This is a genomic window from Streptomyces flaveolus (genome assembly GCF_044765825.1).
GTDB classification, from domain to species: domain Bacteria; phylum Actinomycetota; class Actinomycetes; order Streptomycetales; family Streptomycetaceae; genus Streptomyces; species Streptomyces flaveolus.
On sequence record NZ_JBIWKU010000010.1, the window covers coordinates 229,916 to 344,533 of the forward strand.

General features: G+C 71.8%; 95 protein-coding genes, 1 tRNA gene and 1 rRNA gene (1 of these 97 running past the window's edge). 34 read left to right on the forward strand and 63 right to left on the reverse strand.

The annotated features are described in order from the left end of the window. A protein-coding gene (locus tag ACIRG6_RS28130) for a M16 family metallopeptidase (RefSeq protein WP_318214760.1) crosses the window boundary here: on the reverse strand, positions 1–672 show its start. Its footprint begins 717 nt before the window's first position; only the first 672 of its 1,389 coding nucleotides appear in the window; it begins with the start codon at positions 670–672; its stop codon lies beyond the left edge, outside the window. Then, positions 669–2,021, reverse strand: coding sequence for a M16 family metallopeptidase (locus ACIRG6_RS28135; protein ID WP_189231837.1), 1,353 nt, complete (start codon positions 2,019–2,021; stop codon positions 669–671). Before ACIRG6_RS28135 ends, ACIRG6_RS28130 begins: the two co-directional genes overlap by 4 nt. A gap of 298 nt (positions 2,022–2,319) precedes the next feature. Between ACIRG6_RS28135 and ACIRG6_RS28140 the strand changes: the two genes are divergently transcribed. After that, complete coding sequence (locus ACIRG6_RS28140) at positions 2,320–4,776, forward strand: DNA gyrase/topoisomerase IV subunit A (protein ID WP_364677535.1); 2,457 nt, start codon at positions 2,320–2,322, stop codon at positions 4,774–4,776. On the opposite strand, the gene ACIRG6_RS28145 is transcribed toward ACIRG6_RS28140, so the two are convergent. Continuing rightward, positions 4,773–5,858, reverse strand: coding sequence for a CobW family GTP-binding protein (locus tag ACIRG6_RS28145; RefSeq protein WP_403324973.1), 1,086 nt, complete (start codon positions 5,856–5,858; stop codon positions 4,773–4,775). The two genes, ACIRG6_RS28140 and ACIRG6_RS28145, sit on opposite strands and share 4 nt — an antisense overlap. A gap of 317 nt (positions 5,859–6,175) precedes the next feature. On the opposite strand from ACIRG6_RS28145, the gene ACIRG6_RS28150 reads away from it, so the two are divergent. Together ACIRG6_RS28150 and ACIRG6_RS28155 are read left to right on the forward strand one after the other, a co-directional pair. Next, entirely contained in the window at positions 6,176–6,727 is a 552-nt protein-coding gene (locus ACIRG6_RS28150; protein ID WP_364677532.1) for a DUF6082 family protein, read from the forward strand. Between the two features lie 95 nt (positions 6,728–6,822). Further along, positions 6,823–7,059, forward strand: coding sequence for a hypothetical protein (locus ACIRG6_RS28155; RefSeq protein ID WP_029393384.1), 237 nt, complete (start codon positions 6,823–6,825; stop codon positions 7,057–7,059). A 141-nt stretch (positions 7,060–7,200) separates the two neighbouring features. Here the strand turns inward: ACIRG6_RS28155 and ACIRG6_RS28160 are convergent, their stop codons facing one another. Continuing rightward, entirely contained in the window at positions 7,201–8,343 is a 1,143-nt protein-coding gene (locus ACIRG6_RS28160; protein ID WP_403324939.1) for a citrate synthase/methylcitrate synthase, read from the reverse strand. 113 nt (positions 8,344–8,456) lie between these two features. On the opposite strand from ACIRG6_RS28160, the gene ACIRG6_RS28165 reads away from it, so the two are divergent. The 4 genes from ACIRG6_RS28165 to ACIRG6_RS28180 all read left to right on the forward strand — a co-directional run bounded on the left by ACIRG6_RS28165 (position 8,457) and on the right by ACIRG6_RS28180 (position 13,274). After that, positions 8,457–9,719, forward strand: a complete 1,263-nt coding sequence (locus ACIRG6_RS28165) for a citrate synthase (protein ID WP_403324940.1) — start codon at positions 8,457–8,459, stop codon at positions 9,717–9,719. 53 nt (positions 9,720–9,772) lie between these two features. Continuing rightward, positions 9,773–10,714 carry a sucrase ferredoxin gene (locus ACIRG6_RS28170; protein ID WP_403324941.1) on the forward strand — a complete coding sequence of 314 codons (942 nt, stop codon included), beginning with the start codon at positions 9,773–9,775 and terminating at the stop codon, positions 10,712–10,714. 128 nt (positions 10,715–10,842) lie between these two features. After that, the gene (locus ACIRG6_RS28175) at positions 10,843–12,597 is read left to right on the forward strand and encodes a sensor histidine kinase (RefSeq protein WP_403324942.1); all 1,755 of its coding nucleotides are present in this window, start codon (positions 10,843–10,845) and stop codon (positions 12,595–12,597) included. Continuing rightward, complete coding sequence (locus ACIRG6_RS28180; RefSeq protein ID WP_364824679.1) at positions 12,594–13,274, forward strand: response regulator; 681 nt, start codon at positions 12,594–12,596, stop codon at positions 13,272–13,274. The genes ACIRG6_RS28175 and ACIRG6_RS28180 overlap by 4 nt, the downstream gene beginning before the upstream one ends. A gap of 39 nt (positions 13,275–13,313) precedes the next feature. Here ACIRG6_RS28180 and ACIRG6_RS28185 read toward each other — a convergent pair whose 3' ends face one another. The 6 genes from ACIRG6_RS28185 to ACIRG6_RS28210 form a co-directional block, all read right to left on the reverse strand. Beyond that, the gene (locus ACIRG6_RS28185) at positions 13,314–14,906 is read right to left on the reverse strand and encodes a solute symporter family protein (RefSeq protein WP_403324943.1); all 1,593 of its coding nucleotides are present in this window, start codon (positions 14,904–14,906) and stop codon (positions 13,314–13,316) included. Further along, a complete protein-coding gene (locus ACIRG6_RS28190; RefSeq protein WP_350716089.1) occupies positions 14,903–15,469 on the reverse strand; it encodes a DUF485 domain-containing protein in 567 nt (188 codons plus the stop codon). The genes ACIRG6_RS28185 and ACIRG6_RS28190 overlap by 4 nt, the downstream gene beginning before the upstream one ends. Positions 15,470–15,538: 69 nt before the next feature. Then, positions 15,539–16,222 carry a response regulator transcription factor gene (locus ACIRG6_RS28195; RefSeq protein ID WP_403324944.1) on the reverse strand — a complete coding sequence of 228 codons (684 nt, stop codon included), beginning with the start codon at positions 16,220–16,222 and terminating at the stop codon, positions 15,539–15,541. Next, on the reverse strand, positions 16,219–17,370 hold the full coding sequence (locus tag ACIRG6_RS28200) for a sensor histidine kinase (protein WP_403324945.1): 1,152 nt from the start codon (positions 17,368–17,370) through the stop codon (positions 16,219–16,221). Before ACIRG6_RS28200 ends, ACIRG6_RS28195 begins: the two co-directional genes overlap by 4 nt. After that, positions 17,367–17,891 carry a DUF1453 domain-containing protein gene (locus tag ACIRG6_RS28205; RefSeq protein ID WP_365022155.1) on the reverse strand — a complete coding sequence of 175 codons (525 nt, stop codon included), beginning with the start codon at positions 17,889–17,891 and terminating at the stop codon, positions 17,367–17,369. The genes ACIRG6_RS28200 and ACIRG6_RS28205 overlap by 4 nt, the downstream gene beginning before the upstream one ends. Before the next feature lie 260 nt (positions 17,892–18,151). Further along, positions 18,152–20,275, reverse strand: coding sequence for a DNA gyrase/topoisomerase IV subunit B (locus ACIRG6_RS28210; protein ID WP_318214745.1), 2,124 nt, complete (start codon positions 20,273–20,275; stop codon positions 18,152–18,154). Between the two features lie 444 nt (positions 20,276–20,719). On the opposite strand from ACIRG6_RS28210, the gene ACIRG6_RS28215 reads away from it, so the two are divergent. Further along, positions 20,720–20,950, forward strand: coding sequence for a DUF7455 domain-containing protein (locus ACIRG6_RS28215; RefSeq protein ID WP_189231826.1), 231 nt, complete (start codon positions 20,720–20,722; stop codon positions 20,948–20,950). A gap of 109 nt (positions 20,951–21,059) precedes the next feature. On the opposite strand, the gene ACIRG6_RS28220 is transcribed toward ACIRG6_RS28215, so the two are convergent. The 6 genes from ACIRG6_RS28220 to ACIRG6_RS28245 form a co-directional block, all read right to left on the reverse strand. Then, a complete protein-coding gene (locus ACIRG6_RS28220) occupies positions 21,060–21,926 on the reverse strand; it encodes a S1 family peptidase (protein WP_403324946.1) in 867 nt (288 codons plus the stop codon). A 154-nt stretch (positions 21,927–22,080) separates the two neighbouring features. Continuing rightward, positions 22,081–23,613: an RNA polymerase sigma factor gene (locus ACIRG6_RS28225; protein WP_364824670.1), complete on the reverse strand. Its 1,533-nt coding sequence runs from the start codon at positions 23,611–23,613 to the stop codon at positions 22,081–22,083. Positions 23,614–24,112: 499 nt separating this feature from the next. After that, the gene (locus ACIRG6_RS28230) at positions 24,113–25,000 is read right to left on the reverse strand and encodes a FadR/GntR family transcriptional regulator (protein WP_364677513.1); all 888 of its coding nucleotides are present in this window, start codon (positions 24,998–25,000) and stop codon (positions 24,113–24,115) included. Between the two features lie 162 nt (positions 25,001–25,162). Further along, on the reverse strand, positions 25,163–27,457 hold the full coding sequence (locus ACIRG6_RS28235) for an ABC transporter ATP-binding protein (RefSeq protein WP_403324947.1): 2,295 nt from the start codon (positions 27,455–27,457) through the stop codon (positions 25,163–25,165). Positions 27,458–27,578: 121 nt separating this feature from the next. Further along, positions 27,579–28,337: an NUDIX hydrolase gene (locus ACIRG6_RS28240; RefSeq protein ID WP_225631501.1), complete on the reverse strand. Its 759-nt coding sequence runs from the start codon at positions 28,335–28,337 to the stop codon at positions 27,579–27,581. A gap of 195 nt (positions 28,338–28,532) precedes the next feature. After that, positions 28,533–30,122 (reverse strand): DUF4192 domain-containing protein, encoded by a 1,590-nt coding sequence (locus ACIRG6_RS28245; RefSeq protein ID WP_364677509.1) that lies wholly within the window; start codon positions 30,120–30,122, stop codon positions 28,533–28,535. 165 nt (positions 30,123–30,287) lie between these two features. Between ACIRG6_RS28245 and ACIRG6_RS28250 the strand changes: the two genes are divergently transcribed. Together ACIRG6_RS28250 and ACIRG6_RS28255 are read left to right on the forward strand one after the other, a co-directional pair. Then, positions 30,288–32,453: a RecQ family ATP-dependent DNA helicase gene (locus ACIRG6_RS28250; RefSeq protein WP_403324948.1), complete on the forward strand. Its 2,166-nt coding sequence runs from the start codon at positions 30,288–30,290 to the stop codon at positions 32,451–32,453. Positions 32,454–32,737: 284 nt separating this feature from the next. Then, complete coding sequence (locus ACIRG6_RS28255; RefSeq protein WP_350726066.1) at positions 32,738–33,352, forward strand: hypothetical protein; 615 nt, start codon at positions 32,738–32,740, stop codon at positions 33,350–33,352. Between the two features lie 354 nt (positions 33,353–33,706). Here the strand turns inward: ACIRG6_RS28255 and ACIRG6_RS28260 are convergent, their stop codons facing one another. From ACIRG6_RS28260 to ACIRG6_RS28270, 3 genes are all read right to left on the reverse strand, one after another. Beyond that, on the reverse strand, positions 33,707–34,339 hold the full coding sequence (locus ACIRG6_RS28260) for a hypothetical protein (RefSeq protein ID WP_318214737.1): 633 nt from the start codon (positions 34,337–34,339) through the stop codon (positions 33,707–33,709). Positions 34,340–34,407: 68 nt separating this feature from the next. Continuing rightward, positions 34,408–35,109, reverse strand: a complete 702-nt coding sequence (locus ACIRG6_RS28265) for a ribonuclease HII (protein ID WP_318214736.1) — start codon at positions 35,107–35,109, stop codon at positions 34,408–34,410. Positions 35,110–35,190: 81 nt separating this feature from the next. Further along, positions 35,191–35,808 carry a TetR/AcrR family transcriptional regulator gene (locus ACIRG6_RS28270; protein WP_364677507.1) on the reverse strand — a complete coding sequence of 206 codons (618 nt, stop codon included), beginning with the start codon at positions 35,806–35,808 and terminating at the stop codon, positions 35,191–35,193. A 184-nt stretch (positions 35,809–35,992) separates the two neighbouring features. Between ACIRG6_RS28270 and ACIRG6_RS28275 the strand changes: the two genes are divergently transcribed. Then, positions 35,993–37,540 (forward strand): MFS transporter, encoded by a 1,548-nt coding sequence (locus tag ACIRG6_RS28275; protein WP_364677505.1) that lies wholly within the window; start codon positions 35,993–35,995, stop codon positions 37,538–37,540. 103 nt (positions 37,541–37,643) lie between these two features. Here the strand turns inward: ACIRG6_RS28275 and ACIRG6_RS28280 are convergent, their stop codons facing one another. The 3 genes from ACIRG6_RS28280 to ACIRG6_RS28290 form a co-directional block, all read right to left on the reverse strand. Further along, positions 37,644–38,564, reverse strand: coding sequence for an ADP-ribosylglycohydrolase family protein (locus ACIRG6_RS28280; protein WP_318214733.1), 921 nt, complete (start codon positions 38,562–38,564; stop codon positions 37,644–37,646). Positions 38,565–38,576: 12 nt separating this feature from the next. Next, positions 38,577–39,236 carry a histidine phosphatase family protein gene (locus ACIRG6_RS28285; protein WP_364677501.1) on the reverse strand — a complete coding sequence of 220 codons (660 nt, stop codon included), beginning with the start codon at positions 39,234–39,236 and terminating at the stop codon, positions 38,577–38,579. 62 nt (positions 39,237–39,298) lie between these two features. Beyond that, positions 39,299–39,904, reverse strand: a complete 606-nt coding sequence (locus ACIRG6_RS28290; RefSeq protein WP_318214731.1) for a YdbC family protein — start codon at positions 39,902–39,904, stop codon at positions 39,299–39,301. Positions 39,905–40,059: 155 nt separating this feature from the next. Between ACIRG6_RS28290 and ACIRG6_RS28295 the strand changes: the two genes are divergently transcribed. Continuing rightward, positions 40,060–40,593: a TerD family protein gene (locus ACIRG6_RS28295; RefSeq protein ID WP_318214730.1), complete on the forward strand. Its 534-nt coding sequence runs from the start codon at positions 40,060–40,062 to the stop codon at positions 40,591–40,593. A gap of 266 nt (positions 40,594–40,859) precedes the next feature. Here the strand turns inward: ACIRG6_RS28295 and ACIRG6_RS28300 are convergent, their stop codons facing one another. Both ACIRG6_RS28300 and nrdR read right to left on the reverse strand, forming a co-directional pair. Then, positions 40,860–43,754: a vitamin B12-dependent ribonucleotide reductase gene (locus ACIRG6_RS28300; protein WP_350723305.1), complete on the reverse strand. Its 2,895-nt coding sequence runs from the start codon at positions 43,752–43,754 to the stop codon at positions 40,860–40,862. 168 nt (positions 43,755–43,922) lie between these two features. Continuing rightward, positions 43,923–44,474 carry a transcriptional regulator NrdR gene (gene nrdR, locus ACIRG6_RS28305; RefSeq protein ID WP_403324949.1) on the reverse strand — a complete coding sequence of 184 codons (552 nt, stop codon included), beginning with the start codon at positions 44,472–44,474 and terminating at the stop codon, positions 43,923–43,925. A 565-nt stretch (positions 44,475–45,039) separates the two neighbouring features. Here nrdR and lexA point away from each other — a divergent pair. Then, a complete protein-coding gene (lexA, locus tag ACIRG6_RS28310; RefSeq protein ID WP_225631488.1) occupies positions 45,040–45,819 on the forward strand; it encodes a transcriptional repressor LexA in 780 nt (259 codons plus the stop codon). A 100-nt stretch (positions 45,820–45,919) separates the two neighbouring features. Here the strand turns inward: lexA and ACIRG6_RS28315 are convergent, their stop codons facing one another. The 4 genes from ACIRG6_RS28315 to ACIRG6_RS28330 all read right to left on the reverse strand — a co-directional run bounded on the left by ACIRG6_RS28315 (position 45,920) and on the right by ACIRG6_RS28330 (position 52,184). Continuing rightward, on the reverse strand, positions 45,920–47,896 hold the full coding sequence (locus tag ACIRG6_RS28315; RefSeq protein ID WP_403324950.1) for an ATP-dependent DNA helicase: 1,977 nt from the start codon (positions 47,894–47,896) through the stop codon (positions 45,920–45,922). Between the two features lie 128 nt (positions 47,897–48,024). Further along, positions 48,025–48,753, reverse strand: coding sequence for a GNAT family N-acetyltransferase (locus tag ACIRG6_RS28320; protein ID WP_403324951.1), 729 nt, complete (start codon positions 48,751–48,753; stop codon positions 48,025–48,027). Between the two features lie 47 nt (positions 48,754–48,800). After that, a complete protein-coding gene (locus ACIRG6_RS28325) occupies positions 48,801–50,690 on the reverse strand; it encodes an IucA/IucC family protein (RefSeq protein WP_403324952.1) in 1,890 nt (629 codons plus the stop codon). A gap of 51 nt (positions 50,691–50,741) precedes the next feature. Continuing rightward, complete coding sequence (locus tag ACIRG6_RS28330) at positions 50,742–52,184, reverse strand: aminotransferase class III-fold pyridoxal phosphate-dependent enzyme (RefSeq protein ID WP_403324953.1); 1,443 nt, start codon at positions 52,182–52,184, stop codon at positions 50,742–50,744. A 312-nt stretch (positions 52,185–52,496) separates the two neighbouring features. Here ACIRG6_RS28330 and ACIRG6_RS28335 point away from each other — a divergent pair, with 312 nt between their 5' ends. Then, positions 52,497–53,726: a trypsin-like serine peptidase gene (locus ACIRG6_RS28335; protein ID WP_364683414.1), complete on the forward strand. Its 1,230-nt coding sequence runs from the start codon at positions 52,497–52,499 to the stop codon at positions 53,724–53,726. A gap of 99 nt (positions 53,727–53,825) precedes the next feature. Beyond that, a complete protein-coding gene (locus ACIRG6_RS28340) occupies positions 53,826–55,040 on the forward strand; it encodes a trypsin-like serine peptidase (RefSeq protein WP_403324954.1) in 1,215 nt (404 codons plus the stop codon). Between the two features lie 64 nt (positions 55,041–55,104). On the opposite strand, the gene hflX is transcribed toward ACIRG6_RS28340, so the two are convergent. The 6 genes from hflX to miaA all read right to left on the reverse strand — a co-directional run bounded on the left by hflX (position 55,105) and on the right by miaA (position 63,322). Next, the gene (gene hflX / locus ACIRG6_RS28345; RefSeq protein WP_318214724.1) at positions 55,105–56,598 is read right to left on the reverse strand and encodes a GTPase HflX; all 1,494 of its coding nucleotides are present in this window, start codon (positions 56,596–56,598) and stop codon (positions 55,105–55,107) included. A gap of 144 nt (positions 56,599–56,742) precedes the next feature. Further along, a complete protein-coding gene (locus tag ACIRG6_RS28350; protein WP_403324955.1) occupies positions 56,743–58,266 on the reverse strand; it encodes a M1 family metallopeptidase in 1,524 nt (507 codons plus the stop codon). A 115-nt stretch (positions 58,267–58,381) separates the two neighbouring features. Further along, on the reverse strand, positions 58,382–60,559 hold the full coding sequence (locus tag ACIRG6_RS28355) for a RelA/SpoT family protein (protein ID WP_364683408.1): 2,178 nt from the start codon (positions 60,557–60,559) through the stop codon (positions 58,382–58,384). Between the two features lie 216 nt (positions 60,560–60,775). Then, on the reverse strand, positions 60,776–61,645 hold the full coding sequence (gene dapF, locus ACIRG6_RS28360; protein WP_350723324.1) for a diaminopimelate epimerase: 870 nt from the start codon (positions 61,643–61,645) through the stop codon (positions 60,776–60,778). Positions 61,646–61,775: 130 nt separating this feature from the next. Beyond that, a complete protein-coding gene (locus ACIRG6_RS28365) occupies positions 61,776–62,276 on the reverse strand; it encodes a hypothetical protein (protein WP_364683425.1) in 501 nt (166 codons plus the stop codon). A gap of 107 nt (positions 62,277–62,383) precedes the next feature. Continuing rightward, complete coding sequence (miaA, locus tag ACIRG6_RS28370; protein WP_403324956.1) at positions 62,384–63,322, reverse strand: tRNA (adenosine(37)-N6)-dimethylallyltransferase MiaA; 939 nt, start codon at positions 63,320–63,322, stop codon at positions 62,384–62,386. Between the two features lie 182 nt (positions 63,323–63,504). Here miaA and ACIRG6_RS28375 point away from each other — a divergent pair, with 182 nt between their 5' ends. Both ACIRG6_RS28375 and ACIRG6_RS28380 read left to right on the forward strand, forming a co-directional pair. Continuing rightward, positions 63,505–63,783: a hypothetical protein gene (locus ACIRG6_RS28375; RefSeq protein WP_403324957.1), complete on the forward strand. Its 279-nt coding sequence runs from the start codon at positions 63,505–63,507 to the stop codon at positions 63,781–63,783. Between the two features lie 24 nt (positions 63,784–63,807). Further along, positions 63,808–64,101 carry an antitoxin gene (locus tag ACIRG6_RS28380; protein ID WP_403324958.1) on the forward strand — a complete coding sequence of 98 codons (294 nt, stop codon included), beginning with the start codon at positions 63,808–63,810 and terminating at the stop codon, positions 64,099–64,101. A gap of 214 nt (positions 64,102–64,315) precedes the next feature. On the opposite strand, the gene ACIRG6_RS28385 is transcribed toward ACIRG6_RS28380, so the two are convergent. The 4 genes from ACIRG6_RS28385 to ACIRG6_RS28400 form a co-directional block, all read right to left on the reverse strand. Continuing rightward, positions 64,316–65,038 carry a class III extradiol dioxygenase subunit B-like domain-containing protein gene (locus ACIRG6_RS28385; protein ID WP_403324959.1) on the reverse strand — a complete coding sequence of 241 codons (723 nt, stop codon included), beginning with the start codon at positions 65,036–65,038 and terminating at the stop codon, positions 64,316–64,318. Positions 65,039–65,088: 50 nt separating this feature from the next. Further along, on the reverse strand, positions 65,089–66,606 hold the full coding sequence (gene miaB, locus ACIRG6_RS28390; protein WP_403324960.1) for a tRNA (N6-isopentenyl adenosine(37)-C2)-methylthiotransferase MiaB: 1,518 nt from the start codon (positions 66,604–66,606) through the stop codon (positions 65,089–65,091). A 77-nt stretch (positions 66,607–66,683) separates the two neighbouring features. Further along, a complete protein-coding gene (locus ACIRG6_RS28395) occupies positions 66,684–67,343 on the reverse strand; it encodes a response regulator (protein ID WP_239763629.1) in 660 nt (219 codons plus the stop codon). After that, a complete protein-coding gene (locus ACIRG6_RS28400; protein ID WP_364683398.1) occupies positions 67,343–68,398 on the reverse strand; it encodes a HAMP domain-containing sensor histidine kinase in 1,056 nt (351 codons plus the stop codon). Before ACIRG6_RS28400 ends, ACIRG6_RS28395 begins: the two co-directional genes overlap by 1 nt. Positions 68,399–68,606: 208 nt before the next feature. On the opposite strand from ACIRG6_RS28400, the gene ACIRG6_RS28405 reads away from it, so the two are divergent. Both ACIRG6_RS28405 and ACIRG6_RS28410 read left to right on the forward strand, forming a co-directional pair. Beyond that, complete coding sequence (locus ACIRG6_RS28405) at positions 68,607–69,092, forward strand: cation:proton antiporter regulatory subunit (protein ID WP_189231791.1); 486 nt, start codon at positions 68,607–68,609, stop codon at positions 69,090–69,092. Between the two features lie 4 nt (positions 69,093–69,096). Beyond that, a complete protein-coding gene (locus ACIRG6_RS28410; RefSeq protein ID WP_364683396.1) occupies positions 69,097–70,329 on the forward strand; it encodes a cation:proton antiporter in 1,233 nt (410 codons plus the stop codon). A 15-nt stretch (positions 70,330–70,344) separates the two neighbouring features. On the opposite strand, the gene ACIRG6_RS28415 is transcribed toward ACIRG6_RS28410, so the two are convergent. After that, a complete protein-coding gene (locus ACIRG6_RS28415) occupies positions 70,345–70,758 on the reverse strand; it encodes a pyrophosphohydrolase domain-containing protein (RefSeq protein ID WP_225631473.1) in 414 nt (137 codons plus the stop codon). 108 nt (positions 70,759–70,866) lie between these two features. Here ACIRG6_RS28415 and ACIRG6_RS28420 point away from each other — a divergent pair, with 108 nt between their 5' ends. Next, on the forward strand, positions 70,867–71,862 hold the full coding sequence (locus tag ACIRG6_RS28420; protein ID WP_350723343.1) for a TAXI family TRAP transporter solute-binding subunit: 996 nt from the start codon (positions 70,867–70,869) through the stop codon (positions 71,860–71,862). On the opposite strand, the gene ACIRG6_RS28425 is transcribed toward ACIRG6_RS28420, so the two are convergent. Then, the gene (locus ACIRG6_RS28425) at positions 71,859–73,283 is read right to left on the reverse strand and encodes a HAMP domain-containing sensor histidine kinase (protein WP_364683394.1); all 1,425 of its coding nucleotides are present in this window, start codon (positions 73,281–73,283) and stop codon (positions 71,859–71,861) included. The two genes, ACIRG6_RS28420 and ACIRG6_RS28425, sit on opposite strands and share 4 nt — an antisense overlap. A 9-nt stretch (positions 73,284–73,292) precedes the next feature. Next, entirely contained in the window at positions 73,293–73,979 is a 687-nt protein-coding gene (locus ACIRG6_RS28430; RefSeq protein WP_318214709.1) for a response regulator transcription factor, read from the reverse strand. 326 nt (positions 73,980–74,305) lie between these two features. On the opposite strand from ACIRG6_RS28430, the gene ACIRG6_RS28435 reads away from it, so the two are divergent. The 8 genes from ACIRG6_RS28435 (at position 74,306) to ACIRG6_RS28470 (ending at position 80,713) form a co-directional block, all read left to right on the forward strand. Next, positions 74,306–75,082, forward strand: a complete 777-nt coding sequence (locus ACIRG6_RS28435; protein ID WP_189231785.1) for an amino acid ABC transporter ATP-binding protein — start codon at positions 74,306–74,308, stop codon at positions 75,080–75,082. A 97-nt stretch (positions 75,083–75,179) separates the two neighbouring features. Next, positions 75,180–76,016, forward strand: coding sequence for a glutamate ABC transporter substrate-binding protein (locus ACIRG6_RS28440; RefSeq protein WP_318216358.1), 837 nt, complete (start codon positions 75,180–75,182; stop codon positions 76,014–76,016). A gap of 84 nt (positions 76,017–76,100) precedes the next feature. Further along, positions 76,101–76,769, forward strand: coding sequence for an amino acid ABC transporter permease (locus tag ACIRG6_RS28445; protein WP_318214708.1), 669 nt, complete (start codon positions 76,101–76,103; stop codon positions 76,767–76,769). Continuing rightward, a complete protein-coding gene (locus ACIRG6_RS28450; RefSeq protein WP_365022130.1) occupies positions 76,766–77,671 on the forward strand; it encodes an amino acid ABC transporter permease in 906 nt (301 codons plus the stop codon). Before ACIRG6_RS28445 ends, ACIRG6_RS28450 begins: the two co-directional genes overlap by 4 nt. Before the next feature lie 175 nt (positions 77,672–77,846). Continuing rightward, positions 77,847–79,478: an FAD-dependent monooxygenase gene (locus tag ACIRG6_RS28455; protein ID WP_364683386.1), complete on the forward strand. Its 1,632-nt coding sequence runs from the start codon at positions 77,847–77,849 to the stop codon at positions 79,476–79,478. A gap of 155 nt (positions 79,479–79,633) precedes the next feature. Beyond that, positions 79,634–79,705 (forward strand): putative leader peptide, encoded by a 72-nt coding sequence (locus ACIRG6_RS28460; RefSeq protein WP_309544753.1) that lies wholly within the window; start codon positions 79,634–79,636, stop codon positions 79,703–79,705. 31 nt (positions 79,706–79,736) lie between these two features. Beyond that, positions 79,737–80,324 (forward strand): cysteine dioxygenase, encoded by a 588-nt coding sequence (locus ACIRG6_RS28465; protein ID WP_381692499.1) that lies wholly within the window; start codon positions 79,737–79,739, stop codon positions 80,322–80,324. Continuing rightward, complete coding sequence (locus ACIRG6_RS28470; RefSeq protein ID WP_350723359.1) at positions 80,321–80,713, forward strand: rhodanese-like domain-containing protein; 393 nt, start codon at positions 80,321–80,323, stop codon at positions 80,711–80,713. Before ACIRG6_RS28465 ends, ACIRG6_RS28470 begins: the two co-directional genes overlap by 4 nt. 184 nt (positions 80,714–80,897) lie before the next feature. Here ACIRG6_RS28470 and recX read toward each other — a convergent pair whose 3' ends face one another. Both recX and recA read right to left on the reverse strand, forming a co-directional pair. Continuing rightward, entirely contained in the window at positions 80,898–81,740 is an 843-nt protein-coding gene (gene recX / locus ACIRG6_RS28475) for a recombination regulator RecX (RefSeq protein WP_403324961.1), read from the reverse strand. A 3-nt stretch (positions 81,741–81,743) separates the two neighbouring features. Beyond that, the gene (gene recA, locus ACIRG6_RS28480; RefSeq protein ID WP_189231778.1) at positions 81,744–82,871 is read right to left on the reverse strand and encodes a recombinase RecA; all 1,128 of its coding nucleotides are present in this window, start codon (positions 82,869–82,871) and stop codon (positions 81,744–81,746) included. 252 nt (positions 82,872–83,123) lie between these two features. On the opposite strand from recA, the gene ACIRG6_RS28485 reads away from it, so the two are divergent. Together ACIRG6_RS28485 and ACIRG6_RS28490 are read left to right on the forward strand one after the other, a co-directional pair. After that, complete coding sequence (locus ACIRG6_RS28485; protein ID WP_403324962.1) at positions 83,124–83,354, forward strand: DUF2191 domain-containing protein; 231 nt, start codon at positions 83,124–83,126, stop codon at positions 83,352–83,354. 112 nt (positions 83,355–83,466) lie between these two features. Then, positions 83,467–84,291 carry a hypothetical protein gene (locus tag ACIRG6_RS28490; RefSeq protein WP_403324963.1) on the forward strand — a complete coding sequence of 275 codons (825 nt, stop codon included), beginning with the start codon at positions 83,467–83,469 and terminating at the stop codon, positions 84,289–84,291. A 16-nt stretch (positions 84,292–84,307) separates the two neighbouring features. Here ACIRG6_RS28490 and ACIRG6_RS28495 read toward each other — a convergent pair whose 3' ends face one another. Together ACIRG6_RS28495 and ACIRG6_RS28500 are read right to left on the reverse strand one after the other, a co-directional pair. Further along, on the reverse strand, positions 84,308–85,612 hold the full coding sequence (locus ACIRG6_RS28495; protein ID WP_364823581.1) for an AI-2E family transporter: 1,305 nt from the start codon (positions 85,610–85,612) through the stop codon (positions 84,308–84,310). A gap of 60 nt (positions 85,613–85,672) precedes the next feature. Then, on the reverse strand, positions 85,673–85,867 hold the full coding sequence (locus ACIRG6_RS28500; protein ID WP_189231775.1) for a DUF3046 domain-containing protein: 195 nt from the start codon (positions 85,865–85,867) through the stop codon (positions 85,673–85,675). An 81-nt stretch (positions 85,868–85,948) separates the two neighbouring features. Between ACIRG6_RS28500 and ACIRG6_RS28505 the strand changes: the two genes are divergently transcribed. After that, a complete protein-coding gene (locus ACIRG6_RS28505; RefSeq protein ID WP_403324964.1) occupies positions 85,949–86,893 on the forward strand; it encodes a hypothetical protein in 945 nt (314 codons plus the stop codon). 9 nt (positions 86,894–86,902) lie between these two features. Here the strand turns inward: ACIRG6_RS28505 and ACIRG6_RS28510 are convergent, their stop codons facing one another. The 3 genes from ACIRG6_RS28510 to ACIRG6_RS28520 are packed head-to-tail and all read right to left on the reverse strand — an operon-like array spanning position 86,903 to position 88,874. Beyond that, positions 86,903–87,211 (reverse strand): AzlD domain-containing protein, encoded by a 309-nt coding sequence (locus tag ACIRG6_RS28510; RefSeq protein ID WP_239763595.1) that lies wholly within the window; start codon positions 87,209–87,211, stop codon positions 86,903–86,905. Continuing rightward, positions 87,208–88,011, reverse strand: coding sequence for an AzlC family ABC transporter permease (locus ACIRG6_RS28515; protein WP_403324965.1), 804 nt, complete (start codon positions 88,009–88,011; stop codon positions 87,208–87,210). Before ACIRG6_RS28515 ends, ACIRG6_RS28510 begins: the two co-directional genes overlap by 4 nt. Further along, a complete protein-coding gene (locus tag ACIRG6_RS28520; protein ID WP_403324966.1) occupies positions 88,008–88,874 on the reverse strand; it encodes an AraC family transcriptional regulator in 867 nt (288 codons plus the stop codon). The genes ACIRG6_RS28515 and ACIRG6_RS28520 overlap by 4 nt, the downstream gene beginning before the upstream one ends. Before the next feature lie 132 nt (positions 88,875–89,006). Between ACIRG6_RS28520 and ACIRG6_RS28525 the strand changes: the two genes are divergently transcribed. After that, positions 89,007–93,977: an ATP-dependent helicase gene (locus ACIRG6_RS28525; RefSeq protein ID WP_364683365.1), complete on the forward strand. Its 4,971-nt coding sequence runs from the start codon at positions 89,007–89,009 to the stop codon at positions 93,975–93,977. A gap of 18 nt (positions 93,978–93,995) precedes the next feature. Continuing rightward, entirely contained in the window at positions 93,996–94,835 is an 840-nt protein-coding gene (locus ACIRG6_RS28530) for an Fpg/Nei family DNA glycosylase (RefSeq protein ID WP_350723380.1), read from the forward strand. 25 nt (positions 94,836–94,860) lie between these two features. Here ACIRG6_RS28530 and ACIRG6_RS28535 read toward each other — a convergent pair whose 3' ends face one another. The 12 genes from ACIRG6_RS28535 to ACIRG6_RS28590 all read right to left on the reverse strand — a co-directional run bounded on the left by ACIRG6_RS28535 (position 94,861) and on the right by ACIRG6_RS28590 (position 110,380). Continuing rightward, positions 94,861–95,346 carry an SRPBCC family protein gene (locus ACIRG6_RS28535; RefSeq protein ID WP_364683363.1) on the reverse strand — a complete coding sequence of 162 codons (486 nt, stop codon included), beginning with the start codon at positions 95,344–95,346 and terminating at the stop codon, positions 94,861–94,863. Beyond that, a complete protein-coding gene (locus ACIRG6_RS28540; protein ID WP_403324967.1) occupies positions 95,343–95,528 on the reverse strand; it encodes a hypothetical protein in 186 nt (61 codons plus the stop codon). The genes ACIRG6_RS28535 and ACIRG6_RS28540 overlap by 4 nt, the downstream gene beginning before the upstream one ends. Positions 95,529–95,598: 70 nt before the next feature. Next, complete coding sequence (locus tag ACIRG6_RS28545; protein ID WP_403324968.1) at positions 95,599–95,892, reverse strand: hypothetical protein; 294 nt, start codon at positions 95,890–95,892, stop codon at positions 95,599–95,601. Further along, a complete protein-coding gene (locus ACIRG6_RS28550; protein ID WP_161164859.1) occupies positions 95,889–96,359 on the reverse strand; it encodes a Dps family protein in 471 nt (156 codons plus the stop codon). The genes ACIRG6_RS28545 and ACIRG6_RS28550 overlap by 4 nt, the downstream gene beginning before the upstream one ends. A gap of 182 nt (positions 96,360–96,541) precedes the next feature. Then, positions 96,542–96,922 (reverse strand): helix-turn-helix domain-containing protein, encoded by a 381-nt coding sequence (locus tag ACIRG6_RS28555; RefSeq protein WP_364683360.1) that lies wholly within the window; start codon positions 96,920–96,922, stop codon positions 96,542–96,544. A 109-nt stretch (positions 96,923–97,031) separates the two neighbouring features. Beyond that, positions 97,032–97,577, reverse strand: coding sequence for a CinA family protein (locus tag ACIRG6_RS28560; protein ID WP_364683358.1), 546 nt, complete (start codon positions 97,575–97,577; stop codon positions 97,032–97,034). After that, positions 97,574–98,347 (reverse strand): CDP-diacylglycerol--glycerol-3-phosphate 3-phosphatidyltransferase, encoded by a 774-nt coding sequence (pgsA, locus tag ACIRG6_RS28565; RefSeq protein WP_364683356.1) that lies wholly within the window; start codon positions 98,345–98,347, stop codon positions 97,574–97,576. Before pgsA ends, ACIRG6_RS28560 begins: the two co-directional genes overlap by 4 nt. After that, positions 98,344–99,813: a 30S ribosomal protein S12 methylthiotransferase RimO gene (gene rimO, locus ACIRG6_RS28570; RefSeq protein ID WP_239763562.1), complete on the reverse strand. Its 1,470-nt coding sequence runs from the start codon at positions 99,811–99,813 to the stop codon at positions 98,344–98,346. The genes pgsA and rimO overlap by 4 nt, the downstream gene beginning before the upstream one ends. 92 nt (positions 99,814–99,905) lie before the next feature. Further along, positions 99,906–100,757 carry a helix-turn-helix domain-containing protein gene (locus ACIRG6_RS28575; protein WP_403324969.1) on the reverse strand — a complete coding sequence of 284 codons (852 nt, stop codon included), beginning with the start codon at positions 100,755–100,757 and terminating at the stop codon, positions 99,906–99,908. Between the two features lie 262 nt (positions 100,758–101,019). After that, the gene (locus ACIRG6_RS28580; protein WP_364823568.1) at positions 101,020–103,764 is read right to left on the reverse strand and encodes a DNA translocase FtsK; all 2,745 of its coding nucleotides are present in this window, start codon (positions 103,762–103,764) and stop codon (positions 101,020–101,022) included. 141 nt (positions 103,765–103,905) lie between these two features. Further along, the gene (locus tag ACIRG6_RS28585) at positions 103,906–104,580 is read right to left on the reverse strand and encodes a response regulator (RefSeq protein ID WP_189231761.1); all 675 of its coding nucleotides are present in this window, start codon (positions 104,578–104,580) and stop codon (positions 103,906–103,908) included. Between the two features lie 325 nt (positions 104,581–104,905). Further along, a complete protein-coding gene (locus tag ACIRG6_RS28590) occupies positions 104,906–110,380 on the reverse strand; it encodes a HAMP domain-containing protein (protein ID WP_403324970.1) in 5,475 nt (1,824 codons plus the stop codon). A gap of 392 nt (positions 110,381–110,772) precedes the next feature. Between ACIRG6_RS28590 and ACIRG6_RS28595 the strand changes: the two genes are divergently transcribed. Continuing rightward, on the forward strand, positions 110,773–113,538 hold the full coding sequence (locus ACIRG6_RS28595) for a SpoIIE family protein phosphatase (protein ID WP_364683345.1): 2,766 nt from the start codon (positions 110,773–110,775) through the stop codon (positions 113,536–113,538). A gap of 56 nt (positions 113,539–113,594) precedes the next feature. Here the strand turns inward: ACIRG6_RS28595 and ACIRG6_RS28600 are convergent. The 3 genes from ACIRG6_RS28600 to rrf all read right to left on the reverse strand — a co-directional run. Beyond that, a tRNA-Thr gene (locus ACIRG6_RS28600) sits at positions 113,595–113,670 on the reverse strand. 78 nt (positions 113,671–113,748) lie between these two features. Continuing rightward, positions 113,749–114,411 carry a DegT/DnrJ/EryC1/StrS family aminotransferase gene (locus ACIRG6_RS28605; protein ID WP_403324974.1) on the reverse strand — a complete coding sequence of 221 codons (663 nt, stop codon included), beginning with the start codon at positions 114,409–114,411 and terminating at the stop codon, positions 113,749–113,751. A gap of 115 nt (positions 114,412–114,526) precedes the next feature. Further along, a 5S ribosomal RNA gene (gene rrf / locus ACIRG6_RS28610) occupies positions 114,527–114,618 on the reverse strand; the annotation flags it as partial.

Genomic DNA, 114,618 nt, shown 5'->3' on the forward strand with positions numbered 1-114,618 from the left:
CGCGTCGACGTCGACGCCGGTGAGGTCGCCGACGATCACGGCGGTGGCCGTGGCGGGGCGGACGTGCTTCTCGTAGAAGGCGCGGACGGCCGCCGCGTCGATGGCCGCGACCGTCTCCTCGGTGCCCTGGCGCGGGCGCGACATCCGCGAGTCGGCCGGGAACAGCTCCTTGGAGAGCTCCTTGGCGGCCCGGCGGGACGGGTTGGCCAGCTCGTGCGGGATCTCGTCGAGCCGGTTGCGCACCAGCCGCTCGACCTCGCTGTCGGCGAACGCGGGCGCCCTGAGCGCGTCGGAGACCAGGCCGAGGGCCTTGGCGAGCCGCGAGACCGGCACCTCCAGGCTCAGCCGGACGCCGGGGTGGTCCGCGTGCGCGTCGAGGGTGGCGCCGCAGCGCTCCAGCTCGGCGGCGAACTCCTCCGCGGAGTGCTTGTCGGTGCCCTCGGAGAACGCGCGCGCCATGATCGTGGCGACACCGTCCAGGCCGGCGGGCTCGGCGTCCAGCGGAGCGTTCAGCGACACCTCGACGGCGACGACCTGCTGCCCGGGGCGGTGGCAGCGCAGCACGGTGAGGCCGTTGTCGAGGCTGCCGCGCTCGGGGGCCGGGAACGCCCACGGCTTGGGCTCGCCGGCCTGCGGCTGGGAGTGGAATTCCATGGTGGCGAGCTCGGTCACTTGGCCGCCTCCTCGTTCTCGTCGGTGGCGTCGTTCTCGTCGGCGGGGGCGGTGGGCTCGTAGACGAGCACCGCGCGGTTGTCGGGGCGCAGGCGGGCCTTGGCGACCTCCTGGACCTCCTCGGCCGTCACCTCGAGCACCCGCTGCACGGCGGTGAGCGCGAGCTGCGGGTCGCCGAACAGGACGGCGTACCGGCACAGTTCGTCGGCGCGGCCGGCGACCGTGCCGAGCCGGTCGAGCCACTCGCGCTCCAACTGGGCCTGGGCGCGCTCCATCTCCTCGGCCGTGGGGCCCTCCTCGGCGAACCGGGCGAGCTCCTCGTCGATGGCGGTCTCGATGACGGGCACCTCGACGTCGCCGGACGTCTTCACGTCCAGCCAGCCCAGGGAGGGCGCACCGGCGAGCCGCAGCAGGCCGAAGCCGGCGGCCACGGCCGTGCGGTCACGCCGTACGAGCCGGTTGTACAGGCGGGACGACTCGCCGCCGCCCAGCACGGTGAGGGCCAGGTCGGCCGCGTCGCACGCGCGCGTGCCGTCCTCCGGCAGGCGGTAGGCCGCCATGAGGGCGCGGGCCGGGACCTCCTCCTCGACGATCTCTCGCAGCTGCTCGCCCATGACGTCGGGCAGCGAGCCGTCCCGGGGGGCGGGCTTGCCGTCGTGCGAGGCGATGGAGCCGAAGTACTTCTCGATCCAGGCGAGCGTCTGCTCGGGGTCGATGTCGCCGACGACGGACAGCACCGCGTTGTTCGGCGCGTAGTAGGTGCGGAAGAACGCGCGCGCGTCCTCCAGCGTCGCCGCGTCCAGGTCCGCCATCGAACCGATCGGCGTGTGGTGGTAGGGATGGCCCTCCGGGTACGCGAGGGCGGTCAGCTTCTCGAACGCGGTGCCGTAGGGCACGTTGTCGTAGCGCTGGCGGCGCTCGTTCTTGACGACGTCCCGCTGGTTCTCCATCGACTCGTCGTCCAGGGCGGCGAGCAGGGAGCCCATGCGGTCGGCCTCCAGCCAGAGGGCGAGCTCCAGCTGGTGGGCGGGCATCGTCTCGAAGTAGTTGGTGCGCTCGAAGCTGGTGGTGCCGTTGAGCGAGCCGCCGGCTCCCTGCACCAGCTCGAAGTGCCCGTTGCCCTTGACCTGGGCGGAGCCCTGGAACATCAGGTGCTCGAAAAGGTGAGCCAGGCCGGTACGCCCCTTGACTTCGTGGCGCGAGCCGACGTCGTACCAGAGGCACACCGCCGCGACCGGGGTCAGGTGATCCTCGGAGAGCACCACGCGCAGGCCGTTGGCCAGGCGGTGCTCGGTCGCTGTCAGGCCGCCGGAGCCTGCCTGGGCTGTGGCCGTGTGACCCATGGGCATGTACGTCCCTTCGATCGCGAAATCTCGGTGGAGTCATTGGGCGGAACTGCGGAATTCCGCCGGTCCTGCCACTGTATGCAAGCGTGCGGGCCGCCGGTGGAGTTCCCGGGCCTCGTACGCCGAGAGCGAGATCGGCTTGGCGGGCCGCCGGGGACGAGGGCGCGGGGCGAGGGCGTACCCTGCGGGCAGCGCCGGGCCGGGCAGCCCGTGACGGGTCCTGGTCGGTCGCTGTCAGTGCCGCGGTCCACAATGGACCGCGTCAGATCACCGTTCACGCTTCAGCAAGGAGCCGGCAGCGATGGCCCGCCGTAGTACGAAGACCCCGCCGCCCGACGACTCGTACGAGGAGAAGATCCTCGACATCGACGTCGTCGACGAGATGCAGGGCTCCTTCCTCGAGTACGCGTACTCGGTCATCTACTCCCGTGCGCTGCCGGACGCCCGCGACGGCCTCAAGCCGGTGCACCGCCGCATCGTGTACCAGATGAACGAGATGGGCCTGCGGCCCGAGCGCGGCTACGTGAAGTGCGCCCGCGTCGTCGGCGAGGTCATGGGCAAGCTGCACCCGCACGGCGACGCGTCGATCTACGACGCCCTGGTGCGCATGGCCCAGCCCTTCTCCATGCGCGTGCCCCTGGTGGACGGCCACGGCAACTTCGGCTCGCTGGGCAACGACGACCCGCCGGCCGCCATGCGGTACACCGAGTGCCGGATGGCCGAGGCCACCAGCCTGATGACGGAGTCGATCGACGAGGACACCGTCGACTTCGGCCCCAACTACGACGGCCAGGAGCAGGAGCCGGTGGCCCTGCCCGCCGCCTTCCCGAACCTGCTGGTCAACGGCGCCTCCGGCATCGCGGTCGGCATGGCCACGAACATGCCGCCGCACAACCTGCGCGAGGTGATCGCGGCGGCCCGGCACCTGATCCGGCACCCGAACGCCGACCTCGAAGCCCTGATGAAGCACGTGCCGGGCCCCGACCTGCCCACCGGCGGCCGGATCGTCGGTCTGCCCGGCATCCGGGACGCCTACGAGACGGGCCGCGGCACGTTCAAGATCCGCGCGACGGTGTCCGTGGAGACCGTGACGGCCCGGCGCAAGGGCCTGGTCGTCACCGAGCTGCCCTTCGCGGTGGGCCCCGAGAAGGTCATCGCGAAGATCAAGGACCTGGTCGGCGCGAAGAAGCTCCAGGGCATCGCGGACGTCAAGGACCTCACCGACCGCGAGCACGGACTGCGTCTGGTCATCGAGATCAAGAACGGCTTCGTGCCCGAGGCCGTCCTGGAGCAGCTCTACAAGCTGACCCCGATGGAGGAGTCCTTCGGCATCAACAACGTCGCCCTGGTCGACGGCCAGCCCCTCACGCTGGGCCTCAAGGAGCTGCTGGAGGTCTACCTCGACCACCGCTTCAACGTCGTTCGGCGGCGCAGTGAGTTCCGGCGCACCAAGCGCCGCGACCGTCTCCACCTGGTGGAGGGCCTGCTCACCGCCCTGGTCGACATCGACGAGGTCATCCGCCTCATCCGCTCCAGCGACAACTCCGCGCAGGCCAAGCAGCGACTGATGGACCGCTTCTCGCTGAGCGACGTCCAGACCCAGTACATCCTGGACACGCCGCTGCGCCGGCTGACCAAGTACGACCGCATCGAGCTCGAGGCGGAGAAGGACCGGCTCAACGCGGAGATCGAGGAGCTGACGCGGATCCTCGACTCGGACGCGGAGCTGCGCAAGCTGGTCTCGGCCGAACTGGCGGCGGTGGCGAAGAAGTTCGGCACCGACCGGCGCACGCTTCTGCTGGAGTCGGCCGGCACCCCGGTGTCCGCCGTTCCGCTCCAGGTGGCGGACGACCCGTGCCGGGTGCTGCTGTCCTCGACGGGCCTGCTGGCCCGCACCGCGAACGACGAGCCCCTCGTCACGGAGGCCGGTGCCAAGCGCGTCAAGCACGACCTGATCGTGTCGTCGGTGCCGGCCACGGCCCGCGGCGAGATCGGCGTGGTGACGTCCGGCGGCCGGCTACTGCGAGTGAACGTGGTCGACCTGCCCCAGCTCCCGGAACCGCTGCCGACGCCGAACCTGTCGGGCGGCGCACCGCTTGCCGAGTTCGTGTCCCTGGAGGACGACGAGACGGTCGTCTGCCTGACCACGCTGGACGAGTCCTCGCCGGGTCTGGCCCTCGGCACGGAGCAGGGCGTCGTCAAGCGGGTGGTGCCCGACTACCCGTCCAACAAGGACGAGTTGGAGGTCATCACGCTCAAGGACGGTGACCGGATCGTCGGCGCCGCCGAACTGCGCACCGGCGACGAGGACCTGGTCTTCATCACGGACGACGCGCAGCTGCTGCGTTACCAGGCCTCGCAGGTGCGTCCCCAGGGCCGGCCGGCGGGCGGTGTGGCGGGCATCAAGCTCACCGAGGGCGCGAAGGTCATCTCGTTCACGGCGGTGGACCCGGCGGCGGACGCGGTCGTCTTCACGGTCGCGGGTTCGCGCGGCACGCTGGACGACTCCGTCCAGACCACGGCCAAGCTGACCCCGTTCGACCAGTACCCGCGCAAGGGTCGCGCCACGGGTGGCGTGCGCTGCCAGCGGTTCCTGAAGGGCGAGGACTGCCTGGCCCTCGCCTGGGCGGGCCCGACCCCGGCGCGGGCCTCGCAGAAGAACGGCACACCGGCCCAGCTCCCGGACATCGATCCGCGCCGCGACGGCTCGGGCGTGTCGCTGCCGAAGACGGTGGGGGTCGTGGCGGGCCCCGCCTAGGAGGCGGGCGGTGGTTCCTCACCGCCCGGTTCGGCCGGATCACCGTCCTCGGGATCCGGTACGTAGCGCAGGACGCCCCACATGCCGTGCTCGTCGGCGTGCGGGGCCTCGCTGCGGCACGCGTCGAGTTCCTTGCCGAGCGCGGACGCGTCGATGCCCGCGCCGATCAGGACGAGCTGGGTGAGGCGCTTGCCGGCCGGTGGCCAGGGCTCCGGATAGAAGCGCAGGAACCGCCCGACGGCGTGGACGGCGTACCGGTTGCGCCTGTCGTACGGTCCGAAGTCGACGTAGCCCTTGATCCGGTACAGGCCCTCGGGCCGGCTGTCCAGGAAGCGCATCAGCCGGCGCGGGTCGAGGGGCACGTCGGAGACGAAGGACACGCTGTCGTAGGCGGTGTGCAGATGGTCCGGGTGCGCGTCGCCCGGGGAGTGGTCGTGCAGGTCGTCGAAGGACAGCTGCCCGATGCGCTCCTCGGTGGGCCGGCAGTCGAAGAGAAACTCGGGGTCGATGCGCCCGTAGGCCGCGGGGAGCACGGCAGCGCGGTCGGCGAGGGAGCGGACGAGGGCGAGGACCCGCTCGGCGTCCGGGGTCCGGTCGGTCTTGTTGACCACCACCAGGTCGGCCAGCGCCAGGTGCCGGTCGATCTCCGGGTGCTTGGCGCGCGTGGCGTCGAACTCGGCGGCGTCGACGACCTCGACGAGGCCGCCGTACACGATCTCCCGCTGTTCGCTGGCGAGCAGCATGCGCACCAGCTCCTGCGGCTCGGCGAGACCGCTGGCCTCGATGACGATGACGTCGATGCCGGCCTCGGGCCGGGCCAGCCGCTCCAGGTACCCGTCGAGTTCACTCGCGTCGACGGCACAGCACAGGCACCCGTTGCCGAGCGAGACGGTGGAGTCGCCGAGGGCGCCGGCCACGGCCATGGCGTCGATCTCGATGGAGCCGAAGTCATTGACGAGGGCACCGATCCGGCTGCCTCCGCTGCGGTGCAGGAGGTGATTGAGCAGGGTCGTTTTCCCGGAGCCGAGAAATCCGGCGAGTACGACGACCGGGATCTGCCGGGAAGTCGGGCGCTGCCCCACCATGCGTCCTCTCTCTCACCTAGGCGTACGCCGGCCCGCGGCCCTGTACCCGCGGGAACGGAACTGCCTGCTCAGGATACGAGCAGGTGAGGTAGCCCCGGAGTGAACGATTGTTAGCAGCACTTGCGGGGCAGACGTTGGACATGGCGCCGGACTGTGCGACCCTCGCCTCCCTCCGCGCGCCTCCTCTCCGCCTCCCCGCCGATCAGCGCCGCTCGGCACTCTGGAGGCGGCAAGCGCCGCCCATCGCTCGCCGGTCCCCGTCAGCCGACCCGCACTCGACGACCGGCGGGCGGTCGCCTGATTCGGGGGTTGACATGGTCACACGGAAGAACGTCAGGGGGAGGTTCGGCTCCACAACAGCCGGTCTGCTGGTCGCCACGGCAGGGCTGACGCTGGCCGCGCGCCGGCGGTGGCTGGAGACGACGCGTCTGCAGGAGCGACAGCTGGAACTGGAGGAACTGGCGATCCGGCGCCGGTCGCTGGCTCATCAGCAGCGCATGCACTGGGAACTGCTCATCAGGGCGATCGACGACCCTTCCCTGGCCGAGGTCATCGACACGTACGACAAGAGCATCCCGGCCGCGAGGCGACGCCAGTTCTTCTATGCCAACGCCTGGTACGTGAACCTCTTCCACATCTACCGGGCGGGGCTGATCGGCCGCGAGGAGTTGTACGGGCACATCCGGGAGTTCCTCCAGAACCAGATCTTCCGCGAGTACTGGGAGGCTTCGAGGGACATGAGGGCGACTCTCGAGCAGTCGTCCGACGAAGCACGGATGAGCCACCTCGTCGACGGTCTCATCAGGGAACTCGACGAAGCCGACACGGACGAGTGGTGGGTGGTCGGCACGCCTCCCACCGGTTAGCGGAGCGGCTTTCGGCGTGTATCCGCATGTGTCCCCGCGCCGCCAGTAACGTACTGCCGACCTGTGTGCCCAGATCTCGTAAGGACCGGTACCCCTTGAAAATCGTGCGCCGTATCGGTGTGCCTCCAAGTGCCCGCGGCAGTGCGTCAGGCGCCAACTGCCCCGACGTGTTCGAACTGAGCGACGGCAACTTCGCCGTCATCGGCACCGAGGCCACCGAGGCGCTGGAGCGCGAGCTGCCCGCCGACGCCGCCCGCGCCGACTACGAACGCATCGTCGTCGTGAGCCGGGAAACGCTGATCCGCGCCAAGGCGGACATCCCCGACGCCTGACGTCGCCGCCCACGTCTCCGGCCGCACCCACCGTCACCCGCGCCGGACACCCCCACCCGGCGAGCAGCCCGGCACCCCGTCCTTGCTCGACGCTCCCCGACCAGGCCTGGCGCCCGAACGGCACCAGGCCACTCGCGTCTCTCAGGCCACCGCGGGCACGCCGACCGGTGCCTGCGGCCCCACATACCGCGCCGCCGGCCGGATGATCTTCGAGTCCCCCGCCTGTTCCAGGATGTTCGCGCTCCATCCCACCACCCGCGCCGCCGCGAACGTCGGGGTGAACATCTCGCGCGGCAGACCGCACAGCTCCATGACCACGCCCGCGTAGAACTCGACGTTCGTGTGCAGTTCCCGTCCGGGCTTCAGTTCCGCGAGGATCGCCTCCACCTGCCGCTCCACCTCGACCGCGAACTCCACGCGCGGGCCGCCGAATCCCTGCGCCACCTCGCGGAGCAGCCGGGAGCGGGGGTCCTCCGTGCGGTAGACCGCGTGGCCGAAGCCCATGATGCGGTCGCCGGCGAGCACCCGCTCACGGATCCAGGGGTCGATGCGGTCGGGCGTGCCGATCGCGTCCAGGGTGTCCAGCGCCCGGCTCGGCGCCCCGCCGTGCAGCGGCCCGGACAGCGCCGCCACCGCTCCGGCGAGGCAGGCCGCCACGTCCGCGCCCGTCGAGGCGATGACCCGCGCGGTGAACGTCGAGGCGTTGAAGCCGTGATCAATGGTGGAGATCAAGTACTGCTCGACCGCCCGCGTGCGCCGCTCGTCCGGCTCCGTGCCGGTCAGCATGTACAGGTAGTTCGCCGCGTACGGCAGGTCCTCGCGCGGCTCCACGGGGTCGAGTCCCCGCCCGAGCCGGTGCAGCGCGGTGAGCAACGTCGGTACGGCCGCGGCGGCCACGAGGGTGTCCTGGCGGCGCCGGTCGGCGTCCAGGTCGTACACCGGCCTGAATCCCTCGGCCGCGCCCAGCAGTGACAGCGCCGTGCGCATCCCGGCCAGCGGGCCGGAGCGTCCGCCGGCCGCCGCGATGGCGGGCAGCGCGGTCCTCACCTCGCCGGGCAGCCGCCTCAGCGCCGCGGTCTCGGCGGCGAAGGCGGCACCGCGGCGCGCGTCCGGCAGTTCGCCGTTGACCAGGAGGTACCAGACGTCCTCGAAGCCACGCGTCCGCGCCAGCTCGACGGCCGAGTACTGACGGTAGTGGTAGAAGCCCTCGAGCCCCCTGACGTCACCGACCTCGGTGTCGGTGACCACGACTCCCGCGAGTCCTCGCGGCACGTTGACAGACATGCTTACCTCCCTGAACTCAATACAACTGTCTATAGTTGACTATCCGTCTGTCAATATTGATTGAATCAACACATTCGCTGGATCCGGCCCCGAGGATCGATACGGTGACTCCCATGCGCGATCAAGAACCCGGCCACTCCTCCGCCGGCACGGAGCGGCGCCTGACCACCCGGGAGGCCGCCGAGCTGCTGGGCGTGAAACCCGAGACCGTGTACGCGTACGTCAGCCGCGGTCAGCTCAGCAGCCGCCGCTCGACCGGCGGCCGGGGCAGCACCTTCGACGCCGAGGAGGTGCGCTCGCTCGCCCGCCGCAACCGGCGCGAGAGCGGCACGGCCCAGCCCTCCGGCCAGGAACTGGCCGTCCGCACCCGCATCACGCTCATCGACAAGGACCGGTACTACTACCGGGGCGTCGACGCGGTGGACCTCGCCACGCGCCACAGCTACGAGGAGGTCGCCGAGTGGCTGTGGACGGGACGGCTGCGCCCCGGCATGTCGTTCACCGCGCCTGAGGCCTCGGTGGCGGTCGCCCGCCGGGCCGTCGACGCCCTGCCCGAACATGCAGGCCCCACCGACCGGCTGCGCGTCGCGGCCATCGCCGCCGCGGCCGCGGACCCGCTGCGCTTCGACCTGTCCGAGGACGCCGTGCTGGGCACCGCCCGCGTCCTCATCCCGACCATGGTCGCCGCGCTGCCGCCCGTGTTCCACGAGCGCGCCGACCGGGGCCCGCTCGCCCACCGTCTGTGGACACGGCTGAGCGGGCGCCCCGCCGACGAGGCGTCGCTGAACGTCCTCGACACCGCGCTCTCCCTGCTCGTCGACCACGACCTGGCCGCCTCCACACTCGCCGTGCGGGTCGCCGCGTCGGCGCGGGCGCACGCGTACGCGGCCGTGTCCGCCGGGCTCGGCGTGATCGAGGGCCCCTTGCACGGCGCGGCCGGCGGACTCGCCCACCGGATGCTGCTGGAGGTGCTCGACCAGGGCAGCGCGGCACCGGTGATCGCGGAGGAGCTGCGGGCCGGCCGCCGGATCCCGGGGCTGGGTCACCGGCTCTATCCCGGCGAGGACCCACGCGCGCGCGCCCTGTTCGCCCTTCTGGAGGACATCCCCGGCGCCGCGCCCGCCCTCGCCGCGGCCCGCGACGTGGTGGCCACCACCGCCCGGCACACCCCCCTGCACGCCAACGTCGACCTGGCGCTCGCCGTGTTCACCGCCTCGTCCGGCATGGCCGCCACCGCCGGCGAGACCATCTTCGCGGTGGCCCGCACGGCGGGCTGGATCGCGCACGCGCTGGAGGAGTACGGGGAACGCCCGCTGCGCATGCGGCCCAGCGGTCTGTACTCGGGTCCGAGGCCGCCGCAGCCCTTGCCGGAGTAGCCTCGAGCGCGGCTGGAAGTCATCACGAGCCAACTCAGGTTAGGCTCACCTCTGTGAGTACGTGCTCAACCGTCTCCCGAGACCTCGACGAGCCCGTTTCGGGGACGGCACCGGTCGCGAGGACCTGGCTGCTGCTGGAGCAGCCGGGCCCCTGGGGCGCGAAGGCGCTCACTTCCAGCCACCTGGATCCCGCCCTGGGCCGCGCCCTGGAGGCAGCCACGAAGGGGACCGGCGTACGCATCGCGCTGATCCGCCGCCCCGGCCGCCACGCGGACCGCCGCACCCCGGCGGACCGCCGGGTGTACGCGGCCCACACCACGCCGGGGAACGCGTGGGTGCACGGCGCCGTCCTCACGGACCCCCGCCGGCTGCTCGACCTCGACTTCGCCGCGCTCGGCAGGGGCGACGGCCGCTCCTTCGACTCGGCGCTCACGGGCGGTCCCCACACCGGCGATCCGCTCGTCCTCGTCTGCACCAACGGAAGGCGCGACCGCTGCTGCGCCCTGCTCGGCCGTCCCCTGGCGGCCGAGCTCGCCGCCTCCGGGCTCGAGGGCGTCTGGGAGGTCACCCACCTCGGCGGACACCGCTTCTCACCGACGATGCTCGTCCTGCCGTACGGATACGCGTACGGCAGGGTCCGGGCCGACGACGTCCAGGACATCCTGTGCGGCGTCCGGGACGGCCGGATCGTGGTGGACAACTGCCGCGGGAACTCCGCGTGGGACCGGCCCGGCCAGGCGGCCGAACTGGCCGTGCGCTCGGCGCTGGGCGAGGACGCCGCGCAGGTGCTGAGCGTCGTGCGCACCGACGGCTGCGCCCCGCGCTGGGAGGTGACCGTGGCCCACGCCGATGGGCGGCACTGGCGGGTCACCGTCGCGCAGGGCACGTCGCTGCCGGCCCGCCCGGAGAGCTGTGGGACCTCGGTGCTCGGCTCGCCCGCCCGGATGGAGGTCACGGCGGTACGTGAGCTGACGGTGACGGCACTGGCGAGCTGAGGCCGCGGGCCGGGACACCGGAACGGGTCCGGCCGTGCGCTCACCCGGGAAGCCTCGCGAGGCCCGTGTGCGAGATCCGCACCACACCTCTCTTCGGCATGCCGCGGCCCCCACGTACCGTCATGGGTATGAGCTCCACTCCCCCCGTTCGCCGCCTGCGCCTCGGCCTGCCGCGGCGGGTGTTCTCCCAGGTGCTGCTGATGCAGCTGGCGATCGCCGCGGGAGTCGCGGTGCTCGCGACCGGGCTGTTCCTGGCACCCCTCGGTGATCAGCTGGACGACCAGGCGATGCGCCGGGCCCTCGCGATCGCGCAGACCACCGCGCAGCAGCCGCAGATCGTCCGGGACCTGCGCGACACCCCGCCGACGCCGGGCGGCCCGGTGCAGCGGGAGACGGAGCGGATCCGCGAGGCGACCAAGGCGGAGTACGTCGTCGTGATGGACCGGCAGGGAGTGCGCTGGTCGCACACCGATCCGGCGCGGATCGGCTCGGTCGTGTCCACCGACCCCGGGCAGGCCCTGGCCGGCCGCGAGGTCATGGAGATCGACGACGGCACTCTGGGCCGGTCCGCGCGCGGCAAGGTCCCCCTGCGCGACAGCGACGGCGACATCGTCGGGGCGGTCTCGGTGGGTATCGCGTACGACAGCGTCCGGGCCCGGCTGATCCACGCCATCCCCGGGCTGCTCGCCTACGCCGGAGGCGCCCTGGCCGTCGGCGCGCTGGCCGCCTGGCTCATCGCGCGCCGCGTCCAGCGGCAGACCCGGGACCTGGCCTTCTCGGACATCGCGGGGCTGCTCGCCGAGCGCGAGGCCATGCTGCACGGCATCCGGGAGGGCGTCGTCGCCCTGGACCGCGGCGGCCGGGTCCGGCTCCTCAACGACGAGGCACAGCGCCTGCTGGGCATCGGCTCGGAGGCCGTCGGCCGCTCTCCGGACGAGGCGCTCGGCGCGGGCCGTACCGCCGATGTCCTGGCCGGGCGGGTGACCGGCACCGACCTGCTGACTGTGCGCGGCCAGCGGGTCCTGGTCGCCAACCGGATGCCCACCGACGACGGCGGCGCCGTCGCCACCCTGCGCGACCGCACCGAGCTGGAGCAGCTCGGCCGGGAGCTGGACTCGACGCGCGGTCTGATCGACGCCCTGCGCGCACAGGACCACGAGCACGCCAACCGCATGCACACGCTCCTGGGACTGCTCGAACTGGAGATGTACGACGACGCCGTGGAGTTCGTCGGCGAGGTGGTCGGCGACCACCGGGCCACCGCGGAGCAGATCACCGAACGGATCCGGGACCCGCTGCTCGCCGCCCTGCTGGTCGGCAAGGCGACCGTCGCGGCCGAACGCCAGGTCGCCCTGTGGGTATCGGACCGGACACGGCTGCCGGACCGCCTGGTCGACCCGAGGGGGCTCGTCACGGTCGTCGGCAACCTGGTCGACAACGCGCTGGACGCCGTGGCCGGCACACCGCACGCGCGCGTGGAGGTCGAACTGCGCGCGGACGGCCGTGCCGTCACGCTCACCGTGCGCGACACGGGGCCCGGCGTACCCCGGGAACACCGCGAGCTGGTGTTCGCGGAGGGATGGTCCACCAAGGAACCTCCCGCGCACCGGCGGCGCGGCATCGGGCTGTCCCTGGTGCGCAGGCTCGCGGAGCGGCAGGGGGGCAGTGCCACCGTCCGCGCGGCGCACGGTGGGGGCGCGGAGTTCGTCGTCGTCCTGCCCGAGGCGCTGACCGACACGGCCCCGGAGCCCGCGCTCACCGACCCGGAGCCCGCGCTCACCGACCCGGTGCGCCCCACCGGTCCGGACGGCCCCGGCCCCGACAGCACCGGCGCCGTGAAGACCGCCCCCGTGAACACCGTCGCCGAGGAGGAGTCCCGATGATCGAGGTCCTGGTCGTGGACGACGACACGCGGGTCGCGCAGGTCAACGCCGCCTACGTCGAGAAGGTGCCGGGCTTCCACGTGGCCGGCGAGGCGCACACCGCGGCGGAGGCGCTGCAACGGGTGGAGTCCCTGTCCCGTCTGGACCTGATCCTGCTGGACCACTACCTGCCCGACCGCACCGGTCTGGAGGTCGTCCGGGAGATGCGGCGCCGCGGCCACCAGACCGACGTGATCATGGTGACGGCGGCGCGGGACGTGTCGACCGTCCAGGCGGCGATGCGCCAGGGTGCCCTGCAGTACCTCGTCAAGCCGTTCGCCTTCGCGGGCCTGCGCGCCAAGCTGGAGGCCTACGCGGAGCTGCGCCGTACCCTCGACGGCGGTGGTGAGGCCGAGCAGGCGGAGGTGGACCGCATCTTCGGCGCCCTGTCGGCACCGTCCGAGCCGGGGCTGCCCAAGGGCCACTCCCCCACCACCGCCGAGCTGGTGCGCCAGTGCCTGATCAACGCCGGCGGGCCGCTGTCCGCCCAGGAGATCGCGGAGAGGACCGGGGTGAGCCGCCAGACCGCCCAGCGCTATCTGAAGCTCCTGGAGCGCACGGGACGGGCCAGGCTGACCCTCAAGTACGGCGACGCGGGCCGTCCGGAACACCGTTACGAGTGGGCCACCCGCGCCTGAGATGCCGGGCAGGCCCTCGGCGGACGTGGCCGTCTCGGCCTACACGGCCCCCGCCCCGGTCAGCGACCGCACTTCGGTCTCGGCGTGCCTGGCCTCGTCGGGGGTCTCCGTCGAGGTGACCGTGCCGAGCCAGCCCGCGACGAAGCCCAGCGGGATCGAGACGAGGCCGGGGTTCTGCAGCGGGAAGTACTGGAAGTCGGCGCCCGGGAACAGCGACTGCGGGCTGCCCGACACCACCGGCGACAGCAGCACCAGCACCACGGCCGGGATCAGCCCGCCGTAGACCGCCCACACGGCGCCGCGAGTGGTGAAGCGGCTCCAGAACAGTGCGTAGAGCAGCACCGGCAGATTGGCGGACGCGGCGACGGCGAAGGCGAGCCCCACCAGGAAGGCGACGTTGAGGTCGCGGGCGAGCAGACCGAGAGCGATCGCGACGGCACCGATGCCGACGGCGGCGACGCGCGCCACGGCGACCTCACTGCGCGGCCGGGCGTCACGGCGCCGCAGGGACGCGTACAGGTCGTGGGCCACGGAGGCCGAGGAGGCCAGGGTGATGCCGGCGACCACCGCGAGGATGGTGGCGAAGGCGACGGCGGCCACGATCGCGAACAGGACCGTGCCACCGGTGGAGTCCGCGCCGCCGCCCAGGTCGAGCGCCAGCAGCGGCACCGCGGTGTTGCCCGCCGCGTTCGACGCGCGTACGGCGTCCGGCCCGACGAGGGCGGCGGCCCCGAAGCCGAGCACGATCGTCATCAGGTAGAAGCCGCCGATGAGGCCGATCGACCAGACCACCGACCGCCGCGCCGCGCGGGCGGTGGGCACGGTGTAGAAGCGGGACAGGATGTGCGGCAGGCCCGCCGTGCCCAGGACCAGGGCGAGTCCGAGGCTGATGAAGTCGAGGCGGGAGGTCCAGTCACCGCCGTACGCCAGTCCGGGCGCCAGGAACGCCTCGCCGTGACCGCTGCGCTCGGCCGCCGTGCGCAGCAGCCGGTCGACGTCGCCGTGGAAGCGCACCAGGACGAGCGCGGTCAGCGCCACGGTGCCGCCGAGCAGCAGAACCGCCTTCACGATCTGGATCCAGGTGGTGGCCCGCATCCCGCCCAACGACACGTAGATCACCATGAGCGCGCCGACGCCGATGACGGTCCAGGTCCGCGCCGCGTCGCCCGTGCCCCCGAGCAGCAGCGCGACCAGGCTGCCCGCGCCCACCATCTGCGCCACCAGGTACAGCACGGACACGGTGACCGAGGAGGTCCCCGCCGCGATCCGCACCGGCCGCTCCCTCATGCGCGCGGCCACGACGTCCGCGAGGGTGAACCGGCCGCAGTTGCGCACGAGTTCGGCGACCAGGAAGAGCACGACGAGCCAGGCGACCAGAAAGCCCACCGAGTACAGCATGCCGTCGTACCCGTACAGCGCGATGAGGCCGGAGATACCGAGGAACGAAGCGGCGGACATGTAGTCGCCCGCGATGGCAAAACCATTTTCCATCGGGGAGAAGAGACGGCCCCCCGCGTAGAACTCCTCCGCCGACCCCTGCCGCTGACGGCTCACCCACGTCGTGATCCCCAGGGTGACGGCGACGAACGTGCTGAACAGCAGCAGGGCGAGCGTCTGGTGGTCGCCCGTCATGAGGTACCGCCTCGGACGCCACGGGTCAGTTCCTGGGTGTCCCAGCGCAGTTCGAGCGCGGCGCGGTCCCTGCGCAGCCGAGCGTGCCGGGCGTACGCCCAGGTGAGCAGGAACGTCGTGAGGAACTGACCGAGCCCCGCCAGCATCGCCACGTTCACGGCTCCGGCCACCGGACGGGCCATCAGCCCGGGCGCCGCCGTGGCGGTCACCACGTAGGCGACGTACCACACGAAGAAGGCGACGACCGCCGGCCCCACGAACCTCCGGTACCGGCTGCGGACCTCCTGGAAGGCCGCGCTGCGCTGCACCTCCAGGTACACGTCGGCCGCGTCCCGGGGAGTCTGCCCCGCCGCTGCTGCAGGGCGCATCGGGGGCACCGCCGCCACGGGAACTCCCGCGCCCTCCGACTCGCCCCACCCCGAGGCGAGGGCGTCGTACCAAGGGTCGTCGTACCTCGGGTTCGCGGACGCCGCGGCAAAGGCCCGGTCCCGGCCCTCGCGGTGGTCGACCGCGACGTCGGGACCGTCCCCGGCATCGCGGGGGCGATCGTTGCTTGACTGCATGCCCAAGGATGGACAGAACGGGAAGATCCCCGACTCTTCTTCCCCACGCACTTCACCCCATCAGGTGACTCACCCCGCTGGTGGCCGCACGATCCCCTTCCCGAACGCGTAACGCACCGCCTGGGCGCGGTCCTTGATTCCCGCCTTGGCGAACAGGTTGTTGATGTGGGTCTTCACCGTCGCCGTGGAGACGTGCAGCCTCCGCGCGATCTCCTGGTTGCTGAACCCTTCGGCGATGAGGACCAGTACCTCGGTCTCCCGGGCAGTGAGTCCGTCCGGCGCCTGTGCCGGGGGAACCTGCCGCGGCTCCGGCTCCGACAGGCGCTCCAGCAGGCGTCGTTGAATGGCCGGCGAGAGTCCGGCGTCCCCCGACAGCACGCTGTGCACCGCCCGGACGATCTCGTCCCCGCCCGCGTCCTTGGTGAGATAGCCGCGCGCCCCCGCCTTCAGAGCGGGGAAGAGCGACTCGTCGTCCGCGAAGGTGGTGAGGACGACGACCTGTGTACCGGGATGCTCGGCGCGGATCCTCCGGGTCGCCTCGACTCCGTCGCAGCGGGGCATCCGCAGGTCCATCAGCACCACGTCCGGTGCGAGTTCGGCGACGAGCCGCACCGCCTCCTCGCCGTCCCCCGCGGCGCCGACGACCTCGACCCCGGGCAGCAGTCCCAGGAGCATGACGATCCCCTCCCGCACGACGGTCTGGTCGTCCACGACCAGCACCCGCGCCGGCTTCTCCCGGACCTCCTCCGTCATACGGGCACCTTCAACGTCACCACGAACCCCTCCTCGCCCGGACCTGCCCGCAGCGAGCCGCCCAGCAGCTCGGCACGCTCCCGCATGCCCAGAAGACCGTACCCACCTCCGGCGCTGCTCGGATCGCCCGGTGATCCTCCCGAGTCCCTCACGTCCAGCGTCACTTCGCGGGTGCTGTACTCCAGCCGCACCCGGACCCTGGCGCCGGGAGCGTGCCTCCGGACGTTGGTCAGTGCCTCCTGGGCGACCCTGCGCACCGCCTGCGACGCCTCGGCCGGCAGCGGTCTGCGATCACCTGCAACGGTGACCTCGGCACCGTCGGCCGTGCTGACGAGCTGGGCCAGGAAGTCCTCCAGCGGCGTCAGGTCCCCGCGCAGGGCGGACAGCGCCTGCCTCGTCTCCGAGAGTCCGTCGCGGGCCATCCCCCGTGCCGCCACCACTCGTTCGAGGATCTCCTGCCGGTCCGCGCCTCTTTCGATCAGCAGCCTGGCCGCCTCCAGGTGCACCAGCTGTGCCGAGAGGCTGTGTGCCAGCACGTCGTGGATCTCCCGCGCGATGCGGGCCCGTTCCGCTAGCGCCGCCGACTCCGCCTCGGCCGCCCGTGCCGCCCGCTCCTGTGCCAGCAGCCGCTGTGCGTTCCCGCGTGCCTCGGCGTCCAGCCGCAGCACGTATCCGGCAAGCGCCAGCCCGGCCATCGTGGCCGCTGTGGACAGCCACCCGTCGTCGTTGAACGCCGCGTACGAGGCCAGGGCCACCGCAGTCACGGGGAGCGCCGCCGCGAGGGGCAGCCGTTCCAGCGCGGAGATGGCGCAGCCGCACCAGATGACCAGGGCGGGGATCCGGAGGTCGGCGGCCTGGGAGACGACCGCCACGCCCAGCATCGCCGTCACGAGCGCCAGGGACGGCCACAGGCGGTGCCCGAGCGTGGTCCGGGTGAAGGCCCACGCCGCGCCGACGGTCACCAGGGCTCCGGCCACCGCCGCGACCGCACCCCACCCGCGCACAGGGCTCCGGGTGAACGTGCCCCACAGCAGCATGCCGAACACGAGCAGACGGACGGCCCAGGTCAGCAGGCGTCGGCGGCCGGAGACCCCCTCGCGCCCGAGTGCCTCCTTGGACGGCCACCGCGTCCAGACGTTCTCCGTCACGCGGGCTCCTTCCGGGCGAGGCGGGGCACGACGTCACCGTGGGCGGCACCGGTCACCACGGCCCGGCCCGGTGCCTGGGCGCGCCGGGCAAGGGTCCCGGAGCGGGCGAGAAGCGTCGCCGCAAGGGCCAGGAGCAGGGCGGAGGTGTCCTGGCGCACTCCCAGGGCCGCGCAGGCCGCGAAGAGGGCCGCACGGAACGCGATGCCGGCGGTCCACACGGCGATGCTCGCCCGGCTTCCCCTGCTCCACACAGCACCGTCCGCCGCCGTCCATATGCGGGTGGTCCAGGCCAAGCCGACCCCGGTGGCCACACCGATCAACAGCTCCGCGGCGAGCAGCAGCACCGACGCCGGCCGGTGGCCGGCGTCGATCATGCCCGGTTCCCGCAGGGCGATAACGCCCAGGACGACGGGCGCGACCCACCAACGCCGGTCGGTGTCGATCCGGTGCGCCCGGAACTGGCGGGAGACGACCAGGCCGGCCACAGCTACGATCATCAGCGCGTCGAGGAGCCCGGACATCACAGCCTCCGTGAACGGGAGAAGGACGGTGCCGGCGGCGGACACCACCGACGCCTTCGACGCTACGCACACCGCGAGATCACGGGATCGGCGCTCGGGTGGATCATGGGTGGAGCCTCGATCGGCACCGGCCTCCACCCGCGGGTGGAGAGACTCCCGGGCGGCCTCTGCGGGCGGCGCCTCCGCCCACGGAACAGCTCACGGCCCGGCCCCGGGACCCGTCCAGGAGACGGGTCCCGGGGCCGGGCCGGGGGTTACCGCTAGGCGTCGATGCGCGACCGGTCCAGGGTCGCCGCCGAGTTAGAGATGAACTCCTTGCGGGGAGCGACGTCGTTGCCCATCAGCAGATCGAAGACCTGCTCGGCGGATTCCAGATCGGTGAGGTTGATCCGGCGCAGGGTACGGCGGCGCGGGTCCATGGTGGTCTCGGCCAGCTGGTCGGCGTCCATCTCGCCGAGGCCCTTGTACCGCTGGATGGAGTCCTTGTACCGGATGCCCTTGGTCTGGAACTCCATGAGCTTGTCGCGCAGCTCACGGTCCGAGTACGTGTAGACGTACTTGTCCTGGCCCTTCTTCGGCTGGGTGAGCTCGATGCGGTGCAGGGGCGGCACCGCGGCGAAGACCCGGCCGGCCTCGACCATGGGCCGCATGTAGCGGTGGAACAGGGTCAGGAGCAGCGTCCGGATGTGGGAGCCGTCCACATCGGCGTCGGTCATCATGATGATCTTGCCGTAACGGGCCGTGTCGATGTCGAAGGTACGGCCCGACCCGGCTCCTATGACCTGGATGATCGCGCCGCACTCTGCGTTCTTCAGCATGTCCGTCACGGACGACTTCTGGACGTTGAGGATCTTGCCGCGGATCGGCAGCAGGGCCTGGAACTCGGAGTTCCGGGCGAGCTTGGCCGTACCCAGCGCGGAGTCGCCCTCGACGATGAACAGCTCACTGCGGTCGACGTCGTCGCTGCGGCAGTCGGCGAGCTTCGCGGGCAGCGAGGAGGACTCCAGCGCAGTCTTTCGGCGCTGGGCGTCCTTGTGCTGGCGGGCGGCGATGCGGGTGCGGGCCGCGGCGACGGCCTTCTCCATGACCACACGGGCCTGCTGGGCGGCGTCGCGCTTGGTCGAGGTCAGGAACGCCTTGAGTTCCTTGCTGATCACGTTGTTCACGATGCGCCGGGCCGCCGAGGTGCCGAGGACCTCCTTGGTCTGCCCCTCGAACTGCGGCTCGGCGAGGCGGACCGTGACGACCGCCGTCAGGCCCTCCAGGGCGTCGTCCTTGACGATGTCGTCCTCGGCCACGCGCAGCATCTTCTTGGCGCGCAGCACCTCGTTCATCGTCTTGGCGACCGCCTGCTCGAAGCCGGCGACGTGGGTGCCGCCCTTGGGCGTGGCGATGATGTTGACGAACGACCTGAGCGTCGTGTCGTACCCGGTGCCCCAGCGCATCGCGACGTCGACGCCCAGCTCGCGGGTGACCTCGGTGGGCGTCATCTGCCCGTACTCGTCGAGGACCGGGACGGTCTCCTTGAAGCTGCCCTGCCCGCTGAAGCGGAGGACGTCGCAGACGGGCCGGTCGCTGGCCAGGAACTCGCAGAACTCGCTGATGCCGCCGTCGAAACGGAAGGACTCCTCGCCCTTGCTGCCGCCGTCGCCGAGGCCGAACTCGTCACGGACGACGATGGTCAGTCCGGGCACCAGGAACGCGGTCTGGCGGGCGCGCTGGTGCAGCGTGTCCAGGGAGAGCTTGGCGTCCTTGAGGAAGATCTGCCGGTCGGCCCAGTACCGCACGCGGGTACCGGTGCGGTTCTTGGGGATCTTCTTGGCCTTGCGCAGTCCGCTCTTGGCCTCGAACTTGGCGTCCGGGCCCGTGCCCGCGAAGGCGCCCGGGACTCCGCGCCGGAAGCTGATGGCGTGGGTGTTCCCGTCGCGGTCCACCTCGATGTCGAGGCGGGCGGACAGGGCGTTCACCACGGACGCGCCGACGCCGTGCAGGCCGCCCGAGGCGGCGTACGAGCCTCCGCCGAACTTGCCGCCGGCGTGCAGCTTGGTCATGACGACCTCGACGCCGGACAGGCCGGTCTTGGGCTCGACGTCGACCGGGATGCCCCGGCCGTTGTCCCGGACCTCCACCGACGCGTCGTCGTGGAGGATCACCTCGATGTGGTCGCAGTAACCACCGAGAGCCTCGTCGACGGAGTTGTCGATGATCTCCCAGAGGCAGTGCATCAGGCCACGGCTGTCGGTCGACCCGATGTACATGCCCGGACGCTTGCGCACGGCCTCGAGCCCCTCGAGGACGAGCAGGTGCCGCGCGGTGTAGTTGGATCCGTCCCGGTCTGCTCCTGCCAGCAGCGCAGTGGACGGCACGGACGTATCGGCGGTCACGCGGTTCGCTCCTCGCTGAATTTCAGATGGGGCCTCGCTGGGTAAGGGCGCGGCTCGGTTCACCGGTCAGAGGGTACAGAGGCCTGGTAGAGCCGGTGTAACGCCACCCTCGCGGAAAACTCACCCTAGTCCACGGTCGCATACTTGTTCGATCCCTCGATGGGGTGAAGTACACATCACGTTCCCTTCGAGGCATGAACCATTTAGGCTCCGGGCACGTCCTCATGAACAAACCGGCAACCCAGCCGGCGGGACCGACCCACTGACCGACCGCGCGAACCCGTACGACACACAGACACGCAATACGGCACATTCGCCGCCAACCGGCAACAGCCGGCCACTCGGAAGAAATTTTTTCGAGGAAAAGCCACGAGCGGGAACGTTTTGGGGCTGGTTGGATGTTGACCCTGGTACGACAGCTCGTCGAGCTAGAGAAGAGGCGACGTGACTACTGTTCTGACTTCCGCGAGCCCGCTGACGGCCGCTGATCGCTGCGACCGCTGCGGCGCCCAGGCATACCTGCGCGTCGTCCTGCTGAGCGGCGGAGAACTGCTCTTCTGCGCCCACCACGGTCGCAAGTTCGAGCCGGAACTCAAGAAGATCGCCGCTGAGATACAGGACGAGACGGAGCGGCTGACGGCCGTTCCCGAGTCTTCCCCCGAGGAAGACCGCTGACGCTGCGCGCCCAACGACGAGCGAACCGGCACAAGCCGAGTGAACGGGCGGTCGCCTCCGACATGGAGGCGACCGCCCGTACTCGTGTCCGGTGAGCTCTCAGGGCGCGTCAGGCGCCCTGTCGCTGGTGCGGGGCCCTGTCCCAGCCCAGTGCCCGCAGAACGGCGGAGATCCGTGTGTACACCCCGGGGTTGCCGGGGCGCCCGCAGCCGTTCCCCCAGGACACGAGCCCGATGAGTCGCCCCTGGGCGACCAGCGGTCCTCCGCTGTCCCCCTGGCAGGCGTCGCGCCCGCCGGCTTCCACTCCGGCGCACAGCATGGTGCTCGGCAGGTACCTTCCGTCACCACCCCCCGGATACGCCCGTTCACAGAGGGCGTCGGGCAGTACGCGCACGCGTGACGCCCGCAGACCGTTGGCGTAGGCCCCCGCCCCCGAGGTGTCCCCCCACCCGTAGACCAGCGCTTGGGTCTCCGGTCCGTAGGCGGGGTCCCCCTCGGCCGCCATTCCTATGACCGAGCCGGCGGGAAGGTCCTCCGAGAGGGTGAGGACGGCGAAGTCGCCGGCGTTGCTGACGTCGTCGTGCGCCGGGTTGACCCAGACGTCGCGCACGGGGATCTCCTCTCCCTCGTCCGAGAGCAGGTCCGTGCGGCCCGCGATGACCTTCAGATCACGCACCTGTTCGGGAGGGGATCCCAGGACCTCCTCACCGAGGCAGTGGGCCGCCGTGAGCACGGTGGTCCGGCCGACGGCGACTCCGCCGCAGAACTGCCCCGCCCGTGTACCTCCGAACCGGTCACGACTGGACAGGGCCACGGTCCACGGACTGTCGGACACGTCGACCGGAAAACCGCCGACGACGATGCTGTCGGGGGGAGCCGAGGCGGAGACGGGGGCGGCGGACGCCAGCGGTATCGCCGTCGCCGCGGCCGCCAGGACCAGCGGCCGGACCAGCGCCCGGGCAAAGAGGCGACGCATGCAGACTCCTCACGGAGGGGTGAACAGGGAACACCCAGGGTGATCCACCCCGTCGCGCCTCGCACCCGCTGGTCAGCACGAAGGCCCGGTCCCCCACCAGGGGAACCGGGCCTTGCCGGTCGTACGCCCGCCTTCGCGGGACGTACGGCCGCTACTAGTCGAGGTAGTCGCGCAGCACCTGGGAGCGCGACGGGTGACGCAGCTTCGACATCGTCTTGGACTCGATCTGGCGGATGCGCTCGCGCGTGACGCCGTACACCTTGCCGATCTCGTCGAGGGTCTTCGGCTGACCGTCGGTGAGACCGAACCGCATGGAGACGACACCCGCCTCGCGCTCGGACAGGGTGTCCAGGACGGAGTGCAGCTGCTCCTGGAGGAGCGTGAAGCTGACGGCGTCGGCCGGGACGACGGCCTCGGAGTCCTCGATGAGGTCACCGAACTCGCTGTCGCCGTCCTCGCCCAGCGGGGTGTGCAGGGAGATGGGCTCGCGGCCGTACTTCTGGACCTCGATGACCTTCTCCGGGGTCATGTCGAGTTCCTTAGCCAGCTCCTCCGGGGTGGGCTCGCGGCCCAGGTCCTGGAGCATCTGGCGCTGCACGCGCGCGAGCTTGTTGATGACCTCGACCATGTGCACCGGGATACGGATGGTGCGGGCCTGGTCGGCCATCGCGCGGGTGATCGCCTGACGGATCCACCAGGTGGCGTACGTGGAGAACTTGTAGCCCTTGGTGTAGTCGAACTTCTCGACCGCGCGGATCAGACCCAGGTTGCCCTCCTGGATGAGGTCCAGGAAGAGCATGCCGCGGCCGGTGTAGCGCTTGGCCAGGGAGACCACCAGGCGGAGGTTGGCCTCCAGGAGGTGGTTCTTGGCGCGGCGGCCGTCCTCGGCGATGATCTCCAGCTCACGCTTGAGCTTGGGCGCGAGCTTGTCGGAGTTCGCCAGCTTGTCCTCGGCGAAGAGGCCCGCCTCGATGCGCTTGGCGAGCTCGACCTCCTGCTCGGCGTTGAGCAGGGGGACCTTGCCGATCTGCTTGAGGTAGTCCTTGACCGGGTCGGCGGTGGCGCCGGCCGCGGCGACCTGCTGGGCGGGAGCGTCGTCCTCGTCCTCGTCGGACAGCACGAAGCCCGCGTTCTCGGTGCCCTCGGGCTCCTCGGCCGCGGCCTTCGGCTCCTCGATGGCCTCGTCCTCGAGAAGCTCGCCGTCGTCCTTCTTGGCGGTGGTCTTCTTGGCCGCCGTCTTCTTGGCGGTCGTCTTCTTCGTCGCCGCCTTCTTGGCGGTCGTCTTCTTGGCCGCCGCCTTCGTGGCCGACGCCTCTTCCTCGGCTGCGGGGTCGCCGGCGGGCGCCGCCGGGGTGGCGGGGGCGGTGGCCTTCCTGCTGGTCACCGTCTTCGCCGCGACCGTCTTGGTGGCGGTGCGCTTGGCGGGACTCTTCGCTGCGACGCTCTTTCGGGTGCGCTTGGGCTCTGCGGCACTGACCATCAGCGTCACACCCTCTTCCTCGAGGATCTGGTTGAGGCTGCGCAGTACGTTCTTCCACTGAGTGGCCGGAATCTGGTCAGCTTCGAAGGCCCGACGCACGTCATCGCCGGCGATCTGCCCCTCAGCCTTTCCCCGCTCGATGAGCGCCATGACAGAGACGGATTCGGCGATCTCCGGCGGGAGCGTACGGGATGTGCTGGCCGACACGAACAACCTCTCGGAACGTTGGAAAACGGCTTCCGGCCCTGTCCAGGACGGACAGGAGCCGACCGTCGGCTTGGGGTGGGCCGACGGCGCGGGCGGGGGCCGGGGAGATGCACAGCGCCGTGAACGGCGTCCGTATTCCCTCCGCGGCTGTCACCTCTTAGGTCATCGCGTTGTTCCCGCGAGCGTTACGCCCAATCCGCGTGGCCCGAGTCACACCCCGTAAGCACGTAAAACCGGTCACACGCGAACAAAAAGGGTCGCCAATCGTTCCGGTTCGACCATGCCGGGAGCCTCAAGCGGTCCATCACACCGTCGGGACACCGTGGGCGGCGCCGGGAGGGGGCGGAGGACGCCGTCGGTGCACCGCCAGGACACCGGCAGACCCCGCGGGATCCCGGAGATCCCACGAGGTCCGCGGTGACGGCGAACCGGCCGGCCACTGCCAGAGGAGGGGGCTGGTGTGGCCGGCGCGCGCCGTGTCGGCGGAGCGCGAGCGCGGTCAGTGCTCGCGCGGGGCGGGCACCACGCGGTCCACCTCGGGGTGGACGGTCAGAAGCTGACGCATGGCCGTCTCGGCCGCCCCGCCGTCACCGGCCGCGAGGGCGTCGACGATCCGGCCGTGCTGCGCCAGCGAGGCGTCGTTCGGCCGGTCACAGCCCGTGACCGGCCCGCCGGAGACGTGGAGGGCGGCGGACACGATCCCCGAGAGGTGCCCCAGCATGCGATTGCCGGCGACCTGGATGAGCAGCGTGTGGAACTCGGCGTCGGCCCGGGAGAAGGTGAGCGCGTCGCCCTGCCCCATGGCGTGTCCCATGATCCCGACCATGTCGCACAGCCGCTGCTGGACGTCCTCGCGCCCGTGCCCGGCGGCGAGGCGTGCGGCGAGCGGCTCGATGGTCCAGCGCAGCTCACTGAGCTCGCGGCGCTGGTCGTCGCGCTGCGGCCCGAAGGCACGCCATTCGATGATGTCGGGGTCGAGGAGGTTCCAGTCACTGACGGGACGCACCCGCGTACCGACGTTCGGGCGGGCACTGACCAGGCCCTTGGCCTCCAGGACGCGGAGCGATTCACGGACGACGGTGCGGGAAACCTCGAAACGCTGGCCGATCTCCTCGGGCACCAGGGGGCGGTCGGCCCCCAGATCGCCCGAAACGATCATCTGGCCGAGCTGCTGGACGAGTTGCCCGTGCAGTCCGCGCCCCCGGCTGCCCCCGGTGCGCCGGCCCACCCGCCCCAGCTCGGGCTCCACGCCTTCCCAGGCGGGCACCCCGACGCGGTCGGCGGCGGGCGCCTCGGCGTACGGGTAGCGGTCGAGTTCGCCCGGGTTCGTGAGGCCGGAGTCGGCGGAGCGGGCGGCGGTCATCATGGTGTGCGCAAGGGTAGTCACGCATCCTTTGTCGGCCTGGTCCTCAACTCCCTTGAGGTCTTTGGTGAAAAGCACACGAAAGGGTGATCGCTCACCCCGTCGCAATTGACGCCTTATCGGAAAGAAATGGGCTTTCCCCGAGGAGTTGCGCGCACGGTCGAACCGGAAGGGTACGGACGGCTGTCATCGGGTCCTGCCGCGCAGGGCCGTGAGCAGATATGCGCAGAGCAGAGCCGTCAGCGACAACGTCATTGCACTGCCCACGGGTTGGGCGAGCACTCGCAGGACCTCGCCCAGGTAACGCTGTCCCCCGAAGGGCCACTGCATCAGGAGCACCTCCCGCAGCCTCATCGGAAGGCCGACGGCGGTCCGTACGGACGGGCCCTGCCAGACCCTTTGTACGAGAGGTACGACGACGACGGGAACGGCGACCACCGCGGCGAGCCCGGCCGTCGTGGAGCGGAAGATTCCCGCGGCCAGCACACCGGACCAGGCGCATCCGACGCAGAGCCCGAGCCAACCGGCGCTCAGCGCGGGCCAGTCGGGGGGAACTCGTGACAGCTCCTGCCCGAAGAACAGGTGGAGCACCTCGGCGTCGCAGCCCACCGTGAGGGCGGCCAGCAGGATCGCGGTGGCCGCGGAGACGACGAGTTTGGCGGTCAGCAGCCCCAGCCTGCGGGGCACGGTGCCGCGGTCCGCCGCCAGGGCGGGGTGACGGAACTCGTCGCCGAAGGCCAGCGCGCCGAGCAGTCCCGCGCCGAGCGCGGCGGGCGGCAGCGGCAGCTCCCGCGGCCAGGCTGCCAGCAGGCGCGGCTGCGGGGTGTGTCCGATACGGGCGAGGATCACGGCGGTGACGGCGGACACGAGCAGGACGGTCACCCCGGCGACGAACCCGGTACCGATGCCGGTCGCGCGGCGCAGTTCGTACCTGAGCGGGCGAAGAGGGCTCGGGGCGGAGCGGATGGTGATGGGGGGAGGGAGGGGGGACAGCGCTCGGCCGGAAGCCGCTGCGGCGGGGGTGAGCGCGGCGCGCTGGTGCGGTGTCCCTCGCGGGGTGGAAGCGGTCCGTACCGGCGCGGGGCGGGAGTCGTCCGACGCCGGGGTGGCGGCCTCGGCGTCTGGTGCGGTCCCGCCCTCGGTGCGGGGTGCGTCGCCCGGCTCGGACGCTTCGGGGGCCGACGGGGCGGCTCGAACGCCCGGGGAGGGGACCTCGTCCGATGCCGACTGCCCGGCGTCGTCGACGGTGGTGGCGGCCGGCCCGGGGCCGGCGGACCGCTGAGCGCCGGCCGGGCTGGGAATCCGGCAGGGGCCGACCGTCCCCGGCACCTCGGTCGGCACATGCCGTAGGCCGGCGGGCGAGGGGGAGGTGTCCGGGGCCGACGGCACAGCGCCGGTGGCTGACGGGCCTGTGGCGGAGGCCGCCCCGGTGGCTGACGGATCGGCACCGGTGACCGAAGGGCCCACACCGGTGGCGGAAGGGCCCTTGCCGGTGGCGGAAGGAGCCGTGCCGGTTGACTGACGGAGGGTCGGGAACGGGTTGCCCTCGGTGGCCCGATACCGGCGGACGGGACGCGACTGCCCCGCGGACGCCGTACCCGCTCCCGGCCCCATGTCACCGATCTCGTCGGCAAGTTGGTGTACGAGGATGCCGTGCCGGAAGGCGGTCTCGCCGATGTCGGCGCACGTGCTGCCGTACACGGCGAGGCGGTTCCCGCTCTCCTGCACGACCTCGACGGAACGGCGGCTCGTGCGCGCCTCCTTGGCCAGGAGGGCGGCGAGACGGGCCGCGTGCGGGCTGCGCACGGCGACGCGGGGGCGCAGCCGGGTACGGGAGAAGGCCGCGGCCTCCTGGTCGGCGACGACCCGGCCCTGCTCCAGCGTGACGACGTGGTCGGCGGCGCGCGCCGCTTCCTTGGGGTCGGCCGTGCTGAACAGGACCGTGCCGCCCTGCGCCGCGTGAGCGCGCAAGGCGCCGTGCAGCCAGCGGGCCTCGCGAACGGAGAGCGCGCCGGCCGGGTCGTCGAGCACCAGGGTGTGCGGATCGGCCAGCAGCGCGCAGGCCAGGCCGAGGCGTCGGTCCATACCGCGCGCCAGCGTGCCGAGGCGTTCGTCGCGCAGGCTCACGAGGCCCACCGACTCAAGGACTTCGTCGCCACGGCGGACGGGAACACCGGCGGCCGCGCACAGCATCCGCAGATGGCCGCGGACGGTGCGGTCCGGGTGCCCGGGCACATCGCCCAGCAGCACGCCGACTTCGCGCGAGGGGTGGGCGATTCGGTGCAGGGGACGGCCTCTGAAGTAGGTGATGCCACGGCCGCGTTGGAGTTCGAGCATGAGTCTGAGCACCGTCGTCTTGCCCGCGCCCGGGGCTCCGTGCAGCGCGGTGACGCGGCCCGCGCGTGCCTCGAAGGAGACGTCGTCGACGGCGGGCGGATGCTCCTTGCGGGGGTTGCTGGTCAATCCGAAGGCCTGGATCACTTGCAGCAAGATAGCGCGCAATACTCTTCTTTTCGGGCATTATGCGACTTTTCGGATGCAAACGGGTCGGTCGTGCCGACTGTCGCTCGCCGTTCGCGCCGGGCCCGTCCGAGCCTCGGCGTCACACCTCGGGGCGCAGCATCGGGGGGTTCAGGAGCGTCGCGCCGCCGGCTCGGAAGAGCTGGGCCGGGCGGCCGCCCTGGCGGGTGGTCGTACCGCCGGTGGGCACGAGGAAGCCCGGGGTGCCCGTCACCTTGCGGTGGAAGTTGCGCGGGTCGAGGGCCACGCTCCACACCGCCTCATAGACGCGGCGCAACTCGCCGACGGTGAACTCGGGCGGGCAGAACGCGGTGGCCAGCGACGAGTACTCGATCTTGGAGCGGGCCCGTTCCACCCCGTCCGCCAGGATCTGGGCGTGGTCGAAGGCGAGCGGCGCCACCGGCTCGCCGTCATGGCCGAACCCTCCCTGCTCAAGCAGCTCCTCGACCGGCGCCCAGCGCGCGTTGCTGGCGTCGCCGCCCGCCCGGGGCGCGGGCAGGTCGGGGGCGAGCGCGAGATGCGCGACACTGACCACCCGCATCCGGGGGTCGCGCTTCGGGTCGCCGTAGGTCGCGAGCTGCTCCAGGTGGGCACCGTTGTCCTGGGCGGGCACGGCGGGGTCGTGGACGCGCAGCCCCGTCTCCTCGACCAGCTCCCGCGCCGCCGCCTGCGCCAGGTCCTCGTCGGCCCGTACGAAACCACCGGGCAGGGCCCAGCGCCCCTGGAACGGCGGCTCGCCCCGGCGCACCGCCAGCGCGCACAGGGAGTGGCGGCGCACGGTCAGCACGACCAGGTCCACGGTGACGGCGAAGGGCGGAAAGGCTGACGGGTCGTAGGGCATGCGGCGATCATAGTCGTCTGCCTGACGATAAACACTCCCTTGCCCGGCCGCTTCGGTGGCTGATCCACTGCGGTGCGGCGTCCGCGCCACCGTCCGGGGCCCGGCACCGTGCGGGCCACGTCGTACCAGGTCAAGCCCGTCGGTCTCCGACCATTGGCGACCCGGCAGTGCCATCCACCCGTTCGGCCCCGCCCCCTACTCCCCTCCCGTTCCGGGCTCCCTCGAACCGGTGTCTCCCGAGCGGGTGCCCTGCCCGCCCGCGGCCTCCTGGCCCGAGGCCCGCGGGCGCGTACGGCTCGGCCGGGTACCGCCGGGGTGTGCGCCGCCCGCCGGATGCCGGGGGCGTACCACGTGCGCACCCGGCTCGCGGCTCTGCGCCCTCATCCGGCGACGGGCGGTCCCGTCGACCACGGTGCCCGAACGCGTCCGGCGCCGACGGGCGGGATGCGTCGCCGGCGCCGTCGGGTCTTCGGCCGTCGCGCGACGTACCGGCCCGTCGGCACGCTCTGCGTCGTCCGCCGCGCGCTCGTCCGCCGCACCATCGTCCAGCGCACCGTCGTCCGACCCGCCGGCATCGGCTCGCCCGCTCCCGGCGCGCTCGGCGCGCAGGCAGCGGCGGACCGACTCGGGGTCGAGGCCCTCGTTGCAGGCCTGGTGCAGGAGCCTCGCGAAGAGGTAGTCCGGGTCCGCGCCCAGGGCCATCGCCAGGGCCTCTCGTGCTTCCAGTTCGTCGCCGACGGACCAGGCGACCCATCCGGCAAGGGTGAGGGGCGCGGCGGCGTGCTCGCCGTAGGGCCCGACGCAGCGGCGGGCCAGTGCTCGCCACAGGCGCAGCGCGGGGCCCGCCTCGTCACCCTCCATCCACGCCGCCGCGCGGTCGCGGGTCGTACGGTCCTGGAGGCCGAGGATCAGCGCCGCGGCCTCGTCGTGTCCGAGCAGCCGGTCGTCCCGCTGGTCCTGCGCGGCCGTGCCGGACACCGGAGGGGCGTCGGCCAGCCGGCCCATGACGCGTTCGGCCAGGGCGAGCGTCTCCTCGGCCACGTCCGCGCGCCTGGCGTCGTCGAGCAGCCGGGAGACGATCGTCATGCCGGCGGAGTCCAGGGCGGCCTCCTGTTCGAGCGCCGCGGGGTGCTCCCACGGGAGCAGCCTGGCCCTCAGTTCGCGCAGCGAGCCACGCACCTGGATGCCGGCGTAGGTGGCCGCCGCGGCCAGCACGGACGTGCCCGGCAGCCCCATGGGGAGGCCCTCGGAGGGGCAGCAGGTCCGGTCGTCGCAGCAGTACGACCAGAAGCGCCCGTCCGAGATGCACAGCGCCTCGACCACCGGTACGTCGAGGGCGCCGCACTCGACGCGCAGCTTCTGGGCCAGTGGCCGCAGGCGCTCCATCACCTGCCGGCCGGATTCGCCCCGGGAAGGCTCCTGGCAGAGGTAGGCGACCATCTGCTCGGGCCGGGCACCGCGACGCTCGCTGCCGGTCACCAGGCCGTGGACCAGCTGCCCGGCCGCGCCCGCCCAGTCCTCCTCGTTCGCGGGGATGCCGAGGCGGGCCCGGCCGCCGAACCGGCCCCGCCCGTCCCTGTCGCGCAGGGCGACCAGGACGATGCTGTCCTCGGGGCGGTATCCGAGCAGGTAGGGCAGGGCGTCCGCCAGCTCCGCCGGGGTGCGCAGGGTGACCTGGGGCTCGTCACCGGGGCTGTCGTAGGAGGTCCGTGCCGCCCCGTCCGGGGCGGGTCCGGTGATGTCGCCGTTCTCCGCGGATCCAGTCGTTTCGCTGTGGTTCGTCATGGCCCGACGATCTCGCGGATCATGATGTTCCGCTTTGCCCTGTGGATAACCTCAATCAGGGACACGTCACTTCAAGCGGCCAGTTCTCCCGGTTCGGGCTGCCGTCCTCCCCGTCGCTCGCGCCCGTCGCGCCGGCTGTCAGTCCCGTCCTGTTGTATGGAACGCATGGAGCACACGAACAACGCGGACCTCCGGACAGCGGCCGACGCCATCCTCGCCCGTCTCGTCGGGGATCCCTCCGGCGCCGCCCGCCTGCGGGAGGACCAGTGGCGGGCGATCGAGGCGCTGGTCGCGGACCGGCGCCGGGCCCTGGTCGTCCAGCGCACCGGATGGGGCAAGTCCGCCGTCTACTTCGTGGCCACCGCGCTGCTGCGGGACCGGGGCAGCGGTCCCACCGTGATCGTCTCCCCGCTGCTCGCGCTGATGCGCAACCAGGTCGAGGCCGCGGCCCGGGCCGGTATCCGTGCCCGGACCATCAACTCCTCCAACACCGAGGAGTGGGGCACCGTCCAGGACGAGATCGCCGCGGGCGAGGTGGACGTCCTGCTGGTGAGCCCCGAGCGGCTCAACAATCCGGACTTCCGTGACCAGGTACTGCCCAAACTCGCCGCCGCCACCGGGCTGCTCGTGGTGGACGAGGCGCACTGCATCTCCGACTGGGGTCACGACTTCCGCCCGGACTACCGGCGGCTGCGCACCATGCTCACCGATCTCGCGCCCGGCGTGCCGGTCCTGGCGACGACCGCCACCGCCAACGCGCGCGTGACCGCCGACGTCGCGGAGCAGCTGGGCACCGGGGGCACGTCGGACGCCCTGGTGCTGCGCGGACCGCTGGACCGGGAGAGCCTCAGTCTGAACGTGCTGCGGCTGTCGGACGCCGCGCACCGGATGGCCTGGCTCGCCGACCACCTCCACGAGCTGCCGGGCTCCGGGATCATCTACACACTCACGGTGGCCGCCGCCGAAGAGGTCACCGCCTTCCTTCGGCAGCGCGGCCACACCGTCGCCTCCTACACGGGGAAGACCGAGAACGCCGACCGGCAGCAGGCCGAGGACGACCTGCTCGCCAACCGGGTCAAGGCCCTGGTCGCCACCTCGGCGCTCGGCATGGGGTTCGACAAGCCGGACCTGGGCTTCGTGGTGCACCTCGGCTCGCCGTCCTCCCCCATCGCCTACTACCAGCAGGTCGGTCGCGCCGGACGCGGTGTCGATCACGCCGAGGTGTTCCTCCTGCCGGGCAAGGAGGACGAGGCGATCTGGCAGTACTTCGCCTCACTGGCCTTCCCGGCCGAGGACCTGGTGCGCCGCACCCTCGACGTCCTCGCCCGCGCGGAGCGCCCCCTGTCGCTGCCCGCTCTGGAGCCTCTGGTGGAACTGCGCCGCTCCCGTCTGGAGACCATGCTCAAGGTCCTCGACGTGGACGGCGCGGTGAAGCGGGTCAAGGGCGGCTGGATCGCGACCGGCCGGCCGTGGACGTACGACGCCGAGCGGTACGACTGGGTCGCGCGGCAGCGCAGGGCCGAGCAGCAGGCGATGCGCGACTACGCGTCGACGACGGAGTGCCGGATGGAGTTCCTGCAGCGCCAGTTGGACGACGAGGGCGCCAAGCCCTGCGGCCACTGCGACAACTGCGCCGGCCCGCGTTTCACGGCGGACACCTCCACCGCCGCCCTGGACGCCGCGCGGGTCGACCTGGGCCGGGCCGGCGTCGAGGTGGAGCCGCGCCGCATGTGGCCGACCGGCCTCCCGGCGATCGGCGTGGAGCTGAAGGGCCGTATCCCCGCCGGGGAACAGGCGGGGCCGGGCCGGGCCTTGGGACGTCTGTCCGACATCGGCTGGGGCAACAGGCTGCGCCCCATGCTGGCGGCGCACGCTCCCGACGGCCCGGTGCCGGACGATGTCGCGAAGGCCGTCGTGACGGTGCTGGCCGACTGGGCGAAGGGGCCGGGCGGCTGGGCCTCCGGCGCAGCCGACGCCCCGCCGCGCCCCGTCGGTGTGGTGACGGTCGCCTCGCGTTCGCGCCCGCAGCTGATCCATTCGCTCGGTGCGCGCATCGCGGAGGTGGGCCGGCTGCCGCTGCTCGGCTCGGTCGAGTACACGGGAGAAGCGCCGGCGATGTCCCGCAGCAACAGCGCACAGCGGCTCAAGGCGCTCGACGGCATGCTCGCGGTGCCCCCCGCCCTGGCCGCCTCGCTCAGCGGCCAGGAGGGTCCGGTTCTCCTCGTGGACGACTACACGGAGACCGGCTGGACCCTCGCGGTCGCCGCCCGGCTGCTCCGTCGCGCGGGCGCCCCGGGGGTGTTGCCACTGGTCCTGGCCGTGCAGGGCTGACCGCCCGCCGCCGCGGGAACGGCCGAGGTCGGATCCCTCGGCGTCGCTCGGGGCGCCGCGCCCCATGCGTCGCCCGACGCCTCCCTGGGTAGGGATATAGAACGCGCATCATCCGATAACGGTCGACGGCCTCAATTGCTCGTTGCCGCATCCCAGTTCGACAGGAAGAATTGAAGTCCGCTCCCCGCACGGCTCGTCCGTGTCCCGGCAGGGCTTCACTGCGGTGCGCGCTCCCCCGAATCCGACCCCGCCCGCAGTGTGGGCGCGTAGCCGAAGGGAGGAACGTGACCTTCGGATTCGCCTCGTCCTCGGCGGCATCTTTGTCGCCGTCCACCGCCTCCGCCACCCGCCTGCTCGAACCCGCGGAGTGGGCGTCGGCCGGAATCCCGCTGCTGCGCAATCCGCGGGAGGTCGTCAGCGGACTGCACTCGCGGCACCGTCCCGGGCCGGCGACCGCGATCGTGGCCGTGCTCGATCCGGACGAACGGCTGCGCGCGAGCGCCTCGTTCACCAGCCGCCGCGCCCAGGCGGACGGATGGATGTTCCGCAACGCGCTGCTGGCCCAGCTCCGCCGGGTCATTCCGCACGATCTGCGGCGCCGCACTCCGGTGCGCACCGCCGTACTGCTCTACTGCCGTGAGGGCGACGCGCGCTGGACGGAGGAGGACGGCGCGTGGATGTGGGGGCTGCGTGACGCCTGCACGTTGCACGGGCTGCGCTGCGGGGCGTACATCACGCTGACCCGTGACGGGTGGCAGGTCCTCGGCGAGGGCCGCGGCGGCCGCCGGCCCAACGCGGAGTCGGCGCCGGAGCCCTTCGCCACGTCGGAGTCACCGCCTCCGCCGCCGCGTACCGGCGGTGTCGCCTCGGACGTTCTGCGCCGCGCGGCGGCCCGCTGAGCGGCGGGACGGCCCGGTGCACCGCTTCCGTGCACCCCCGGAGCCGCGCCCGACGGGACACTGGGCGCCGCCCGTTCCCTGCCCGACACAACCAGGACACCTGACACCGCCACGGGGCCGGATCGCCGCACGACGGCCACGACCCCTGGTCCGCAACGCCCGTACGCCCGACACCGACCGGCCGCACTGCGACGGGACTCGGCCCACGCACCGCGGGCGTGCAGCGGTGCGCCCGGCCGGCGTCGGCCATCGGGACACGCCGATGCCGCCACCGTGCGCGTGCCGGGGCGGCGGTCAACGGCGTCGCGCCCGGCCTCCACGGCCGAGGCCCGGCGCCCCCGTGACGCGAACGGCTCAGGCGCTCGCGCCCAGCACCGAGTTGATCCGCTGCGGGTCACCGCAGACGATCAGCAGGGCGCCCGCCCGGGAGTGGGCCGCCGACAGAGCGGTGACGGCGGCGGCCTCGGGACCGCCGTTGAGCGCGACGACGACCACGGGACGCGCAGCGGCACGGTCGGCGACGGCGGCGTCCGCGTAGAAGACGTCGTCGCCCGCGTCGTGCTGCGCCCAGTAGGCGGCATCGCCGAAGGACAGTTCGTGGGCGGCCCACGGGTGCGGTTCGCCGGTGGTGACCACCAGCACGTCACCAGGGGTGCGGCCCGAGTCCAGAAGCAGGTCCACGGCTTCCTCGGCCGCGTCGAGCGCGCCCTCGGGAGAAGCCGGGATCAGCTGGATCTGCGGACCCGCCGGGGTGGCGGCGGGAGTGGCCGGACCCGAGGGTCCGGGCTTGGCCGGGGCCGCGTCGCGCGGGGTGCGCTGCGCCGGCGGCGTCGGCCGCAGAGGGCCGGGGCGACCGGGGCGCGGCGGAGCCGCGGGACGGGGGCCGGGTACGGGGCGGGGGGTCGGCGCGGTGCGGCCGCTGGCCGGAGTGGCGCGGGGACCCTGGGCCTTCTCGTGAATCTGAGGCTCCTCGGGAATGAGAGGCATGAGCTGATTTTTATCAAACATTGGTGCGGCTCGCGTCGGCGGGTGGCGCATGCCTGCGAGCGGAATCGTCAGAAGTCGAAGCCGAGCTGGCCCTCGATCTCCGGAGCGCTTCCGTCCACCCAGGTACGGACCTTCTTGAGGTGCCGCCACTGGGGCAGCGCATCAAGATACGCCCATGACAACCGGTGGTACGGGGTGGGACCCCGCTCCGCCAGTGCGGCCTTGTGCACGGGCGACGGATACCCGGCGTTGTCCGCAAAACCGAAGTCTGCATGGTCGATACCCAGTTCGGCCATCATTTTGTCGCGCTGGACCTTGGCGAGCACCGAAGCCGCCGCGACCGCCACGCACGACTGGTCACCCTTGATCACCGTACGGACCCGCCAGGGCGCCCCGAGGTAGTCGTGCTTGCCGTCGAGGATGACGGCGTCGGGTCGGACCGGCAGGGTCTCCAGGGCACGCACCGCGGCCAGTCGCAGCGCCGCGGTCATCCCCAGTGCGTCGATCTCCTCCGGGGAGGCGTGCCCCAGGGCGTAGGAGGTCACCCAGCCCCGCAGCTCCGCGGCGAGCTCGGTCCGCCGCTTGACGGTGAGCAGCTTGGAGTCGGTGAGGCCCGCCGGGGGCCGGCGCAGTCCGGTGATCGCCGCGCAGACGGTGACCGGACCGGCCCACGCGCCGCGCCCCACCTCGTCGACACCGGCGATGATCTTGGCTCCGGTCGTGGCGCGGAGAGAGCGCTCGACGGTGTGAGTAGGTGGTTCGTACGGCATGGCGCCCTCAGCCTACGCCGCCCCGGACCCCCGGTGACACCCCGGTTCCCCTAAGGGCGCCGGACCTCTCGAAGCCGGGGATCAGGCGCCTTCGGGCCGCAGCAGCGGGACCATCAGCTGGTCGATCATCTCCTCGACCTCCTGATCCGTCCATTCACTTCCACAAACCTTTGCTCGGTACATCATCATCGCCGGTACGGCGTCGAACACATAGCTGTTGGCCGCCTCTTCGCGCACCTCTCCGCGCTCGATTCCCCGGGTGATGACCTCGCGGAGCATCTTGATGGTCGGCTCGATGACCCCTTCGAAGATCACCGCATGGAAGCGCTCCGCCTGCATCGTGTCGCATTCGTGAAGGACCGCTCGCAGGGCGAACCCGGGGCGCGAGAACATCGCGTCACGAGCTCGCCGGCAGAGGGCCAGAAGATCGTCGCGCACGCTCCCGAGGTCGGGCACCTTGTCGTAGCTCGGCAGCCCGGACCGCAGGGCGTCCGCGACGAGGTCCTCCTTGGACGGCCAGCGGCGGTAGACCGCCGCCTTGCCCGTCTGGGCGCCGGCAGCCACACCCTCCATCGTCAGACCGTTCCAGCCGACGGTACCGAGCTGTTCCAGCGCGGCGTCGAGGATCGCGCGTTCGAGGACCGCACCGCGCCGGCGGGAGGGCGTCTGGGCGGGGGCGGCCCAGTGCGAAGAAACCATTCGGGGGTCTCCAGGAAGCAAGAAGCGGTTTTCGGGGGACGGAGACGCGGCGCGCGCCCACAACGGGGGACGGGGACACGCGACAACGACATGAGTGAACGCTTGCGTTCACTGTCGGGGAGTCACTACCGTTGACGCAACAGTGAACGCGACCGTTCACTAAGTCATTCGTGGGGGACACATCGTGACGACCTCTTCCTTGATCAAAGACCAGAAGCCGGGAGCCGCCCGCCGGGAAGGGCATCCCGGCATCGCGCTGACGGTCATCGCGGCCTGCCAACTCATGGTGGTACTCGACGCGACGATTGTGAACATCGCGCTCCCGCACATTCAAGAGGCACTCGCATTCAGCACCACCGACCTCACGTGGGTCGTCAGCGCCTACACGCTCACCTTCGGCGGCCTGCTGCTGCTCGGCGGCCGGGCCGGTGACATCCTCGGCCGGCGCCGCGTCTTCATGACCGGCATCCTGCTGTTCACCTTCGCCTCGCTGCTCGGCGGCTTCGCCCAGGAGCCCTGGCAGTTGCTGGCGGCACGCGTTCTGCAGGGTGTGGGAGGCGCGATCGCGTCGCCCACGTCTCTGGCGCTCATCACGACCACCTTCCCGGAAGGACCGGAGCGGAACCGGGCCTTCGGCGTCTTCGCGTCCGTCTCCGCGGGCGGCGGCGCCATAGGCCTGCTGGCGGGCGGCATGCTCACCGAGTGGCTCGACTGGCGCTGGGTGCTCTTCGTCAACGTGCCGATCGGCATCCTGATCGCCGTGCTGACGCCGCTCTACATCAGCGAGTCCGAGCGGCACTCCGGACGCTTCGACATCGCCGGCGCGGTGACCTCGACGGCAGGCATGGCGTCCCTCGTCTACGGCTTCATCCGCGCCGCGGACGAGGGCTGGCGGGACACGCTCACCATCGGGTCCTTCGCGGCGGCAGCGGTGCTGCTGCTGGCCTTCACGCTCATCGAGTCCCGGGCCAAGGAACCGATCACCCCGCTGAAGATGTTCGCCGACCGCAACCGCTCCGGCACCTACGTGATCATGCTGTGCCTGGCCGCGGCGATGTTCGGCATGTTCTTCTACATCGTACTGTTCGTCCAGAACGTCCTGGGCTACACCCCGATCCAGGCCGGCCTCGCCTTCCTGCCGGTCACGGTCGTGATCGCGATCGGTGCGGGTCTGTCGCAGCGCTTCCTGCCCGTGTTCGGCCCCAAGCCGTTCATGCTCGTGGGTTCGGCGCTCGCGGCGCTCGGACTGGGCTGGCAGGCCCTCATCAGCTCCGACAGCTCCTATGTGGGCGGCGTGCTCGGCCCGATGCTGATCTTCGGCTTCGGCATGGGCCTGAACTTCGTGACGCTGACGCTCACCGCGGTCTCCGGGGTCGCCCAGCACGAGGCCGGCGCGGCGTCCGGGCTGCTCAACGCGATGCAGCAGGTGGGCGGATCGATCGGTCTGGCCATCCTGACGACCGTGTTCGGCACGGCCAGCAGGGACGAGGCGGCCAAGGTGGTGCCGGACTTCCTCGCCAACAGCTCGCCCGAGCAGAAGGCGGAGTTCGCCAGGACCCACCAACTGCCCGCTCCCTGGGGGCACGAGGTGCTCGCCGAGGGCATCTCGGCGGCCTTCGTCCCCGCTGCCGCCATGGCCGTACTCGCCCTGGCCACGGCGTGGCTGGTGATCCGGGTCCGCAAGAGCGACCTGGAGGCCCTCTCCGGCACGGCCGGGCCCGGGATGGGCTGACGGCGCGGCTGGGCCGGCCGCGGCCCGGCAGCTCCGTCGGACGGGCGTCAGGCGTCACCTGTCGGCCACTGCATCGCCGACCGGCGAGGCAGTGGCCGGCGTGTCATCCGGCCGACCTGTCCACCCCGGCCGTCCAGCTCGGCAGCGCCTCGGTCCGGGCCACCCACTCGGCCGGCGGCGCGCCCGCCGGCCCGGAGGCGGCGACCACCCCGCCCACGATCGCGCAGGTCGTGTCCACGTCCCCGCCGACCTGTGCGGTCGTCCAGAAGGCGTGCTCGTAGTCGCCGAGGGCCCGCGCGGCGGACCACAGCGCGAAGGGGACCGTGTCGTGGGCGGTCGTACGCCTGCCGCAGCCCAGTACGGCGGCGACGGTGGCCGCGTCGCCGTAGTCGAGCATGTCCCGGGCGCGGCGCAGCCCGGCGCCGACGGCGCTCTTCGGCACCAGGGCGATCACCCCGTCGAGGAGCGCGTGCGCCCCGGGCGGGCCGTCGGCCGACGCGGCCAGCGCGGCGGCGGCGGCGACCGCCATGGCGCCGACCACCGCCTCGCGGTGCTGATGCGTGGGGTAGGCCGAGATCTCGGCCTGGTGCGTCGCCTGCTCCGGGTCGTCCGCGTACCAGGCGCCCAGGGGCGCGATGCGCATCGCGGCACCGTTGCCCCAGGAGCCCTGGCCGTTGAAGAGGGCGGCGGCGAGCTCGCGCCAGTCCCCGCCCTCCCGGACCAGCCGCAGCAGCCGGTTGACCGCCGGACCGTAGCCGCGGTCGAAGTCGTGGTGCTCGGCGAAGGACTGCGCCAGGGCGTCCTGGTCGATGCGGTGGTGGGCGGCCAGGACGGTGACCACGGAGGCGGCCATCTCGGTGTCGTCGGTCCACTGCCAGATCCCCGGCGGCAGCTCCCGGCGCTTGAGCAGCGGGTAGTGCGCGGGCACGAAGAACTGTGAGCCCAGCGCGTCCCCCACCGACAGTCCGCGCAGGGTGGCCAGGGCCCTGTCCAGGCGCCCGTCAGGAGATGAGTGAGCGGTCATCGCCCTGCCACCTTATCCCGTGATCCCGTACGGTTCCGGATCCCGCCAGCGTACGAAGGGCCGGTCCAGGGTGTACTTGCCGTCCTCGCCCAGAACGAGCATCCGGACCTCGCCGTTCCCGGGGTTCGACAGCGACTCGAACTCCGCGACGGTCCAGTGGAACCACCGCATGCAGAACAGGCGCATCGCCAGTCCGTGCGTGACCAGGAGGACGTTCGGCGGATGGTCGGGGTCCTCGAAACTGCGGAACAGGCTTTCCAGGAAGCCGCCGACCCGGTCGTAGACGTCGGCGCCGGACTCGCCCTGCGCGAAACGGTAGAAGAAGTGGCCGTAGGCGTCGCGGTAGGCCTTCTGCAGGCGCACGTCGTCGCGGTCCTGCCAGTTCCCCCAGTCCTGCTCGCGCAGCCGGGGCTCCTCCCGTATCCGTATGAGCTCGGGGTCGAGGTGGAAGGCGCGCAGCGTCTCGTGCGTGCGGCGGTACGGGGAGACGTACACGCTGACGCGCTCGCGGCCGAACATCTCGCGCAGCCCCTTGCCCGTCTCCTCGGCCTCCGCCCAGCCCCGCTCGGTCAGGGCGAGCGCGTGGTCGGGTTCGCGCTCGTACACGGTGTCATCGACGTTGCCCGTCGACTCGCCGTGCCGGACAAGAACGATGCGCCGTGGTCGTGCCATGCCAGAACCCTAGATCGTGGAACGCGGAACCGAGGACTCGCACCTGCCCCGTACGGCGCAGGTCACACGGTCCAGGAGGGTTCGAGCTGCACGATGTCCCCCGTGAGGGCCGCGATGTCGGCTTCCGTCTGGGCGCGCAGCGCCAGCCGCTCCACCCTCTCGGCGCGGTACTTGCCGTGTTCGGCGGCCGACCGCCACATCGACAGCACCAGGTATTCGTTGCCGGGCGCTTCGCCGAACAGCCCGCGGATCATGCCGGGCGAGCCGGCCATCGCGGGGTTCCAGACCTTCTCCTGCATCAGCACGTAGTGCTCGGCCCGGTCCTCGTGGGCACGGCACAGCGCCACGCGCAGCAGGTCGGCGTCCGTGAAGCGGGGTTCGAACCCGGTCTTCACGTCGAACCGGTGGTCGAAGAGCCTGACCTGGGCGTCCTTGAAAGTGCCCACCTGGGCCGAGGCGAGCCGGTCGTGCGAGCGCGCCATGAAGGAGTCGTAGAAGGCCCTGCTCTCCCAGAAGGCGAACACGTGGGCCACGTCCGGCCGTCCCCGGCTCCAGCCACCCCCCTGCCCCCGAAAACCCGGCTCCCCCGGAAGCCCCGCCCACTTCCGCTGCCCGCGCTCGAAGCCGCGGCGGTCGACCACGGTGCAGCGAATCCACTTGACCAGCACCGCGCCATGGTAAGGCCAGAGAACGTGGCATCGGTCACTCTCCGGCGGACCGCTCTTCCGCTGCCGTCCTCGGGCACATGGCAGGATGGACAACCGGCCGACACCGTTCGGCAGTTGGGGTGGCGGGGCAAGCAGGACCGGGGAAGGGGAAGTCTGTGAACGGCCTCAGCAAGGGGATCCGCAAGGTCGAGGTCGCGCTGCGTTGGGACCCGAGTCCGGCGGGACAGCCACCCGCCGACCTGGACGTCGTCGCCGGAACGTACCCGGCGGGCGATCCGTACGGCGATCCCTCCTACGTGGTGCACTTCGACAGCCGCTCCCCCGACGGCACGATCTATCTGAACCGGGACAGCCAGGACGGCAAGGGCTTCGGCTACGACGAGGTCATGACGCTGGAGCTGGAGCGGCTCGACGCCCGGTACGCGCGGGTGGTCGTCGGAGTCGTGATCCAGCAGCGCTCCGGGCACCGGACCTTCGACGGCGTGACCAACCCGGGCCTGCGCATCCGGGAGGGCTACACCGTGCTGGCCGAGGACGGCTTCGGCGGTGTTCCGGCCGCGACGGCGGCGACGGTCGCGGAGTTCGTCCGGGACGAGACGGGGTCGTGGGAGTTCCGCGCCGGTGTCCACGGCTTCGAGGGCGACCCGGCGACGTTCACCGGCACCATGGGCGCGGCCCGCAGGCCGTGACCCCGGTGGAATGAGTGAGGGGGGGGGGGGGGGGGGGGGGGGGGGCGGCCCCGGCGGGGGGCCCGGGGGGGGGGGCGGGCCCCCGCGCGGGGGGGGGGGGGCGGGGGGGGGGGGGGGCGGGGGGCGCGGGCGGCTCCGGGGGTTGGGGGGGCCCGGGGGGTTGTACCCCCCCCCTGGGGGCGGGCCCCGGGGGGCGTGCGGGGGGGTGGGTGGGGGGGGGGGGCCCCCCCGCGCCCCCCCCCCCCTCACTCATGGGGTCCTACCGATCAGCTGCAGCCGCTGGTCGAGCCGCAGCCCTCGCAGATGTAGCAGGAACCGGCCCGCTGCATCTTCGTGCCGCAGGAGAAGCACAGCGGGGCGTCGGCCTGGATGCCCAGCTGCATCTCCACCAGCTCGGCGCTGGTGTGCGCCTGCTTCGGAGCGGGCTTGGCCACCTCGACCTCGGCCTTCGGCGTGGCGACGGCCTTCAGCTCCTGGGCGCGCGGCGCCGACTGGGCCAGGCCCTCGACGTCGACCTCGTCGTCGGACGGCTCGTACGAACCCGTCTCCAGGTGCCGCTGGCGCTCCTCGGCGGAGTGGATGCCGAGGGCGGAGCGGGTCTCGAAGGGCAGGAAGTCCAGCGCCAGGCGGCGGAAGATGTAGTCGACGATCGACTGCGCCATCCGCACGTCCGGGTCGTCCGTCATGCCGGCCGGCTCGAAGCGCATGTTGGTGAACTTCGAGACGTACGTCTCCAGCGGCACGCCGTACTGGAGGCCGACGGAGACCGCGATGGAGAAGGCGTCCATCATGCCCGCGAGAGTCGAGCCCTGCTTGGACATCTTCAGGAAGACCTCGCCGAGACCGTCGTCCGGGTAGGAGTTGGCGGTCATGTAGCCCTCGGCGCCACCGACCGTGAAGGACGTGGTGATGCCGGGACGGCCCTTCGGGAGACGCTTGCGGACCGGGCGGTACTCGACCACCTTCTCGACCGCGGCGCGGATCGTCTCCTCGGCCTTCTCGGTGACCTCGGCCTTCTCCTTCTCCTTGGTCTTGGCGGAGAGCGGCTGGCCGACCTTGCAGTTGTCCCGGTAGATCGCGAGCGCCTTGACGCCGAGCTTCCAGGCCTCGTAGTAGATCTCCTCGACCTCCTCGACGGTCGCCGTCTCCGGCATGTTGACCGTCTTGGAGATGGCGCCGGAGATCCACGGCTGGATCGCGGCCATCATGCGGACGTGGCCCATCGGGGAGATGGCGCGCTCGCCCATGGCGCAGTCGAACACCTCGTAGTGCTCGGGCTTGAGGCCGGGGGCGTCGATCACATTGCCGTTCTCGGCGATGTGGGCGACGATCGCCTCGATCTGCTCCTCCTGGTAGCCCAGGCGGCGCAGGGCCTGCGGCACGGTGCCGTTGACGATCTGCATCGAGCCGCCGCCGACCAGCTTCTTGAACTTGACCAGGGCGAGGTCGGGCTCGACACCGGTGGTGTCGCAGGACATGGCCAGACCGATGGTGCCGGTCGGGGCGAGCACGGACGCCTGCGAGTTACGGAAACCGTTCTTCTCGCCGAGGCGCAGCACGTCCTGCCAGGCCTCGGTGGCGGCGGCCCACACCGGGGTGTCCAGGTCGTCCATGCGCACGGCGATTCCGTTGGCGTCGGAGTGCTGCTTCATGACGCGCTGGTGGGCGTCCGCGTTGCGGGCGTAGCCGTCGTACGGGCCGACGACCGCGGCGAGCTCGGCGGAGCGGCGGTAGGCCGTGCCCGTCATCAGGGAGGTGATGGCACCGGCGAGGGCGCGGCCGCCGTCGGAGTCGTAGGCGTGGCCGGTGGCCATCAGCAGGGCGCCGAGGTTGGCGTAGCCGATGCCGAGCTGGCGGAAGGCGCGGGTGTTCTCGCCGATCTTCTGGGTCGGGAAGTCCGCGAAGCAGATCGAGATGTCCATCGCGGTGATGACCAGCTCGACGACCTTCTGGAAGCGCTCGGTCTCGAAGGACTGGTTGCCCAGGCCGTCGTCCTTGAGGAACTTCATCAGGTTCAGCGAGGCCAGGTTGCAGGACGTGTTGTCCAGGTGCATGTACTCGCTGCAGGGGTTCGAGCCGTTGATCCGGCCGGACTCCGGGCAGGTGTGCCAGTGGTTGATCGTGTCGTCGTACTGGATGCCCGGGTCGGCGCAGGCCCAGGCCGCCTCGGCCATCTTGCGGAAGAGGGACTTGGCCTCGATCTCCTCGATGACCTCGCCGGTCATACGGGCCCGCAGACCGAACTTGCCGCCCTGCTCGACCGCCTTCATGAACTCGTCGTTCACGCGGACCGAGTTGTTGGCGTTCTGGTACTGGACGGACGTGATGTCGTCGCCGCCCAGGTCCATGTCGAAGCCCGCGTCGCGCAGGGCGCGGATCTTCTCCTCTTCCTTGACCTTGGTCTCGATGAAGTTCTCCACGTCGGGGTGGTCGACGTCGAGGATGACCATCTTGGCGGCGCGGCGGGTGGCACCACCGGACTTGATGGTGCCGGCGGAGGCGTCGGCGCCGCGCATGAAGGAGACCGGACCGGAGGCGTTGCCGCCGGAGGAGAGCAGCTCCTTGGAGGAGCGGATCCGGGAGAGGTTCAGGCCGGCACCGGAGCCGCCCTTGAAGATCATGCCCTCTTCCTTGTACCAGTCGAGGATCGACTCCATGGAGTCGTCGACGGACAGGATGAAGCAGGCGGAGACCTGCTGCGGCTGGGGCGTGCCGACGTTGAACCAGACCGGGCTGTTGAAGCTGAAGATCTGGTGCAGGAGGGCGTAGGCCAGCTCGTGCTCGAAGATCTCGGCGTCGGCGGGCGAGGCGAAGTACTTGTGGTCCTCACCGGCCTTCCGGTACGTCTTCACGATGCGGTCGATCAGCTGCTTGAGGCCGGTCTCGCGCTGCGGGGTGCCGACGGCACCGCGGAAGTACTTGCTGGTGACGATGTTGACCGCGTTCACCGACCAGAAGTCGGGGAACTCGACGCCGCGCTGCTCGAAGTTGATCGAGCCGTCGCGCCAGTTGGTCATGACGACGTCACGACGCTCCCAGGTCACCTCGTCGTAGGGGTGGACCCCGGGAGTGGTGTGGACGCGCTCGACACGGAGTCCCTTGCCCGCCTTGATGCCCTTGGCGCGGGAGCTCCGTGCCGGACCGCTCGCCGTCTCTGTCATGCCGCCTCCCTGTACGGGCGAAAACGCCCTGAAGTGCCGCGATTGTTCCCGTGGCACGGTGTTCTGTCTGGTGTTGCGGGCACCTCTGGCTCCGCCCGCAACAGGTCTTTTCTCACTCGCCGCCGACCGGCCGGGCCCGGACCGCAGGGTCCGGATCCGGCCCGCCGGTCAGTCGGCGGCGCCTGCGGGCTCGGGGACCTGTGCCGTCCCCGTGGACCCGCGGTCGTCTTCCTGGCTCCCCGCGCCGGGCTCGTCGCCGTCTTCGCCGGGATGCCCCGTCGCCTCCCTCAGCTCCGCGATCGCGGCCTCGAAGTCCTCGAGCGAGTCGAACGCCCGGTAGACCGAGGCGAACCGCAGATAGGCGACGAGGTCGAGCTCCTGCAACGGGCCGAGTATGGCCAGCCCCACGTCGTGGGTGGTCAGCTCGGCGCTTCCGGTGGCCCGTACCGCCTCCTCGACCCGCTGGCCGAGCTGGGCGAGCGCGTCCTCGGTGACGGGCCGGCCCTGGCAGGCCTTGCGCACACCGTTGATGATCTTGATGCGGCTGAACGGCTCGGTGACCCCGGACCGCTTCACCACCATGAGCGAGCACGTCTCCACGGTCGTGAAACGACGGGAGCAGTCGGGGCACTGGCGGCGCCTGCGGATCGACGTGCCGTCGTCGGTCGTACGACTGTCGACGACGCGGCTGTCGGGGTGCCTGCAGAAGGGGCAGTGCATGAACTCCCAACCCTCCTCACAGCAGACTCAAATAGCCTCACGAGGCCCTTCAGGCCCCTCGAAGCAGCCCCCAGCATAGGCGATCCCGGAGGGCTCGAAGACCCGGGGGAACACAACTTGTGGGCTGCTCCCGCAATCCAACCACTAGATGTGGGGCTTGGTCCCTGCATTCACGCGCTGCACGCGTGTCGCGCCCGTGCGTACAAGGGCCCGCATGCCCCCGGGGTGCGGGGATACGCCCGGGTGCGCCCGCACCGCCCCGGCGCATGCGGAGATACGGTGGGCGGCGCGAGGAGGGGCCGTGGGACTCCCGCACAGATGGGGCACCGGTGCCCGTCGAACGGGATGCCTGATGGCAGACTGGGGCGACAACCTGCGAGGTCGCCACCCGGCGGTGAAGAGTACAGCAATGAGCACTTTTGTCCGCCGGGCACCGCGATAGCCATACACCCAGATTTCTTCTCGGGGCGGTCGATTCGCGTTTTTTCACTCGAACGTGTGTTTGGCGCAACCTTTCGAAAGCTACTACCGTTGTGCTGCAGGGAGACCATCGAGAGGGGCCGACGTGACCACCACCGCCGACAGTGCCGCGATCACTGCCCAGGACCGCCCCCAGGGCCGACCTGAGCCGGTGCATGCGATGAGCGACGCCACGCTTGCCGAGGGGCCAAAGCGCTCCCTGCCGGGCCGACCTCCCGGCATCCGGGCGGACAGCTCCGGACTGACCGATCGCCAGCGCAGGGTGATCGAGGTCATCAGGGACTCCGTGCAGCGGCGTGGCTACCCGCCGTCGATGCGGGAGATCGGCCAGGCCGTCGGCCTTTCGAGCACCTCCTCCGTCGCGCACCAGCTGATGGCACTGGAGCGCAAGGGCTTCCTGCGCCGCGACCCGCACCGCCCGCGGGCCTACGAGGTGCGCGGCTCCGACCAGGCCGCCTCCGTGCAGCCCACGGACACCGCCGGCAAGCCCGCCGCGTCGTACGTCCCGCTCGTCGGGCGCATCGCGGCCGGCGGCCCGATCCTCGCCGAGGAGTCCGTGGAGGACGTCTTCCCCCTGCCCCGGCAGCTGGTCGGTGACGGCGAGCTCTTCGTGCTGAAGGTCGTCGGTGATTCGATGATCGAGGCCGCCATCTGCGACGGCGACTGGGTCACGGTCCGCCGCCAGCCGGTCGCGGAGAACGGCGACATCGTGGCCGCGATGCTCGACGGCGAGGCCACCGTCAAGCGCTTCAAGCGCGAGGACGGGCACGTCTGGCTCCTCCCGCACAACTCGGCCTACGAGCCCATCCCCGGTGACGACGCGACCATCCTCGGCAAGGTGGTGGCCGTACTGCGTCGCGTCTGAGCGCCACGCCTGGCGGATCCTGCACGACAGCGACCCGCCGCCCCGACCGGGCCCCGGAACCTCTGCGCCGGTTCCGGGGCCCCGCGCTGTCCGGGCTTCCTCAGCCGCCTTCCGTCTGCCGCGCCGCCGCGTCGATGGCTGCCAGCGACTTGCGCACCTGGTTGCGGTCCGTGGTGAACCAGAAGTCGGGCAGCGACGCCTTCAGATAGCTCCCGTACCGGGCCGTGGCGAGCCGCTGGTCCAGTACGGCGACCACGCCGCGGTCGCCCGACGCCCGGACGAGGCGGCCGGCGCCCTGTGCCATGAGCAGCGCGGCATGCGTGGCGGCGACCGCCATGAAGCCATTGCCGCCGGCGTCCTCGACCGCCTTCTGGCGGGCGCTCATCAGCGGGTCGTCGGGGCGCGGGAACGGGATCTTGTCCATGACGACCAGCTGGCAGCTGGGGCCGGGGACGTCGACGCCCTGCCACAGGGACAGCGTGCCGAACAGACAGGTCTTCGGATCGGCGGCGAAATTCTTGATCAGCTCGCCGAGCGTCTCCTCGCCCTGGAGGAGGATCGGGTACTCGGGGATGCGGGAACGCAGCTCCTCGGCGGCCAGCTGGGCAGCCCGCATCGAGGAGAACAGGCCCAGCGTGCGCCCGCCGGCCGCCTGGATCAGCTCCGTCAGCTCGTCGAGCATGTCACCGCGGTCGCCGTCGCGCGCGGGCCGTGCCAGGTGCTTGGCGACGTACAGGATGCCCTGCCTGCGGTAGTCGAAGGGCGAGCCGACGTCGACGCCCTTCCACTGAGGCACGTCGTCGCCCTCCGTGCCCTCGGGCGCGAGGCCGAGGGAGGCGCCGACGCCGTTGAAGTCGCCGCCCAGCTTCAGCGTCGCCGAGGTCAGCACGACGGAGCGGTCGGTGAACAGCTTCTCCCGCAGCAGCCCCGACACGGACATGGGGGCGACGCGCAGCGAGGCGCCGAAGCGGTCGTGCCGCTCGTACCAGACGACGTCCCGCTCCGAGCCGTTCGTGATCCGCTCCGCGACGTCGTGGACGGACTCCACCGAGGCCAGCGCCTGCTTGCGGACCGCGTCCTCGTCCTGCACGGACTTGTCCCGCGTGGTGCCGATCGCGGAGATGACCGTGCGGCAGGCGTCGCGCAGCGCCATCAGGGCGTAGCCGAGGTCTTCCGGGATCTCCTCCAGCCGGCCCGGCAGGGCCAGCTCCATCAGCCGCTCGAAGCCCTCCGCGGCCGTCTGGAGCTGATCGGCCGCCTTCTCGTTGACGAGCTTCGCGGCGCGCCGCACCGCCCGGTTGACCTGGCCGGGAGTGAGCTCGCCGGTGGCCACCCCGGTGACCCGGGAGACCAGCTCGTGCGCCTCGTCGACGATGAGCACCTCGTGCTGCGGCAGCACCGGCGCGCCCTCGATGGCGTCGATCGCGAGCAGCGCGTGGTTGGTGACGACGACCTCGGAGAGCTTGGCGCGCTCCCGGGCCATCTCCGCGAAGCACTCCGCGCCATAGGCGCACTTCGAGGCGCCCAGGCACTCCCGCGAGGACACCGACACCTGCGACCAGGCCCGGTCGGAGACGCCGGGCGTGAGGTCGTCGCGGTCGCCCGTCTCCGTCTCGTCCGCCCAGTCCCGCATCCGCAGCAGGTCCTGGCCCAGCTTGCTGGTGGGGGCGGCGGCCTCGAACTGGTCGAACAGGCCCTCTTCCTCGTCCTGCGGGACGCCCTCGTGGAGGCGGTGCAGGCACAGGTAGTTCGACCGGCCCTTGAGCATCGCGAACTCCGGGCGGCGGCGCAGCTGAGGGTGCAGGGCGTCGACCGTGCGCGGCAGGTCGCGCTCCACGAGCTGGCGCTGCAGGGCCAGCGTGGCGGTGGCCACGACGACGCGCTCCCCGTGCGCCAGCGCGGGCACCAGGTAGCCGAGCGACTTGCCGGTGCCGGTGCCGGCCTGGACCAGCAGATGGGAGGCGCCGTCGATCGCTTCCGCGACGGCTTCGGCCATGGCCACCTGGCCGGGACGCTCCGTGCCGCCGACGGCGGCTACGGCGGCGTGCAGGAGTTCGGGGAGTGAGGGCTTCGTCATAGCCCGACCACCCTACGGCCCGGCACTGACAATCGGGTGACGACGGCGGGGAGCGGGGACGGAAGGGGAAGGGGGGACGGCGGGGGCAAGGGTGGGCTCCTTGGCGGGCGGGGACGGGTGGTGCGGGCCTAGGGCAGCTCTCGTGCGCTCCGGTCCCGGACCATGAGGGCGGCTCGCTTGGCGGGCAGGTCGACCTCGGCGGCGAGCTGGAATCCGGCGCCCCGGAACGCCGCGACGGACGCCGTGTTGCGCACGTCGGGTTCGGCGAGGACACGCGTGCAGCCGGGCCGCCTGTCGAGGACGAGGTCGGCCACGGCCCTGATCAGGGTGGTGCCGAGGCCCCGCCCGCGGTCCGCGCCGTCGCCGATGAGGAGGTGGATGCCGGTGTCGTGCGGCCGGACGGGACAGTACCGGGCCAGCGGGTCGAGGTCGGCCCGGTAGATCTCCCAGTAGCTCATCGGCGTCCCCTCCAGCAGGCCGAGGCACGGCACGCTGCGTCCGTCGCCGGTGAGCTGGGCCCGCACGTGGTCCTCGGTGACGCTCTGCGGGCCGGTCAGCTCCCAGAAGGCGGCGACGGCGCGGTCGTTCATCCAGCGGCTGATGAGCGCGGCGTCCTGCTCGACACGGACGGGCACCAGCTGGAACAGGCCCTCGGGGGTGGCGGTCGGGCCCCAGGCGGCGACGCGGTCGAGCAGGTCGTCGCCGGTGGACGAGTCCGGGCTGGGGCCGGCCGGCGGTTCCCGGAAGAGGGTGACGAACTCCTCGGGCAGGTGCAGGTCCAGGGTGTCGTCCCCGTCCGTGTCCGTGCCGGGCTCCGGGTCGGTGCCGGCGTCGGCGCGCGCGTCGGTGGAAGCCACGGTGTCGCTCCTTTCGGGAGGCGGGGTCGGGCGTGGTCGTCGGGTGCTCAGGAGTGCAGGGGGTTGGTGATCGTGACGTAGACGGACTGGGTGTCGACCGGGCCGACGAGTTCGTCCAGGCCGTGCAGTCGGGTCAGCAGGTTGGCCTTGCAGCGCAGTACGGGCGAGTCGAGCAGCCGGGCGGGCAGCGCGCTGCGCAGCGGGGCCGGGCCCGAGGCGAGCCGGCCGAGGAAGCCGCGGAAGGCGGCGAGCAGCAGCCGTTCGTCGGCGAGGCCCTCGGAGCCGAAGGCTCCGACGAGACCGAACACGTTGTTGATGGCGAGGTAGTAGGCGAAGCGCTCGTCCGTGACCTCGTCGGAGACGAACGTGTCGCTGCGGGTGCCGATGCCGGCCAGCCGGGCGTCCAGTTCCGCGCGGCGGGACTCGCGGAAGTAGTAGCCCTGGTTGTCGCGGTAGCGGCCGCCGGCGGGCCAGCCGTCGGCGTCCAGCAGGAGGAGCGTGTTCTGCTGGTGGGCCTCCAGGGCGATGCCGGCCTCCCCGTCCAGCCACAGCACGGGGCGGACGACGTGTTCGAGGTACCGCAGGAACCACTCGGCGGCGACCGCGCCGCGCGGGCGGCCGGTCCGCCTGGCGAGACGGGTGACGATCTCGCCGAGCCGGGAGCTCGCGGCGGGGCCGTTCCCGCCCGGGCCGTCGGTCGGGCGGGGCAGTGCGGGCGCGACGAGTGCGGCGACGCAGGAGACGTCGTCCGAAGGGCGGAACGGGTTGTGCCGGATGACGACGTCGAGCCCCTGCACGGGCGTGCCGTCCGGTCCGTCGACGGCGATCCAGGCCGGGTCGCGGACGATGTCGAAGTCCGGGTGCGCGGCCCGCCACCGCCGGGACAGGCCGGCACGCAGCAGACGGTGGACCTCGACGCCGCGGTGGAGTTCCTTGCGGAGGTTCTCCCGGCGGGAGTTGGTGATGTGCAGCGCCAGGGACAGCTTGAGCATGGCGGGCGCACCGCTGCGGTGGACCGTACGCAGGGAGGATGTCGGGTACCAGGGGTCGCCGTGGGAGCCGAGGTCACGCAGCAGTCCGGCGTCCAGCAGGGCCCGGGTCCCGGGCCGGTGCCGGACCTCGCGGACCTGCCAGGGGTGCAGGGGCAGGGCCGCGTAGCCCTCCGGCAGTGCCAGGCCCGGTCCGGCGAGGCGTGCGGTGAGCCGGGGCGCGGCGACCGGACGCCCGCCCTCGGTCCAGGCCGAGTCGGTGGCGAGTACGGAGGGCGCGACGGCCAGCCAGTGCAGCGGGAAGGAGCCGCGCACTTCGGGTGAGTACAGCAGGGCCTCGGCGTCGGTGAGCCCCTCGCGGCTCTTCGGGGTGGGGTGGAGGGGGTGCCCGAGGAGGAGGGCCTGTTCGGCGGCGAGGAAGAGGTCGGGGCCGTCTCCCGGGCGTTCCCGGCGGTCGCGGAGGAAGACGGCGGTTCGGCGGGCGGAGTCGGCCACGCGTGCGACGAGATCGGTGCCGTGGGTGCTCGCTGCCCCGGCCGTGTGGGTGCCCGCTGCCCCGGCCGTCTCCCTCGCGAGGAGCGCGGCGACCGTCACCGCGTCCGCCGGCGGCGCGGACGCGGGGGCTCCGGCCAGGCGCGGGGGGCCGAAGCGGTGCCGGCCGGTCGGGGACCAGTAAGGGACGGGGACGACCAGGGTGGTGCCACTTGCGGGCAGCGGAATGCGCAGGAGGCCGTCGTCCGGCGCCGGCAGGCCGGCCTCGCGGGTCCAGCAGCGCAGCAGGTTCTCCACGGCGGCGGCCTGGGCGGTGCTGTACGGGTCGGCAGCGCCCGGGCCCGCGCACTCCGCTGCCGGACGTGCAGGAACAGAGGGGTCCGGGCTCCCCGGGTCCGGGTGGCCCGGCGGCGCGGGGATGCAGGCGGTGGGTTCGGGTGCGGGGGTCGTGTGCAACGCGGGTCCTCGGTGACGTGCTGTGTCGGGCGGCGTCGTGTGCGGCGGGGCTCAGCGTGGAGCGCCCGGTCCGGGGGACGGGGCATGACCGGTACGGGGTGGCGGGGCCGCGGCCACGGCCTGGACCGCGTCGGCCAGCCGGTCCAGTACCGCCGTCGCCTGTTCCTCGGTGATGGTCAGCGGCGGCAGCAGCCGTACGACGCTCGCGGACGGGCCCGCGCGGTCCACGATGAGCCCGCGGCGCAGACACTCCCGCTGGACGGCGGCGGCGGTCCCGGGGGCAGCGGGGCGGGATGCGCCGTGCTCGCCGTCCGCTGCCACCAGCTCGACCCCGATCATCAGCCCCCGCCCGCGCACGTCACCGACGCAGGGGAACTCCTCGGCCAGACCCCGCAGTCGGGCCAGCATGCGGGCGCCCAGGGTGGAGGCGTGCTCGGCGAGCCGGTGCCTGCGGACGTGGGCGAGGGTCGCCGTGCCCGCGGCCAGGGCTAGTTGGTTGCCGCGGAAGGTACCGGCACCGAAGTCGCCCAGGTGCAGGTCGTCGTGGTGGACGACCGCGGCCAGCGGCAGGCTGCCGCCGATGGCCTTGGAGAGGACGAGGACGTCGGGGGTGACCCCGCTGTGCTCCACGGCCCAGAAGGCTCCGGTCCGTCCGACTCCCGTCTCGGTCTCGTCGGCGATCAGCGGCACGGACCGCTCGGCCGTGATCCGCCGCATGCGCCGCATCCAGGCGTCGGGGGCGGGCACCACCCCGTCCCCGCCGTGCACCGGTTCGAGGATCAGCCCGGCGGGCGGCGCCTGCCCCGCCCGGCGGTCGTCGAGCACGGACTCGGTCCAGTGGGCGGCGAGTTCGGCGCCGCTCTCACCGCCGACGCCGAGGGGGCGGCGGTGGTCCTGCGGGTACGGCAGCCGTACGAGCCGTGCGCCGCCGGCATCACCCGGTGCCGCGAACTCGTCGGTCGCCGTGCCGTGGTGGGCGTCGGTGAAGGTCAGCACCCGGTTCCGTCCGGTGGCGGCGCGGACGAGTCCGGCGGCGGCGGCCACCGCGTCCGTGCCGGCCGGTCCGCTGAACCGCACGCGCGCGTGGGCGGCCAGGCCGGGCGGCAGGGTGTGCAGCAACTCGGTGACGAAGGCGTCCTCCACCGGGGTGGTGAGGTTCATGACCTGCAGCGGGGCGCCGGACTCGAGCACCTTGCGGATGGCCTCCAGCACGACCGGGTGGTTGTGCCCCAGGGCCAGCGTCCCGGCGCCCGAGACGCAGTCCAGGTAACGCCGGCCGTCCGCGCCCTCGATGGTGAGACCCCGCGCCCGGACCGGCACGACCGGCAGGGCGCGCGCGTAGGTACGGGCCGCGGACTCGCGCGCCGTCTGTCGCTTCGGTGCGCCCTCGGCGGCGCTCGCCCGTGCGGCCGCCCCGCCCTCGAAGCGCTTCCCTGCGGCCCGTCCGGCGCTCCCGTACTCGGACGCCAACTCCCCGTACGCGGTTTCCGCCACGGCTCCCTGTCCTCCCGCTGTCCAGAGGCGAGTCGCGTATCGTGTCGCCCTCGTCGCCGCCCTCGGTACGGGGACCGCGTCCGGACAGCAGGCCCCCCACCGCTACCAACCCCCGGCCGTTCACCGGGTTACGGGTTGCCTCAAGATCCTTGCCGTGACGCAACCGTTGCCGTTCCGTCGGAACTCCCCCACAGCGACCGCATAGTGTGTGGTGCCGTTCCAGGACGCCGTGCCGGCCTCGCGGACCCGACTCGGGTGCGCCGAGAAGCGCGTGCGCAGCACCACTCGTTCACAGCTGGGGGAGTCAACACCATGCGATCCATACGGCCGTCGTTCACCACGCGCGGGCACAGGGGCGGGCGGCGCAGAACCTCCCCCGTGCCGGCCGCCGTGGCACTCGTCTCCGCACTCGTGCTCACCGCCACCGCCTGTGAGTCGGGCGACGCCGAGGCGGGCGGCGACGCCTCGGCCTCCGCGTCCTCGGCGGACGGCGGCAACGGTGAGATCAGGATCCCGGACCACATCAAGGACAAGCTCAAGGAACACGGGATCGACGTCGACGAGTGGAAGAACGGCGCCTGGAAGAACTGGAACAAGGACGACTGGCTGCGCGAGGCCCAGGACTTCGTCAACCCGATCATCGAGGACCTCTGGGACCCGGACCGCATGCGGGAGGCCGAGGAGCCGGACAAGGGTGTCGACGACAGCGACATCTCCGGTGACCAGGGAGTCACCGACCCGGAGCCGCAGCCGGTGCAGGCCGAGGCCGTGCCGCCGTCGTACCACGAGAACGCCGCCACGGCGGGCAAGGTGCTCTTCGACTCCCCCGAGGGCACCATGGTCTGCTCGGCGACGGTCGTGCAGGACCCGGCGCATCCCGGCAAGTCGAACATGGTGTGGACGGCGGGCCACTGCGTGCACGCGGGCAAGAAGGGCGGCTGGTACCGCAACATCGCCTTCGTGCCGTCGTACAACGACTCCGGCAAGTCGACCGCCGAGCTGGAGAACGCGACGAAGGAGGAGGTCGCTCCCTTCGGCGTGTGGTGGGGTGACTGGGCGCAGACCTCGGACCAGTGGATCGAGCAGGGCGGTGCGACGGGCGGCGACGGTGCCTCCTACGACTTCGCGGTCATCCATGTGACGCCGGAGAAGGGCAGCAACGGCAAGTCGCTGGAGGAGACGGTCGGATCCGCGCTGCCGGTGGACTTCAAGGCGCCCGCCGTGCCGCAGGTCGAGAGCATCACCGCGACCGGTTACCCGGCCGCGCCGCCGTACGACGGCCAGAAGCTGTTCCAGTGCGCGGACAAGCCGGGCCGGCTGTCGCTGAACACCTCGGAGCCGACGATGTACCGGATCGGCTGCACCATGACCGGCGGTTCGTCGGGCGGCGGCTGGGTCGCGGCGGGCTCCGACGGCAAGCCGGCGCTCGTGTCCAACACCTCGATCGGCCCGGTGACGGCCGGCTGGCTGGCCGGTCCGCGGCTGGGCGAGGAGGCCAAGGGCGTGTACGACGCGGTCAGCGGCAAGTTCGCCGGTCAGTGACCGGGCACTGAGCACAGGGCGGTGGGGTGCGCCGGGCGGTCGCCGGCACCCCGCCGCGCATTCCATGAGGTTCGTACATCCAACGGGGGTCGACTCACCATGCGTTCCACACTTGTGTCCGCCGCGCCACGGCGTGGGCGGCGGCGCACCGCAGTCGCCGCCGCCGGGCTGGTCACCGCTCTGGCCCTCACCGCGACCGCCTGCGGCGGTTCCGGCGAGGACGAGGCCGACGCCAGGCCGAGCGGCGGCACCTCCCAGGCGGCCGGCGCCGGCGGCGACGGCCGGGTCGAGGTCCCGGCCGGCCTCGCGGACCGGCTCAAGGAGCACGGCATCGACGTCGACCACTGGCGGGACGGCGGCTGGAAGGACTGGGACGAGGACAAGTGGCTCAGTGAGGCCAAGGACTTCGTCAACCCGGTGATCGAGGGCCTGTGGAAGCCGGAGCGGATGAAGTCCGCGAAGGAGGCCGACAAGACGGTCACGACGCAGGACGCCGCCGCCGGCCAGGGCGTCAGCGATCCGGAGCCGGCGCCGGTGGAGGCCGAGGCCGAGAAGCGGCCGTACCACGAGAACGCCGCCCCGGTCGGCAAGGTCTTCTTCGACTCGCCCGAGGGCCCGATGGTCTGCTCCGGCACGGTCGTCACGGACGTGAACCACCCGGGCAGGTCCAACCTCGTGTGGACGGCCGGTCACTGCGTGCACGCGGGCGGCAGCGGCGGCTGGTACCGCAACATCGCCTTCGTGCCGTCGTACAACGACCTCGGGAAGTCGGAGAGCGAGCTGGCCGACGCGACGTCCGTCGAGATGGCCCCGTACGGCACCTGGTGGGCCGACTGGGCGTCGACCTCGAACCAGTGGATCCACGGTGGTTCGGAGACGGGCGGCGACGGGGCCGCGTACGACTACTCGGTGCTGCACGTGACGCCGGAGCAGGGCAGCAAGTCGCTGGAGGAGACGGTGGGCGCCGCGCTGGACGTGGACTTCTCCGCACCGTCCGCGGCCGAGGCCGGCAGCATGGGCGCCTGGGGCTACCCGGCCGCGCCGCCGTACAACGGCCTGGAGATGTTCAAGTGCGTCGACCGGCCCGGCCGGCTGTCGCTGAGCCCGTCGCTGCCGACGATGTACCGCATCGGCTGCTCCATGACCGGCGGTTCGTCCGGCGGCGGCTGGTTCCGGGTGGTGGGCGGCGAGACCAAGCTGGTCTCGAACACCTCGATCGGTCCGCTGGAGAACACCTGGCTGGCCGGCCCGCGGCTGGGCCCGGAGGCCGAGGCGATGTACCAGAACATGAGCAGGACCTACGGCGGTCAGTGATCCGCACCGGCCGAGGGCCCGCCTCCTGCGTCGGCAGGGGGCGGGCCCTCGGTCGTCACGGCCTTCAGGCGAGCGGCGCCGGAGCGTACGGCGTGAGCTCCGCCGCCAGCTCCTCGTGCACCCGGACCTTGAGCAGGGTGCCCTCCGGGGTGTGCTCCTCGGAGATCACCTCGCCCTCGTCGTGGGCGCGGGCGACCAGCTTGCCGTGGGTGTACGGCACGAGCGCCTCGATCTCGACCGACGGGCGCGGCAGCTCGCTGTCGATCAGCGCGAGCAGCTGGTCGATGTTCCGGCCGGTGCGTGCCGAGACCGCGATGGACCGCTTCTCGATGCGCATCAGCCGCTGGAGCGTCAGCGGGTCGGCCATGTCGGCCTTGTTGATCACGACGATCTCGGGCACGTCGGTGGCGCCGACCTCCCTGATCACCTCGCGCACGGCGGCCAGCTGCTCCTCCGGGGTCGGGTGCGAACCGTCGACCACGTGCAGGATCAGGTCGGAGTCGCCGACCTCCTCCATCGTGGAGCGGAACGCCTCGACCAGGTGGTGCGGCAGGTGCCGGACGAAGCCGACGGTGTCCGCCAGGGTGTACAGCCGCCCGCTCGGGGTCTCGGCGCGGCGCACGGTCGGGTCGAGGGTGGCGAACAGCGCGTTCTCCACCAGCACGCCCGCGCCGGTGAGGCGGTTGAGCAGCGAGGACTTGCCGGCGTTGGTGTAGCCCGCGATGGCCACGGACGGCACCTTGTTGCGCCGGCGTTCCTGGCGCTTGATCTCGCGGCCGGTCTTCATCTCCGCGATCTCCCGGCGCATCTTCGCCATCTTCTCGCGGATCCGGCGCCGGTCCGTCTCGATCTTGGTCTCACCGGGACCGCGGGTGGCGAGTCCGCCGCCCTTGCCGCCGCCCATCTGCCGGGACAGCGACTGACCCCAGCCGCGCAGCCGCGGCAGCATGTACTGCATCTGCGCGAGCGCGACCTGCGCCTTGCCCTCACGGGACTTGGCGTGCTGGGCGAAGATGTCCAGGATCAGGGCCGTACGGTCGATGACCTTGACCTTGACGACGTCCTCGAGGTGGATCAGCTGACCCGGGCTGAGCTCACCGTCGCAGATGACGGTGTCCGCGCCGGTCTCGACGACGACGTCGCGCAGCTCCAGGGCCTTGCCGGAGCCGATGTAGGTGGCCGCGTCGGGCTTGTCGCGGCGCTGGATCACGCCGTCGAGCACGAGCGCGCCCGCGGTCTCCGCGAGGGCGGCGAGCTCCGCGAGGGAGTTCTCCGCGTCCTGCACGGTGCCCGTGGTCCAGACGCCGACGAGGACGACCCGCTCCAGGCGGAGCTGGCGGTACTCGACCTCGGTGACGTCCTCGAGCTCGGTGGACAGGCCCGCCACCCGGCGCAGAGCCGCGCGGTCGGAGCGGTCGAACTGCTCGCCGTCCCATTCCGAGTCGTTCTCGTGGCTCCAGGCGACGTCCTCTTCCATCAGGGCATCGGCCCGAAGGCCCTCGGGGTAGGTCTGCGCGAGACGCTTGGTGTCCTGGGAGGGGGAAGAAGAGGAGGTCATTGGATCCTTACGTAGCTGGGAAGTGTCGCGCGGCACTGGTACCGCAACACTCTGCACAACGCGCGAGCCGCAGGGGAGATTCCCGCGGCCCGTGCCGCGCCGTCCCCAAGATGGTCGCACGGCACGGGCCGTCTCGTCACCGGCTTATTCCCCGCGGGCCTTGCCCCTGGGGGCCGGCGGCGCCTTGTCGGCCGTCGGCTTCCAGTCCAGATGGCCGGGCATCGGCGGGGTCTTCTTGCCGTACAGCCAGCCCTCGAGGAAGCCGCCCAGGTCACGGCCCGCGACCTCGGAAGCGAGGCGGACGAAGTCCGCGGTCGTCGCCGTGCGGTCCCGGTGCCGGGCGGCCCATTCCCGTTCGAGGCGCTCGAAGGCCGGGGCGCCGATCTCCTGGCGCAGGGCGTAGAGCACGAGCGCGGCGCCGTCGTAGACGTTGGCCCGGAAGATGCCGGTCCTGCTGCCCTTCTTCGGGGGCTCGGGCGCGGCCGGGGGCCCGCCCTCCGTGCGCCAGCGGTCGGATGCGCCGTAGGCGGCCTTCATCCTCGCCTCCATGGGCCGGTCCGCCTTCTCCTCGGCGTACAGGGCCTCGTACCAGGTGGCGTGTCCTTCGTTGAGCCAGAGGTCGGACCAGGAGTGCGGGCTGACGCTGTTGCCGAACCACTGGTGAGACAGTTCGTGCACCATGATCGACTCGATGTACCACCGGGGGTAGTCGGGATCGCTGAACAGCTCCCGCTCGAAGAGGGACAGCGTCTGGGTCTCGAGTTCGAAGCCGGTGGTGGCGTCGGCCATGAGCACGCCGTAGGTCTCGAAGGGGTAGCGCCCGGCCTTGCCCTCCATCCAGGCGATCTGGGCGGGGGTCTTCTTCAGCCACGGTTCGAGCGCCGCGCGGTGCTTGGTCGGCACGACGTCGCGGACGGGCAGCCCGTGGGGGCCGGTGCGGTGGAGCACGGTGGAGCGGCCGATGGAGACCTGGGCCAGTTCGGTCGCCATGGGATGTGCGGTCCGGTACGTCCAGGTGGTCGACCCGCCGGCCCGGTCCACGGCCGTCGGCAGCCCGTTGGCGACCGCGGTGAGCCCGTCGGGGGCAGTGACGCGGATGGTGAAGCGCGCTTTGTCGGAGGGGTGGTCGTTGCAGGGGAACACCAGGTGGGCGACGTCGGCCTGGTTGGCCATGGCGAGCCCGTCGGCGGTGCGCACCCAGCCGCCCTGCCGGTCCTCGGGGTACACGGGGTCGCTGCTGTGCCGCACGGTGATCCGCGTCCACTCGCCCTCGTCGAGCGGCTTCCCGGGGGTGACCACGAGATCCTCGCCGGCCGTGGCGAAGTCGGCGGGCTCGCCGTCGACCTCGACCGACTCGACCTTTCCGTGGGCGAAGTCGAGGTTGACCCGGTCCAGGCCGGCCGTCGTCCGGGCGTCGATGGTGGTGACGGCCTTCAGTGGCTTGCTGTTGCTTCCGGAGTAGGTGAAGGACAGGTCGTAGGCGGCCACGTCGTACCCGGGATTGCCCAGGTGCGGGAAGAGCCGGTCGCCGACGCCCAGCGGGGCCGGCGGCGCGCTCGCGGCGACCAGGGAGACGGAGACGGCCGAGGCGAGCAGCGCCGCGGCCCTGAGTCGGCGGCGGGTGAGCGCACGGGGGCGGGAAGCCGGGGTGTGTGGGGTGTGCAACATCCCCCACGGCTATCAGCGCGCGGGTCCGCCGCGGCGACGGCGCGCGCCCGGAGCACCCGAATGGACAGGCCGTACCGGCACCGCTCCCCGACGGCCGGCCCGGCAACGCTGCGGCTCAGGCGCCCGTCGGCTGCGGTTGTGCCCTGCTCACGTCGTAGACGCCGGCGACGTCGCGCATCGCGCGCATGAGGGCGGGGAGCCGGGCGGCGTCGGGCAGCAGCACGGTGTAGCTGTGGCGGACCCGCTGCCGGTCGGGGGGTTCGACGGTGGCGGAGACGATCTCGGCCCCTTCGAGGGCCATGGCCTCGGTGAGGTCGGCCAGGAGGTGCGGCCGGCCGAACGATTCGGCGAGCAGCGTGACCCGGCACTCGGTGGACTCGCCCCAGCGCACGCCGACCTCCGGGCGCCCCCCGCTCTTCATCCGCGCCACCACGGCGCACTCCGCGCGGTGCACGGTCACCACTCCCCCGCGCACGGCGAACCCGGTGATCTCGTCGGGCGGTACGGGGGTGCAGCAGCGGGCCAGCCGTACGGTCGCGCCGGGCCGGTCGACGAGCACGTCGGCGGGCGCGGGGCGGGCCGCCGGCCCGCCTGCGGTCGGACGCGGGGCGGGCGCGTCCGTCTCCGGTGCCGGCGGGGAGGGCCGGTCGCGGGTCGCTTCCTCGGTGTCGGCCGGTGCCGGACGGGCCGCGAGCCGACGCTGGATGGCGATGCGGGCGGCGGGTGTGTGGGCGTGTTCCAGCCACTCCCGGGAGGGCTCGGATGCGGGGTCCTGCCCCATCAGGAGCTGCACGGTGTCGCCGTCCCGGAGCACCGTGCTCATCGTGGCCAGGCGGCCGTTGACGTAGGCGCCCATGGCCGCGTGCGCGTCCTCGCCGTACTGGGCGTACGCGGCGTCCACGCAGGTCGCGCCCTCGGGCAGGCCGAGGGTGCCGCCGTCGGGGCGGAAGACGGTGATCTCCCGGTCCTGGGCGAGGTCCTCGCGCAGGGTGGACCAGAAGGTGTCGGGGTCGGGTGCGCCCCGCTGCCAGTCGAGCAGCCGGGAGAGCCAGCCGGGCCGGGTGGGGTCGACGCGCTCTTCGTCGCCCGTGCCCTGCTCCTCCGCCGGTGTGGCGTAGGGGTTGCCGAGCGCGACGACTCCGGCCTCGGCGACCTTGTGCATCTGGTGGGTGCGGATGAGGACTTCGACGACCTGTCCGTCCTGTGCGCGGGCCACGGCGGTGTGCAGCGACTGGTACAGGTTGAACTTGGGTACGGCGATGAAGTCCTTGAACTCCGAGACGACGGGCGTCATACAGGTGTGCAGTTCACCGAGGACGGCGTAGCAGTCGGCGTCCTCCTGGACGAGGACCAGCAGACGGCCGAAGTCGGCGCCGGAGAGCGGGCCGCGCTTGCGGGAGACGCGGTGCACAGAGACGAAGTGCCGGGGCCGGATGAGGACCTCGGCGGTGATGTCGGCCTCGCGGAGCACCTTGCGCACCTCGTCGGCGACGGCGGCGAGCGGGTCGTCCGCGCGGGCCGCGTTCTCGGCGATCAGCTCCCGGGTGTGCGCGTGCTCCTCGGGGTGCAGCACCGCGAAGACGAGGTCCTCCAGCTCGGACTTGAGCGCCTGGACGCCGAGCCGTTCGGCGAGCGGGATGAGCACGTCGCGGGTGACTTTGGCGATGCGCTCCTGTTTCTCCTGGCGCATGACGCCGAGGGTGCGCATGTTGTGGAGCCGGTCGGCGAGTTTGATCGACATCACCCGGACGTCGTTGCCGGTGGCGACGAGCATCTTGCGGAAGGTCTCGGGCTCGGCGGCGGCGCCGTAGTCGACCTTCTCCAGTTTGGTGACGCCGTCGACGAGGTAGCGGACCTCGGCGCCGAACTGTTCGCCGACCTGGTCCAGTGTCACGTCCGTGTCCTCGACGGTGTCGTGGAGGAGGGAGGCGGTCAGGGTCGTGGTCTCCGCGCCGAGTTCGGCGAGGATCAGGGTCACGGCGAGCGGATGGGTGATGTACGGCTCGCCGCTCTTGCGCATCTGGCCGCGGTGCGAGGACTCGGCCAGCAGATAGGCGCGGCGCAGGGGGTCGATGTCGGCGTCGGGGTGGTGGGCGCGGTGGGCCTCGACGACGTGGCCGATCGCGTCGGGCAGCCGGTCGCGGGCGGCGGAGCCGAGGAGCGCGGCGCGGCCCAGTCGGCGCAGGTCGATCCGGGCCCGGGCCTTTCTGCGGGGCGCCGGCGGTGTGGCGGCACCGGCGACCGGCGGCGTCACAGGGCCTGGGCTCGCGGGATTCACGGCCTCCGCATTCATGGGCACCTCCGGCTGCACGGACCGGCGGACGGGGTGCCCCAGGGCGGACACGGCTCAGGGGATGGCATCGATCCCCCGTCCGGGCCGGTGCTTGATGCTATCGAGCCCATCACGTACCGCCGACCGCCTCTCGCCGAGCGTGAAACGGATCACCCATTCGAGCGAGGGCCCGAGGGTTTACGTTTTCGCACTGAGTGTCATGGACCGGGCTGTGGTTCAGCTCAGGACCTCCTCCAGCCATGTCGTGTCGATCTCGCCCTCGGCCACGATCACCGCGGGGCCGGTCATCTCGATCCCGCCGTCGGGCCGTTCGGTGATCACCAGGGTGCCGCCGGGCACGTCGACGGTGTACGTCACCGGGGTGCCGGTGGCCGCCGGGTCGACGCCGTCCCTGCGGGCGGTGGCGACGGCGACGGCGCACGCGCCGGTGCCGCAGGAACGGGTCTCACCGGAACCGCGCTCGTGCACGCGCATCGCCACGTGACGGGGGCCCCGGTCGACCACGAACTCGACGTTCACCCCGTCGGGGTAGGCCGTGGCCGGCCGGTAGGGCGGCGGGTCGTACAGGCTGCCCGCGTGCTCCAGGTCGGCGACGAAGGCCACGGCGTGCGGATTGCCCATGTTCACGTTCCGTGCGGGCCAGCTGCGCTCGCCGACGCTCACCTCGACGTCGCCCTCGGGGAGCACCGCCCGGCCCATGCCGACGGTGACGTCGCCGTCCTTGGAGAGGTGCACCCGCTTCACGCCCCCGCGGGTGGCGACGGCGAGGTCGCCGGCGGTGACGTGGCCGGCGTGCTGGAGGTAGCGCGCGAAGACCCGTACGCCGTTGCCGCACATCTCGGCGACCGAGCCGTCCCCGTTGCGGTAGTCCATGAACCACTCCGCCTCGGCCGCCATGTCCTTGGCCTCGGGGTGCGCCGCGGACCGCACCACGTGCAGCAGTCCGTCACCGCCGATGCCCGCGCGGCGGTCGCACAGGGCGGCGACGGCGGCGGGCGGCAGGTCGATGGCGTTCTCCGGGTCCGGGACGATCACGAAGTCGTTCTCGGTGCCGTGACCCTTGAGGAAGGCGATCCGCGTGCTCATTCCTCGATCGTACGGCGTACCGGCGACACGACGACGGGCGCTCCGTTCCTCGGGACGGCAGCGCCGCGCGTGGGCCCGCCCACCGGCACCGGTGGCAGGTCCGCGCAGCGGTATCGGCGGGGCGGTGGCGTCAGCCGCGCAGGCGGGCCACCCGCCACACGGCGAGGACGACGACGGCGGCGACCGCGACGACGTACGCGAGGATCACCCGCCAGTCGGCACGGCGTCCCGAACCGCGCTGCGGCAGGCCCGGCCAGGTGTGGCCGACCCGGCGGGCGGCCATCATGCCCCAGCCGGCCGCGCAGGAGCAGATCAGCAGCCCCAGCATCGCGATCACGGCCCCGCTGTCGCCGAAGTCGAAGGCGAGCGGGAAGGCGAACATCAGGGAGCCGAGCGAGGCCAGGCACACGATGGGCGCGAGCTGCCAGATCCGCAGCCGCCGCTGCGGGCGCAGCTCCACCTCGACCTCGTCCCCGTACATCTCGTCGGGCTCGGGGCCGTCGGCCGCCACACCGTCCGGCGTCTCGTCGGGACCGTCGGGGCTCAGACGGGCTCCGTCCGGCTCCGCCCCGCCGGGGCCGGCGGTGCCGTGCTCGGTGCTCGGTGCGGTGTCACGAGGGCCGGCCTCCATCGCCACGCGCCCTCCCAACTAGGACTCACTCGGTCGATCGAAGCTCGATGATGGCACGGCGCCGAAGGCCGCGATGACGGCCGGGGCGTCCCGATGCCATCACGTGATCAGGCTGTAACCGGTCGTTCGACCAACGACAGCGCGAGCCGCGGAAGTTCCGTGCGATCCGCCACAGCCCCACTCAACCAGTGCACCCGCGGATCGCGCCTGAACCACGAATCCTGACGGCGCGCGAAGCGCTTGGTGGCACGGACGGTCTCGGTCCGCGCCTCCTCCAGCGTGCACTCGCCGGCGAGCGCCCCGAGCACCTGCTGGTAGCCCAGCGCACGCGACGCCGTACGCCCCTCGCGCAACCCCTGCGCCTCCAGCGCCCGCACCTCGTCCACCAGCCCCGCCTCCCACATCCGGTCGACGCGGCGCGCGATGCGCTCGTCCAGTTCGGGGCGGGCCACGTCGACGCCGATCTGCACGGTGTCGTAGACCGAGTCGTGGCCGGGGAGGTTCGCGGTGAACGGCTTGCCGGTGATCTCGATCACCTCCAGTGCCCGCACGATCCGGCGTCCGTTGCTCGGCAGGATCGCCCGCGCGGCGCCGGGGTCGGCGGCGGCCAGACGCGCGTGCAGCGCCCCCGGGCCGCGCAGCGCGAGCTCCTCCTCCAGCCGGGCCCTGGTCTCGGGGTCGGTGCCGGGGAACTCCAGGTTGTCGACGGCGCCGCGGACGTAGAGTCCCGAGCCGCCGACCAGGATCGGCCAGCGTCCCTCGGCGAGCAGCGCGTCGATCCGCTCCCGCGCGAGGCGCTGGTACTCGGCGACCGAGGCCGTGACGGTCACGTCCCAGATGTCGAGCAGGTGGTGCGGGACGCCGTCGCGCTCCTCGGGCGTCAGCTTGGCGGTGCCGATGTCCATCCCTCGGTAGAGCTGCATGGAGTCGGCGTTGACGACCTCGCCGCCCAGTCGCTGGGCCAGGAAGACGCCCAGATCGGACTTTCCGGCCGCGGTGGGACCGACGACGGCGATGACGCGGGGGGCGGGGGGTGCGCTGCTCACCGCCCCAGTCTCCCAAACCTCGCACCCCGCTCTCGAACGAGTTACGTGACGGTGCCGGACGGGGCTCGTTGCCCGTTGCGGGGTTCTCACCCCCGGCGCACCGGGGCGCCGGCCGCGACCGCGCGAACGGACGCACCGGATGCCGCGGGATTTCGCCCGCACGAGTAACGTATGGAGTTGATATGGGCGTTTTTGCACGGATTTTTCGGAGGTCGAAGACCACGGAGGAAGCGTCGGCCGCCGAGACGCGGGCCGAGACCCCGGCCCCCGGGAGCGCGGCGGACGAGAAGGCGGCCGAGGCGAACGGACCGGCCGACGCCGACGCCGGAGAGACGGCAGAGACGGCACCGGCGGTGACCGAACCCGCGGAGGACGCCGACTCCGACAGCGTCGGGATCCCCAAGCAGCAGTCCGCGGAGGAGGCCGTCGACAACGAGGCCGACAAGGGCGCCCGCACCTGACCGCCCCGTGAGGGAAGGCGAACCATGGGTCTGATGGACAACTTGAAGGCCAAGCTGGGACCGGCGAAGGGCAAGGTCTCCGACCTCGCGCAACAGCACGGTGACAAGATCGACCGCGGTCTCGACAAGATGGCGAAGACCGTCGACGAGAAGACCAAGGGCAAGTACAGCGACCGGATCCAGTCGGGTACGGGCAAGGCCAAGAGCGCCATGGACCGCCTCGCCCACAAGGACCACGACACAGGTACTCCGGGCACCCCGCCCGGGGGCACGCCTCCGGGCGGGCCGCCGCCGGCGGGCCCGCCGCCGGCTTCCTGACCCGCCCGCGCGCCTCGGCACGAACGGGACGCGCTTCGGCGTGAACGGGCCCACCACCGGGACACCGACCGGCACATTGACGGACGGCCGTGGAGCGGATCAGCTTCGCGGCCGTCCGCCGTCGTATTTCCCGTGCGCACGACGTCTCGTCCCCGGTTCGTACGGCGACCCGTTCGCGGTCCGCCCCACCCCGTCCGCCCCCCGGTCCGGTGCCCTACGACCAGGCGGCCGCCACGTATCCCACTCCGTAGGGCGCGTCCTCGTACAGCAGCGCGCCGGTGAGGGCCGTGCCCTCGGCCGCGCCCGCGAGGACCTGCCAGGGCGCCCGCCCGGACACCTTCAGCTCTCGGGCCAGTCCGGCGTCCAGCGCCGCGAGGGCGGCCACGTCGGCCGCCCCCAGGGCACGCCCGACCTCCGCGTCGAAGGGCGCCGCCCGCTCGTCCAGGTACCCGGGTGCCTTCAGGGTGCGGCACGCGCTGGCGTCGCCGAGCACCAGCAGCGCCATCCGCGGTGCCCGCGCGGCGATGTCCCGGCCGAGGGCGGCACACCGTTCGGCCGGGAGATGCTCCCCGACGCCGAGTCCCTCGACCGGGGCGTCGGCCCACCCGGTCCGCCGGAGCAGCCAGGCGCCCACGGCGAGCCCGTACGGCAGCTCGAGCCCGGGCCGCGGGTCCTCACCCAAAGACTCCTCCCCGAGGTGCACGTCCAGCTCCACGCCGAAACCCCGGAACGAGCCGCCCGTGCCCGCCGGGTAGGTCTCGGGCCCGGCGTCCGGCGCGGGGCCGACGACCACGAGCCGGTCGGGCCGGGCCGCGGCGAGCACGCCGAGCGCGTCCGTGCACGCGGCGCGCGCGGCGTCCAGCTCGGGGGCGGCACCCGCGGCGACCTCCGGCACGAGGAGCGGCGGACAGGGGCAGACAGCGGCGGCGACAAGCATGATCGGCAGCGTAGCCCCGTCCGGCCGGGGCCGGGCACCGCGCCCTGCGGTCAGTCGCAGCCGCAGCCGCTCGCCACGGCGGGCTGGGGCTCGGGCACGCCGATCTTGGGCAGGCCCAGCATGACGCCGGCCGGCTTGGCCTGCTCGGCGGCGTTGCGCTTCTCCCAGGCGTCGCCCGCGCGCGTACGGCGCACGTCGAGCACCGCGCCCTCGGCGAGGAGGTGGTGCGGGGCGGCGTAGGTGATCTCCACGGTCACCACGTCACCGGGGCGGACCTCCTGCTCGGGCTTGGTGAAGTGCACGAGGCGGTTGTCGGGGGCACGGCCGGAGAGGCGGTGGGTGGTGCCGTCCTTGCGGCCCTCGCCCTCGGCGACCATCAGCTCCAGCGTGCGGCCGACCTGCTTCTTGTTCTCCTCCCAGGAGATCTCCTCCTGGAGGGCGACGAGACGCTCGTACCGCTCCTGCACGACCGCCTTGGGGATCTGGTCGTCCATCTCGGCGGCCGGGGTGCCGGGGCGCTTGGAGTACTGGAAGGTGTAGGCCTGCGCGAACCGGGCCTCGCGCACCACGTGCAGGGTCTGCTGGAAGTCCTCCTCGGTCTCGCCGGGGAAGCCCACGATGATGTCGGTGGTGATCGCCGCGTGCGGGATGGCGGCCCGCACCTTCTCGATGATCCCCAGGTAGCGCTCCTGACGGTAGGAGCGGCGCATCGCCTTCAGGACCGGGTCCGAGCCGGACTGGAGCGGCATGTGGAGCTGCGGCATCACGTTCGGCGTCTCGGCCATGGCGGCGATGACGTCGTCGGTGAAGTCGCGCGGGTGCGGGGAGGTGAAGCGGACGCGCTCCAGGCCCTCGATGTTCCCGCAGGCGCGCAGCAGCTTGCTGAAGGCCTCGCGGTCACCGATGTCGGAGCCGTACGCGTTCACGTTCTGCCCGAGGAGGGTGATCTCACTGACGCCCTCGGCCACCAGGGCCTCGACCTCGGCGAGGATGTCGCCGGGGCGACGGTCCTTCTCCTTGCCGCGCAGCGCCGGGACGATGCAGAAGGTGCAGGTGTTGTTGCAGCCGACGGAGATGGACACCCAGGCCGCGTACGCGCTCTCCCGCCGGGTGGGCAGCGTGGACGGGAACGCCTCCAGGGACTCGGCGATCTCGACCTGCGCCTCCTCCTGCACGCGGGCGCGCTCCAGCAGCACGGGAAGCTTGCCGATGTTGTGCGTGCCGAAGACGACGTCGACCCAGGGCGCGCGCTGCACGATGGTGTCGCGGTCCTTCTGCGCCAGGCAGCCGCCGACCGCGATCTGCATCCCGGGCCGGCTCGCCTTCCTCGGGGCGAGGCGGCCGAGGTTGCCGTACAGCTTGTTGTCGGCGTTCTCCCGCACGGCGCAGGTGTTGAAGACGACGACGTCCGCGTCGCCATCGGCGTCCTCGGGGGCGCGGACGTAGCCGGCGTCCTCCAGCAGCCCGGACAACCGCTCGGAGTCGTGGACGTTCATCTGGCACCCGTAGGTGCGTACTTCGTAGGTGCGCGTGCCGCCCGCTGACTGGCTCCGGTCGATGCTGCTCATGGCAATAAGGGTAGGCGGTCCGCGACGGTGGCCCCGGCCGCCTGTGGACAACCGGGGTCACGGCAGGTCAGGGCTGGTCAGGGCTCGATGAGGCCCGCGCGGATCGCGTACCGGGTGAGTTCCAGGCGGTCGCGGACGCCCAGTTTCTGCAGGAGGTTGGCGCGGTGGCGTTCGACGGTCTTGGCGCTGATGAACAGCAGCTCGCCGATCTCCTTGGAGGTGTGGCCCTCGGCGACGAGCTTGAGGATCTCCTCCTCGCGTTCGGTGATGGGCCGCTCGGGCAGCCCGCCGCCGCTGTGCAGGCGGTCCAGGTAGGAGCGGACGAGGGCCCGCTCCGCGCCCGGGTAGATGAACGGCTCGTCGCGCACGGCCGCCCGGCACGCCTCGACCAGGTCGCGGTCGGCGACGGACTTGAGGACGTATCCGCAGGCCCCGGCCTTGAGGGCCTCGAAGAAGTACTGCTCGTTGTCGTACATGGTCAGGATGAGGATGCGCAGCCGTGGCAGGCGGCGGGAGAGTTCGCGGGCCGCCTGGAGGCCGGTCATGCGGGGCATGGCGACGTCCAGGACGGCGAGGTCGACCTCGGTGGCCCGGGCCGCCGCGACGGCCTCGGCGCCGTCCCCGGCCTCGGCGACGACCGTGAGGTCCGGTTCGCCGTCCAGGATGAGGCGCACTCCGCGGCGGACGAGGGTGTGGTCGTCGGCGAGCAGGACGCGGATCGGGGGCCGTGCGGACATCAGGTGCGGTCTCCGGGGCGGTCTGCGGTTCGGTCCGTGGCCGGGGCTGCGGCTCGGTCCGTGGCCGGGTCAGCGGTCACGTCCCCGGACAGGTGCGTGGGCGGAACGTGCGGTTCCCCGGCCGGGACGGGGATGCGCAGGCGTACGGCGGTGCCCCGGCCGGGGGCGGGTGCGAGGTGGATCTCGGCTCCGATCAGCAGGGCCCGTTCGCGCATCCCACGGATGCCGGCGCCCTCGGGGGCCTCGCCGAGGCCGGCGCCGTTGTCGCGGACGAGCAGTTCGATGCCGCCCGGCACCGGCCGCAGGGTGAGGTCGGCGCGGTCGGCGGCGGCGTGGCGGGCGGTGTTGGTCAGGCTCTCCTGGGCGACCCGGTAGATCACGAGTTCCGCCTCCGGGGTGAGCGGGGGCAGGGTGCCGGGGACGTGGTGGGCGACGGTGAGCCCGTGGTGCGTGAACTCGGCGGCGAGCGCGCGCAGGGCGCTGGCGAGGCCGAGCTCCTCCAGGACCCCGGGGCGCAGCCGGCGCGCGATGCGGCGGATCTCGTCCAGACCGGCGCGGGTGGCCTCCTGCGCGAGGGACACCTCCTCGCGCAGTTCGCCGGGCACCCGGTCCGCGACGCGCTTGAGCTGGAGAAGGACGGCGGTGAGGGTCTGGCCGACCTCGTCGTGCAGCTCACGGGCGATGCGGTGGCGCTCACGCTCCTGGGCGTGCAGCGCGCGGCCGGCGCCGGCGGCGCGTTCGGCCTGGAGCCGGTCGAGCATCGTGTTGTACGTCGCGATCAGCTCGGCGGCCTCGGCCGGCCCGGCGACCTCCGGGCGGGTGCCGGGCACCAGCAGGTCGGCGGTGCTCATGGCCCGGCCCAGCCGGTGCAGCGGGGTGAGCCCCAGGCGCAGGACGACCGCGTTGCCGGCCAGCAGGGCGGTGAGACCGGCGAGCAGGATCAGGGCCTCGTGCGGCAGGACGGGGGTCGAGACGGTGACCGGTCCCAGCAGCAGCGCGGTGGCCACGACCAGGCCCACGGCGTTGAGCGAGAAGATCCGCCAGAACAGCGACACGGTCCGCTTTCCGCTCCTCCCGGCCCTCGCACGCAACACGGCCGGAACCAGTGTCGCCGTCCACCACCGGCCGCGTATATCCGTCACAACACCCATACCGCCACCGTACGTGCGGGTGACAGCATGGCGAGGTTGCGAGCACGTCCCGGACGTGCGCAAACGCGCAGCACGACACGCAAGACATGCAGGACGACTGAGGGGAAGACTCGTGTCCGCTCCACGCCTGAGGGCGACGCCGCTACCGGGTATCGGGGTCCAGTACGACCTGGTGACCCGGGAACACCGCCATCTGTCGGTGGTGGCGCACCGCGACGGCGCCCGCACGGTGAACGTGTACCGGGCCGACGACCCCGACTCGTGCGCCCACTCGCTCCGGCTCACCGGGCAGGAGGCGGGTGCGCTGATCGACACGCTGAAGCCGTCCCACCACAGCGCGAGCCTGCTGTACACGACCGATCTGGGGCTGGTCGCCGAGCGGATCGAGGTGTCCGCGACGTCCCGCTGGAACGGGCGGGTGCTGGGCGACACGCGGATGCGCACCGACACCGGCGCGTCGATCGTGGCGGTACTGCGCCGGGCCGAGGCGATTCCGTCGCCCGCACCGGACTTCCGGCTGTCCGGTGGTGACATCCTGATCGTCATCGGCACCCGTGAGGGCGTCGACTCCGCCGCGGCGATACTCGGGCAGGAGTGAGCCTGTGCACTCCGCGGTTCTGCTGATCGAGTTCGGTTCCATCATCCTGGGGCTCGGGCTGCTCGGCCGGTTCGCCGGCCGCTACCGCCTCTCCCCCATCCCGCTGTACCTGCTGGCCGGCCTGGCCTTCGGCGAGGGCGGGCTGCTGCCGCTCGGCGCGAGCGAGGAGTTCGTGGCGACCGGCGCCGAGATCGGCGTCATCCTCCTGCTGCTGATGCTCGGCCTGGAGTACACGGCCGGTGACCTGGTCACCAACCTGAAGTCGCACTATCCCGCCGGTCTGGTCGACTGCGCGTTCAACGCGGTGCCCGGTGCGGTGGCAGCGCTGCTGCTGGGCTGGGGCCCGGTGGCCGCCGTCGTCCTGGCCGGCGTCACGTGGATCTCGTCGTCCGGCGTGATCGCGAAGGTCCTCGGTGACCTGGGCCGGGTCGGCAACCGGGAGACCCCGGTGATCCTCAGCGTGCTGGTCCTGGAGGACCTGGCGATGGCGGTGTACCTGCCGATCGTCACCGCGCTGGTGGCCGGCGCCGGGCTGATGACCGGCAGCATCACGCTGGCGGTCGCGCTGGCCGCTGCCGGGCTGGTCCTGTTCGTGGCGGTCCGCTACGGCCGGCTGATCTCCCGGTTCGTCTCCAGCGACGACCCGGAGAAGCTGCTGCTGGTGGTGCTGGGCCTGACGATCCTGGTCGCGGGCGTCGCCCAGCAGCTCCAGGTGTCGGCGGCGGTCGGGGCGTTCCTGGTGGGCATCGCGCTGTCGGGTGAGGTGGCGGAGGGCGCCCACACGCTGCTGAGCCCCCTGCGGGATCTGTTCGCCGCCGTCTTCTTCGTCTTCTTCGGACTGCACACCGATCCGGCCAGCATCCCGCCGGTCCTGCTGCCCGCGCTGGCGCTGGCCCTGCTGACCGCCGTGACGAAGATCGCGACCGGGTACTGGGCGGCGCGGCGTGCCGGGATCTCCGTCAAGGGCCGGTGGCGCACGGGCGGCGCGCTGGTGGCGCGCGGCGAGTTCTCCATCGTCATCGCCGGACTGGCGGTGTCGGCGGGGATCGAACCGTCCCTGGGCCCGCTGGCCACGGCCTACGTCCTCATCCTGGTCGTCCTCGGGCCCCTCACCGCCCGCTTCACCGAGCCGCTGGCGATGCGGCTCTTCCGCCGCCGCGACAACCCCGACCGGCCCGCGAACGTGTCCGACGGGACGCCTCGGCCCGCGGAGGCGGAGGCGTCGGTGGGCGACTGAAGCAGGCCGGGGGTGTCAGGCGTCCGGCGCCCCGGAATCCCACCCCTGCCGGCGCAGTACGCCCGTGACGTCCGGGGCCTCGTAGTGGTCGCCCTTGAGGACCTTGCCGTCGGCTCTGCGGCTCACCCGGCCGTCGGGGCCCAGCTTGGTCATGTTGGAGCGGTGGACCTCGGCGATCACCGCGTCCAGGTCGATGCCGTGGACGAGGGCCGTGCCGTAGGCGACGTAGACCACGTCGGCCAGTTCGTGCGCGAGCCGGTCGAGCGGGCCGGTCACCGACACCTCGGCGACCTCCGCGGCCTCCTCGGCGAGCAGCGCGCCCCGCTGGGCGGCCAGGGCCGGCTCGACCTCCGTCGGCGTGCTGCGGGCGTCCAGGCCGAAGGCCAGGTGGAAGGCGCGGACCAGGTCGGCGGGCGAGGAGCTGCTCATGCCGACGACTGTAGCGAGCGGCACTGACACCGCCCCTCGCGCCCGCCCGGTCCCGCCGTGTGAGCCCGGCCCTGGTCAGCGGGGATGGGGACTGGCAGGATCGCGCGCATGTCCATGATGTTCCCCCGCGCCGGCAGCCGCCGGGCCCTCACCGGCGCGGCCGCCGGTGTCGTCGCCCTGGGGCTGCTGCTGTGGTGGCTGCTGCCCCTGGGCGAGAAGCCGCCGAGCGGGACGATCACGTTCAGCACGGGCACGCGCGCCGGGGTCTACCAGAAGTACGGCGAGCTGCTGCGCACCGAGCTGCGCAAGGACATGCCGGGCCTGAAGGTGCGGCTGATGACCAGTGCGGGGTCGCAGGAGAACGTCGAGCGGGTGGCGTCCGGGGAGGCCGACTTCACGATCGCCGCGGCCGACGCGGTGGAGACGTACAAGCTCGCCGACCGGGCCGGCGCCGACCGGCTGCGCGGTGTCACCCGGCTCTACGACGACTATGTGCAGCTCGTCGTCCCGACCGGCTCGGACATCCAGTCCGTCGCCGATCTGCGGGGCAAGCGAGTGGCCATCGGGCTGCCGAACTCCGGCGTGCGGCTGATCGCCACCCGGCTGCTGCGGACCGCCGGCATCGACCCGGAACACGACATCACACCCCGGGCGGACGGCATCGACACCGGTCCCGGGCGGCTGGGCCACGAGATAGACGCGTTCTTCTGGTCGGGCGGGCTGCCGACGGACGGGCTCAAGCAGATAGCCGAGATGTCCGCCTTCCGGTTCGTGCCGATAGGTGACGACCTCGTCACCAAGCTGCACGAATCCGGCGGCGCGACCCGGTACTACCGCTCCACCAACATCCCGGAGTCGGCGTACCCCACCGTCCAGAACGGTGCCGTGGTGCCGACGATGGCGGTGTCGAACCTGCTGATCACACGCGCCGACATGGATCCGCGGCTCACCGAGTGGCTGACCAGGGCGGTCCTCGACAGCCGCGACGGCATAGGGGCCCATGTGCACTCCGCCCAGCTGGTGGACGTGCGGACGGCGATCTACACCGACCCGCTGGAGCTGCACGAGGGCGCCCGGCGGTACTACCGGTCGGTGAAGCCCTAGGGCTGTCCGGGACCCTTGCGCGCTCCCGACCTCGGCACCGTGACCGTCACGGTCAGTCCGTGCGGTTCGTGGTGGCCGAAGGAGATCGAGCCGTCGCCCGCCGCGAGCAGCGCCCGGCAGATGGACAGGCCGAGCCCTGAGCCCTTGATGTTCTGGTGCCGGCCGCTGCGCCAGAAGCGGTCGCCGACGCGGGCGAGCTCCTCGTCGGTGAGACCGGGCCCGTTGTCGGTGACCTCGACGGTGGCGGTGGTGCCGGTGGAGGTGACCGTGACCGTGACGGTCTCGTCGGGCGGCGTGAACTTCACCGCGTTGTCGATGACCGCGTCCAGGGCGCTGGAGAGTGTCACCGGGTCCGCCCAGCCCGTGGTCGGCGGGCAGTCCCCGACCAGCCGTACACCCTTGGCCTCGGCGGTCGGTGACCAGGCGGCCAGCCGTTCGGCGGCCAGCGCGCCGATGTCGGTGACCTTGAGGTCGGCCTCGCTGTGCTCGGCCAGCGCCAGGTCGAGCAGGTCGTCCAGGACCCGGGCGAGGCGTTTGCCCTCGGTCTGGACGGAGGCGATCTCCTCGTTGCCCTCGGGCAGTTCGAGCGCGAGCAGTTCGATGCGCAGCAGCAGCGCGGACAGGGGGTTGCGCAACTGGTGAGAGGCGTCGGCGACGAAGGCGCGCTGCTGCTCCAGCACGTCCTCGACGTGGTCCGCCATCTCGTTGAACGACCTGGCCAGGCGCCTGAGTTCCGGTGGTCCCCCGGACGGTGCGACCCGGGACTTCAGTCGTCCGGTGGCGATGTCGTGGGTGGTGGCGTCGAGGACGCGTACCGGCTTGAGCACCCAGCCGGTCAGCCGGAGCGCGGCACCCACGGCCAGCAGCATGGCGGCGACCTCACCGGCTCCGATGACGAGCCAGCCGCGCAGCGTCCGGGACCGCATCGCTTCGGTGGGCGAGTCGGTGACCACCACCGCGACGACGTCTCCGTCCCGGATGACCGGCGAGGCGACCACGAGCCTGCCGTCCTCCCACGGCCACACCTGCTGCGGATCGTGGCTGCGGCGGCTGAGCAGCGCCTCGTCGAAGGCCTCGCGCACCTCACCGGTCTGGGGGAGGAACCAGGTCGTCGGCGCGTTGGCCATGGGGATCTGATTGCGGTAGAAGACGCCCGCCCGGATGTCGTAGACCTCGTAGTAGCTGGTGAGTTCGGTCTGCAGGGTCTCCAGGCGCTCGTCCGTCGTGATCGGGCGGGAGCCGCCCGGCGCGGACTCGGTGACGAACTGGGCGAGCGCCGCGAAGCGAGCCGTGTCGTCGATGCGGTCGACGACGACCCGCTGCTGTTCGGCGTGGGCGACGCTGATGGCGAGCGGGACGCCGAGGGCGAGCAGCACGGCCGCCATCAGCACGATGAGCAGCGGAAGCAGGCGTGTGCGCACCCGGACCCGCTACGCGGTGGGGGCGACGAGGCGGTAGCCGACGCCTCGTACGGTCTCGATGAGTGCCGGCATGCGCAGCTTGGCGCGCAGGGAGGCGACGTGCACCTCCAGGGTGCGCCCGGTCCCTTCCCAACTGGTGCGCCAGACCTCGCTGATGATCTGCTCCCGGCGGAAGACCACGCCGGGACGCTGCGCGAGCAGGGCGAGGAGGTCGAACTCCTTGCGGGTGAGCTGGACGGCCGCGCCGCCGACGGTGACCTGACGCGTCGGCAGGTCGATGAGCACGGATCCGAGGCTCACCACGGTCTCGGCGGTACCCGGGGCGTCCTCGTGGGCGGTGCGCCGGCTGACGGCGTGGATCCGGGCGAGCAGCTCGCCGGTGTCGTACGGCTTGACCACGTAGTCGTCGGCGCCGAGGTTGAGGCCGTGGATGCGGGAGCGGACGTCGGAGCGGGCGGTGACCATGATCACCGGGGTGCTGGTGCGCTTGCGGATCTTGCCACAGACCTCGTATCCGTCCTGGTCGGGCAGGCCGAGGTCGAGCAGGACGACGCCGAAGCAGTCGCCCTCGGGGACGAGTGCCTGGAGCGCCTCCTCGCCATTGCGCGCGTGGGTGACGTCGAAGCCGTGCCGGGCAAGGACCGCGGACAGGGCGGCGGCGACGTGGTTGTCGTCCTCGACGAGCAGCAGTCTCATCCGGGCCTCCTTCGGTTCATCGGCCGTACGATCGGGACGGGTACAACAGGCCGGGTACGGCAGGACGGGTGCACAGCGTGTGCAGGGCGTGTGCACGCGCGCGCGTGCCCTGTGCAGTGACGCCGATGGAGGGGGACGGCGTCAAGAGGGTTCCGGTCGCGGCTGCTCGAAGTTATCCGGCCGATATGCTCCCTGCTCACCCGAGCTACGACCCGTGTCCGATTGCTATCGGATCGTGATGCTCAGATTCCCCTCAGATGTAGAGACGCAGGTCGCCAGGCGTTACTACTGTCCTCCGAAACCGAGGAGGACGGAGCCCGAAAGCGATGACCGAAGTATCGGTGGCCAAGGAAGACGTGGCCGCGACCGGCGAACTGGTCGTGCTGAGGAATGTCAACAAGCACTTCGGCGCGCTGCACGTGCTCCAGGACATCGACCTGACGATCACCCGCGGCGAGGTCGTCGTGGTCATCGGGCCCTCCGGGTCCGGTAAGTCCACGCTGTGCCGCACCATCAACCGTCTGGAGACCATCGACTCCGGCACGATCGCCATCGACGGCAAGCCGCTCCCCGCCGAAGGCCGGGAACTGGCCCGGCTGCGCGCCGACGTCGGCATGGTCTTCCAGTCCTTCAACCTGTTCGCGCACAAGACGGTGCTCGAGAACGTCACCCTGGGCCAGGTCAAGGTCCGCAAGGTCGACGCCAAGAAGGCCGAGGAGAAGGCCCGGGCGCTGCTCGACCGGGTCGGTGTGGGCGCCCAGGCGGACAAGTACCCGGCCCAGCTCTCCGGTGGTCAGCAGCAGCGTGTCGCCATCGCGCGGGCGCTGGCCATGGACCCGAAGGTCATGCTCTTCGACGAGCCGACGTCGGCTCTCGACCCCGAGATGATCAACGAGGTCCTGGAGGTCATGCGGCAGCTCGCCCAGGACGGCATGACCATGATCGTGGTGACCCATGAGATGGGCTTCGCCCGGTCCGCCGCCAACCGCGTGGTGTTCATGGCGGACGGCCGCATCGTCGAAGAGGCGGCGCCGGACCAGTTCTTCAGCAATCCGCGCAGCGACCGTGCCAAGGACTTCCTGTCGAAGATCCTCCACCACTGACGCCGTACGGCTCCGACGTCCGCGTCGCCGCCCGCGCTCCAGCCGGCCGGGCGCCTCTCGCATCTGATCGTCTGATCACAGTCAAAGGATGTTCACCATGAAGCTCCTCAAGGTCACCGCCGCCTCGGCCACCGTTCTCGCCCTCGCCCTGACCGCCACCGCGTGCGGTGGCGACGACGACAGCAGCGACAGCGGTTCCGGCGGTGGCAAGAAGATCACCATCGGCATCAAGTTCGACCAGCCGGGCCTCGGCCAGAAGACGCCGGACGGGTACTCCGGTTTCGACGTCGACGTCGCCACGTACGTCGCGAAGAAGCTCGGCTACACCGAGGACCAGATCGAGTGGAAGGAGTCGAAGAGCGCCGACCGCGAGACCATGCTGCAGCGCGGTGACGTCGACTTCATCGCCGCCACCTACTCGATCACGCCCAAGCGTGAGGCCAAGGTCGACTTCGCCGGCCCGTACCTGCTCGCGCACCAGGACGTGCTGCTCCGCGCCGACGACGACAAGATCAAGACGCCGGAGGACCTGAACGACGCGAAGCTCTGCTCGGTCACCGGCTCGACCTCGGCCCAGAACGTCAAGGACAAGCTGGCCCCCAAGGCCCAGCTGCAGCCGTACCCGACGTACTCGGCCTGTCTGCCCGGCCTGCAGAACGGTGCCATCGACGCGCTCACCACCGACGACTCGATCCTTGCCGGATACGCCTCGCAGTCGCAGTTCAAGGGCAAGTTCAAGCTCGGCGGCTTCAAGCTGACCAACGAGAACTACGGCATCGGCGTCAAGAAGGGCAGCGACCTCAAGGCGAAGATCAACGACGCGCTGGAGGCCATGGTCGCCGACGGCTCCTGGCAGAAGGCCGTGGACACGAACCTGGGTCCGGCCAACTACAAGAACGAGCCCGCGCCGAAGATCGGCGACGTCAAGAGCTGAGGCCGGGCCTGACTGGAGTGCGCCGTCCTCTTGCAGGGCGGCGCACCGGGGCGGCCATCCCTACACGCGGAAGCGCGGGAGATCGTGTTCGACTTTCTTCAGGATTACGACTTGGCGGGAGCCATCTGGACGACAGTGCAGCTCGCTGTGCTCTCGGCCGTCGGCTCTCTGATCTGGGGCACCATACTGGCCGCCATGCGCGTCGGCCCGGTCCCGCTCATGCGCGGTTTCGGAACTGCGTATGTGAACATCGTGCGGAACATCCCGCTGACCGTGATCATTCTGTTCACGTCGCTGGGTCTGAACCAGACGCTGCAGATCACGCTCGGTGCCGAAGGTGACTTCGAAGCGATCAACTTCCGGCTCGCCGTTCTGGGTCTGATCCTCTATACGTCCTCGTTCGTGTGCGAGGCGCTACGTTCTGGCATCAACACGGTGCCGGTCGGCCAGGCGGAGGCAGCTCGGGCCCTCGGCCTGAGCTTCGGTCAGGTGCTCCGGCTGGTGGTCCTGCCGCAGGCGTTTCGCTCGTCCGTCGTTCCGCTGGCGAACGTGCTGATCGCGCTGATCAAGAACACCACGGTCGCCGCCGCCATCGGCGTGGCGGAAACGGCGCTGCTGATGAAGGAGATGATCGAGAACGAGGCTCAGCTGCTGCTCATCTCCGCCGTCATCGCTCTGGTGTTCGTGGTGTTGACGTTGCCGACCGGTCTGATCCTCGGCTGGGTGGGCAAGAAGGTGGCGGTGAAGCGATGAGTTCGGTTCTCTACGACGCCCAGGGGCCCCGCGCGAAGCGTCGCAACGTCCTCTTCACGGTTGCCTTCCTGGCCGCCTTCGCCGCGCTGCTGTGGTGGGTGTTCAGCACCCTCAACGACAAGGGCCAGCTGGAGTGGGCCCTGTGGAAGCCGTTCTTCACCGGCACCGAGGCCTGGTCGACTTACATCTGGCCGGGTCTGAAGAACACCCTGAAGGCTGCGGTTCTCGCGGTGGTCATCGCCCTGCCCCTCGGCGCTGCACTGGGCATCGCCCGGCTCTCCGACCACGCATGGGTCCGTGTGCCCGCCGCAGTTGTGGTCGAGTTCTTCCGGTCCATCCCCGTGCTGGTCCTGATGATCTTCGGTCTCGCGCTGTTCGCGGAGTACACGAACGTCAGCTCGGACGACCGCCCGCTCTACGCCGTCGTCACCGGCCTGGTCCTGTACAACGCCTCCGTCCTCGCCGAGATCGTCCGGTCAGGCATTCTGGCCCTCCCCAGAGGCCAGGCCGAGGGCGCGATGGCGATCGGGCTCCGCAAGGGCCAAGTCATGCGGCTGATCCTGCTGCCGCAGGCGGTCACAGCGATGCTTCCGGCCATCGTCAGCCAGCTCGTCGTGATCCTCAAGGACACCGCGCTCGGCGGCGCCATCCTCACCTTCCCCGAGTTGCTCGCATCGGCCAACACGATGAGCGGCTACTACGGTGCCAACGTGATCGCCAGCTACACCGTGGTCGCCGTGATCTACATCGCGCTCAACTTCGCCCTCACCACCTTCGCGAGCTGGCTGGAGCGGCGACTGCGACGGGCCAAGAAGTCGACCGGTGCGGTGCTCAAGGTGGACGACGCGGGCACGCCTGGAGCGCCGGCAGCCGGCACAGGAACCGGCGTGATCAAGACCTGACGTCCAGTCAAAGTATGTGACCATCACGGAGGCCGTGGCATGATCGCCACGGCCTCCGTCGCTTGACGCAAGCAGCGGCAATAGGTTGCATACGTTCTGTGACCGTGCACCCTGCTCCAACTTCCTGTTCACCTACGTCCCCCGGGACGCCGTCACAGGCAGGGGGCATCGCACCGTGGACCCGGTGATCATCGCCGGAGCGGGGCCCGTCGGGCTCGCGCTCGCCCTGGCGCTGGCGCGTCAGGAAGTGCCCTGTGTCGTCCTCGACGAGGGTCCGGGCAAGGACGAGACACGCCCCGCGCGCACCGCCGTCCTGCGCGAGGACGTCGTCGCCCTCGTCGAGAGACTGACCGGCACCTCCCTGGACGAGGCGGGTTTCCGTTGGGCCGGATGGCGGTCGATGCGGCGCAAGCAGGTGACGCGCGAGGTCGCGTTCGACGACGCCGACCCGGCGCCGCTGCATATCGCCCAGCACGTGCTGACCGATGCCCTGCGCACCGCCCTGGACCACGAGCCCCTGGTGAAGGTCGCGGTGGACAGCCGACTGGACGGCGTCGAACAGGAGACGTCCGGCGTCACCGCCCACACCCGCGGCCCCAAGGGCACCTGGTGGCGCGGCAGTTACCTGGTCGGCTGCGACGGCCCCCGCTCGACCGTGCGCAAGCTCCAGGACATCCGCTTCCCCGGCCGTACGGCGGTGGAACGATACGCCGTCGCCGCCCTGCGCACCGAGCTTCCCTGGACCGACGAGGCACTGCTGCACCGGGCGCCGCCCTGGAGGACGACCGGTCCGTCGGGCGGCGAGATCGTCGGCCGCCCCCTGGGGGACGGCGTGTGGCGCCTGGACTGGCTGCTGCCGCCCGGCAAGGACCTGGTCACGCCCGAGCTGCTGGTGAACCGGGTCCGGGAGACCCTCACCGGCTGGACGGCCGGGGCCACTCCGTCGTACGAACTGCTCGACACCGGCGTCCACACGGTCCACCACCGGCTGGCCCGCCGCTGGCGGGTGGGCCGCGTGTTCCTCGCCGGGGACGCGGCGCATCTGCTCGGCGCGCTGGGCACGCAGGGCCTCGACGAAGGGCTGCGGGACGCCGACAACCTGGCCTGGAAGCTCGCCCTGGCCTGGCACCACGGGACCCACGAGGCGCTGCTCGACAGCTACCAGAAGGAGCGGCGCACGGCCGTCGCGGGGCGGTTGCGCGCCGCCGACCAGGTACTGCCGCTGCTGCGCGGCGGCGGGGGCCTGCGGTCCTACGTCCCCGGCTCGGCCCGCGGTCACGACGCGCTGCTCGCCGACGGTCACCTGGGGCGTGGGGCTCTGGGGGCGCCGGGGGCGTACGCCGATTCGCCGCTCGTGCCCGCGCCCCTCGACGGCGAGGTGGCCGTCGGTACGGCGCCGGGAACTCCCGTCACCGACGTACGGGTCACGGCGGAGGACGGCACGTTCGTGCGGCTTCGGGACCGGCTGGGGCGCGGTGCGCTGCTCGTGGTGCTGATCGCGCCGGGCACGGGGGTGTGGGACCGCAAGCACTGGGTGACCGCCGGCGTCATGCCGCGGCTGGCGGCGGCGGTGACGGCACTGCCGCACCATGCCGAGCTGCTGGTCGCCGAGAGTTACCCGGGGGCCGCCGCACACACGGTGCTGCTGGTCCGCCCCGACGGCAACCTGGTCACGGCGCTGAACGGGGTGCGCCCGGCCGACCTGTACACGGCGGCGGAGGCGGCGCTGGGCGGGGCGAAGAAGGCAACCGTGGAGGCAGGAGCCGGGGCGGAGGCCGGGGCCGGGGCTGCCGCCGGGGCCCGTTGAGCGGTCGCCCGGTGGGGATCGCCCCCGGCCGGAGTGGGCAGTGGTTTCGGTGGGCGGTTCCGCGATCGTCGGCCGTTTGTCCGCGTCCGCATGGTGACGGTGAGTTGACCGGCCCCCGCCCTCATGGTCTACTCCGGAGGGTGACCGACACCGATGTGCGCCTGTGGCGGAGGGTCCATATGGACCTCGTCCGCTATGCGGGCTGCGTGTGTCGCCCGTCCTGCTGACTTCGCATTCCTTCGCGCGCCCCGCTTCGCCATGCCGCCGCGCGCCTCCTCGCGAACTTCCAGGACGGTACCCGTGTCTGTGTCCTCCCCTGCCCCTGTCCCTTCCTCGACGGCCACGAGCGCGCCCGCGCCGACTCAGGCCGACCTCCTCGACTTCGTCCAGCGCATCGCCGCCGACGCCGAACTGATCGCCTCGCTCCCCCTCGATCCCGAGGGCCGTACCTGGGTACGGCTGGAGGGCCCCGGCGGCAGCGAGGCCTGGCTGATCGGCTGGCCGCCCGGCACGGGCACCGGCTGGCACGACCACGCCGAATCGGTGGGCGCCTTCCTGACCGCGGCCGGCGAGCTCAAGGAGAACGCGCTCGCCGCCCGGCTGCCCACCGATGGCTGGAAGACGCTGGAACTCACCGACGGTGTGGACCGGGAGCGGCGTCTGCCCGCCGGGAAGGGGCGCGCCTTCGGGCAGCACCACGTCCACGAGGTGCTCAACGAGTCTCCCGACCGACACGCGATCTCCGTCCACGCCTACTACCCGCCCCTGCCGCGGATCCGTCGCTACAGTCGCAGCGGCCAGGTCCTGCGCCTGGAAGAGGTCGAACGCCCGGAGGACTGGCAGTGAGCGAGCCGATCGGAATCGACACGGTGCTGGAGCGGGTGCGCCGGGGCTACACGCGCATCGAGCCGCGCGCGGCGTACGACGCCGCCGAGGCCGGTGAGGCGCTGCTGGTCGACATCCGGTACGCCGCCCTGCGTGACGCGGACGGACTGATCCCGGGCGCCCTGGTGATCGAGCGCAACGAACTCGAGTGGCGCCTGGACCCGCAGGGGAGCCATCGCGTCCCCGAGGCCACGGGCCATGACCTGCGTGTCGTGGTGGTGTGCAACGAGGGCTACGCCTCCAGCCTCGCCGCGGAGTCCCTGCACCGCCTGGGCCTGCACCGGGCCACCGACCTGGTCGGCGGCTTCCAGGCATGGCGGACGGCGGGACTGCCGGTGGCCGTGCCGTAGCACGTCCGGAGTCAGAGGCCGGAGGGGCAGTACAGCGGCGCCGTGTCCGCGTTTCCCCTGTGGCAGCCGCGCGACGGCGCAGACGGTAGAGCCGTACGGAAGGTCTTCGCCCCTCCAGGAGCGCAAGGTAATCGTGCGTGCTCCGGGACGACGCCCCCACCCCCGCGGGCGGCGTCGCGTCCGGTCAGAAGCCCTCGTCGCCGAGGAACTCCGTGTCCTCGCCCTCCTCTTCCAGCGCCTGCCGGACCACCCGCAGGGCCATGCCCTCGGGGTAGCCCTTGCGGGCCAGCATGCCGGCGAGGCGGCGCAGCCTCCTGTCACGGTCGAGGCCGCGGGTGGCGCGCAGTTTGCGGGCGACGAGTTCCCGAGCGGTCTCCTCCTCCTGCTCGGAGTCCAGCTGGGACACCGCCGCGTCGATGAGGGTGGAGTCGACGCCCTTGGTCCGCAGTTCCCGGGCGAGAGCGCGCCGGGCCAGTCCGCGGCCGTGATGCCGGGACTCGACCCAGGCGTCGGCGAAGGCGCTGTCGTTGATCAGGCCGACCTCCTCGAACCTGGACAGCACCTCCTCCGCGGCCTCGTCCGGGATCTCCCGTTTACGCAGGGCGTCGGCGAGTTGCTTGCGGGTGCGCGGGGTCCCGGTGAGCAGGCGCAGGCAGATCGCCCGTGCCTGCTCCACCGGGTCCCGCGGAGGCTCCCCCTTCTCGGCCCTCGACGAGGAAGTGGCACCTCCGTCCTCGGCGAACGGCTCCGCGCCCTCGCGCCGACGGCGCCCACGGGGGCCGCCCGCCCCACGAGCCCGGCCGCCGCCCCGACGTGCCCCGTCGCCACGGCGTGAACCGTCACCGGGGTACGGCTCGCCGGTGTCGTGCGGCCCGGAGAGGCCGGCCGTGCCGTCCGCGGCGGCGCGTGTGTCCGTCCCGTACGGAGCCGCCGCCGCTCCGTACGCGTCGTCGTCCGTCCCGTATCCGTCGCCGTCCGCCCCGGCGGAGCCCGCGTCGTACTCGGCCCAGTCGGTTCGTCGTGTCACGGGTCAGCTCTTGGCTGCCGCGGCCTTGGACTTGGTGGCCTTGGCCGTCGCGGGGGCGGGCACCGCCGGTGCGGCGTCGGCCGGGGCGGCGGAGACCGCGGCGTCCGTGCCCGGCTCGGTGGCCGGCTCCTCGGGACGCACGCCGACGCCCAGCTTCTCCTTGATCTTCTTCTCGATCTCGTTGGCCAGGTCGGGGTTGTCCTTGAGGAAGTTGCGCGCGTTCTCCTTGCCCTGGCCGAGCTGGTCGCCCTCGTACGTGTACCAGGCGCCGGCCTTGCGCACGAAGCCGTGCTCCACGCCCATGTCGATCAGGCCGCCCTCGCGGCTGATGCCGTGGCCGTAGAGGATGTCGAACTCGGCCTGCTTGAACGGCGGCGCGACCTTGTTCTTGACGACCTTGCAGCGGGTGCGGTTGCCGACCGCCTCCGTGCCGTCCTTCAGCGTCTCGATACGGCGGATGTCGATGCGCACCGAGGCGTAGAACTTCAGCGCCCGGCCACCGGTCGTGGTCTCCGGGGAGCCGAACATCACACCGATCTTCTCGCGGAGCTGGTTGATGAAGATCGCGGTGGTCTTGGACTGGTTGAGCGCGCTGGTGATCTTCCGCAGGGCCTGGCTCATCAGCCGGGCCTGGAGACCCACGTGGCTGTCGCCCATCTCGCCCTCGATCTCCGCACGCGGGACGAGCGCGGCGACGGAGTCGATGACGATGAGGTCGAGGGCGCCGGAGCGGACCAGCATGTCCACGATCTCCAGGGCCTGCTCGCCGTTGTCCGGCTGGGAGAGGATCAGGTTGTCGATGTCGACGCCGAGCTTCTTCGCGTACTCGGGGTCGAGGGCGTGCTCCGCGTCCACGAACGCGACCTGGCCGCCGGCCTTCTGCGCGTTCGCCACGGCGTGCAGGGTCAGGGTCGTCTTACCCGAGGACTCGGGGCCGTAGACCTCCACGACCCGGCCGCGGGGGAGGCCGCCGACGCCGAGGGCCACGTCGAGCGCGGTCGACCCGGTCGGGATGACCTCGATGGGCTCGTTCGGCCGCTCGCCCATGCGCATGACCGCGCCCTTGCCGAATTGCCGTTCAATCTGTGCGAGCGCGGCGTCCAGGGCCTTCTCGCGGTCGGTTCCTGCCATGGGTTCCACCCGGTTTGCTTGATTCGATCGCTTCACGTCAAAGACGCTAATGCCTGCCACTGACAATGCGCCTCGGTGCGGGTCCGGCCTGTGGATAACTCGGGCACTTCTCCGTCCAAACCCAGTCGAATCACCCGTCACGAGCCTCGCCGGAGCCTCCATAAGAATGGATGTTCGATTTTCGTGTCAAGCGCACCGCGCGGCACCTCCGAGCGTACGTCTCCGGTGCCGACGGCCAGGCCGACGGCTGAAGTGCGCGCACGTGATGCGAGGAGGGACCCCAGGGCCAAGGTCAGCATCAGTCTCGACGCCGAACTGGTGGTGGAGGTGATGGTCCTGGCCGGCATCGGCTCGCCCCAGGACGCCGTCGAGGCGGTGGTCCGGGACTACGTCGCCCGCGGTCACCGCACGGAGACCCGTACCGAGACCAAGGACCGGAACCTGCGTGAGGCCGACGCCGAGCCGCAGGAACCGCAGGGCTGACCCCCTGAGAACCTTGCCTCGGCCCGACCTGGGTCTCCTGCTCCCCCGGGCGTACGGCAGGTGTCTCCTGGCGGACGACGACCGGACGGCGGGTCCGGGCCAGGCTCGTCCCATGCAGAACGAGGGGACCGCCCGAACCGCCGCCGGAACCGCCCGCAGGGCCGCACCGGACCCGCCGCCCGCGAGCGCCCTGCCGCCCGGCCGGTCCCCGGTGACGCGCGCGTGCCACGCGACCGGCCTCCTGCTGATCCTCTCGGGCCTCGCGCACCTGGTGGTGTTCGCCGTGGACGGCGGTCCCTGGGACGGGCCCGTCTCCTGGCGCAAGCCGGTGACGTTCGGGCTGTCCTTCGGCATCACGCTGATCGCCGTCACCTGGGTCACCTCGTACCTGCGCGTCCGGCCGGGGTCGCGCGCCGCGCTGCTGGCCGTGTTCGCGGCCGACTGTGTCCTCGAGGTCGCCGGCATCACCCTTCAGGCGTGGCGCGGAATGCCCTCGCACCTCGACATGGAGACGTCGTTCGACACGGCCGTCTCGATGTCCCTCGCGGTGGGCGGTGGCGTTCTGGTGGTGCTGCTGACCGTGTTCGCCGTCGCGTCGTTCCGCCACCGGCCCACGGGGCCGGCGGGCATGGCCCTCGCCGTGCGGTCCGGGTTCGCGGTACTGCTCGTCGGGCTCGCTTCGGGTGCCGCGATGATCGCGCGTGGCGTGGTCCTCACCCGGACCGGCCACCAGGAGGCGGCCTACCGCTCCACGGCGCCGCTCAAGCCGCTGCACGGGGTGAGCCTGCATGCCGTCCTGGTGCTGCCGGTACTGGCCTGGCTGCTGTCCCTGACCTCGTGGGACGCGCCGGTGCGGCGGCGGATCGTGGCCGTGGCGGTCGGCTGCTACGCGGCCGCCGTCGTCGCCGCCGGAGTGTGGGCCGCCCTGGCGTACTGACCCCGCACCCGGTACCTCAGGCGGTGCCACCGCCCCCGGAGCCGTCGTGCCCAGGTCCGCCGTCCCCGGGGCCGTCCTCCCTGGAGGACGCCGTGTCCGGTCGCCGGGCCCACAGTTTCCGTATGCGCGTGAAGGCCCCGGCCCCCGCCCCGCGGCGGTCGCGGTGCCCGTGGACGCGGGGATCGTCCGTGACGTCGTACCGCTTGACGTACGCCCCGAGGAACGCCTGCAGCGTGGCGACCGCCGGGATGGCGATCAGCGCGCCGACGGCGCCCAGGAGGGCGGTGCCCGCGATGACCGAGCCGAAGGCGACCGCGGGGTGGATGTCCACGGTCTTCGACGTCAGCTTGGGCTGCAGCATGTAGTTCTCGAACTGCTGGTAGACCACCACGAAGCCCAGTACCCACAGCGCGTACCAGGGGTTGACGGTGAAGGCGATCAGCATGGGCAGGGCGCCCGCGAGATAGGTGCCGATGGTGGGGATGAACTGCGACACCAGGCCCACCCACACGGCCAGCGCGGGCGCGTAGGGCACCTCCAGGATCTCCAGCAGGATGTAGTGCGCGACACCGGAGATCAACGCCATCAGACCGCGCGAGTAGAGGTAACCGCCGGTCTTGTCCACGGCGATCTCCCACGCGCGCAGGACCTCGGCCTGCCGCGCGGGCGGCAGGATGGAACACAGCCCGCGCCGCAGCCGGGGGCCGTCGGCGGCGAAGTAGAACGAGAACAGCACGATCGTCAGCAGCTGGAAGAGGCCCCCGAGGACCTGCGCGGACACGTCCAGGACGCCGGAGGCGCTGTTCTGCACGTAGTTGCGCAGCCAGTCGGAGCGGAGCAGTCCCTCCTGGACGTCCACCCTTCTGAGCTCGGTGTGGAAGTGGCCGTTGACCCAGTTGATCACGGAGTCGAGGTAGTCGGGGAAGTCCTCGACCATCTTGACGATCTGGCCGGCGAGCATGGAGCCGAGGAGCGTCACGAACCCCGCGGCGGCGATCAGCACGGCGAGGAAGACGACGAAGGTGGCCAGCCCCCGGCGCATGCCGCGCCCGGCCATCCAGCTCACCGCGGGCTCGATGGCGAGCGCCAGGAAGAACGCGATGAGGATGTTGATCAGCAGGCCGGTGAGCTGGTGGAAGGCCCAGCTGCCCAGCTGGAAGACGGCGATCAGCGAAAGGGCCAGCACCATGGCCCGCGGCAGCCAGCGCGGCATACGGGCGCCCGGCCCCGCGCTGCCGCCGGCGGGGGGCGGTGCGGGCGGCGTCGTGCCGGGCGGAGGGGTGTGCCGGGCCGCCTGCCCGGTCTCGTCAGTGGATGCCACGGACCAAGTCTCGCCCACGCCACCGACAGCGGACGCACGGTCCGCGATCTTCGTGACCGATCAGCGCTGCTCCTGTGGCACGTTCATGACGGTGCAGACCACGCGCCACACGTCCTTGGCGTCCCAGCCGGCGTCCAGCGCCTCGTGCACCGTACGACCGCCGAGCTCCGTCATCACGTGATCGCGCGCGAAGGTGTCGGCGTACCCCGGACCGAAGTGCTCCGTCATCCGCTCCCAGAAGACCGTCAACCGCATGACCCCAGTATCCCGCCCCTGAGGGTGGGCCCTGAGCCGGGACCGGGTGCTGGGACCGCTTTCCGCCCTACGGTCTGACGCATGGCCGAAAACGGAGCTTCCCCACTCCCCCCGACGCCCCCTGCGCGCTCCCCGCTCGCGCGCGCGGAGCACTTCGTCTGGCTCACCGCGCGCGTGCTGGAGCAACGCCTGTTCGCGTACCACTTCCGTGACGGCGACGCCGCACCGGTGGAGACGGCGCTGGACGCCTACCGCAACGAGGACGGCGGGTACGGTCACGCCCTGGAGCCCGATCTGCGCGGCCCCGTCAGCCAGCCGCTGCACGCCGCGCACGCCCTGCGCGTCCTGGACGCCGTCGGGCGCTGCGGCGGGCAGCGCGTGGAACGGGTGTGCCGCTATCTGACCTCCGTCTCCACCGCCGACGGAGCCCTTCCCGCGATCCATCCCAGCCAGCGCGGTTACCCGGCCGCCCCCTTCGTACCCGTGGTGGACGATCCGCCCGGGGAGCTGCTCGCCACCGGTCCGGTGGTCGGTCTGCTGCACCGCAACGAGGTCTGGCACGCCTGGCTGTTCCGGGCCACGGACTTCTGCTGGCGGGCGGTCGAGTCGGTGCGGACCTCCCACCCGTACGAGGTCGAGGCCGCCGTGGCCTTCCTGGACGCCGCCCCCGACCGCCCGCGCGCGCAGGCGGCGGCCGACCGGCTGGGCCGCCTGGTGCGCGAACAGCGCCTCGCGGTGCTCGATCCGGACGCCCGCGACTCCTACCCGGTCTCCCCTGGCTACGCCCCGGGCGAGTACCACTTCCCCCACGACTACGCGAGGAACCCGCACTCCCTCGCGCGCGCGTGGTTCACGGACGACGAGATGGCCCGCTCCCTCGACTTCCTCGCGGCGGAACAGGGCGCGGACGGCGGCTGGCCCGTCCGCTGGCGCCACTGGGCACCCGCCCCCGCGCTGGAGGCACGTCCCCGGGCGACGCTCGACGCCCTGCGCACGCTCCGGGCGCACGGCCGTCCCATCGGCTGACCCGCGCCCTCAACCGCCCATGGCCCGCACGCCCGCGGTGACCACCACGGCCGCCGCGACGACCAGCAGGAACGGCGCCCGCAGCACCAGGGCCACGGCAGCGGCGGCGACCCCCGCGGCCCGCGCGTCCAGGACGAGCGTCTGCCCGTCCGCGAAGGTCTGCTGGGCGGTGAGCGCGGCGAGGAGGGCAACGGGCAGCAGCGCGGCGAGACGCCTGACCAAGGGCCGCTCCAGGGCGCCCGCGGGCACGAGCAGCCCGAGGAGTTTGACGGCGTAGCAGCCGAGTGCGGTCACGCCGATCGCGATCCAGATGCTCAACGCTCTCCCTCCCGCCCGGAGCCCTCGGCGGGGCTCTGTGCGATGTCTTGTGCACGGTCCCGTGGATCGTCGTCCTTGCCGTGCCGGGGGGAAGCCCGGCGGCGTCCCTCCGCCCACAGGACGGCCGGCGCCGCCAGCGCCGCCACCAGGACGGGCACACCGGCGGGCAGGACGGGCAGCAGACCGAGCCCCAGCAGGACGGCCAGGGCGGCGACCGCTCGCTCGGTGGTGGTCCTCAGCATCGGCGCGAGCAACGCCAGGAAGACCGCGGGTCCGGCCGCGTCGAGGCCCCAGGCGTCGGTGTCCCCGATGGCCTCCGCGCCCAGCGCGCCGAGCAGGGTGGTGAGGTTCCACAGCACGTACAACGTGAGGCCGGTGACGGTGAACCCGATCCGTACGCTGCGTCGCGTCGGCTGCGCCAGTGCCACGGCCGTCGTCTCGTCGATGACCCACTGGGCGGCGAACGGCCGCACCGCGCGCGGGAGGGCCAGCAACTGCGACAGCCGCAGCCCGTAGAAGGCGTTGCGCACGCCCAGGAAGAAGGCCCCCGCCGCGGCCGTGAGCGGGTTGCCGCCGGCCGCGAGCGCTCCCACGAGCGCGAACTGGGATGCACCGGTGAAGACCAGCAGGCTGAGCGCGCACGTCTGCAGCAGTGTCAGCCCGCTGCCCGCCGAGGTCACCCCGAAGGCGAACCCGGACAGTCCGACGGCGACTCCTACCCCGAGGGCGTCCCGTACGACGGCGGCGTCCGGCTTGCCCTCGACGGCGCTCGTGTCGGGTACGACTGTCTGTTCTGTCACACCTCGGACGGTAGGAGCAGTCGCCGCGGCGCGTCTTGTACGTTCTTGCGCTCGCGCTGGTAGGCGCCGGGCGGTACGCCCACGATCCGCGCGAAGTGCCGGTTCAGGTGCGGCTGGTCGGTGAAGCCCACGGCGACGGCGGCCTCGGCCGGTGTGGTCCCGGCGTCCAGCATCCGCCGCGCCCGGCGCACCCGGGCGTCCGTCAGCCAGGTGTGGGGCGGCATCCCGTACGTGTCCCGGAAGGCGCGCAGCAACGCGAACGGGCTGCTCCCGAGTTCCGCGGCGAGCGTCTCCAGGCTGGGCGGCTCGGCCATGCGCTCCTCCAGCACGGCACGCGCGCGTGCCGCTACCCGGGTCCCGGCGGTCCGCACCTCCCGCCGTGGCAGCGGGCCGCCGTTCAGCCTCAGCAGCCGGGTCACGGCCACCCGCAGCAGGGTGTCGGCGGCGAGGGCGTTGCCCTCGTCGGCGGCCCGCAGCACCCGGTGCACCAGCTCGACGGTGTACGGGTCGTCGAGCACCGGCCGGACGAATCCCGGCGTACCGCGCAGGGTGGTCGTCTCCGCCGCGATCGCGGCCACCAGCTCGGGCGCCGGATAGACCGCCCCGTACCGCCAGCCCTCCGGTACGCCGGCCCGTCCGGTGTGCGGGGTGTCGGGATTGACCAGCGCGAGCGATCCGGCACCGGCGTACTGGTCGCTCCCGCCGTGGTGGAAGACCTCCACGCCGTCGGCGATGGCGGCGATGACGAAGTGCTCGTGGGTGTGCCGGACGAAGGTCTTCCGTATGTACTGGGCGCGCAGCAGATCGACGCCGGGCAATTCGACGTAGCGCCAGTGCCGCGCCCGCTCTCCCGATCCCGCCATGGGTCCATTCTCCGCCATCCGGGCGGCCCGGCGCCGCCGGCGTGACCTTGCCGGACCGCTCACGGCCGCCCCGTCCGGCGATCGTGAGCCCGGCTCGGGCCGATTGTCAGTGCCCGGGTGCACGATGGATCCATGGTCAGCTCCGCACACCGAGCCCTGGACGGCTTCTCCCCCGCGACCCGCGGCTGGTTCACGGGTGCCTTCTCCGCGCCCACCGCCGCCCAGGCGGGTGCGTGGCAGGCGATCTCGGAGGGCTCGGACGTGCTGGTGGTCGCGCCCACCGGGTCCGGCAAGACACTGGCGGCCTTTCTCGCCGCCCTGGACCAGCTGGCCTCCACGCCCCCGCCGGCCGACCCGAAGAAGCGCTGCCGTGTGCTGTACGTCTCTCCGCTCAAGGCCCTGGCCGTCGACGTCGAGCGCAACCTGCGCAGCCCGCTGACCGGCATCCGCCAGGAGTCCGTCCGGCTCGGTCTGCCCGAGCCCGAGGTGAAGGTCGGCATCCGTTCGGGAGACACCCCGGCCGCCGAGCGCCGGGCGCTGGCCACCCGCCCGCCGGACATCCTGATCACGACCCCAGAGTCCCTGTTCCTGATGCTGACGTCGGCCACGCGCGACGCGCTGACCGGCGTGGAGACGGTGATCCTGGACGAGGTGCACGCGGTGGCGGGCACCAAGCGCGGCGCCCATCTCGCGCTCAGCCTGGAGCGGCTGGACGAGCTGCTGCCGAAGCCGGCCCGCCGGATCGGCCTGTCGGCGACGGTCCGCCCGGTGGACGAGGTCGCCCGTTTCCTCGCCCCCCGCGGCAAGGTGGAGATCGTCCAGCCGGACTCGGGCAAGGAGTTCGACCTCTCCGTCGTCGTCCCGGTCGAGGACCTGGGGGAGCTCGGCGGTTCACCGGTCGCCGAGGGCAAGGAGGGCGCCGAGCGCCCGTCGATCTGGCCGCACGTCGAGGAGCGGATCACCGACCTCGTCCAGTCGCACCGCTCCACCATCGTCTTCGCCAACTCCCGCCGCCTGGCCGAGCGCCTGTGCAACAGGCTCAACGAGATCGCGTACGAACGGGCGACCGGCGAGCCCCTGGACGAGCACCACTCCCCCGCCGAGCTGATGGGCGGCTCGGGGGCGGCCCAGGGCGCCCCGCCCGTGATCGCCCGAGCCCACCACGGCTCGGTCTCCAAGGAGCAGCGCGCCCTCGTCGAGGAGGACCTCAAGGCGGGCCGCCTGCCCGCCGTGGTCGCCACCTCCAGCCTGGAGCTGGGCATCGACATGGGCGCCGTGGACCTCGTGGTCCAGGTGGAGTCACCGCCCTCCGTCGCCTCCGGCCTCCAGCGCGTCGGCCGCGCGGGCCATCAGGTCGGCGCGGTCTCCACGGGCGTGGTCTTCCCCAAGTACCGCGGGGACCTGGTGCAGGCCGCCGTGGTCACCGAGCGGATGCGCAGCGGCGCCATCGAGGCCCTGAGGGTCCCCGCCAATCCGCTGGACGTGCTGGCCCAGCAGCTGGTCGCGATGACCGCGCTGGACACCTGGCAGGTCGACGACCTGCTCACCACCGTCCGCCGCGCCGCCCCCTTCGCCTCCCTCCCGGAGTCGGCCTTCACGGCCGTCCTGGACATGCTCGCGGGCCGCTATCCCTCCGACGCCTTCGCCGAGCTGCGCCCGCGCGTGGTGTGGGACCGGGTCGCGGGGACCGTCACCGGCCGCCCGGGCGCACAGCGCCTCGCCGTCACCTCCGGTGGGACGATCCCCGACCGCGGGCTCTTCGGGGTCTTCCTCGCCGGCGCCGACCCCAAGAAGGGCGGCGGCCGGGTCGGCGAGCTCGACGAGGAGATGGTGTACGAGTCCCGGGTCGGGGACGTCTTCACGCTCGGCACGAGCTCCTGGCGCATCGAGGACATCACGCGCGACCGGGTGCTGGTCTCCCCCGCTCCGGGCGTACCGGGCCGGCTGCCGTTCTGGAAGGGCGACCAGCTGGGCCGCCCCCTCGAACTGGGCCGCGCGCTGGGCGCGTTCCTGCGCGAGGTCGGTTCCCTCACCAAGGAGGACGCCCGGCTGCGCCTGGTCACCGCGGGTCTGGACGCCTGGGCGGCGGACAACGTGCTGGCGTATCTCGACGAGCAGCGTGAGGCCTGCGGCCACGTACCCGACGACCGCACCATCGTCGTGGAGCGCTTCCGGGACGAGCTGGGCGACTGGCGCGTCGTGGTCCACTCGCCCTTCGGCGCCCAGGTCCACGCCCCCTGGGCACTGGCGCTCGGTGCCCGCCTGTCCGAGCGGTACGGCATGGACGCCCAGGTCATGCACGCCGACGACGGCATCGTGCTGCGCCTGCCCGACGCCGATCTGATGGGCCTGGACCTGCTCGACCAGGAACCGTCGAAGCCCGGTCTGGAGTACGACGCCGAGCAGGCGCCCGTCGGCGCGGCCGACGTCGTCTTCGACAAGGGCGACGTCGACCGGGTCGTCACCGACCAGGTGGGCGGGTCGGCCCTGTTCGCGTCCCGCTTCCGGGAGTGCGCCGCCCGGGCGCTGCTGCTGCCGCGCCGCAGTCCGGGCAAGCGCACCCCGCTGTGGCAGCAGCGCCAACGCGCCGCGCAGCTGCTCGAGGTGGCGAGCGAGTACGGCTCGTTCCCGATCGTCCTGGAAGCGGTCCGCGAGTGCCTTCAGGACGTCTTCGACGTGCCCGGCCTGGTCGAGCTGATGGGCGACGTGGAGTCCCGCAAGGTGCGCCTGGTCGAGGTCACCACTCCGGAGCCGTCCCCGTTCGCCCGCTCCCTGCTGTTCGGCTACGTCGCCCAGTTCCTGTACGAGGGCGACTCGCCGCTCGCCGAGCGCCGGGCCGCCGCCCTGTCGCTGGACTCGCGGCTGCTGGCCGAGCTGCTCGGCCAGGCGGAGCTGCGCGAGCTGCTCGACGCGGACGTGCTGAGCGAGCTGGAGCGCGAGCTGCAGTGGCTCACCGAGGACCGGCGCGTCAAGGACCCGGAGGGTGTCGCGGACCTGCTGCGGATGCTGGGCCCGCTCACGGACGCGGAGCTGGCCGAGCGGGGCGCCGAGCCGCAGTGGGCCCTGGAGCTGGCCGCCGCCCGCCGCGCGATCAAGGTACGTATCGCCGGCGCCGATCACTGGGCGGCGATCGAGGACGCGGGCCGGCTGCGCGACGCGTTGGGCACGGCCCTGCCCGTGGGCGTGCCCGAGGCCTTCACCGAGCCGGTCAAGGACCCGCTCGGCGACCTCCTCGCCCGCTACGCCCGCACTCACGGCCCGTTCACGTCGGTCACCGCCGCCGCCCGCTTCGGTCTGGGCGTCGCGGTGACCGAGGGCGCCCTGCAGCGGCTCGCGGCGGCGGGCCGGGTCGTGCAGGGCGAGTTCCATCCGGCCGGGATCGGTCAGGAGTGGTGCGACGCGACGGTACTGCGCCGGTTGCGCCGCCGTTCCCTGGCCGCGCTACGGCACGAACTGGAGCCGGTTCCGCCGGCCGCGCTCGGCCAGTTCCTGCCCCAGTGGCAGCACATCGGCAAGGGGCACGCGCTGCGCGGCATCGACGGGCTGGTGCGGGCCGTCGAGCAGTTGCAGGGCGCGTCCGTGCCCGCGTCCGCCCTGGAGAAGCTCGTCCTGCCGTCCCGGGTGGCGAACTACACGCCCGCGATGCTGGACGAACTCACGGCCGCCGGCGAGGTGGTGTGGGCAGGTGCGGGCTCCCTCCCCGGCAAGGACGGCTGGGTCTCGCTGTACCTGGCGGACGCGGCCCCGGTGCTGCTGCCGCCCGCGCACCCCCTGGAGACGACCGCTCTCCACCAGTCCGTCCTGGACAGCCTCTCCGGCGGGTACGGCCTGTTCTTCCGGCAGATCGCCGACCAGGTCCGCGCCACCACGCACCCGGACGTCACGGACCCGCAGCTGGCTGACGCCCTGTGGGACCTGGCCTGGTCCGGACGACTGACGAACGACACCCTCTCGCCCCTGCGCGCCCTGCTGGGCTCGGGCCGTACCGCGGGCGCCACCGCTCACCGTGCCAAACGCGCGGTGCCGCGAGGACGCTACGGCTCGCTGACGGCCGCCGCCCGTGCCACGTCCCGCACCGGCCCGCCGACGGTCGCGGGCCGGTGGTCGCTGCTCCCGGCCCGCGAGGGCGACGCCACGGTGCGCGCCCACGCCCTGGCCCGCACGCTGCTGGACCGGCACGGCGTGGTGACCCGCGGCGCCGTCGCCGCCGAGGGCGTCGAGGGCGGTTTCTCGGCGGTGTACCGCATCCTGGCCGCCTTCGAGGAGAGCGGACAGGCCCGGCGCGGCTACGTCGTGGAGGGGCTCGGCGCCGCGCAGTTCGCCATGGAGGGCGCCGTGGACCGCTTGCGCGCGGTCGCCAACGCCCGCGAGCGCGGCGACGGCCCGCCCGGCCGGGCGGGCTTCGGCAACGGCGGCCCCGGGGGGCACACCTCACCCGACGGCTCCGCACCGGACTGGGCCTCCGGCGATTCCCCCTTCGACGACTTCGTGGTGGGCGGTGACGGAGATCCCGGCACCCCGGGCGGCCCCGCCGACGTCTTCGCATCCGCCCAGCCGCTCCCCCGTTCCCGGGGCGACTACGTCTCCCCGCGCGACTACGCCGAACCGGGTGCCGGTGGCCCGCGGGGCGGTGGTGCGCAGGGCGGCTTCGGCCTCCCGCACGGCTCGTACGACGCCGGTTTCCCGGGCCGTCGCGGCCGCCCAACCCCCGCGTCCCGGGCCGTCGTCCTGGCCGCCGCCGATCCGGCGAACGCCTACGGTGCGGCCCTGGGCTGGCCCGAGCCCCCGGCCGGAGCCACGCACAAACCGGGCCGCAAGGCGGGCTCCCTGGTGGTGCTGGTGGAGGGGGAGCCGGCGCTCTACATGGAGCGCGGTGGCAAGACCCTGCTGCTCTGGCCCTCCGACCCGGACGGTCCGCCGGGCGAGGACCCGTCCCTGCGCGCCGCCACGGAGGCCCTCGCCGCTGCCGCCCGCGCGGGTTCCCTCGGCACGGTCACGGTGGAACGGATCAACGGCGCCACAGCCCTGACGTCACCCTTCGGCGCCCTGCTGGAGGAGGCGGGCTTCATCGCCACCCCCCGCGGCCTGCGCATCCGGGCGTGAGCCTGTCACCCTTGACCCATGCCCGAGGGAGACACGGTCTGGCAGGCCGCGCAGAGGCTGCACGCCGCACTGGCGGGCAGGACGCTGACCCGCAGCGACTTCCGCGTGCCCCGCTACGCGACGGTCGACCTCACCGGCCGTACCGTCCTGGACGTCACCCCGCGCGGCAAGCATCTGCTCACCCGCATCGAGGGCGGCCTGACGCTGCACTCGCACCTCAGGATGGACGGTGCCTGGAAGGTGTTCGCCGCCGGTCAGCGCTGGAGCGGCGGCCCGGCGCACCAGATCCGCGTCATCCTGGGCACCGCCGACCGTACGGCCGTCGGCTACCGCCTGCCGGTGCTGGAGCTCCTGCGCACCGCCGACGAGCAGCGCGCGGTCGGCCACCTCGGCCCCGACCTGCTGGGCCCGGACTGGGACCCCGAGCAGGCCCTGGCCAACCTCCGTGAGGACCCGGCCCGCCCCCTCGGTGAGGCCCTGCTCGACCAGCGCAATCTCGCCGGAATCGGCAACGTCTACAAGTGCGAGCTGTGTTTCCTGCTCGGCGTCACCCCGTGGCTCCCGGTCGGCGAGCTGCCCGCCGACCGGGCCGCGAAACTGCCCGCACTCGCCCAGCGGCTCCTGGAGGCCAACCGCGACCGTCCGGTCCGTCGCACGACGGGCCTGCGCGGCCAGGACCTGTTCGTCTACGGCCGCGCGCCCCGCCCGTGCCTGCGGTGCGGCACGTCCGTCCGCCTGGCCGACCAGGGCGACGGTTCCCGTGAGCGCCCGACGTACTGGTGCCCCGCCTGCCAGGCGGGCCCCGCCCCGCGACCGGGCGGCTTCACCGGTGCCGGGCGGCGGCGGAAGGGGACGTGACCCTGTCCGCCGCCGGGCCCATGGCTCAGTCGGCCAGCAGCCCGTCCATCTGGCCGACCGCCTGCCGCAGGCCCTCGACCATGCCCATGTCGGCCAGCTGCTCCATCTGCTCCGCGGAGTCGAAGACCGAGCGCATCTCCATCCGGGTGCCGCCCCCGTGTTCGCTGAGCCGCACGCGAACGGCCATGGTCGGCATGGTGGTGTTCGGCGCACCCTCCTGGTCGGCGAATCCGTCGGTGAACTCCAGCGACGTCGGGGCGTCGACCGAGGTGATCCGCCACCAGCCGCGGTACTTGTCGCCGTCCGGGCCGGTCATGAAGTAGGTGACGTCACCGCCAGGGGTCAGGTCGTGCTCCTCCACGGTCGCGGGGTAGGACGGCGGACCCCACCAGCGCTCCAGCTGCCGCGGGTCGGCCCACAGCCGCCACACCCGTTCGACGGGCGCGGTGAAGTCGGCGACGAGGGTGAGGGTCAGATGCTCGACGTCCTTGTCCAGGCTGGTCACGGTCATCGGTCCTGTCCTTCCGTCGGATGATGCCCACCGGTGCCGGTGTCCTGGGCGAGCAGGTGGGACATGCGCTCCACCCTGCCGCGCCAGGCCGTCTCCAGCCCGTCGAGGGCCTGCCGGGCCCGGTCCACGGCCGCGGGGTCGGTCCGTACGAGCTGTTCCCGCCCCCGGCGCTGCTTGGTCACCAGGCCGGCCCCTTCCAGTACGTCAGCTCGGTCGGTGCCCGCTGTAAAGCGTCTGCCACCGCGGCCCGCGCTAGTGCTCACCGGAGCCCGACGGGCCGCGTCGCGCACCCTTCCCGGCACGGGACGAGGCCGGGGCCCGCACCACCGCCCGCAGGGCCCGGCGCCAGCGCCCCCCGCCGAGAGCTCCCACCGCCTGGCTCCGGGGCACACAGTGCACCGGCAGGACGCTCAGCCCCCATCCGCCGACCGCGACCGCTCCCTCGACCACACCGGCCCCGGGCACCAGCACCAGACGCACCACGGCCCAGCACCACAGCGCGCCGAGCCCCAGCGCCGCCGCCCGGCGCGCGGTCGCCGATGTCATCCGTTTTCGGCTTGGAACATCCAATGCTGCTTCTCGAGATCGGCGGTGACCTGGATGAAGATGTCCTGGCTCACGGGGTCCGGCTCCCCGGTCGCCGTGATCCGTTCCCGCATCCGAGTGATCACCGCGCCCAGCGCCTCGACGATCGTCCCCACCGCGGTGGTGTCGTCCACCCAGCCCTCGGGCGTCACCCCGATGCCGCTGCCGACGGCCACCGTCGCGGCCCGTCCGTCCGGAGACACACCGAGCGCCGAGGCACGCTCGGCCACGGTGTCGGAGTGCGTGCGCGCGGTACCGACGACCTCGTCCAGCTGGAGATGCACGGAGCGGAAGCGCGGCCCGACGACGTTCCAGTGGATCTGCTTCGCGACCAGGGCCAGGTCCACCAGGTCGACGAGGGCACCCTGGAGCGCCTCGGAGACGATCTTGAGATTAGCGTCGGACAAAGGGCTCTTGACGACGTACATCCGCACCTCCGTCGGTTCTCCCCCGGGCATGTCCTTCCACGATGACCGCAGCACCAGGGACCGGCAAACGGGCGGACGCGCCCTGGGCCGGCACCTGCCCGGATACGCAAAAACCCCGACCGCACCCCTCCGGTCTCCCGGAGAGGCCCTGGCCGGGGCCTCGGGCGCCGACGCGCAGACGCTCAGGCGGCGACGACGTCCACCGCTTCCGCGGGCGCCTTGATGGTCACGCGTTCCGGTGGCACGCCGGCCACCGACACGGAACCCAGCATCGGACGAACCGGCGTGGGCACGGACTCGCTCGACGTGGCCGCGGCGGACTGGGCCAGCTCCGCGAGGGCGAGTTCGTCGCTCACTTCTCGCATGAGTTCGGACATCCGTACGTCCAGCGCGTCGCAGATGGCGGACAGCAGCTCGGAGGACGCCTCCTTCTGCCCCCGCTCCACCTCGGAGAGATAGCCGAGTGAGACTCGGGCGGACGAGGAGACTTCGCGCAGAGTACGGCCCTGGCGCTGGCGCTGCCGACGCAGCACGTCACCCAGCAGGCGACGGAGCAGAATCATCGGTGGCTCCCTCCTCGGACCGCGTAGCCGCATCCTTCACGCCCCACCGTACCGCCTCGCGCCGCGGCCGTGCGGGGAGCGATGTCGTGTTCACTCAGGGCTGCAAACATCAAAACCCCCCGTTCCGTTCCGTATCCTGTGCCCGCTCATTCCCGGTCTGTTCGCCCGCGATCTCCCTCAGAAGGAGCGCGAGCACGCTCCGTACACTCTCCATACGAATTTCCGCGCGGTCGCCGTTCAACCGCAGCGCCTCCACTTTTCCGCCAGGGGCGGAACCGTCACTTGGTGCGAAAGGTCCGTGCACGGCCACGTAGACCGTCCCGACCGGTTGTCCGTCCTGTGGATCGGGGCCTGCGACACCGGTCGTCGCGATACCCCAGTCGGCTCCCAGCGCCTTGCGCACGCCGGCCGCCATTTCCGCGGCGACCTGCGGATCCACCGCGCCCCGAGCCGCCAGCAGGTCGCCGTCGACGCCGAGCAGCTCCCGCTTCAGTTCCGTGGCGTAGGCGGTCACCGAACCCCGGAAGACCTTCGACGCCCCCGGGACCGCGGTGATCCCGGCCGCCACCAGACCACCGGTCAGCGACTCGGCGATCGCGAGGGTCTCGCCCCTCACCGTGAGTAGTCGCACCACGTCGGCGGCCGTGGAACTCAACCTTCAGTCTCCTTCAACGCCGCCCTGCGCTCGGCGATTCCCTGCCGGCGCAGGACAATGGCCTGCTTCACGTAGTCCAGTCCGGTCACCACGGTCAGGACGACCGCCGCCGCCATCACCCAGAACCTCAGGGTGGCCAGGGGTCCCGTCAGCGCCAGGACGTACATGCCGACGGCCACGCCCTGGGTGAGGGTCTTCAGCTTGCCGCCGCGGCTCGCCGGGATGACGCCGTACCGAATGACCAGGAAACGCAGCAGGGTGATCCCGAGTTCCCGGCCCAGGATGACGGCCGTGACCCACCAGGGCAGGTCGCCCAGCGCGGAGAGACAGATCAGCGCCGCACCCATGATCGCCTTGTCGGCGATGGGGTCGGCGATCTTCCCGAAGTCCGTGACGAGGTTGTAGGTGCGCGCCAGATGGCCGTCGAAGATGTCGGTGAACATGGCGACGGCGAAGGCCGCCCAGGCGAAGGACCGCCAGGCCGGGTCGTAGCCGCCGTTGCCGAGCATCAGCACCACGAAGACCGGCACGAGGACCAGCCGGAACATCGTCAGCAGATTGGCGACGTTCCAGACGCTCGCCTGGTTGACGGCGGCGGCCGCGATCTTGCCGCCGCGCCCGCCGGCACCGCCCTCGGTCGCACCCCGCTCCACGGCGCCCCCCGAAGTCTTGCGCTCGGCCGGTTCCTGCGCCGCGCCCGAGGCACCGCGCGGGCCGCTCCTGCGCGCACTGGAGGAGCCGCCCGCCGCGGACGCCGGGACTCCGGTCATCTGGCCGCCTCCTCGCTCCACGCGGGCGAGCCCGGCAGCGGCTCGGCCACCAGATCGACACCCTCCGTACCGATCACCTTCGCGTCGACCATACGACCGGCACTCAGACCTTCGCCGCCCGTGAGCAGCACCTGGCCGTCCGTCTCCGGAGCCTGGTGGGCCGCACGCCCGTACACGCCGTCCTCGTCCACGGACTCCACGAGCACCCGCACGGTCGAGCCGACCCGCTCCTCGGCCCGCTGCGAGACGAGTTCCTCGGCCAGCCGGGACACGCGTGCCAGCCGCTCGGCGACGACGTCCTCGTCGACCTTGTTCTCGTAGGTCGCCGCCTCGGTGCCCTCCTCGTCGGAGTAGCCGAAGACGCCGATGGCGTCCAGCCGCGCGTGGTTCAGGAACCGCTCGAGCTCGGCGAGGTCGGCCTCGGACTCGCCGGGGAAGCCGACGATGAAGTTGGAGCGCACGCCGGCCTCGGGGGCCTTGCTCCGGATGGTGTCCAGCAGCTCCAGGAAGCGGTCGGTGTCGCCGAAGCGGCGCATGGCGCGCAGCACGTTCGGCGCGGAGTGCTGGAAGGACAGGTCGAAGTAGGGCATGACCTTCGGCGTCGAGGTCAGCACGTCGATCAGGCCGGGGCGCATCTCGGCCGGCTGGAGGTAGCTGACGCGCACCCGCTCGAGGCCGTCGACCTCGGCGAGCTCGGGCAGCAGGGACTCCAGCAGACGGATGTCGCCGAGGTCCTTGCCGTAGGAGGTGTTGTTCTCGGAGACCAGCATGACCTCCTTGACGCCCTGCTCGGCCAGCCACCGCGTCTCGTTCAGCACGTCGCTCGGGCGGCGCGAGATGAAGGAGCCGCGGAAGGACGGGATGGCGCAGAAGGAGCAGCGCCGGTCGCAGCCGGAGGCCAGCTTCACGGAGGCGACCGGGGAGCCGTCCAGGCGGCGGCGCAGGGGCGCGCGGGGGCCGGAGGCGGGGGCGACGCCCTCCGGGAGGTCGGCCGGTCCGTGCCCGGGCAGTGCGACGGCGGCGCCGGCCTCCTGCCGCTCGGCGGGGCTGATCGGCAGCAGCTTGCGACGGTCGCGGGGGGTGTGGGCGGCGTGGACGCCGCCGCTGAGGATGGTCTGCAGCCGGTCGGAGATGTCGGCGTAGTCGTCGAAGCCGAGGACGCCGTCGGCTTCGGGCAGCGCCTCGGCGAGCTCCTTGCCGTACCGCTCGGCCATGCAGCCCACGGCCACCACGGCCTGGGTTCTGCCGTGACCCTTGAGGTCGTTGGCCTCCAGGAGGGCGTCGACCGAGTCCTTCTTGGCGGCCTCGACGAAGCCGCACGTGTTCACGACGGCGACGTCCGCTTCCTCGGCGTCCTCGACGAGCTTCCAGCCGTCCGCCTCCAGACGGCCTGCGAGCTCCTCCGAGTCCACCTCGTTACGGGCGCAGCCAAGGGTGACGAGTGCGACGGTACGGCTTTCAGGCATGGGCTCTAGACTACTTCGTCCCGCCGACGGCCCACGTCGACGGGGTTGGCCGATCTTGGCCAACCCCGTAGCGACTCGTCCCCCCGGTCCTTTTATCCGACCTGCGGGTCGCCCTTCGTGTACGTCAGGCGCTGCACGGAGCCGGGCTGGAAGTCGTCCTCGATCTTCTTGCCGTTCACGTACAACTGGATCGCGCCGGCGTCGCCGAGGACGAGCTTGATCTTCTCGTTGTCCTGGAAGGTCTTGGAGTCACCCTGCTTGAGCAGGCCGTCGAACAGCTGCCGGCCGTTGTGGTCGTGGACGGAGATCCAGCTGCGGCCCTCGTCGGCGCTGACCTTGACGGTCACCTTGTCGCGGGGCGCGGCGGCGATCGCGCTCTCGGAGGGGTCCGGCTTCGGGTCGGCCGGCTTCTTCGGCTTGGCACTCGGTGAGATGGACCCGCCGGCCGTCGGCTGGGCCCCCTCGGCGACGCTCGCCTCGGAACCGCCGTCGTCGCCGCCCTTGACGAAGGTGAAGCCGACGAAGCCGATCACGGCGACGATCGCGGCCACCATCGCCGCGGTCCAGTTGGGTCCGCGCCGCTCCGGACGGATGCGTTCCGCCTCGAACAGGGGCGCGGCGGGTGTCGGGGCCGGGCGTCCGCCGTGGTCGGCGTCGTACTGCGCGAGCAGTTCGGCCGGGTCGAGCCGGACGGCCTTGGCCAGGGTCCTGATGTGGCCGCGGGCGTAGACGTCGCCGCCGCACGGCGTGAAGTCGTCCGCCTCGATGGCGTGCACGATGGCGATACGGACGCGGGTGGCGCTGCTGATGTCGTCGACGGTCAACCCGGCGGCGATGCGCGCCTGTTGCAGGGCACGGCCGACAGAGGGGCGGGCTTCCTCAGAGATGTCTTCGGACACGCCTTCGATCGGACGCTCGTCTTCAGGGGAGTTGCCGATGGACACGGGGGCGCCTTTCGAGCGTTTAGCCGCCTGTGCTGGACGTTCAGTCTAGGGGGGGTGCAAACGGGTGGGGCAACCGGACGGCGGGACTTGTACGCCATCGGTATGGCTTCGTGTCCCGATGGCGGTGTACCTCTTTGTCGCTTCCCTCAACTTGACGTACGGCATGGGGAAACGGTTGCTCATTGATCCCTAACGGGTGAGTCACGATCGGCCGGTCGGCCGTCCCGATCCGCCACGCGAGGTGATCCGCGCGTACCGTTCCCTACCCCTCAGACTCCCCCCGGATCACCGCGAGCACGCCGTCCAGCTCGTCAGCCTTCACAAGAACGTCACGAGCCTTCGAACCCTCGCTCGGTCCGACGATGTTCCGCGACTCCATCAGGTCCATCAGGCGTCCGGCCTTGGCGAAGCCGACGCGCAGCTTGCGCTGGAGCATCGAGGTCGACCCGAACTGGGTGGAGACGACCAGCTCGGCCGCCTGGCACAGCAGGTCGAGGTCGTCGCCGATGTCCTCGTCGATCTCCTTCTTCTGCTTGGTGCCGACGACGACGTCGTCCCGGAAGACGGGCGCCATCTGGTCCTTGCAGTGCTGGACGACGACCGCGACCTCCTCCTCGGTCACGAACGCGCCCTGCATACGGGTCGGCTTGTTCGCGCCCATCGGCAGGAAGAGGCCGTCGCCCTTGCCGATCAGCTTCTCCGCGCCGGGCTGGTCGAGGATGACCCGCGAGTCCGCCAGCGAGGAGGTGGCGAAGGCCAGCCGGGAGGGCACGTTCGCCTTGATCAGACCCGTGACGACGTCCACCGACGGCCGCTGCGTGGCGAGCACCAGGTGGATGCCGGCCGCGCGCGCGAGCTGCGTGATGCGCACGATGGCGTCCTCGACGTCCCGGGGAGCCACCATCATCAGGTCGGCCAGCTCGTCGACGATCACCAGCAGGTACGGATAGGGCTGGAGCTCGCGCTCGCTGCCCTCGGGCGGCTTGACCTTGCCCTCGCGCACGGCACGGTTGAAGTCGTCGATGTGCCGGTAGCCGTAGGCCGCGAGGTCGTCGTAGCGCAGGTCCATCTCGCGCACCACCCACTGGAGCGCCTCGGCGGCCCGCTTCGGGTTGGTGATGATCGGTGTGATCAGGTGCGGGATGCCCTCGTACGCGGTCAGCTCGACGCGCTTGGGGTCGACCAGGATCATCCGGACGTCCTCCGGGGTCGCCCGCATCATGATCGAGGTGATCAGGCAGTTGATGCAGGACGACTTGCCGGAGCCGGTGGCGCCGGCGACCAGCATGTGCGGCATCTTCGCCAGCGAGTGCATGACGTAGCCGCCCTCGACGTCCTTGCCGAAGGCCACCAGCATGGGGTCGTCGTCCTCGGCGGACTCCGCGAGCCGCAGCACGTCGCCGAGGTTGACCATCTCCCGGTCGGTGTTGGGGATCTCGATGCCGACCGCGGACTTGCCGGGGATCGGGCTGATGATCCGCACGTCGGGGCTGGCGACGGCATACGCGATGTTCTTGGTCAGCGCGGTGATGCGCTCCACCTTCACGGCGGGCCCGAGCTCCACCTCGTACCGCGTGACCGTCGGGCCGCGGGTGAAGCCGGTGACGGCCGCGTCGACCTTGAACTCGGTGAAGACCGTGGTGAGCGAGGCCACGATGGCGTCGTTGGCGGCGCTGCGCGACTTGCCGGGGCCGCCGCGCGTGAGGAGGTCGAGGGCCGGCAGGGAGTAGGTGATGTCGCCGGAGAGCTGGAGCTGCTCGGCACGCGGCGGCAGCTCCCGCTCCTGCGGCAGCGGGGTCTTGGTGAGGTCGGGGACCTCCACCTTGGCCGGGTCCTGCCTGGACGGGTCCTTCCTGAGCTTCCCGGGCTGCGGGCGCGCGGCCGGGACCGGTGTGGGCGTCGGTGTCGTCGACTCGCGCTCCCCCGTGCTCACGCCCTGGGTGAGGTCGGCGACCAGCGGGGACGGCGGCATCCCGTGCAGGACGGCGCCGTCGAGCGCGGCGGCGGCCGCGGCGGCGACGTCCACGGCGTCCATCGGCCGGTTCGCGTCGGGCTGCGGCACGGCAGACCGGCGGGGCCGGCCGCGGCGGCGGGCGAGCGCCTCCTGCTCGACCGCGTCGGGGTCGTACGGCTCGGCGGCGGGCGGTCCCCCGCGCCTGCGGGGGCGCGCGGGCAGCGACTCGCGCCACTGGTCGTCGTACCGCTCGTCGTCGTCGGTGATGAGGTCCGTCTCCGGGTCGTCGACGAGCCCCAGCCGCACGCCGAGCAGCCGCAGTCGCTGCGGGATGGCGTTGACGGGGGTGGCCGTGACGACCAGCAGTCCGAAGACGGTGAGCAGCACGAGCAGCGGCACGGCGAGTACGTCGGTCATCGTGTACGACAGCGGGGTCGCCGCGCCCCAGCCGATCAGGCCGCCGGCGTCCCTTATCGCCTGCATGCCGGCGCTGCGGGCGGGTGAGCCGCAGGCGATGTGCACCTGGCCGAGCACGCCGACGACCAGGGCCGACAGGCCGATCACGATCCGGCCGTTGGCCTCGGGCTTCTCCGGATGCCGGATCAGACGCACGGCGACGGCGCCGAGCAGGATCGGCACGAGCAGGTCGAGCCGGCCGAAGGCTCCGGTCACCAGGATCTCGACGAGGTCGCCGACGGGGCCCTTGAGGTCGGCCCAGGTACCGGCGGCGACGATCAGCGCCATGCCGAGCAGCAGCAGCGCGACGCCGTCCTTGCGGTGCGCCGGGTCGAGGTTCTTCGCGCCCTGGCCTATGCCGCGGAAGACGGCGCCGACGGCGTGCGCGATACCCAGCCAGAGGGCGCGTACGAGCCGGTAGACGCCGCCCGTCGGACTGGGAACCGGTGCGGGCGCGGGCTTCTTCGCCGCTGCCTTTCGGGCGGGCGCCTTCTTCGCGGGTGCCTTTTTCGCGGCGGCCTTCCTCGCCGGAGCCTTCGCGGGAGCCGCCGCCTTCTTGGCGGGCTGCTTCTTGGCTGCGGAGGGACGTGAGGCCATGGGTGTGAGGTTACCGGTGGAGGCGGCGGTCGACACGTGTGCCTACCGCTTCACCCGTTCGTGTCGTCCGCGCGCGGGTCCGGAACTGACGCGGTGGGTACGGACGCTGACATGACTTCACGGACCGCCCCACCGACAGCCTCAGTTCACCGCGGCCTGGCCTCCGGAAGAACCCGGTTCGAGGGCGTCCAGGGCTCGGCGCAGGCCCGTGAGCTTGCGCTCCAGATGGGCCGCGGTCGCCACCGCCGCCGCGTCGGTCGACTCGTCGCCCAGCTGCTTGGAGAGCGCCTCGGCCTGCTCCTCGACGGCCGCCAGCCGCGCCGACAGCTCGGCGAGCAGCCCCGCCGGCTCCTTGGTCTCGACACCGGCGGACTTGCCGCCGCCCTCCAACTGCAGGCGCAGCAGGGCCGCCTGCTCGCGCAGCTGGCAGTTCTTCATGTAGAGCTCGACGAAGACGGAGACCTTCGCGCGCAGCACCCACGGGTCGAACGGCTTGGAGATGTAGTCCACCGCACCGGCCGCGTACCCGCGGAAGGTGTGGTGCGGCCCGTGGTTGATCGCGGTGAGGAAGATGATCGGGATGTCCCGGGTCCGCTCCCGCCGCTTGATGTGCGCGGCTGTCTCGAAACCGTCCATGCCCGGCATCTGGACGTCCAGCAGAATGACCGCGAAGTCATCCGTGAGCAGTGCTTTGAGCGCTTCCTCCCCGGACGATGCCCGCACCAGCGTCTGATCGAGCGCCGAGAGGATCGCCTCCAGCGCCAGCAGATTCTCCGGCCGGTCATCGACCAGGAGGATCTTGGCCTTCTGCACCATGGCCCGCCCTCCTCGCCCCGGCGTGGGGCCTCCCCTGTCCGCAGGACTTGGGACCGCACCGGCGGGTGCCGCCCCAGGGGACGACTCCCTTGCGTCGCCCGTCCTTGTGCCGGTCATCGTAGCCGCACCCCGCCTGTCACCACACCCTGTCACCGCGATGTCACTGTGTACGTAGCAGAAACGCGGCGGGAGACCAGAAGGTTCCCCGAATCCCGTACTTCTACACGACTTCGAGCACACTGAGTCAGCAACTCCGCGTGAACGCCGAAGTCCCACGCCACGCCCACGCACATCACGTTCGCACACTGCCGCCCGGACGTGCCGCTCACTCCTCCCGCATCCACTGCTCCATCACCGTCAGCAGGTGGTCGGGGTCGACCGGCTTCGTGACGTAGTCGGAGGCGCCCGACTCGATCGCCTTCTCCCGGTCGCCCTTCATCGCCTTGGCGGTCAGCGCGATGATCGGAAGCCCGGCGAACTGGGGCATCCGGCGGATCGCCGTGGTCGTCGCGTACCCGTCCATCTCGGGCATCATGATGTCCATCAGGACGACCGCGACATCCTCGTGCTGCTCCAGCACCTCGATGCCCTCCCGGCCGTTCTCGGCGTACAGCACGGACAGGCCGTGCTGCTCCAGGACGCTGGTGAGGGCGAAGACGTTGCGGATGTCGTCGTCGACGATCAGCACCTTCTGGCCGCCGAACCGGATGCTCCGGTGCGACTGCGGCGCCGCGTCCTGCCCGCCGGCCGGCCGCCGCTCCTGCCGGGCCACCTGCTCGTCGGGCTCCGGCACGGCCCTGCGGCGGCGCCGGAACAGCGCCGCGGCACCGTTCTGCGAGTCCTGGTACGACTTCACCTCGGCCGGCGTCTCGACCTGCGTCTCCGGCATCTCCGCCCGGGCACTCGAGGAGGCCGGCGACTCGCCCGCCTCCAGGGACGGCATGGCCTGCGGGTAACCCTGCGGCGGCAACTCGCTCGGATGCAGCGGCAGGTAGAGCGTGAACGTGGACCCGCGTCCCGGCTCGCTCTGCGCGTGGATCTCGCCGCCCAGCAGCTGCGCGATCTCCCGCGAGATGGACAGCCCAAGTCCCGTACCGCCGTACTTGCGGCTGGTGGTGCCGTCGGCCTGCTTGAACGCCTCGAAGATCACCCGCATCTTGCTGGCCGCGATCCCGATGCCGGTGTCGCTCACCGAGAACGCGATCAGCTCGGCGCCCGGGTCGGTCATCGAGCCGGCCTCCAGCAACTGTTCCCGGATGCCCTGCGGAACGTCGTCCCGGGCCGGCCGGATCACCAGCTCGACGGCGCCGGAGTCGGTGAACTTCACCGCGTTGGACAGCAGGTTGCGCAGCACCTGGAGCAGCCGCTGCTCGTCGGTGTGCAGGGTGGCGGGCAGCTCCGGCGACACCCGCACCGACAGGTCCAGGCCCTTCTCGGCGGTCAGCGGCCGGAAGGTGGCCTCCACGTAGTCGACGAGCTGGACGAGGGCGATCCGCGTCGGCGAGACGTCCATCTTGCCGGCCTCGACCTTCGACAGATCGAGGATGTCGTTGATGAGCTGGAGCAGGTCGGAACCGGCGCCGTGAATGGTCTCGGCGAACTCGACCTGCTTCGGCGACAGGTTCGCGTCGGCGTTGTCGGCGAGCAACTTGGCCAGAATCAGCAGGGAGTTGAGCGGCGTACGCAGCTCGTGCGACATGTTGGCCAGGAACTCGCTCTTGTAGCGCATCGAGACCGCGAGCTGCTCGGCGCGCTCCTCCAGGACCTGCCGCGCCTCCTCGATCTCGGTGTTCTTCACCTCGATGTCGCGGTTCTGCTGCGCCAGCAGCTCGGCCTTCTCCTCGAGTTCGGCGTTGGACGACTGGAGCGCCTTCTGCCGCTGCTCCAACTCCTCGGACCGCTCCCGCAGTTGCTCCGTCAGCTCCTGCGACTGCTTCAGCAGCACCTCCGTCTTGGTGTTGACGGAGATGGTGTTGACGCTGGTCGCGATCATCTCGGCGATCTGGTTGAGGAAGTCCTTCTGGATCTGCGTGAACGGGGTGAAGGACGCCAGCTCGATGACGCCGAGCACCTGCCCCTCGAACAGCACCGGCAGGACGATCACCTGGGCGGGCGGGGCCTCCCCGAGCCCGGAGGAGATCTTCAGATAGCCGCTCGGCGCCTTCTCCACCAGGATGGTGCGCTTCTCCTGGGCGGCCGTTCCGACCAGCGCCTCCCCCGGCCGGAACGAGGTGGGCATGGACCCCATCGAGTAGCCGTACGACCCGAGCATGCGCAGCTCGTACTGGTCGTCGTCGGCACCGGGCTGCTCCTGGCCGTCGACCAGCGGCATGGCGAGGAAGAACGCGCCGTGCTGTGCGGAGACCACCGGGGTCAGCTCGCTCATGATCAGCGAGGCCACGTCCTGGAGGTCCCGGCGGCCCTGCATCAGCGCGGAGATGCGGGCGAGATTGCCCTTGAGCCAGTCCTGCTCCTTGTTGGCGATCGTGGTGTCGCGCAGGTTGGCGATCATCTTGTTGATGTAGTCCTGGAGCTCGGAGATCTCCCCGGAGGCGTCCACGTCGATCTTCAGGTTCAGGTCACCGCGGGTCACCGCGGTCGCCACGCGCGCGATGGCACGGACCTGCCGGGTCAGGTTCCCGGCCATCTCGTTCACGGACTCCGTCAGGTCCCGCCAGGTGCCGTCCACGTCCCGCACCCGAGCCTGCCCGCCGAGCTGGCCCTCCGTACCCACCTCGCGGGCCACGCGGGTCACCTCCTCGGCGAAGGAGGACAGCTGGTCGACCATCGTGTTGATCGTGGTCTTCAGCTCGAGGATCTCACCGCGCGCGTCGATGTCGATCTTCTTCGTCAGGTCGCCCTTGGCGATGGCGGTCGTGACCATGGCGATGTTGCGCACCTGACCGGTCAGGTTGGACGCCATCTGGTTCACCGACTCGGTGAGGTCCTTCCACGTACCGGACACGCCCGGCACGTGCGCCTGCCCGCCGAGGATGCCGTCCGTACCCACCTCGCGGGCCACCTTGGTGACCTGGTCCGCGAACGAACTCAGCGTCTTCACCATGGTGTTGAAGGTCTCGGCGAGCTGCGCGACCTCACCGCGCGCCTCGATCGTCACCGTCCGCGTGAGGTCGCCGTTGGCGACGGCCGCGGCCACCTGGGAAATGTTCCTCACCTGAACGGTGAGGTTCTTCGCCATCAGGTTGACGTTGTCGCTGAGGTCCTTCCAGATGCCCACGACACCCGGCACGTGCGCCTGCCCGCCGAGGATGCCCTCGGTACCCACCTCGCGCGCCACCCGCGTGACCTGCTCGGCGAAGGACGACAACTGGTCGACCATGGTGTTGACGGTGGTGACGAGCTCGAGGATCTCGCCCTTGGCGTCGACGGTGATCTTCTTGGACAGGTCGCCCTTGGCCACGGCGGTGGTGACCTCGGCGATGTTGCGGACCTGCATGGTCAGGTTGTTGGCCATGCCGTTCACGGACTGCGTGAGGTCCTTCCAGGTGCCGGAGACACCCTGCACCTCGGCCTGGCCGCCGAGGATGCCCTCGGTACCGACCTCCCGCGCGACGCGCGTGACCTCCTGGGCGAACGACGACAGCTGGTCCACCATCGTGTTCAGCGTGTTCTTGAGCTCCAGGATCTCCCCGCGCGCGTCCACGGTGATCTTCTGGGACAGGTCACCGCGGGCCACCGCCGTCGCGACCTGCGCGATGTTGCGGACCTGCGCGGTGAGGTTGCCGGCCATGCCGTTCACCGAGTCGGTCAGGTCGCGCCACACGCCGGCGACCCCGGGCACCTGCGCCTGTCCGCCGAGACGGCCCTCCGTGCCCACCTCGCGGGCCACGCGCGTGACCTGCTCGGCGAACGACGACAGCTGGTCCACCATCGTGTTGATGGTGTTCTTCAGCTCCAGGATCTCCCCGCGCGCGTCGACGTCGATCTTCTGGGAAAGGTCGCCGCGGGCCACCGCCGTCGTCACCTGCGCGATGTTGCGCACCTGGGAGGTCAGGTTCCCCGCCATCGAGTTGACGGAGTCCGTGAGCTCCTTCCAGGTGCCCGACACCCCGTCGACGCGGGCCTGACCGCCGAGGCGGCCCTCCGTGCCCACGTCCCGAGCCATCCGGGTCACCTGGTCGGCGAAGCTGGAGAGCTGGTCCACCATCGTGTTCACGGTGTTCTTCAGCTGGAGCATCTCGCCCGAGACGTCCACGGTGACCTTCTGCGACAGATCGCCGTTGGCCACGGCCGTCGTCACCTGCGCGATGTTCCTCACCTGACCGGTGAGGTTGCGGAACGCCGTGTTGACGGAGTCGGTGAGGTCCTTCCACGTGCCCGCCGCCCCGGGCACCTGCGCCTGGCCGCCCAGCTCGCCCTCGACACCGACCTCCCGGGCCACGCGCGTGACCTCGGCGCCGAAGGAGGACAGCTGGTCCACCATCGTGTTGACGGTGTTCTTCAGCTCCAGCATCTCGCCGGCCACGTCGACCGTGACCTTCTGGGACAGGTCCCCGTTGGCCACCGCCGTCGTCACCGCGGCGATGTCACGCACCTGGGTGGTCAGGTTCCGGAAGACGGTGTTGACGGAGTCGGTCAGGTCCTTCCAGATCCCCGCCGCACCCGGCACGTTCGCCTGACCGCCGAGCTGCCCCTCACCGCCGACCTCGTTGGCCACCCGCGTGACCTCGTCCGCGAAGATCCGCAGCGTCTCGGTCATCTGGTTGATCGTCTCGGCGAGCTGCGCGACCTCGCCGCGAGCCGGCACGGTCACCTTCAGCGACAGGTCACCGTTGGCGACCGCGGTCGTCACCTCGGAGATCCCGCGCACCTGGGCCGTCAGATTCCCGGCCATGGTGTTGACGGAGTCCGTGAGCTCCTTCCACACACCCGCCACTCCGGGCACCTGCGCCTGACCGCCCAGCGCGCCCTCGGTACCCACCTCACGGGCGACACGCGTCACCTCGGAGGAGAACGCGGAGAGCTGGTCCACCATCGTGTTGACGGTGTTCTTCAGCTCCAGCATCTCGCCGGCCACGTGAACCGTGACCTTCCGGGACAGATCTCCCTTGGCCACGGCCGTCGTCACCAGCGCGATGTCCCGCACCTGCGCGGTCAGCCGGTACGCCATCGTGTTGACGGAGTCCGTGAGGTCCTTCCACGAGCCGGACATGCCGCGCACCTGGGCCTGCCCGCCCAGCTTGCCCTCGGTACCGACCTCGCTGGCCACCCGCGTGACCTCGTCCGTGAACGTCGACAACTGGTCGACCAGGTTGTTCACGGTCCGTCCGACCTTCAGGAACTCCCCGCGCAGCGGATGCCCGGTGCCCTCCGCCGTCTGCGTCCGCAGCTCCATGCGGGGCGACAGGTCACCGTCCGCCACCGCCGACAGCACCCGGCTGACCTCGGAGACGGGCCGTACGAGGTCGTCCACGAGCGCGTTGGAGTTGTCGATCGCGGTCGCCCAGGACCCCTCGCAGGCCCCCGTCTCCAGCCGCTCCGTGAGCTTTCCTTCACGTCCGACCATCCGCCGCACCCGCGCCAGCTCGCCCGTGAGATGCAGATTGCGGTCGGCCACCTCGTTGAAGACCGCCGCGATCTCCGACATCACGCCGTCCCCGGACACCGTGAGCCGCTTGCGGAAGTTCCCCTCCCGCATCGCCACGAGCGCCGTGAGCAGCCGGTTCAGCGACGCCGTTTCGACCGTCGTCGTACCGCCTCGTGCCTTGCCCTGCTTACTCAGGGACTGTCCGCCTTTCGCGCGCGTCTTCGTGGCCCGCGTCGCTGCGCCAGACTCCACTGTGTCCCTCCCGCAGGGGTCGACCGTTACTGCTTGTGCCCGGTGCACCTCACGGTGACCGGCTACTGCCGCGCGCTTCCTGTGCCGCCGCGTGCTCCGGCCCGGCTGACCGGGCCGCTGCCAGGGCTGCTGCCCATGGAGCCCGCTCGGCATTCGGCCTGCCCGGACGCACACAGGAAGCTTGCCCAGTGTTTCACCCCGGCCCAACCAGGCCATAACAGTTCGGCAGCTTCGCACATCGTCCGCACACCCTCTGGGCGGAAACACTGCAGACCGGCATCCGCGGGGGCGGCGAAGGTAAGTAACCTTGCATGCGGCTGTCCAGCCGTGCCGGTTCTGTCCGGCCTGGGCGGTGGCACGAGACGAGCGGGCACGGAGGGGCGGCCGGACACATGACCACCGGACTGGTCCCGGGGGAGCAGCCCCCGGATCACGGGCCGACGGACGGCCTGCCGCAGCAGCGGCACGAGCCGGTCGGCCATCGGGCCGTGCACGTGCACGTGGACGTGGAGAGAGGGTCGAGGAGTTCTGTGATCACCGCGCGCGCGGCCGCCAGTTTCGAGCCCGTCGGACGATCGGTGGCGAGCGCACGTTCCTTCGTCCGCGACACCCTCCAGGGCTGGGGCCATGCCGACATCGTCGACGACGCCGTGGTGCTCACCAGCGAACTGGTGACCAATGCCGTCGTGCACGCCGGCACCGCCGCCGACGTGGTGTGTCTGCGCAGTGACGACGGCGTGCGCATCGAGGTGGGCGACCGCTACCCCGAGCGCGAGGTGCCGATCCAGGGCTCGGCCGTCAACATGGGCAGCCCCGACCGCGAGGGCGGACGCGGCCTCCAGCTCTGCGCGGCCCTGGCCGGCCACTGGGGCGTCGAGTACACGCCCACGCACAAGAACGTCTGGTTCCAGCTGGACCTGCCCGCGCGCGCGGTCGGTACCCGTTCCGCGGGCCCGGCCCTCCCGGCCGAACTGCTGCCGGTCGCCGACGGCCGCGTCCGCGTCGCCGTCGTCCAGATCGACCGTACCGGCGCCATCACCGCCTGGAACGAGGACGCCGAGGAGCTCTTCGGCTACCCGGCCGAGCAGGTCACCGGCAAGCCGCTGACCGACCTCGCCGCCTGGCCGCACACCCCGGGCACCAGCACGGGCATCGTCGAGGCTCTCCAGCTCTCCCGCTGGGAGGGCAGCTACGGCATAAGGGACGCCGACGGCCGCGTCACCCCGGTCTACGCCTCCCACCTCCGCGTCCGTGACGCCGGCGGCGAACCCTCCACGGTCTGCCTCCTCGTGCGGGACCACGAGCGTGCCGTGCTGCAGACACCGCTGCGCGTGCCTGCCTCCGACTCCGGCGGCTCCTCCGACGGCCAGAGCACCGACCCCTTCGAGGTGTTCATCGGCTCCCCCGCCCCGGACGACCTCGACGGCCTCCTCCAGCGCACGGTCGAACGGGCCCGCGACATGCTGGACGCCGACGCCGCCTTCCTGCTGCTCGCCACCGACGACGAAACGGAGCTGGAGGTCCGCGCCTCCACCGGCCTGCCCTCCGCCCGCCAGCGCTTCGCCCGCGTCCCCGTCGAGGCGGGCCCCGGCCGCTACGGCTCCGCGCGCATGCCCGCCGTCCACGACGACCTCGCCGCGGTCCCCGGTGCCGTCCCCCTGCTGAACGGCACCGGCATGCGCTCGGTCGTCACCGTCCCCCTCAAGGTCGAGGGCCGCCTCACCGGCTCGCTCGGCGTCGCGGCCGAATCCGCCGGCCGGTACTCCAACGAGGAGGCCCTGCGTCTCCAGTTCGCCGCCGACCGCATCGCCCTCGCCGTCGAGTCGGCCCGCCTGGGCGAGCTGGAGCGGCTGCGCCGCGGCTCGCTCAGCTTCCTCGTCGAGGCCTCCGACCTTCTCGCCGGCACCCTGGACCGTGACCAGACCCTGGCCCTCATGGCGCAGATGACGGTCCCGACCCTGGCCACCTGGTGCGCCGTCTACACCATCGCCGACCAGGCCTCGGACCCCTACCTGTCGTACGTCCTGCACGAGGACGAGGAACTCATCGACGGCATCAAGTCCCTGCTCTCCAAGATCGACCCGCCCGACCCGGTGCCCACTCCGGGCGCCCGCGTCTGGACGGCTCCCGCCGAGGTCGCCCACCAGGCGGCGCTGCGCAGTTCCATGCGCAGCCTCGGCCTGAGCGGCGGCCCCACCCAGAAGGTCAGCTCCGGCATCGGCCCGACCCTGGCCACGGCCTCCGCCGTCGGCGGCGAGACCGTCGTCCTGCCCTTGGTGGCGCGCAACCGCGTCATCGGCATGCTGACCCTCGGCAAGCCCACCGACGAGCACTTCCGCCAGGAGATCCTGGAACTCGCCGAGGACCTGTCCCGCCGAGCCGCCCTCGCCCTGGACAACGCCCGTCTGTACTCGGAGCGCACGGCCATCAGCCAGTCCCTCCAGCGCAGCCTGCTGCCGCCGGAGCTCCCCCTGATCGACGGCGTCGAGGTCGAGGTCATCTACCGCGCGGCCGGCGAGGGCAACGAGGTCGGCGGCGATTTCTACGACCTCTTTCCCATCAGCGACGGCGCCTACGGCTTCGCCATCGGCGACGTCTGCGGTACGGGCCCGAACGCGGCGGCGGTCACGGGCCTGGCCCGGCACGCCCTGCGCCTGCTGGCCCGCGAGGGCCTGAGCGGGCCCGCGGTCCTGGAGCGCCTCAACTCCGCCATCCTCGACGAGGGCGCCCGCAGCCGCTTCCTCACCCTCCTCTACGGCGAGATGCGCCCGCAGGAGGACGGCAGCGCCGAGCTGAAGGTCGTCTGCGCCGGCCACCCCCTCCCCCTGCGCCTGCGCCAGGACGGCACGGTGGAACCGGCTGCCGAGCCGCAGCCGCTGCTCGGCGTCCTGGAGGACCTGGAGCTTTACGAGCAGACGGTCACTCTGGACCCGGGCGACGTCCTGCTCTGCGTCACGGACGGTGTCACGGAGCGCCGCGAGGGCACGCGCATGCTGGGCGACGACGGCCTCGCCGACGTCCTGACCACCTGCACGGGCCTGACGGCGGGCGCGGTGGCGGCCCGCATCATGCGCGCCGTGGAGCGCTTCGCGTCGGACGCGCCGTCCGACGACATGGCGATCCTGGCGATGCGGGTGCCGGAGCCGCACGCGGACTGACGCACCGGATCAGGGCATGCGAAAGGCCCCGCCCAATGGGCGGGGCCTTTCTGTTGTGGAGCCCCCAAACGGAATCGAACCGTTGACCTTCTCCTTACCATGGAGACGCTCTACCGACTGAGCTATAGGGGCCTGTCGCCTTGTCGAGGTTTCCCTCGCGGCAACGGAATAGATCATACCCCGAACAGAGGGGTGCTCCCAACACTGCTTTCAGTGCGCGGGTTGCAGCAGCCCGCCCAGCGCATTGCACGCGGACACGATCCGCTGCATGTCCCGCTTCGTCAGCGAGGCGTCCACCGGCAGCGCGAGGGTCTCCTCGGCGGCGCGCTCCGTCTCCGGCAAGGACACGCAACGCCGGAACCCGGGCATTCGGTGCACGGGTGTCTGCACGGGCACCCGGCAGTCGACTCCCCTCCCCCGCACGGCCCGGGCGAACGCGTCCCGGTCGGGCCGGCCGTTGCCCGGCACCCGCACCACGTACTGCTGATAGGTGTGCCCGTCGCCCCCGTCGGGAGTGCGCACGCCCTTCAACTTCCCGTCGAGATAGGCCGCCCGCTCCCTGCGCCGCGCTATGTCGTCGTACGGCCCGTCGGACTCCCCTTGCTCCAGGACGAGCAGTCCGTGCCGCTGCCCGATCCCGTGCAGCCGAGCCATGTCCGCCGGCCGCCCGAAGCGGTGTACGGCGACCACGGCCACGGTCCGGGGTGTCAGCGCCGCCTCCACGGCGGACCCGTCGAGGCAGTACGTCGCCGGATCTATGTCGGCGAACACGGGCAACGCACCGACGAGGGCCACGTGTTCAGCGACCTCCGCGTTCCCGAAGGCGGGCACGACGACCTCGTCACCGACGCCTACGCCGGCGGCCCTGAGCATGGCAGCAGTACTCATGCCGACGATGCTGGTCGCGCCATGTGAACGTCAAGTGACGCACAACAAAAAAGGGTTGGACCCGGAACCGAAGTTCGGGGTCCAACCCTTTTGAATGATTGTTCGGCGGCGTCCTACTCTCCCACAGGGTCCCCCCTGCAGTACCATCGGCGCTGAAAGGCTTAGCTTCCGGGTTCGGAATGTAACCGGGCG

Coding starts and splice junctions, on each gene's coding strand:
- ACIRG6_RS28250 (WP_403324948.1), top strand. CDS start 30,288: ATGGAGCACACGAACAACGCGGACCTCCGGACAGCGGCCGACGCCATC.
- ACIRG6_RS28580 (WP_364823568.1), bottom strand. CDS start 103,764: ATGGCCTCACGTCCCTCCGCAGCCAAGAAGCAGCCCGCCAAGAAGGCG.
- ACIRG6_RS28420 (WP_350723343.1), top strand. CDS start 70,867: ATGTCCATGATGTTCCCCCGCGCCGGCAGCCGCCGGGCCCTCACCGGC.
- miaB (WP_403324960.1), bottom strand. CDS start 66,606: ATGAGCAGCATCGACCGGAGCCAGTCAGCGGGCGGCACGCGCACCTAC.
- ACIRG6_RS28605 (WP_403324974.1), bottom strand. CDS start 114,411: ATGCTCAGGGCCGCCGGCGTAGGCGTCGGTGACGAGGTCGTCGTGCCC.
- ACIRG6_RS28465 (WP_381692499.1), top strand. CDS start 79,737: ATGCCGCCGCGCGCCTCCTCGCGAACTTCCAGGACGGTACCCGTGTCT.
- ACIRG6_RS28300 (WP_350723305.1), bottom strand. CDS start 43,754: ATGACAGAGACGGCGAGCGGTCCGGCACGGAGCTCCCGCGCCAAGGGC.
- ACIRG6_RS28430 (WP_318214709.1), bottom strand. CDS start 73,979: ATGAGACTGCTGCTCGTCGAGGACGACAACCACGTCGCCGCCGCCCTG.
- nrdR (WP_403324949.1), bottom strand. CDS start 44,474: ATGCACTGCCCCTTCTGCAGGCACCCCGACAGCCGCGTCGTCGACAGT.
- ACIRG6_RS28350 (WP_403324955.1), bottom strand. CDS start 58,266: ATGTTGCACACCCCACACACCCCGGCTTCCCGCCCCCGTGCGCTCACC.
- ACIRG6_RS28340 (WP_403324954.1), top strand. CDS start 53,826: ATGCGTTCCACACTTGTGTCCGCCGCGCCACGGCGTGGGCGGCGGCGC.
- ACIRG6_RS28375 (WP_403324957.1), top strand. CDS start 63,505: ATGGGCGTTTTTGCACGGATTTTTCGGAGGTCGAAGACCACGGAGGAA.
- ACIRG6_RS28505 (WP_403324964.1), top strand. CDS start 85,949: ATGGCCGAAAACGGAGCTTCCCCACTCCCCCCGACGCCCCCTGCGCGC.
- ACIRG6_RS28595 (WP_364683345.1), top strand. CDS start 110,773: ATGACCACCGGACTGGTCCCGGGGGAGCAGCCCCCGGATCACGGGCCG.
- ACIRG6_RS28205 (WP_365022155.1), bottom strand. CDS start 17,891: ATGTCCGGGCTCCTCGACGCGCTGATGATCGTAGCTGTGGCCGGCCTG.
- ACIRG6_RS28395 (WP_239763629.1), bottom strand. CDS start 67,343: ATGTCCGCACGGCCCCCGATCCGCGTCCTGCTCGCCGACGACCACACC.
- ACIRG6_RS28380 (WP_403324958.1), top strand. CDS start 63,808: ATGGGTCTGATGGACAACTTGAAGGCCAAGCTGGGACCGGCGAAGGGC.
- ACIRG6_RS28335 (WP_364683414.1), top strand. CDS start 52,497: ATGCGATCCATACGGCCGTCGTTCACCACGCGCGGGCACAGGGGCGGG.
- ACIRG6_RS28440 (WP_318216358.1), top strand. CDS start 75,180: ATGAAGCTCCTCAAGGTCACCGCCGCCTCGGCCACCGTTCTCGCCCTC.
- ACIRG6_RS28245 (WP_364677509.1), bottom strand. CDS start 30,122: ATGACGAACCACAGCGAAACGACTGGATCCGCGGAGAACGGCGACATC.
- recA (WP_189231778.1), bottom strand. CDS start 82,871: ATGGCAGGAACCGACCGCGAGAAGGCCCTGGACGCCGCGCTCGCACAG.
- ACIRG6_RS28160 (WP_403324939.1), bottom strand. CDS start 8,343: ATGTCTGTCAACGTGCCGCGAGGACTCGCGGGAGTCGTGGTCACCGAC.
- ACIRG6_RS28285 (WP_364677501.1), bottom strand. CDS start 39,236: ATGGCACGACCACGGCGCATCGTTCTTGTCCGGCACGGCGAGTCGACG.
- ACIRG6_RS28190 (WP_350716089.1), bottom strand. CDS start 15,469: ATGCAGTCAAGCAACGATCGCCCCCGCGATGCCGGGGACGGTCCCGAC.
- ACIRG6_RS28135 (WP_189231837.1), bottom strand. CDS start 2,021: ATGCCCATGGGTCACACGGCCACAGCCCAGGCAGGCTCCGGCGGCCTG.
- ACIRG6_RS28315 (WP_403324950.1), bottom strand. CDS start 47,896: ATGACGAAGCCCTCACTCCCCGAACTCCTGCACGCCGCCGTAGCCGCC.
- ACIRG6_RS28195 (WP_403324944.1), bottom strand. CDS start 16,222: ATGACGGAGGAGGTCCGGGAGAAGCCGGCGCGGGTGCTGGTCGTGGAC.
- ACIRG6_RS28545 (WP_403324968.1), bottom strand. CDS start 95,892: ATGACATCGGCGACCGCGCGCCGGGCGGCGGCGCTGGGGCTCGGCGCG.
- rimO (WP_239763562.1), bottom strand. CDS start 99,813: ATGCCTGAAAGCCGTACCGTCGCACTCGTCACCCTTGGCTGCGCCCGT.
- ACIRG6_RS28520 (WP_403324966.1), bottom strand. CDS start 88,874: ATGGCGGGATCGGGAGAGCGGGCGCGGCACTGGCGCTACGTCGAATTG.
- ACIRG6_RS28525 (WP_364683365.1), top strand. CDS start 89,007: ATGGTCAGCTCCGCACACCGAGCCCTGGACGGCTTCTCCCCCGCGACC.
- ACIRG6_RS28535 (WP_364683363.1), bottom strand. CDS start 95,346: ATGACCGTGACCAGCCTGGACAAGGACGTCGAGCATCTGACCCTCACC.
- ACIRG6_RS28240 (WP_225631501.1), bottom strand. CDS start 28,337: ATGCCCTACGACCCGTCAGCCTTTCCGCCCTTCGCCGTCACCGTGGAC.
- ACIRG6_RS28280 (WP_318214733.1), bottom strand. CDS start 38,564: ATGACCGCTCACTCATCTCCTGACGGGCGCCTGGACAGGGCCCTGGCC.
- ACIRG6_RS28550 (WP_161164859.1), bottom strand. CDS start 96,359: ATGTACGTCGTCAAGAGCCCTTTGTCCGACGCTAATCTCAAGATCGTC.
- ACIRG6_RS28585 (WP_189231761.1), bottom strand. CDS start 104,580: ATGGTGCAGAAGGCCAAGATCCTCCTGGTCGATGACCGGCCGGAGAAT.
- ACIRG6_RS28180 (WP_364824679.1), top strand. CDS start 12,594: ATGATCGAGGTCCTGGTCGTGGACGACGACACGCGGGTCGCGCAGGTC.
- ACIRG6_RS28270 (WP_364677507.1), bottom strand. CDS start 35,808: ATGGTTTCTTCGCACTGGGCCGCCCCCGCCCAGACGCCCTCCCGCCGG.
- ACIRG6_RS28185 (WP_403324943.1), bottom strand. CDS start 14,906: ATGACGGGCGACCACCAGACGCTCGCCCTGCTGCTGTTCAGCACGTTC.
- ACIRG6_RS28140 (WP_364677535.1), top strand. CDS start 2,320: ATGGCCCGCCGTAGTACGAAGACCCCGCCGCCCGACGACTCGTACGAG.
- ACIRG6_RS28355 (WP_364683408.1), bottom strand. CDS start 60,559: ATGAATGCGGAGGCCGTGAATCCCGCGAGCCCAGGCCCTGTGACGCCG.
- ACIRG6_RS28150 (WP_364677532.1), top strand. CDS start 6,176: ATGGTCACACGGAAGAACGTCAGGGGGAGGTTCGGCTCCACAACAGCC.
- pgsA (WP_364683356.1), bottom strand. CDS start 98,347: ATGACCGGAGTCCCGGCGTCCGCGGCGGGCGGCTCCTCCAGTGCGCGC.
- ACIRG6_RS28500 (WP_189231775.1), bottom strand. CDS start 85,867: ATGCGGTTGACGGTCTTCTGGGAGCGGATGACGGAGCACTTCGGTCCG.
- ACIRG6_RS28260 (WP_318214737.1), bottom strand. CDS start 34,339: ATGCCTCTCATTCCCGAGGAGCCTCAGATTCACGAGAAGGCCCAGGGT.
- ACIRG6_RS28490 (WP_403324963.1), top strand. CDS start 83,467: ATGCAGAACGAGGGGACCGCCCGAACCGCCGCCGGAACCGCCCGCAGG.
- ACIRG6_RS28265 (WP_318214736.1), bottom strand. CDS start 35,109: ATGCCGTACGAACCACCTACTCACACCGTCGAGCGCTCTCTCCGCGCC.
- dapF (WP_350723324.1), bottom strand. CDS start 61,645: ATGAGCACGCGGATCGCCTTCCTCAAGGGTCACGGCACCGAGAACGAC.
- ACIRG6_RS28385 (WP_403324959.1), bottom strand. CDS start 65,038: ATGCTTGTCGCCGCCGCTGTCTGCCCCTGTCCGCCGCTCCTCGTGCCG.
- ACIRG6_RS28175 (WP_403324942.1), top strand. CDS start 10,843: ATGAGCTCCACTCCCCCCGTTCGCCGCCTGCGCCTCGGCCTGCCGCGG.
- ACIRG6_RS28435 (WP_189231785.1), top strand. CDS start 74,306: ATGACCGAAGTATCGGTGGCCAAGGAAGACGTGGCCGCGACCGGCGAA.
- ACIRG6_RS28220 (WP_403324946.1), bottom strand. CDS start 21,926: ATGCGTCGCCTCTTTGCCCGGGCGCTGGTCCGGCCGCTGGTCCTGGCG.
- hflX (WP_318214724.1), bottom strand. CDS start 56,598: ATGACCTCCTCTTCTTCCCCCTCCCAGGACACCAAGCGTCTCGCGCAG.
- ACIRG6_RS28415 (WP_225631473.1), bottom strand. CDS start 70,758: ATGAGCAGCTCCTCGCCCGCCGACCTGGTCCGCGCCTTCCACCTGGCC.
- ACIRG6_RS28365 (WP_364683425.1), bottom strand. CDS start 62,276: ATGGAGGCCGGCCCTCGTGACACCGCACCGAGCACCGAGCACGGCACC.
- ACIRG6_RS28555 (WP_364683360.1), bottom strand. CDS start 96,922: ATGATTCTGCTCCGTCGCCTGCTGGGTGACGTGCTGCGTCGGCAGCGC.
- ACIRG6_RS28165 (WP_403324940.1), top strand. CDS start 8,457: ATGCGCGATCAAGAACCCGGCCACTCCTCCGCCGGCACGGAGCGGCGC.
- ACIRG6_RS28450 (WP_365022130.1), top strand. CDS start 76,766: ATGAGTTCGGTTCTCTACGACGCCCAGGGGCCCCGCGCGAAGCGTCGC.
- ACIRG6_RS28530 (WP_350723380.1), top strand. CDS start 93,996: ATGCCCGAGGGAGACACGGTCTGGCAGGCCGCGCAGAGGCTGCACGCC.